Source organism: Bradyrhizobium sp. Kon10 (assembly GCF_055807395.1).
The window spans coordinates 1-115343 of sequence record NZ_JBVVOZ010000020.1 but is presented as its reverse complement, the minus strand read 5'-3'; the positions used below and the strand labels follow the sequence as shown (position 1 = coordinate 115343).

Below are 115343 nucleotides of genomic sequence, written 5' to 3'. Positions count from 1 at the left end.
AGAACGGCAAGGCGAACGTAGCGCAGCTCGCGAACACGTGGGTCGTCATCAAGGAATAGATGATGACGAGCAATGTGGGGCCGTAACCGTACGAACCGATCGGTTCCGAGAACGCTTGCTCGTGACAGCGAGTGTCGGACGGCCGCATGGATGCAAGCGCTAGCTCAGCGATGGCAGAACCATCAGGGCTGCCAATGATCAGGATGGGCCCGAGAATTCTTCAGCGAAACCGACGACGAGGAACGGAATTAATCTCCGAGGGCCCGCGGAAACGTTGGCCGGACGGCTCCGGCAGAGGATGGTGGAAGCGCCGCTTCGCGCCGTTGCCAGCTTTCGTATTGGGAGTATGGTTTGCCCGTCAGGGTTGGAGCCGAACGCCACGGGCGAGGCGAATCTTCCCCGAAGGAGAGAGCCGCTCAACCGTAATCATGGCGCCTTAGAAGAACGACCTGATGCGATCAGCCTCTCACGGCTATCCTCCAGGTCCTAGTCTAAGTTGGCTCTTCTTGAATGAAGCGGCGAGCAACTGACCCATGGTATAGTCACTCGGGCGCGATCCCTATGACGTCACCGAAAAAGTCCCAACCGGTTCCGTTGAAGCGCTGCAACTGAAGCTGTGTGAAGGCCTGACTGTTGTTCTCGTCGGTGTTGAGCCGAATGCCTGGGAGCGTCAGCGGCAGCGCCAAATTCTTGATGCTCCGCGATTGCTTCAAGATATTCTCGCGCGACAGGTCGGCCCCACATTGCTTCATTATCTGCTCGAGCAGCATTCCATGGTTTACACCGACAATGTAGAAAAGGTCAGACACATCGGCTCCCGGCAGATATTTCCCGAGAATCTCTCGATAAAGTTTGATGCCGGCGTCATCGGCATTCTTCGGATCGAGAACATCCTTGAGATAGGAGGCGGAGATCACACCGATAGAGATATCCAGACCGGCCGGCTTGAGTGTCGAAGCTATCGAGCTTGAAACACTGTTGAGAAAGCGCGTGGGCTTCCACTCGATTTCATGAGCCTTGCGTATCGCTTGCGCGGCAAATTTTGGTGTGCCGCCAATCAGGAGCACGTCAGCACCCGAGCTTTTCAAGCGAACCACCTGGGAATCGACGGTCGGCTCTGACACCTCGTATGACGCGACCACTACCCGTTTGTCGAAATCATCCCTGAATTGAGATTTGAGGGCATTCAAGAAATCTTTGCCGAGATCATCGTTCTGATACAGCAAAGCGATCTTTGCATTCGGCAGGGTTTGAGCAATGTACTTGGCGTAAATCCGGCCCTCCGTCTCATAGCTGGGGCCGCCGGTTGTCGTGTACGGGTATTCCCTGAAGTTCGTGAACTTTGATCCACCTGAAAGGATGAAGAGGTCCGGAATCTTCTTGGAGTTTAGGTACTTGATCGTCGCCGCATTGGTCGAGGTTCCAAGCGGCCCGAAGATGAAAGCCACCTCGTCGCTCTCGATCAGTTGGCGCGTTTGTTCGATCGCCTTTGGCGGGCTATAGGCATCGTCCAGCGCGATGAACTTGATCTTGCGACCGTCAATCCCGCCTTTGTCATTGAGGTAGTCGACATAGGCGTTCAATCCTTTGCCCGCACTTGCATAGGCCGATGCCGGTCCGCTGAACGGATATGTCGAGCCGATTTTTATTTCGGCCACCGTAACCCCCGGAGCATTCTCCGCGGCGCGCGCCGTAAGCGGCAGCGTTGCGATCAACATCGCCGCGACCAGTTGAATTCTTATCATTACGCCTTGCTCCTTGGATATCGCGGTGAATTCCCGCTCTTGGGCGGCGTGGCACTGACTCGTGCCATGAGCTCGTGCAGGAAAGAAGGAGTGACCGGAAGTTCGTCGACAAAGATCCTTTCCTCGGCGAACGCGTCATCGATGGCCGAGGCGATGGCGGGCATCGCGGCCAACCGGCCGCCCTCCCCGCATCCCTTGATGCCGAACTCCGTGAAGGGGGACGGCGTCTCGACGTGGTCCACGACGATGTCCGGCACCTCGTGCGACGTCGGCACGGCGTAGTCGCCGAGCGTGGCCGTCAAGAGCTGACCATCTTCGTCGTAGTGGTACTTCTCGTACAGCGCCGTGCCGATGCCCTGCGCGATGCCGCCCTTGATCTGGCCGTCGACCGTCTTCGGATTGACGATTGTGCCGGCGTCGTGGACGGCGACGTAATGCAGGATTTTGGTCTTGTTGGTCGCCTCGTCGATCTCGACCACCACGATGTGGCAGGCGTGGCCGACGATCGGATAAAAGACGCCGAGATCGGACCGGTCCGCGTTCGGCATGGTCGTGTAGGGATGGTCGTAGGTATACTGCGCGACCAGTCCGCTGCGGAAGCTGTCGTCGGCCGGAAAGAGCAGCCTGAAGCTGTGTGCGGCCCGGGAGATCTCGGCGAACGAAAGTCCCTTGGCCGGCTCGTTGCGCGAAAAGATCCTCTCGTCGTAGCATTCGAGCTCTTCGGCCGCGATCCCCGTTTGGTGGGACGCGTAACGGAACATCTTCGCCTTAAGTTCGCGGCAGGCGCCGGCGATGGCGCCGGCGATCATGACGGTGTAGCGGCTGCCGACCGGTCCCTTCGAGATCAGTCCGTTGTCCGTCGTGGCGTAGTTGATCGTGATTCGCTGCGGATCGATGGACAGGTTCTCCGCCACGAGCTGCGTGGCCATCGTCTCAGGATTGTTGCCCCAGTGCGGGGCGTAGAGCGTGACAACCGCGATTCCGTCCGAATTAAGCTTGATCTGAACGCTTTCGGGACTGCTCGACTGCGGCAGGATCGGATTCTTGTCGAGGAACCAGAGTTCGGTCACGCTGAGCACGCTGCGCTCGTTCACAGTCGAGATGCCTATCCCGATGCGCTTGCCGCGTTTTGCGGCTTCTGCCTTCATGCTCCGCCAGCGCGGAACGTCCGCAAGGCCCAGCGCGCGGTCGAGGACACGCACGTAGTCGCCGCTGTCGTAGATGTTGCCGTTGGGAATGCGGTACGGAAACTGCTCCTTGGCGATGAAGTTCTGGCGCCGGAGTTCGATCGGATCCCGCCCGAGCGTTCGCGCCGCTTCGTCGACCAGCCGCTCGATGACGAAGTTGCCGACCTCGCCGCCGAAGCCGCGGTACGGCGCCTGCTGCGTCTTGTTCGTTACGACCGCGGTGAGGTCATATTCGAGGGCGTCGATCCGGTAGGGACCGGTCGCTTGGGCCAGCGCGTTGCCGTGCGAACCCGTGTTCATCAAGAAGTAGGCGCCGTAGTCGTCGATGACCTTGAGGCTCAGACCGGTGAACCTACCATCCTCCCCTACAGCGAGCGCCGCGTCGTAGACCCGGTCGGACGCGTGCTGGTTGCCGTTCGCCATGTGCTCGAGGCGGTCCTCCACGTATTTCACCGGGCGTCGGACTTTACGGGCCAGGGCGGCGGCGATCATCGGCACGTGGTACAGCGAAGACTTGCCTCCGAAGCTTCCGCCCACGTCTAGGACGTGGAAGTTGATCTGGTACGGTTCGACGCCCAGCGACCGCGCCAGCCTGGCGCCGATCACGCTGTGCTGGGACATGTTGGAGTAGACGGTGAACTTACGCTCCGCCGGGTCGTATTCGACGACCGCGCCGCATGTCTCGATCGGCTGCGGCGACACCCGCGGCCAGCGGAAGCGCCGGCGTATGATATGCTTCGCCTCCCCGAAGGTCTCGTCCACCGGGCCCCACTTGTAGTGGCTCTTGTGCACGACGTTGCTGCCGAACTCCTGATGCAGCACCGCGTCTCCCGTCGCGGAGATGGCCTCCTCCGGATCCACGACCGCTGGGAGCGCCTCGTACTCGACCTGGATCAGCGCAACCGCGTCCTCGGCGATGTACCTGCTCTCCGCCACGACGGCCACGACCGGCTCACCGACGTGGCGGACCTTGTCGATTGCGATGCAATGCTGGATGACGGGCGGGTTGCTGAGCGTCGGCAAGGGCCCAGTGGTCTCCGCGAGTTCGCGGCCGGTCACGACCGCAAGCACACCCGGCAGACGGCGTGCTTCCTCGACATCGATCGAGATGATGCGCGCGTGCGCATGCGGGCTCGCGAGAAGCGCCACATGCGCCATCCTCGGCAGCGCGATGTCGTCGACGAACTTGCCGCGTCCCATCAGGAAGCGGGCGTCCTCCGGACGCTTGATGCTCCGGCCGATCCACCGGAAATTCCGTCCCGAAGAGCTATTCATGGCCGATCTCCTCCCTGCCCGCTGCCGTCCGACCGGCGGCCTCGACGGCGTCGATGATGGTCTCGTAGCCCGTGCAGCGGCACAGGTTGCCGGAGAGCGCCTCGCGGATCTCCTCGCGGCCGGGACAGGCGACGTTGCGCAGCAGTTCTGTCGCAGTCATCAGGAAGCCCGGGGTACAGAACCCGCACTGCAAGCCGTAGGCGTCGCGGAACGCTCCCTGCAGAGGCGAAAGGGCGTCGTCGGCCGAGAGGCTCTCCACGGTCTCGATGGCGCATCCGTCCGCCTGGACGGCGAAGGTCAGGCAGGAACGGATCGAGATGCCGTCGAGCAGGACCGTGCAGGCGCCGCAGACGCCGTGCTCGCAGCCGACATGCGTCCCGGTAAGCCCGAGATCGCCACGGATGAAGTCGGAGAGGAGCAGCCTCGCCTCCACGCTGCGCGTGATGAATTCACCGTTGACGGTGAGCTCTATTGTCGTCTTGGTCACGATACTTCCTCCAACGAGCGGTCCCGGGCGTTCGCGAGCGCGCGCACAATTAGGGCCCGGGTCAAATCCTTGCGGTAGGCGGCGCTGATGCTGGCGGAGGCGCCGAACTCAACTTCCGCCACGACCGCCTCGGCCGCGGCGGCAATCTCTGCCGCCGAGAGGTCGCTGCCAGCGAGCTTCCGGTCGGCGCCCTCGATCCTGATGGGGCGGTCCGATACTCCGGTCAGGTACACGACAGCCTCGTCGCATCTGCCGTCCGTGATGCTGATCTTGGCCGCGACGGCCGCCATGGCGAAGTCTCCCTTCCGAAGGTTCATCTCCTCGAATGCGGTCCATTCGCCAGCGGCCCGCTTAGGTACCCGGATCTCGACCAGGAGTTCGTCCGCTTCCAACGCAGTCGCGAACACGCCGAGGAAGAATTCGCGCGCGTTGACGGTCCGGCTGCCGTCGTGCCTGCGCAGGACCATCGTGGCGTCCAGAGCGCACATCACGGCCGGCATCTCCGAGGCTGCGTCCGCGTGCGCGAGGTTTCCGCCGATCGTGCCGCGGTTGCGGATCGTCGCATGCGCGACGTGTTCGTAGGCCGCAGTGATCATCGGCGCGTGCTTGGCGATCACGTCGCTCGACTTGAGCGCCGCATGCCGTGTCAGCGCTCCAACGGCGAGGTGGTTGTCGCTCTCGCGGATGTAGGCCAGATCGTGAAGCCGGTTGATGTCGATGATGACCGCTGGTTGAAGCACCCGGAAGTTCATCATGGGCACGAGGCTCTGTCCGCCTGCGAGAAGTTTCGCGTCGCCGTCCGCGTGAGTGCGCAGGGCAAGCAGCGCCTCTTCCACGGTCGACGGTCGGATATATTCGAACGGGGCAGGCTTCATTCTTGCTTCCTCAGAATCCGAGATAGGCTTTTTGAACCGCGGGATCGGCTGCGATCGTCGCGCTCGGCCCCTCCTTCACGATGGCGCCCGTCTCCATGACATAAGCCCTGTCGGCCACTTCCAGCGCCATTTCCGCGTTCTGCTCCGCCAGCAGCAGCCCGAGCTTGCGCTGCCGAAGCTTGACGAGGAGCTCCGCGATCTGGTCGACGATGATCGGGGCCAAGCCGAGGGTCGGCTCGTCCAGCATGATGATCTTTGGCTCCGACATCAGCGCTCTCGCGATCGCGAGCATCTGCTGTTCGCCGCCCGACATGCTGCCGGCCCTCTGTGTGGCCCGCTCACGTAGCCGCGGAAAGAGGTCGAACATCTCCTCCACGAGCCCCGCCTGCCGGGGCTGGGTCCGCGCGACGGTGCCCAGCCGCAGGTTTTCAAGCACACTCATCTGCGCAAAAACGTGTCGGCCCTCCGGAGACAGCGCGATGCCGTTGCTGACGCGGTGCGTGCTGGGAGTTGCGGAGATGTCCTTATCCTCGAAGAAGATGGTGCCGGTCGATTGGGCGAGGCCGAGAATGGCCTTCATCGTCGAAGACTTTCCTGCCCCGTTCGCTCCGACCAGCGCGACGATCTCGCCGGTGCCGACCGTGAGCGACATGTCGTGGACGGCGCGCACCGGACCGTAGTCGACCGAAAGCCTGTCAAGCCGAAGCATGCGCTGTCTCCGTCTTCAGGCGCTTCTCGCCGAGGTACGCCTTCACGACGTCGGGCATGTTGCGTACGGCGACGGGATCTCCCTCCGCCAGCTTCCTGCCGTGGTGGAGGACGATCAGGCGGTCGCAGAAGCTCATCAGCATACGCAGATTGTGGTCGACGACGGCGAGCGTCAGTCCTTCGTCCCGAAGCCTGCGCAGTACATCCGTCAGCCGCAAGGCTTCGGTGTGGTTCAGTCCCGCCGCGGGCTCGTCCAGAAAGAGGATGTCGGGGCGCGCGGCGATGGCGACTGCGATGGACAGCATCCGCTGTTCTCCATAGGCCATCGTGCCGGCCGGCTCGCCGGCGCGGGCCGAAAGACCCACCTTGTCGAGACATGCCGCCGCCCATGCCGCGCGGGCGCGTTCACGCCCGACGAAGCTCCCGGTCCGGAAGAGCGCGGCGAAGAAAGTTTCCTTGAAGAGGAGATGGCTGGCGATCATGACGTTCTCGAACGCCGAGAGGTCCGGGCAGAGAGCCGTGTGCTGGAAGGTGCGGACGAGCCCCAGCGCAGCGATCTCATGCGGAGGCAGGCCGCCGATCTGGCGCGAGCCGTACGTGACCGATCCCGACGTCGGACCGACAAAACCAGAGATCAGGCTGAGGCTTGTTGTCTTACCTGCGCCGTTGGGTCCGATGATCCCGACGATCTCGCCGGGCGCTATGTCGAAGGAAACGTCCTGCACCGCCTTGAGGCCACCGAAGCTCCGTGACAGCCCCTTGATCGTCAAGCCCCGGTGATTCTGTTCGGACGCCGGAATGGGGACGCGCGGCACCTCCCGGGCGTCGCCCGCCGGGGACCTCCCCGGCAGGAGCGACAGCAGGCCTTCGGGCCGCAGGCGGACCACGAGGAGCAGGATGAGCGCAAAGATCGCGATCCTGTATTCATCTACAAATCGCAGCGTCTCCGGAAGGACCGCGAAGATGATGCCGCCGACGACTGGTCCGAGCAGCATACCGCGGCCGCCGAGGATCGCGGCCAAGAGTCCTGTCGAGGACTGCGACACACCAAACAGATCCGGGCTAAGCACGAGTATCTTGGGTACCAGAAGCGCGCCCGCGAGCGCCGCGATGCCGCCGGATATCCCGATCGCGAGGATCCTGTATTTGAGCCCCGCTATCCCGACGCTCTCCGCCAGGTTCGGCTCGTCGCGCAGCGCGAACCACGCCCTCCCGTAGGGACTGTCAACGAGCCGCTTCAACGCCAGGAGCACGAGCGCCACCACGATCAGGCAAATCATCAGGTGATACTGGGCGAAAGTCAGCCCCGTCGCCTCGAGCGCCTGTATGCGCGGGCGGGGGACGACGATACCCAGGGGACCGCGCGTCAGGCTGACCCAGTTGAGCGCGACGAGGCGGAAGATCTCGGCCGTGGCGAGCGTGGCGATTGCGAAATACGGGCCGGCCAGGCGCAGCGACGCGAAGCCCACGAAGACGCCCAGGACCGCGCCAGGCACGATCGCGAGCGGAACCGCCACCCAGTAATTGATGCCCAGATTGACCGATAGCAGCCCAGCCGCGTAGGCGCCCACGCCGAAGAACGCCGCGTGTCCGAACGAGATCAGGCCAAGGTAGCCGAGCGTGATGTTCACCGAGAGGCCGAGCAGGGCGAGCACCGCGGCATAGGTCGCGAGCCCCGCATAGTAGGTCGGCGTCAGGCCGGCTGTGACCAGAAGGCCGAAAAGGACGATTGCTGGGAGGAATTTCATGCGAGGCCACCTGCGAAGAGCCCGCGCGGCCTTACCAGCAACGTAACCAGCAGCAGTCCGTAGATGATGGCGGAGGCGACCTCCTGCGGGAGCCAGATGCTCGTCACGGACTCGACGACGCCAAGCAGCAGGCCGCAGACGACCGCACCCGACACGCTGCCCATGCCGCCGATCACGACCACAACGAACGCGTTGATGATGGCGTGCTGGCCCATGGCCGGACTGAACGCGACGGTGGGCGCAAGGAGAGCGCCTGCTAGACCGGCGAGCGCAGCCGCGATGACGAAGGTCGCCGTCCTTATCTTCGGCACGTCGATGCCGACAACCTTTGCGGCGAAGGCGCTCTGCGCCACCGCGCGGAGCTTTCTTCCGAAAGCGGTCCGCCGGAGCGAGAGTTCGAGGACCAGCAGCAGGCTTATGCCCACCAAGATCGAGAAGATGCGTTGGTAAGTCAGCGCGACTGATCCGAGCACAAACGTTCCGGGTATGCCGTCAACGCGGATGGGCTGCGGTCCGTAGGTCGCAAGCATTGTCTGATAGATCAATATCCCGACGGCAAACGTGCTGACCAGCACGATCGAGTTGCCGTCCGGACCGTCGAGGACTGACCTGACCGCGATCCTGTCCACGACCAGCGCGAGCAGGACGACCGCCACGACCGCCGCCGGCAGCGACAGGAGGTATGGAAGGCCGAGATAGGACGTCACGATGGCGGCGACGAAGCCGCCGATCATGTAGAATTCGCCGTGCGAGAAGTTGATTACGTGCAACACGCCGAATATGAGCGTTAGACCCAGCGCCAGAACCGCATAGGCCATTCCGACCGAAAGGCCGTTCGCCGTCTGTTGAAGGAGAAGAGTGCTCACGCAGAAGTTCCGTCCATGCGATGGCGCGTCAGGATTTGATCTCGATGACCTTGCCGCCGCGCACTTCGACCCGGATGACAGTGTCTCCAGAGGCCTGGCCCGCGGCGTCGAACCGGACGCTCCCCCGCGGGGTTTCCCAGGTACCCGCGCGGATGATCTCAGCGACCTTCTTCGGGTCCTTGTCGCTGCCGGCCGCCTTGATGGCGTTGGCCACGATCCAGACCGTCTCGAAGCCTAGGACCTCAATCTTGCCGGGCGTCTCGCCAAACTTCTTCTCGTAGGCGGCCACGAACTTTTGGTTGAGGTCGTTCTTGAGCGTCGGGCTGTAGATATCCTCCGAAAAAACGCCTTCCGCGGCCGCCCCGCCAATCTTCGGCGTGTCGTTGTTCAGCAGGCCCGGCGTGATGCAGCGCTTCGGATCGTATCCGAGATCCTTCATGCCGCGCAAAATATTGCCCGACTGCTCCGGATTGCTCGCGACGATGCAGACCAGATCCGCGCCCGATCCACGCAAATTGCTGACTAACGCTGAGAAGTCGCTCTGCGTCATCGAGAAGAGGTCGGTGTAAACGAGCTTGTCGCCGAACAGGGCCTTGAAGTTCGCGATGTTCAGCCTGCCATAGTCGTTGTTCTCGGCGACCAGCGCCACCTTCGACGGCGCGACGGTATCGAGGAGGTACCGGTCGAACGATTTGGCGTCCATCGCGGAGGTCCTATTCAGCCGAAAAATGTTTCCGTTGCCCTGCTTGGTGACGTCGGGATGCTTCGGCACCGCTAACATGAGGAGCGCATCTTCGGACTGGATCACCGGGATCACGGCCAGGGCGACAGTGCTGCTGATCTCACCGACGACGAACTTAACGTCATCCTGGGTCAGCAACTTCTGGACAGCTGAGACGCCTTCCACCGGCGAGTAGTTTGTGTCGTAGGTGACGAGCGAGACGGGGCGCCCCAGCACGCCGCCGGCCGCGTTCAGCATGTCGACGGCGATGTTGCTGCCCTGCACGCCTTGCTTTCCGATGACGGACTTCGTCGGGTAGATGACCCCGATCTTCACCGGCTTTCCGGATTGCGCGGCGGCGCACACGGGGACGTTGGCCGCCAATAAGGTACCGACCGCCAACGCCGCGACAAGTCTGCGAGAAACCATCATTTAAAGCTCCCTCAAAAAAATCAATTGCGGGACGTTCTTCGTTCCCGTCGTCGTCCGTCTGCTACTCGTCGAAGATCGCCACCGCCCGCGTCCAGCCGGCCGAAGCGGCGCGGATCTTCACGGGGAAGCATGCGATGCGAAAACCGGAAGGCGGCAGTTTCTCGAGTTGGTGGAGCTTCTCGATGTGGCAGTAGGCGCGCTCGCGCCCGGCCTTGTGGCCTTCCCACACCAGACGGTAGTCCTGCGTCTTCGCAACGCGCTCGGCGGTGTATTCGAACGGCGCGTCCCAACTCCAGGCATCCGTACCGGTTATCTTCACGCCCCGCTCGGTCAGGAACAGCGTCGCTTCTCTCCCGACGCCGCAGCCGGCCGAAACGTAGTCCGACTGCCCCAAGCGCTCGCCAGCCCGCGTGTTGACGACAACGATGTCCAGCGGCCGCAGATCGTGGCCGATCCGCCGCAGTTCAGTCTCGACATCTTTCGCTGTGGCGACGTAACCGTCGGGTAGCGACCGGAAATCCAGCTTCACGCCGCGCTGGAAGCACCATTCGAGCGGCACTTCGTCGATGGTTAGCGACCTCTCCCCGCCGGGCTGCAAAGCGTGGTTCATCGTCGGATGGAAATGATAGGGCGCGTCGAGGTGCGTGCCGTTGTGCGTGGTGAGTTCGACCTTCTCCATTGCCCAGGCTGCGCCGTCCGGGAGCTTCCCGCTATCAAGATCGGGAAAGAACGCCTGCATCCGGTCGATTGTCATCGAGTGATCGAGATACGTGATGCGCGGCCTGGCGAACGGGGGGTCGCTGGCCACGTCGTTTTCGATAGGCACAGATATGTCCAACACCCGCATTCGGCCGCTTCCTTATTTCCCTGATGCTCCACTAACCTTCGATCGCGGCATCAGTCAAGCGCTTGCTTGATACAGTCGCTTGACTGCCCAGTGGTGTTTTGCGATTGTCCGTTATGAACACGAAGACCATCGACCTCCCCACTCCTCTTCCTCCGGACACGGCGGACAGGCTTCTCGACGCTGCGGAAAAGCTTTTTGCGGAACGTGGCTTCAGCGGCGTATCGACGCGAGCGATCACGGAAGCGGCCGGAGTCAATAATGCCGCGGCGCACTACCACTTCGGTTCGAAGGCCGCCCTCATCTCCGCGGTTTTCGAGAGGCGCCTCGGCCCCATCAACCGCCGCCGTGAGGAGATGATCGCCCAGGTGCTGAAGGCCGGAGGCTCGGTCCCGGAGATATCGGCGATACTTAAGGCGTTCATCGGCCCCACACTGGGAATTGGCCAATCTCCAGGAGAGAAGAGTTTCAAGATACTGGCTGCCCGTTCGTCGATGGATCCGTCGTCGGAAGTCCGGAAGACGGTGTTCAGCTTCTATCACGCCGTCGGCAAGGCCTTCATCGATGCGCTCATGCTGGCGTGCCCCCATCTCGACCGGAAGGAGTTCGCCTGGCGCCTGGCCTGCGTCTACGGCGCCATGCTGTACATCCGCGGCGACAACGGCCGCATCCAGGAGATCCTTGGAGACGACATCTCGTTCTCGGATCCGGACGAGGCCCTCGAGCACGTGATTCCCTTTCTAACCGCCGGGCTGTCGCTTCCCCCGATAAAACCCGCGCGATCCAAGTCGGGCCGGACGCCAAAGAAGTCTCCAGCAAACCGTACTTAGACGCGTCGTAGCGACCGACCACGGAATCACCATGCATCCTAACGACCCCGCACTCCGCTCCTTCGTCGACGTCCCGCCCGGCTCCGATTTTCCGATCCAGAACCTGCCCTACGGGATTTTCTCGACGCAGGATTCGCCTTCGCCGTGCATGTGCGTCGCAATCGGCGATTACGTACTCGACCTGCAGGCGCTGCACGCCGCCGGCCTGATCGGCCCCACAGCTGTCTTCTCCGAACCGACGATCAACGCCTTCATGGCGCTCGGCCCAAAAGTCTGGTCCGAGACACGGGCGCGGATCAGCGATCTGCTGCGCCACGACAATCCGGTGCTACGCGACGACGAAGGCCTGAGGGGATGCGCTCTCGTGCCCCGCAGCGACGCCAGGTTGCATCTTCCGATCCGGGTGTCCGGCTTCACGGATTTTTACTCGTCGCGAGAGCACGCTACGAACGTCGGAAGGATGTTCCGCGGCGAGAATAACGCGCTGTCGCCTAACTGGCTGCATATCCCGATCGGCTATAACGGCAGGGCTTCGACGGTGGTCGTGAGCGGGACCGAGATCGCTCGGCCTCGGGGCCAGACGAAGGCTCCTTCTGAACAAGCCCCGAGCCACGGTCCCTGCCGGCGCCTCGACTTCGAGCTCGAGATGGGAACGGTGATCGGACAGCCGTCTGCGATGGGCACAACCCTGGACGAACAGCAGGCCGAAGCGATGATCTTCGGCTTCGTCTTGCTCAACGACTGGAGTGCACGCGACATCCAGCAGTGGGAGTACGTGCCGCTCGGGCCATTCCAGGCAAAGGCCTTCGCCACGTCCATCGGTCCCTGGGTGGTGACGCGGGAGGCGCTCGAGCCGTTTCGAGTCAAGGGACCGACTCAGTCCCCCGAGCCGCTTCCGTACCTCCGACAGAAGGGTGCCAACAACTACGACATCGTTCTCGACGTGACGCTCCGTGCCTTCGGGATTAAGGATCCGACGACGATCTCGAGCACGAACTTCAAATACATGTATTGGTCGCCGGTGCAGCAGCTTGTGCATCACGCATCATCCGGATGTGCCATGGAAGTCGGCGATCTGCTCGGCTCCGGCACGATCAGCGGTCCCGGTACAAACGAGCGCGGCAGCATGCTTGAGCTTAGCTGGAATGGCGACGAGCCGGTTGCGCTTGCTGCTTCCATCGAACGCTCGTTCCTTGAAGACGGCGACTCGCTCGCCATTCGCGGCCATTGCCAAGGCGATAGCTACCGGCTCGGATTTGGAGAAGTGGAGGGTACAATCATCCCTAGCTATTCAGGCTAAGTCCGGTCGAATACGCCGCAGGTCAGAATTGGCTCTACGCTCTCCATCTTCGCCTCAGGCGTCGCATCGAGCTACTCCACAGGCACGAACGCCGACAGACCCTGAGCACCTCGATAGCGACTTTTTCGCTCGGGACAGAAGCAGTGGCCCCACCTCGCCCACTGCTTATCGCTCAACCAGAACTCGCCCCTCGATCACCTCTCTCAACGGAGAACCTGGATCAGATCCGCGGCGCCTCGGGACTCCCGTTTCTTGGGTCTCAGAACCTAGCCTATCTATTGTCGAATGGATGTCTACACTGACTGGAATGAGTGTCTTGAATCGAGCATGAACTTTAGGACCTAGTTGCTGCGCTTCGCAGAAATGCAGAAGCGCAGTGCCGAAACGAGAGAAGGCATATGCTTCGCGGGAATTTGAACGATATCCTCATATTCATGGCAATCGTGGATGCTGGCAGCTTCGTTGGTGGCGGGCAGGCGATGGGCTTGACCCGGTCGGCAGCAGGAAAGTCCGTAAGTCGTCTTGAAGACCGGCTTGGTGTTCGTCTCCTCAACCGCACAACCCGAACACTGGCGCTCACCGATGAAGGGCGGGCATTTTACGACCATGGGCTGAGAATTCTTGCCGTGGTTGATGATGCGGAATCTAGCCTGATGGGGCAAGGAGGTAAGCCAAGGGGCCTTCTACGCCTTACAGTTCCCGATACGTTTGGACGCCTCGTTGTGCTCCCGCTGTTGGGCAGGTATCTTGAGATGTGGCCCGACGTCCAAATCGAAGTGAGCTTTTCCGATCGCCTGACTGACTTGATCGAGGAAGGTTTTGACCTAGCCATTCGTATCGGTGCTACCACCACCGACTCGCGGCTGGTGTCCAGGGTAATTGCCAAATATACGGCCAAACTCTGCGCTTCGCCGGCGTATATCGCCAAGCATGGCCAGCCACATAATATCGATGATCTCTCTGATCATGACTGCTTGATCTTCAGTAGTCGCGCGAAAAGGCTGAACTGGAGATTCCGCGATGGAGAACGGGTATGGATAAAGGCGCAGGGACGAAATCGCCTGAGATTGGATAGTGGCGAGGCCATCAAGGACGCTGCAATCGCCGGTTTGGGCATTGCTTATCTCCCGGAGTTTCTGATTGCACCGGATCTTGCGTCAGGTCGGCTCTGTCAGGTGCTGCCAGGAGTAGAAAAAAATGAGGTAAAAATCGTCACGATCTATCCAACGAAACGCTTTCTTGAACCGCGCGTCAGACACTTCATCGATTTGTTGGTTCAGGAGCTGGGCGGCTGACACCCCTTGCTATAAGGGTATCATGCGCTGGCTTGAGATCATTAAAATGTCACGTGTGGACGGCGCTCTTTTGGTAAGAGCTCAACGACGTTGATGCAGACTTGGTCGGGTGGGGTCAGGTGTTCGGCCTGTTGATGCGGCCTTTGCGCAGCTGGCCCTGATATTCGCTGAGCCGAGTTCCTATCACCGAAGCGCGCTTCTGACGCGCTGACCTCTTATCGGATTGTCGCCGCTCACCGGTTTGGCCGCTGGACGGCAAGACTGTGCCAACAACACTTTCCGGTCGGGCCAAATCGTTGTCAGAAACGCGCGCAGCGCTTGAGGCCATCGGCGCCACGCCGCAAGACATCATCATCGCACGACGCCATCTGACGGACATGACGCCCGAACGTATAGAAGAACTCTAGCCGCATGTTCATGCGTTGTTTTCCGCGTCGTCTATCGAGCGTTTCCGTCTTCTTGGTGCACGCCAAACGACTGCGGACGACAAGCAGCGACAGCCCGTGCCTTGCAGAAACGGGCATTGTACACAACTGAGTGCAATGATACGGGCACATGCTACCCTACATGGCGCGCATGCCTGCGGTTTTGATCTCCCCCTGGCGGGAAGATGCGCGGTTGGCGGCCCCCTGCTCGGTGGGCAGTCTTCCGCATTCACCTTGGCCTAGGCCCAGAATTCTGGATCAGACATGAATAATTTGCTGCTCGGAAAACGCATCCTAATCACCCAAAGCTCTGAGTTTATGGGCCCGGCGCTCTGCGAAGTCTTCGAGGAGCAAGGCGGGGTGGTAATCGCGAGCGACGAGCCCCTAGTTGCGCCGGGGGCGGCCGAGAGGATCGTGGCCGATGCGCAAGAAATTGACGTTCTCGTTGCAAATTTGGCTTTGCCGGCCCCAACCACAGCCGCGGTCGATGTGACAGACGCGGAGTGGCAAGATGCCTTTGACATTCTTGTCGCGCCACTGCCGCGTTTGGTGCGTGCAGCCGTCCCGGCGATGATCAGCCGGCGCGCAGGCAAGGTTCTGGTCATCGGTAGCTCGACGGCATTGCGGGGGATCAAGCGCGTTTCTACCTACAGTGCGGCCCGGGGCGCTCAGTTGGCCTATGTCCGAGCAGTGGGCGTCGAACTAGCTGCCCACAATGTGCAGATCAATGCGATCGCCCAGAATTTTGTCGAGAATCCCACTTACTATCCGCCTGAACTGCTCCTGAATCCTCGGTTTCAGGACAGATTGGCCCGTGAGGTACCGCTCGGCCGTCTAGTGTCGGCGCGGGAGGATGCATCATTTGCGGCCTACCTATGCAGCAGTTCGGCTGACTGTTTTGTGGGCCAAGTTTTCCCAGTCTGCGGCGGTTGGGTCGCGAACTAACATAATCCATCGGAGTTCGGGCTTCGTCAGCCGCCAGATCAAGGGCAGAGCTCAAAACGCTGCCCAGTAGAAACCACCCATAGCCAAAAATGCAGGTAGGTATTGGGTCCCCGCCCTGCCGGAGACAGTTTGCCAGGAGACTGGCAGCCCGGCTCTAACGAAGCAGAGGCGAGCCCGGTCCTCAAGTGACCGTCATCGCTGGGCCAGCGTCATCGTCGAACGCATGTCTACATAGACGCGAATTTTTATCGCGAGGCGGCGCGGGCCCCATCGGCGATAGTCCCCACACCACAACAAAACAAACGGCACTTCAGTTCGTTGGCTGGTCAACGTGCCAGAATTAGTGTGCCGGCTTGACTGAGGAAGCGTTATACCCATGGCCTTGCAGACCCCCGTCGCCTTGAGCGGCTCACCTGGTTCGCCTTACACATACAAGATGCTGGCGGTGCTGCGATATCGGCGCATACCTTACCGCTTCTTGGCTTCCAACAATCCCGCCACCGATACTATGCCCAGGCCCAGGGTGCGTTTGCTGCCCACCTTCTATCTACCCGGCGACGATGGTGTTCTGGAGGCCGTCGTCGATTCCACGCCGATCATCCGCCGCCTCGAACGCGAAGCCGAAGGTCGCTCCGTTATCCCCCACGACTCTGCGCTGGCCTTCCTCGACGAACTCATCGAGGACTATGCGGACGAGTGGCTGACCAAGGCTATGTTTCACTATCGCTGGACCTACGACGCGGATATTCGCAAGGCCGGAGCGGCTCTGGCGTGCTGGTCCGGCTATTCGATCCCGGACGCGGAGCTCGCTCAACGCGGCCAGATGTTCAGTGAACGACAAATTGGCCGGCTAGGTGTGGTCGGCTCCAACACCGTGACCGGACCCGTGATCGAGGCCAGCTACAAGCGGTTCCTGTCGGCCCTCGAGGCCCACCTAACCCATCAGCCATTCCTATTGGGGACCCGCCCCGCTGCCAGCGACTTCGCCGTGTTCGGTCAACTGACTCAGCTTGCGCAGTTCGATCCCACCTCGACGGCCCTCACCGCCGATATTGCACCCCGCGTCTACGCTTGGGTCAGGCTGATGGAAGATCTCTCGGGTCTCGAACCGGACAATCTCGACTGGGCTCCACTCGCTACTGCACCGGCCACTTTGACAGCGCTGCTGGCCGAAGTCGGCCGCGTCTACCCCCCGGTGATGCTCGCCAACGCTCGGGCCCTGGCGACCGGCGCCTCAGAGGTGGCGGCTGAAGTTGATGGCAAACCCTGGGTTCAAACGCCCTTTCCCTACCAAGCCAAGTGTCTGCAATGGCTTCGAACCAGTTATGCCGATCTATCACCAGCGGCCCGCGATCAAGTAGGTCCACTACTAGAGCAGAGCGGGCTTGCGGGGATGTTCATCTGAACTTGACCACGCCAATGGTCGAACCAAAGTCGATTTAAATCCCACCGCCTCTTTTGACCGCGGCTCCGGCGGAGCTCGCGGTCGATAGCCGCCGCCGACGCTCGCAAGACAACTGCGCGTCAACCGAGGACATGATCGATGACCCTTCAGGAAACCCTAGCCACGATCGCGCAATCTGGTCTGTCGCTGCAAGGCAAGCTCGATGCGCTGAAATTCGAATTCGACAACAACCTCGCGCCGCCGGCGGCAGTCGAAGTGCTGCACCGTGCCACCAATGAACTGATCGCGTCGGGCGCGGAGAGCCGTGCACTGAAAGGCGGGGACGTCGCGCCAGAGTTCATCCTTCCTGATCCTGACGGCAATCCCGTTTCTTCCAAGCTGCTGCTCGCAAAAGGGCCGCTCGTGGTCACATTCTATCGCGGCGTTTGGTGTCCGTTTTGCAACCTCGACCTGAGCGCACTGGAAGAAGCCCGTTCGGAAATCGAGTCGCACGGTGCGACCTTGGTTGCGATCTCTCAGCAGACGGCGCCGAATAGCCGCAAATCGCAGCGGCAGAACGGACTGGGTTTCCCAATCCTCGGCGACCATGCCGGGGAAATCGGCGCTCGGTTCGGCGTACGCTGGACCCTGCCGGATTATCTGCGTGAGGTCCAGAAGGCATTCGGTGCGGACCTGACACAGTTCAACGGCGAGGACAGTTGGACCCTTCCGATGCCCGCTCGTTATGTCATCGCGCAGGATGGCACTATCGCTTACGCCGAGGTGAACGCCGATTATACAAGGCGGCCCGAGCCTTCGGCCATCTTCCCGGTTCTAAAGCAACTGAGCCGCCGAGCATAGGAACTGATCAGACATGAGAAGCCGACAGCGAGAATTCACCGCGATATCCAAGGAGCAGGGCATGATGAGACGAATTCAACTGGTCGCGGCGATGTTGATCGCAACGCTACCGCTGACGGCGCGCGCCGCAGAGAATGCTCCGGGGGTGACGGAGACCGAAATAAAAGTCGGTTCGACTTATCCATTCAGCGGACCGGCATCGGCCTATGCAACGGTGGCCAAGGGATTGAATGCCTATGTCGACTACCTCAATGACAAGGGCGGGATTGACGGGCGCAAGATCAAGTTCATCGTGCTGGACGATGCCTATAGCCCGCCAAAGGCGATCGAACAAACCCGCCGACTGATCGAGAGTGAGGAGGTCGCTTTCATCTTTGGGCCGCTTGGAACCTCGACCAATGCGGCGACGATCAAGTATCTAAACTCCAAGAAGATCCCCGACCTTTTCATCCAATCTGGGGCGTCAAAGTTTACGAACTTCAGGGAGTACCCGTACACGACAACCGGCGTCACCAGCTATTACACGGAAGGCCGGATCTACGCCAAGTACATTGCTCAATCCCTGCCGAATGCAAAGATCGCTTTGCTGTATCAGAACGATGATCTCGGCAAGGATTTCCTGAATGCTCTCAAAGGTCAATTCAAGGACGATTTCGATAAACGCGTAGTGGTCGCGTCATACGAGGTGACAGAGCCGACCATCGATTCCCAGGTGGTTCGCTTGAAAAGCTCGGGTGCTGACGTGCTCCTGATCGGCGGCACACCAAAATTTGCCGCGCAAGCGATACGCAAGGCTCATGAAATTGAGTGGAAGCCAACGCGCTTTCTCAATGTTGCTTCAAGCTCGATAGCTGCGACTCTCAAGCCGGTCGGGCTGGATATCTCTATCGGTGTAATCTCCGCCGCCTATCTCAAGGATGTTCTAGATCCGAAGAATGCCGATGACGCCGGCATCAAACTTTATCGAGAGATACTCGGAAAATATCTGCCGGGGGCCGATGCGTCTGACTTCACCTACATTGCCGGTGTAAATCATGGAATGCTGCTCGAGCAGATACTGAAGCAATGTGGGGCCGACCTGTCGCGGGAGAATATCTTGAAGCAATCGCGGAGCATCAAGAATTTGGCGCTGCCGCTGACACTCCCAGGCATCCGGGTCAACACCGATGAGAACAACAGTCAGGCATTCACACAGCTTCAGTTGCAGCGCTTCAACGGAACGGGTTGGGAATTCTTCGGTGACGTCATAGAGATAGCGCCCGAATGACTATACCATGGATCAGTTACTGACGGCTCGTAGCAGAGAGCCAGCCCTCGTTGCTGCAATGATTCGCGCCGGCGGCGCGATCACGCACGCCTCGCATCCTTCCGACTGCCGCGGGATGCATATGAACCCTGACACAATTTTGCGGGAGCCTGCGTGGCAAGCTTTCGTTCCCATCCAATGACAGATCCCATCCAATGACAAATATTTTAACCCAGCCCAGCCATTCCGTCGCGGAGGCCACCTGGCTCGCACTCCAGGACGAGCGTTTCGCGACCGAGCTCTGCACCGCCCATGACCGCGAAGTCCTGGGCTGGGCGTCCGGGCCAAAGCATTTGCTCGACGTGTTCGAGATGAGCCAGTTGCGGCCACGGCGTGAATTTTTGGTCATGGACGATGTCCGGCTGTCGTTCGGCGAGTTCGGAAAGGCCGTACGGTACTTAGCCGCGCGGTTTCGACAAGCCGGCTTGGCGCCGGGCGACCGTGTCGCCTTGCTCATGCGCAATCGCCTTGAATGGCCAGTGTTATTCTTCGCAACCACGCTGGCAGGCGGCATCATCGTTCCGCTCAACGGTTGGTCCGATCACGCTCAGCTGCAAGCCACAATCGAAAACGCTACCCCGCGCTTCTTGATACACGATCGTGGAGATGCCGAGTCTACCGGCTTCGGCGTCGAGCATGTCTGGGGGCTTGCGGCGCTTGGGTCTGCCGACCCCTTCCTGCCCGATCCAAGGACATGGGACGCCCTTGAGGCGCCGATCATCGCCTCGCCGCCGCCCGCGCCCGACGACGTTGCGGCTATTTTTTACACATCCGGCACCACAGGAAAGCCCAAGGGGGCCATGCTGACCCATCGCGGGATTTCCGCAGTGGTGCGCAATACCGAGTTTCAGAGAGCGCGCTTGTTGCTGCGCTACCCCCAAACCGTCCAAGAGACGAGGGGCGATGATCAGAAGATCGGGCTCTATCCCGTGCCGTTCTTCCATGTCACCGGTGCGATCAGCGGCATGGTGACTTACGCCGCGTTCGGTGACAAGCTTGTGCTCATGCATAAATGGGATCCTCAAATCGCCCTGGACATCATCGAGCGTGAGCGCGTGACCGTATTGGGCGGCGTCCCCACCGTGTCGCTCCAGATTCTGCAACAAGCCCAGCTCGAAAGCCGCGACCTCTCCTCGCTTAAGACAGTGCTCTATGGTGGCGCGCCTGCGCCGACCCACTTGCCCGCCGCTATCGAGGCGCGGCTTTACGCCACTCCTGGCACGGGATGGGGAATGACCGAAGTTTCAGGCCCCTTTCTGAACAATGGCGGGCCCGACTACATGGCGCGCCCTGGAAGCTGCGGTCTGCCCACACCCGTCAACGAGGTTCGTATCGTCGGCCCAGACGGCTTGGTCCTTCCGTTAGGCGCCGCCGGAGAACTGCAGGTCGCCGGGCTCACCGTGACACCGGGTTACTGGCGCAACCCGACGGCGACCGAGGCCGCCTTCGACGGTGAATGGTTCCGCACCGGCGATCTGGCGAGGGTGGACCCCGAAGGCTTCGTCACCATCGTCGATCGCCTGAAGGACATCATCATTCGCGGTGGAGAAAATATCCCCAGCGTCGAACTGGAGGATGCTCTGAGTGCGCATCGCGACGTCCTCGAATGCGCCGTTGTCGGACGCAGTCATCCGCTGTTGGGGGAGGAACCAGTCGCCTTCGTCGTACTGGCGCCGGGCACGCGGACAACCGAGGATATCGCCGTCGATATGTTGGCCAAGCTTGGCCGGCAGAAAGCGCCGGTCGCTTATCATGTCGTCTACGAACCGCTGCCAAGGAATGCGGCAGGAAAGGTGGCGAAGCAGATGCTTCGTCCCTTGGCGACAGCGGAGCACAAAAACTAGAACTCGCCACCCACGCCCTTACACGAAGGTTCAGTGATCAGAACTCACGGCCCCACGCACGCAAGCCGGGCAGCCGTAAAAGAACCCATGCTCGCTAGTACCGTCACGCGGGAGCTGGCGGATGGTCGAGGAATGCCTTTATGGCAAGGATAAACTCAGTCACACCGCGCAGCAGCCCCGCGCGCCCTCGGCTTCGCGGGATCGCCGCTGCGGTCGGCCAGCAGCCCGATTTCGTGAGTTCGGTTGAGCGCTTCGCTCGATTTTGCTGAGGCTGCGGCTGCCGCACACCGAAGGCTAAGATCGATCACGGCACAGCCGGGCGCGCTTATCATTCGGCGAGAGAAGAAGAACGATGAGACGCAGGATATGGAGCAACCGGGTGACGGTGAGATGGCTTATCCATTTGGCGAACCGTTATCGCGCCGAGGCAAGCCCATGCCGCAAGGCCGACCATCTAGGAGCGTTTCGCGCCAAACCAACCTGCGAGCGATCCGCCGAGGAGCATCAACGAAGCGGAGGTCAGCCTGCTGGCATCATCGATCCACATCAGCATTGAGAGGGGCGACGTGAATTCCGGTTGGATTTTCCCAGGGTGACATCACCATCGTGACGGTCGCCATGACAAAGCACATGGCGTCTGCAAAACTACGCCGACCGTCTATAGCCGAGCGCTGCCTTGGGTCGTTCCCGCTTGCGACGTATGGGCAGCGTCATATCAGTTGTCTCGCTTATCTCGGCTTACCGCTAGGCCTCGTCGGCGATCATTTCTTCGAGACGCAGCCGGATCAACTCATGCGCCTCGGCCATGATGCGATCGATGAGCGTCTTCACCGTCGGGATATCATGGATAAGGCCAGCGACCATGCCGCAAGACCAGCCGCCCGCGTCCACCTCCCCGTCCTTCATAATGCGTGGATAGACGCCGGCCACCTCTTTGGCGATGTCGGCAAAGGTGAGCTGATCGCCCCGCGCCTTCTCCGTGGCCAACAATTTCTCGACCGCCGCATTGTTCAAGACACGCTCAGTATTGCGCAAAGGTCGCATGATGAGGCGAGTGTCGAGTTCAGAGGCCATGACGATGGCGTCTTTGACGTTCTGATGCACCGGGGCTTCCACTGTCGCGATGAACCGCGTACCCATATTGATTCCCTCTGCGCCCATCGCCAGAGCTGCCACCAGCGAGCTGCCGTTTGCCATGCCGCCTGATGCAACGAAGGGAATCTTCAACTCTTCAGCTGCGCGGGGCAGAAGGATAAAGTTTGGCACGTCATCTTCGCCGGGGTGGCCGCCACACTCAAACCCGTCGACGCTGACGGCGTCGCAGCCGATGGCCTCAGCTTTTAACGCATGTCGAACGGCGGTGCACTTGTGAATGACCTTGACGCCAGCCTCTTTCAACGCAGGCAGATACTGCTGCGGATTGTTGCCCGCCGTCTCTACGATCTTAACTCCGCCGTCGATGATCGAACGAATAAGTCCCGGATAATCAGGAGGTGCCACAGCAGGCAGGAATGTGAGGTTCACGCCGAATGGCTTATCCGTCATGGTTTTACAACGCGCAATCTCCAAAGCCAGACCTTCGGGTGTGCGCTGAGTAAGGCCAGTGATGATTCCAAGGCCGCCGGCGTTCGACACCGCCGCCGCCATTTCGGCGAAACCGACAAAATGCATCCCGCCTTGCAGGATTGGATGCTTGATGCCTAAGAGTTTGGTGATGCGGGTTTTCATCGGATTTCCTCAAACGAAATGGCGCTTCAGCCGCCTACTGCAAGCCAGCGCGCTTGGCGAATGCGAGAGCGGACTCGGCCAGAGGCACGACGCGGCCGGCATTAGCCGCAGCTAGGGTGCTTGAAGCGGTGCCGTCGCGCACGCGCCCGACGATGCCCTGCAGAATGGCGGTAAGACGGAACTGGTTGTAGGCGAAGTACCAGTCGAGCGCCGGCAAGCCGCTGCGCCCGGTCAGTTCGCAATATTGCTCTACCGCTTCTTCGAGGGTCGGGATGCCAAGCGCGGTCAGGTCGAGCCCTGCGATGCCGGACCGACCGTCGCTCTTGGTGAACCAATTCATCGCAAAATAGGTGAAGTCGGCCAAAGGATTGCCAAGGGTCGAAAGCTCCCAGTCGAGCACCGCCGCAAGGCTGGGCTCGGTGGGATGCAGCGCCATGTTGTCGAGCCGGTAGTCGCCGTGGACTATCGAGGTGGTGTCGTCGTCCGGCGCAGTAGCCGGAAGGAATTCTATCAACCGTTCCATGGCTGGTATCGTCATAGTCTCTGACGCCCGGTACTGCCTCGTCCAGCGGCTGAGCTGGCGGGCAAAGTAGTTGCCCGGCTTACCGAAGTCCGCCAATCCGACAGCGGCGTAGTCGATGTTGTGAAGGTCGGCGAGAGTCTTAATCTCGGCGCGATAGATGGCGCGGCGCTCCTCGGGCGCAATGCCCGGCAGCGAGCCGTTCCATAGGATGCGCCCCTCCACCATACTCATCACATAGAACATGGTGCCGATCACGCTATCGTCGCTGCACAGCGCGTACGCGTGGGCCACGGGGAAGCCAGTCTTCTTGAGAGCCGAGATGACCTTGTACTCGCGATCGACGGCATGAGCAGAGGGTAGCAGGACGCCCGGCGGCTTGCGCCGCAGCACGTATTTCCGACCCGGCGTGACCAGCTGGTAGGTCGGATTGGACTGGCCGCCCTTGAATTGTCGAACCTCGAGCGGTCCTCGGTAGTCGGACACATTGTCCTTCATCCACGCTTCAAGCCGGAGTTCGTCGAGGCGGTAACGCTTGTCCGCCGGCTTGGTGCCGGAGAAGCTGTACTGAGCGGAAAGCGCTTCTTCAGCCATCAACAGTCCTCGACCTGAGCATACTGGTTGTTCCTAACGTGACTTTTTAGGTTCACGCCGCGAGCTTGGCGAAACCGAACCCGGTGTGAGGGTGCGGCAGCCGATGTCCGGCTAGTCAGTCTGCTGTCGGCGTGCGCGGCCTCGATTTCGCGAAGTCCAAACTTAATCGACGCCGCCGCATCGCTTTGCCATCACGTTTGACCTTCTACGCGCGCTCATTGAGGCCGTGCTGTTGATCGGCTCGCCTCGTAAGCAATGCGGTATTGATCAACGCCCTTGGCGAACGGCGCACGTCTCTCGTTCCATGCCGTCATAGCCCTAATCTTGTCCGAACCGACCCACTGCGAGTAATTGAAGAGCCAATTGACGTCGCCGTAGGAAAATTCGCGATCCGGCGCCTTGAACGTCAGATCCAATCCGTAGGTGCGGGCGAGCGCTTCCCCGATCTCGCGCGCCGTTTCATAGCGTTGGTTCGAGATATTGTAGGCCTGGTTCGCGATCGCACTCCGATCTGGATGCTCCGTCAAAGCCACATAGGCGTCCGCGCAATCGTCGACGTGGCAGGAATGCATAACGGCGTCGGGATCACCGACGATCGTCAGGACGTCGCGGCTACGCGCCGCGAGGTCGAACAGGGAGCCGTATAAGCTCGACGACAGCCCGTAGACGACCGTCGGCCGCAACACGACCGCGTCATACGGCGTCTCGGCCTTGTCGAGGAGTCGCGCCCCGAAGGTGCATCGAGGGACCAAGATGGCGGAGGCGGCAGCAGGAACGAGCGGACTCTCTTCTGTGTGGGGCGCCAACGCGGGATCACCGTGCTTCTGCTTCATTGGGCCATAATCTTTGCAGCCGCTCGAGAAGAGGACCAGCGGGCGACGTCCCGCGACCTCACTGCGAGCGACGATTTTGGCTAACATAACCCGCACGGCCGCCAAATGCCCGGAGGCATCGGTACGGTCCTCCGTGTTGGACACCACCACATCAAATGTCACGTCGCCCAGGGTGTCGAGGGCCGCTCCATCGATGGGCCCGACGAGCGGTTGTATCTCGTTCCGTGCGAGATCGCCGGCCGCCCCCTGCTGGCGCACCAATCCATAGGTCCGCCATCCGGCTCGGGCGAACGCCTTGGCAACGGCATTTCCGAGGTAGCCGTTGGCACCCGTTACCAGGACTGTCCTTTGCGTCACAATCGATCTCTCCTTTGCAGCCGGTTTCGCCAGCACCTCCGAAAATCATCGGCTCCGAGTCTGTCCGGCTGGACATCACGTCCACGCGGAGTATCGCCGAAGGCATCGCGCCGCGTCGTGATATATGTTCCCGTCTATGTAGACATCCATTCGACGATGAATGCTGGCCCAGCTCACGACATTCACCTACGTCTAGCTAGACAAGTGAACGATCAGCGAAAAAGCTCATGACCAGTGGCAAGCTGGAAGGTCCAGCAGATTGGTCGTTGGGTTTGTTTCCCACATGAAAGGACGAAAAATGGCTCAGCGTGAAGCATTGTTTCCCGCTAATCGACAGGCTCTATACGAGAAGCACGGATATTCTGCCGCTTTGCGGTCAGACGATCTTCTGTTCGTGTCGGGCCAAGTGGGCAGCCGTGCGGACGGTTCGCCCGAGCCTGATTTCGAGGCTCAGGTTCGCCAAGCGTTCGCCAATCTCGAAGCCACGCTCGCGGCGGGAGGATGCACATTCGACGACATAGTCGACGTGACGTCGTTCCATACGGATCCGGAAAAGCAAATGGCCGCGGTCATGGCGGTGAAGCGCGAGAAGTTTCCGCGAACCCCATACCCGAACTGGACCGCTATTGGAGTCAATTGGCTTTCAGGCTTCGACTTCGAGATCAAGGTAACCGCTCGCATTCCATCTCGTGCGTCAGCGTCGGTAAGCCGCCGCAACCCTAAGACAATGTGGGATATGGGGGCGCTCGGGTGGTCGCACATCAGTGTCGCGGCACCAGGCCGCCTCGCCTTCCTGTCCGGCCAGATCGCCGTGGCGCCTGGCGGTGGGGATGTGCCAGAAGACTTGGGTGGCCAAGCAAAGCTCGCGACTGCCAGCCTCGCCGCAGCGCTAAAGGAGCTTGAGGCGTCCCCGCAAGACATCGTCATGCTGCGCGTCTACGTCGTGAATGCTACTAGCGAGGCATTCGGGCAAGCCGTCGCCCCTTTGCGCGAGCTGGTCGGAGACGCTATGCCGAGCGTCACAACAATCGGAGTCCAGGCACTCTATAGGCCCGAATTCAAGGTCGAGATCGAAATGGTGGTGCGTCTCCCCTGATGAGTGAAACAACGGTCGATGCATCGAACTTAAGCGGTGAATGAGCGGAAGCGCGCGTGTCGTTGCTGAAACCGGACCACCGGCTCGGCCACTCTTGCCGCCACCGCGTCGCCAAGATGATTTCGGAGACCGCCCGTGACCCAAGCCGCCGCCGAGCCTATACTCGATCCCGAACTGCCGATCATCGACCCTCACCACCACCTGTGGGACCACTCCATGCGGCAGCCATCCTCCGGGACGCCGGTGCAGCATGGGTACGAGAACGTGATACGTCTCGTTCCGCGCTACCTGTTCGACGACTTGAACGCCGACATGAAGCGTGGACACAACATCATTGGCACCGTTTATATGGAATGCAGGTCCATGTACCGTGCCGACGGTCCGACCGAGATGGCTCCGGTGGGCGAGACCGAGTTCGTGAACGGCGTAGCGGCGATGAGCGCCAGTGGTCTCTACGGCCCGGCCAGGGCATGCGCGGGCATCGTCGGAAGCGTGGACTTGATGCTGGGGGACAGGGCGGGCGCAGTGCTGGAGGCCCACTTGGCGGCGGGCGGCGGGCGATTTCGCGGCATCCGCCACGGCGCCGCCTGGGACGCCGACCCCGAGGTGCTAGGTCCCCTGGCATACAGACCCGAGGGTGTCTATCGCGACGCGACGTTTCGGCAGGGCTTCGCTCACCTTGGTCGCCTCGGCTTGTCCTTTGACGCCTGGATGCTGGAGCCGCAGCTTCCTGACCTTGTGGACTTGGCGAAGGCGTTCCCGGACACCACGATCGTGCTCGACCATGTGGGCGTGCCGCTCGGCATCGGCAGCTACACCGGCAAGCGGCCGGAGCGCTATTCGAACTGGCTGGACAGCGTCAAAGCCCTCGCTGCCCTGCCCAATGTGAACATCAAGCTTGGCGGACTGGGCATGCCGTTCCCCGGATTTGACAGCTTCATGGCCGGGGCGGCGTCAGAAGTACTGGCCAGTGAATGGCAGCCCTATGTGGTCCCGTGCATCGAAATCTTCGGGCCGGAACGCTGCATGTTCGAGAGCAACTTTCCGGTGGACCTGTGCAGTTGCACCTACGATGTTTTGTGGAATGCGCTGAAGCGGCTGGCGGCCGGGACCTCGGCGACGGACAAGGCGGCCCTGTTCGCCGGAACCGCCCGGCGGATCTATAAACTGACGATTTGAAGGCGGGACTCAAGGCCACGGATCGTACTTTGCGGTACGACCTGGAACCCGCCTATGACGACAGGTCCTCCGTTCGTCGAAGCCTGGGCTGAGGCCCAGAGCGACCCGTGACTGATGGGGCGGACCGCGTTGCGCTTCGAACTTGAGCGGTTGGCCATCGCAATGAGGATCGTCGGGCGAGAGCGGATCGGGTCTGGTGTGATGTGTGGGCGCATGCCTGCGTCACGACGGAAAGGCCGCAATAGCGACATCGGACTAAACGGCGGCGGTAGATACTGTGGCCGCTCAGAGGAGGCGCAGCGTGAAGTTCGACTTTCCCTTTCGGTCGTTGTCCGACGTCGAGCGCTTTGAAGGAGAGAAGACGCTCGAGGAGAGGTGCCCGTGGCGCAGCGTCTATGATGTCTTTTCGTACGCGGCCGATCGATTTGGCGATGCTCCTGCTCTCTCCGTCATCGAGACGGGCGAGCAGGACGAAGCACCGCGCGACGTCTCGTATCGAAAATTGCTCGAGGGTATCACCCGCGCGGCCAATTTTTTCCATGACATCGCAGGTGCGGGCGGAGGCATCGGCATCATGCTTCCGCATCTTCCGGAGACGCATTTTGTTCTGTGGGGAGCGGAGACCGCCGGATATGCCCTGCCGATCAATTTTTTGCTGCAGAGCGCTCATATCGCAGACCTTCTTCGCGCCGCCGAGGTGAAGGTCCTGGTGGCGCTCGGCCCCTCGCCGCAATCCGAAATCTGGGAGAAGGCATTGGCCGTCGTCCGGCTGCTGCCGGAAGTGAAGCTGGTGCAGGTCTCGCCGCACGAAAGCATGGTGCAGGGCGGTGCTTCGCATTTCGCGGCGTCGATCGATCGATATTCCGGCAGCCAATTGGATTTCGACCGTCCGCGAACAGGCGACGATGTCGCCGCCTATTTCCATACGGGCGGCACCACCGGTGCTCCAAAGCTTGCGGCGCACACGCATCGCAACCAGATCGTCGCATCGTTCGGGGGGGCGTCGATGCTTCAATACGCGAGCACGGATGTTCTCACCCACGGATTGCCGCTGTTCCACGTGGCAGGCACGATCGTTTTCGGGCTGGCGTTCTTCATGGCGGGAGGGCGCATCCTGCTGCTTTCGCCGGCAGGCTTCCGAAATCCCCGCATGATCAAGAATTTCTGGAGGATCTGCGATCGCTACGGTGCCACCATCCTGGGCGGCGTACCCACCGTACTCACCGCGTTGCTCGACGTTCCGCTCGAGAATGCAGACCTTTCGAGGGCTCGCCTAGCGATTACCGGCGGGTCGTCATCCCCGAATTCGATGATCGAGAGGTTGGAGCAGAAGACCGGCCTCAAGGTGCATGACGTATTCGGAATGACGGAGTGCGGCGGATTGGCAGCTATTGCGCCCGCGGCTGCCGACCCTGCCCTCGGCTCCGTGGGATTTCGCCTGCCGTACACGAACGTCGCTGTAAGGAAGCTCCTTCCGGACGGAACGCTTGGGGCGCGATGCGCAACCGACGAGGTTGGGGTACTTACCATCGCCGGTCCCAGCGTTTCGCCGGGATATAAGGGTATCGTCGCGGATGACACGATCCGCGAGGGAGTGTTAAGCAGCGGCGATCTCGCCTACTCCGACGAGAAGGGACGACTTTTCATCGCGGGTCGGTCCAAAGACCTGATCATCCGGAGTGGTCACAACATCGATCCACGGACCATCGAAGAAGTGCTATCGCGGCATCCCGCGGTCTCGCTGGCGGCGGCCGTGGGACAGCCCGACAGGTACGCGGGAGAGCTTCCCGTCTGCTACGTCAGTCTGAAGCCTGGCATGAAGGCGACGGTCGAGGAGCTACGCGCCTTCGCCGAACCGCTGATTCCAAAACGGCCCGCCTGGCCGAAGCGATATCATCTCGTGACGACCATCCCGGTGACGGGAGTAGGCAAAATCTTCAAGCCCGAATTGCGGATCGATGCTCTCCGCCGTTTCGTCGTGGAGACGCTCGAGGCCGCCGTCGGCGAACGGGAGGTCGGCGTGGTGGTCTCGGCCGGAGGCAAACGGGGGATGTCCGTCGAAGTCACCGTATCGGCCCTGGACCATGCCCTAACACAGACGCTCGCCCATCTGCTCGAGGGCCACAAATCGATTTCACGATTTTGGTGCGGGACGACAAGCCAGCGCCCCGAAAGTCAATCTGAGTTCGCAGAGTAAGACAAGTCGGCGGCGGTTTGCCCCCCAGGCCGGGGGATCGGCTTGCAAATTTGCAAGCCGATCGACAGCCAAGCGCCGCTTGTGATGATGCAGTGCAAATCGCAGCCGGTCACGCGGTGCGGAATCCGGTCGCCGCTGCCGGCGCATTGCATTCTCGATGTCCGGGGTCGCTTCCGCTTGAATCGCAGCCAGTCAGGGAGGAACGGACGATGAATCTTGTTGAGTCACGAATCGTCGCTTCTTCGGAATCCTCATCGCGACACATCAACCTGACGACTTTTCGCTAGAGGATCGACAATGCGCGACAAGATTTAGCCGGTTTTTTCGGGATCGAGTTCGCGAATTGATTTGTCAAAGCAGAACAGCGCTCCTCCGCGCGCAGGGCTCACGCGGTAATTCAAGGGACTCGACCACGTTCAGGTGGTCTCCGGTTATTTGTTATTTCCATCCCTGCGCCAGACATGTGTAAATTCGATCGGCCCGCCCGCAACTTGGCGTCCGTCGAAAACGTCGTCAATGGAATTTACAGAATGCGACACTATCGCTTTCGTTGCCCACATTGCCTACGCGATTAGCCCCTCAGAGAAACGCCTCTCGATTGGCCTCGTATCGCGAATCGTCGCCGCCTAGTGACCCGTTAGCAACGACGTCTTAATTTGTGGAGTGAAGCAGGCCCGACTGGATACTCGCCGAATATTCATCACTGAGTTGAATTTAATTCCCCGTTCACTCGCAATGCGCACGTTGCTTTCAACAGGCTAAGTCGGCAAAGTGGTTGCGTGTTCAGCTAGATTAGAATGCGTGCTTCGCCGAACTCAAAATAAGCACGAACCTGACATTACGCGAAACTTATGAGAAATACGGCAGATCTCGGATTGCATCGCATATTCCAGAATTTCATCGATCTCCTATCGATAGCAGATGATCCTCAGGACTTTTCCAAAGCCATGGCGGACACGGCCACCGCCCTGGATCTATCCTGTTTTGCTTACCTAGCCTTTCAACGAGCAGAGAAAGAGGAGCCTCGCCTAGTCTCCACTTATCCCTCGCGATGGACGGCTCATTATTTGCGGAATCGCTATCAAACCATCGATCCCGTCATCAAAGAGGCGCTTCAGACCGCCGAACCCTTTCGATGGGGAATCGATTTCCGGGCGAAATCTACTTCGATGGCGCAGCAGCAACTCTTCGACGAGGCTGCACAGTTCGGAATTCGAGTTGGCTTTACTGTCCCAATTCACGACGGGCACGGTCCAGTCGCCGCACTGACGTTTGCCACTGACGAAGCACGGCCGCGATTTGAACATTTCGCCGATACACATGGTCGAGTTCTTCAGCTCATAGCGATGTACTTTCACGCCCATGTCCGCCGCAAGCTAATGAACGAATTTGGCGTGCATGGAATACGCTTATCGCGGCGCGAATTCGAATGCCTGGAATGGGCTTCACGAGGGAAAAGTGCCTGGGAGATCGGATGCATTCTCGGTATCTCGCGCAACACAGCTGCATCCTACTTAGAAAACGCAAAGAAAAAGCTAGGCGTTCGCACGATCGCGCAAGCGGTGACGTATCTAGCCGCTGCTAACAAAAGAAAGCAGAATTAGGACGCACGCCCCCTACAACTTCAGGTAATGACTCACATCAATAACCTCGCTTCAAAGGAATGATGAACACCTTTGGAGGGATTATGATTCAGCTCATCACGCCACCTTTGTATTGGGAGTTTTCCGGCACTCTCGTTGAAATGCATCAGCTACGCTATCGCGTTTTCAAGCTTCGCATGGCATGGGACGTTCAAACCAGCGGGGACATGGAGGTCGATGATTTTGACGCATTGACTCCTATCTACCTGGTGCAGAGATCTCATAGCGGCGAAGTGCAAGGCTCCGTTCGGCTCCTCCCAAGCGTCGGCCCGACCATGCTTCGCGACACCTTTCCCGCGCTGCTTGAACTTCAACCAGCGCCTTCAGCCCCTCAGATTTGGGAAAGTAGTAGATTTGCAATTGATGTTGCTGCCGACGCACCCAAAGGAGATCACGGCATCGCCCGCGCGACCTATGAACTGTTTGCAGGAATGGTCGAGTTCGGGATTTCCCGGCAACTCACCGATATCGTCACTGTCACCGACGTCAGAATGGAACGAATCCTTCGGCGAGCCGGCTGGCCCCTGCGACGCATCGGCAATCCCGCCAGAATTGGCAATACCCTGGCCGTGGCCGGCTACCTTGCGATCTCGGATGAGATTCTTTCCAACCTTCGTAGGGCTGGTGGTCTTTCGGCGCCGGCTCTTTGGGCGCCAGTAATCTGCGCGGCTGCCTAGAACCACACACCAACCATGAGCCATACGTCCCCGCGTAGAGCGGGGACGCCGTTCCTTGACGATTGTTGCAGGGCCAGGAAACATGAGCGAAGTTGAAACTGGGAACAATTCGCGGGTCGCAGCGCGAGCCATCGATCTGCAGCAACTTCGACTCGCTGTTGCTGCTTGCGACTATGGGAGCTTTCGTCGAGCCGCCGATGCACTGTCGATTAAGCACACCGCCTTCAGCCGATCCATTGGCCAGCTTGAGCATCTTATTGGGACTTCTCTCTTTAAGCGATCGAGCGGGGGAATCAGACCAACTGTCGCGGGCCGAGCGGCCCTGCGGATTGCACGGCTGATACTGGACCAAGTGGACACACTTGTCGAAACGGGAATATCGGGGGGTCGCGGCGAATCCGGTCACCTCACGATTGGCCTTTGTACGTCCATTTCCACCGGGAATTTGCGAGCTAGCTTAGGGGAGTTCAGGACGCGGCTCCCGCAGGTCGAATTGGCAACGGCAGAACGTTCTCGCCTTCGCCTGATGACCGCACTTTGCGGCGGGACTGTCGATGTGGTGATCAGCCCCGGACGTCTGCTTTCGAAAAACACCAGAACACTGCCGCTCTGGAGCGAACGCATTCTGATCTCGTTGCCACAGGATCACGGCCTGGCAGCACGCGAGATTGTTTATTGGACCGATCTGCGCAATGAAACAATTCTATTAAGCCGGTATGATCCGGGACGAGAGCTTGAGGATCTGTTGATCTCGAAGCTCGTACTGCCCGAGGACCGTCCGAGGATTGAACGTCATGACGTTAGCCGAGGCATCATCAAGAGCCTGGTCAGTATGGGCATGGGGCTTAGCCTCGTGATGGAATCGGATATAGGAGCGAGCTTCGCCGGCTTGGTTTATCGAGAATTGCAGGACGGAACGGGACCAAGCCGGTTGGACTTCTATGCGCATTGGTGCGATCACAATGAAAATCCGGTCCTGAGGCGTTTCCTCAACCTCTTAGCAGAACGCTATCCCTCTCCTTCGCCGGCTCTCGGGATGTGACCTGCTCGTCTCGCCTTTGCAAATCCACGGTCCGTGGCCATAAATCGCGCCAGCATTGGCGCGATTAGCCTTGCCGGATCGATGGGCTGTCCACTTTCGCGTGCCAAAGCTTCTGCATAGGCGACGAGATCCCGATGAACTGATGCTGGAAGCTCAGTGGTGACCTTGACCGGCTTGTCGGCGGGCAACGCTCCTATTTTGAGCTTGGGCATGGCATTATCCTCCGTATGGCGCAAGGATGAGGTCGCGGTTGACGAGAACGCGAACTGGGAAACCAGGTCGTACAGTCAAAGTAGGTTGAATATTGAGGCTGCGCCGAACCACCTGCTGTCCAGTCTGGTTTAGCGAGTCGGAGGCGCCATGCCGCAATGCCTGGATGATGGCACTGTCGTTGCTATTGGTGTCGGACCCCGCACCTATTTCTGTCCCGACGGCCAAGAACGTCGACAGCGTGGCCGCCTTGAACAGCTCACCCCAATGATTGTCGACCTGGTCTTCGAGCCCCGCGTAGCCTGCGCTGTCAGCGCCAGGCTGCCGCTCCAGAACGATGGAACGTCCGTTCGGCATGATAAGCCGGGTCCAGACCAGCAGCACTCGCGACTGGCCGAACGAAACCTGGCTATCATAATTACCGATCAGCTTCGCTCCTTGGGCGGTTGCGGCGTCGGTCCACTTGCCGGCCCGCCCCTTCGGCGACTCCTGGAGCCGCACAAATAGCGAGCGGCCCGGCGTGTTGTGCACGTCGCCGACAACCCAGTAACGTCCCGCCCGCTTACCATTGGAGAGATAGTGTCGGCACACCGCCTCGGCCTCGCGCGCGAGGTGGCGTGCCAGTTCGGAAGCATCGCGAGACATCACGCGGCTTCCGGCTCACTGATGCGCGCAACCGGGTAGCTGTCGAGCACCTTCGACAGGATCTCGACGCCACTGGCGTCCGCCGGCACGAACATGCGCAGCTTCCAGGAGATGATCTCTCCGAAGAGGCCGTAGACCCGCAAGCGATCGCACATCGCGTCCTTGAAACCTGACAGCTCGATACGGTGCGCGCCCATTACCCGGGCTCGGCGAAGCTGGAACGTCCCGGCAAGCTCGAGCATGGTCCGCCCCTCCATGAGCGCGGCAAAGGCAGCGTCCGGCGTCAACGTCGGCGCGTCTGCCGCAACTCCGTTCGCGACCCAGGTCGCCGAGACCTTGCGGCCGATGATCCGCTCGCCCGCGTCGGGCACGACACAAGGAACCGATTGCGTCTTCGCCATGCGCTTCTGCTTTACGAGAAGTTCCAGCGCACGATAACGCCTGGCACCGGCCGGCACCTCGAACATGCCGGTCTCCTTGCCTTCGGCGTCCACGACCGCCCGCACATTGAGACTCTGCAGGACCGTATGTTGCGCGATGCTTTCGGCAAGTTGCTCGACGGAAATGCCCGCCTTCACATGCCGGACGTTGGACTGGCTGAGGACCAGTTTGTTGAACGGAACGTCACGTGAGGGGAACACCGTGATGTTTTGGACGGCCTTCGTCATATCGATTCTCCACGACGGGCGGCCGGAAGCCTCTCTCTCGACCTCCAACCCGTCGCGAACACCGCCGCTCCCCTCTCACTCTCTTGTTCGAGGCAACATGTGAGAAACTCACGCCACCTCCTGCTCCGCTCTCTCGGTCGTCATGTCGACAGTCACTTCCGGCAGGAAGCCAAGGAGATAATCCGCTACCTTGCTGGCCTGCGAAGCAGCTCGCACGATCGCGCGATTGTCCTCTCGCAGCACCTCCAGCCAGGAGCCGATATAGTCGGCGTGCCGCACCGTCGGCACGATGCCGAGCGAAGCGCAACTGAACGCAGACGAGATTTCCGCAACCAACTCCTCGAAGGCATACTTCCTGCTGCCAAAGCTGCCCGACAAGTCGCGGTTGAGACGCGCCGGATGGCCGCTGGCATGCGCCAGCTCGTGCAAGGCCGTTCGATGCCAATTGATCGGTTCGAAATACACTTGCGGTGGCGGCACCTGCACATAATCTTCTGTCGGCGCATAGAAGGCGCGGTTACCGCCGATGCGGAAGTCGATGCCGGTCTCCTTGATCAGGTATTCGACCTGCGGCTTGATCAGGCCTGGCGGCGGGGGCGGCGCCGTTCTTGCAATCTCTGCAGGCAGGCCATCGCATTGATCACTGTTGAAGACCGTGAAGCGCTTGAGGAATGGAATGGCCTGCGCTTCCTCACCGTTCTCGCTCGCGCGGCGCTTTTCGTCGACCGGCACAAAGCGGTCGGCATAGACGACGGTGGTGCCCCGCTCGCCCTTGCGGACGTGACCACCGAGCGCCAGCGCTTGGCGGAAGGTGAGCCAGCTCTGCCCTGTAAATCCGTGTTCGGTCGCGGCCCCCCAGAGAATGAGAACGTTGATGCCACTGTATTGGCGGCCGGTGGCCACGCTTCTCGGCATGGCCAAGGACGCCTTCGCCGAAGCGCCGCCCCAGGGCTGCACCCACGGCACTCGGCCAGCCTCCAGTTCGGCGATGATCTTGTTGGTGATGTCGTCATACAGGCTTGCCCGGTCCTCACAGGTGCGCGCCTGAGGATAATGTCTCGTCATCGCGGATCTCCGCGACGGGCGCCGCGAGCCTCTCCCGCAGCCTGTAACCCGTCACGGCAAAACCGCGCCGACACTCTGACTCTCGCCTCTACCCGAGAGGATGCGACATCTGCGACGCAGTCCGCCTTCCATCGGGTGTTCATGGGAATTGCTTTGAGCTACCTAGGGCCGCAGGCCCGACCAGGCGTGCGCCAGGGGCGCATCGCCTCAACGGAAATGGCACCCGGAGAGCGTGAGCATAGCGACCCGAAGGGGCACGCGGGTCCGAGTGCAGCGACGAGACCGGTTTAACAGCGGCACCCGGGAACGGGGCAGTGATAGCGATCGCCGCAGGCGAGCCCCTTTTCCGAGTGCCCCCGGCGAGGAGCTCCGCATCCCCTTTGCGCGAGGGATCGACGCCGGATGGCCGAGACGCAAAGCGGCTCGGTTCACGAGAGCCCGATGCGGCGAAAGCCGCACGCGCCGTACCGGAACGAACAGGCCTTCCATCGACGGCACAGACCGACCGGAATGGGCGGTGATCCCTGCCCAACAAGCCACGTGAGCATCAGGTCGAGGGCAACGAGCGTGTCCGCGTCATCAGGTTCGTCGTGATCGAGGGGCTGTTTCGCAACCGTGCAGTCAAACACAGGCTGCGACGCTGAGCACGTGGGCGAGATAGCCAGGCATCGATGAGAGCCGTTCTGCCACAGAGCCCGCATCCAAATTCCGACAGCGTAAGTCCTTCCGATACCTTCAATGCAAGTTCATGAGCGAATCTGTCGGATGGGCCATTGATTATGCATCTGAAGCCGTTGCCTGACTGCCAGCGGCTCCAGGCGACGACGCCGCACCAAGAGGATTGGCTATTCTTAGCCGTGGGGTTGCATGGATCAGAACTGGTTCTCCTCGAGTCCTGCGCTCCAAGGCCTCCCTTTCGCGCGCTAATCCGGCCGATCACCGCCAGGTCGCCCTGCGCAGTACAGAGCACAAAAGTTTCATCGTAAAAGGCTTGGCATAAACCGCCCCAGCTCTCCCCGCGGACCATAAGGCGAGAGCTATCTGGATCCTTAAGATCGGACGACGTTCGCCTGCACACTCAGCTCTTATGTCATCCAGCGGTCAACCAGTGAGATCACACCGGCCAATTTCATCGCGCCCCGCGCTGCCTGCCCGCTATCCGCCCGCGGGGACCTGGCCGGCCATGATGAGAGCGGACATGGCCGCAGCCTACCTGGACTTTCGGGACACAAGCGAACTCGCGCGCGCAATCGGTCGAGGAGACGCACCGCCGCCCGCCGGTTATCGGGGAACAGGACGGCTGCGGCAGCCAGTTTGGTCAAAGGCCATGATGGACCAGTTCGTAGCCCCTATCGCGACAAGCGATCTTGGACAATCGGAGGACCTCGTATGTCTGGTATGACGGTATTTGACGCCGCACCAAAGCTTCCTCGATATTGTCGGCGAAAATTATTAGCTAACAATAGGATGGCATATTATTTTGAACCGCCAAGCTGGGCTCGTCGAGAGGGCTGCGATTTACGCCCTGAAGCGTTAGGGAGCGACTACACCAGTGCCGTCGAGCGGGTGGAAAACCTTTTGCTGCCCGCATTCGACAGTTGGCGCTCACAAGGTTTAAGCGACATGAGGCCGGTCGCACCGGCGCCAGGCACGTTCGATTGGCTGGTCGGCATCTTCCAAGCCCATCAGAAATGGGACGATCTCGACAGCAACACTCAACGTCAGTACCGCTACAACCTCGCACTGGTCGCCAATCATAAGTTGAAAGATGGAAGTCGGGTGGGGTCGAAGCAATTGTCCGACTTCACGAAAGCCTTCGTCGACGCACTTTATCGCAAGCTACTAATCGTAACGAAAGTGAACAGCAATGGAGATATGATCGTCCGCGAGCGCCGTCGCTACGCATTTGTTGCAATGGCGTGCTGCCGGCGCGCTTGGTTCGTAGGCCAGCGTGCTGAGGAAAAATTGGTGCCGGCGAGCAATCCATTTTCACGGATGGGACTAAGATCCCGTGCGCCGGGACAACCGATACGGCCCACACCAACGGCTACTTGGGATGAACTTGTCGCCTTCAGAGCTGCGGCAATAAGGCTCGACTATCGCGCAATCGCAACGGCGGCTTTGTTGACATGGGAGTGGTTGCAACGCGCGCAGCACGTGTTCGGCGCATTCGACATTTCGCACTATCGGCCAAGCGAGCGGCCAAACAGCGTCAGGATCGTGCATCCAAAGAATGGCGAGGAAGCCTGGTGGCCTCTATTCGACGAAACAGGCACCGCGCTCTTTCCTGAGCTTATGGACGAGCTTGACGAGATTAAGAAGGCCACGATGTCGGGCCTGGTATTCCGACGTGACCATGCGCATCGTCGATCGGCAACCCCGCTTCCATGGATTACCCCACGCAAGGACCTGCGCTATCTGCGTAACGTGGTAAGGAAGATAATCGCAGAGGCTGGACTCCGTCGGGAACTTTCGTTTACTTCGTTCCGGCACGGAGGATTCACCGAAGGTGCCGACAGCGATCTCACGGACGCGGAGTTGCGCGCTGCTGGCCGCCATAGATCAAACCGCCAACTCCCAACCTACGCCAAGCGCACCGGGAAGCAGTTGATCACGGCCACAAAGAAGCGACGTGAGGAGCGAACAAGATCACTCCTCGTTCGATTAAACGCTACTCCTCACTCGGACTAAGGCCGGCATGGGCGACTGCAGCATCCGTAGCGGCGCCGAAAAGAGCACCTATTGTCCTGTCCAGGACGGCTTGCGCTTCTCGCTGAACGCTTTCAGCCCTTCCTTGGCGTCCTCGGTCATGGCAAGCAGCGCGATCTGGCTTTCGGTGTAGGCGATGCTCTCGTCGAACGACATCGCGGCGATGGCGCGCATCGCGTACTTGCCGCGGCGGATCGCGGTCGGTGACTTGTCGACGATGCGGCTGATCAGCCAGTCGACCTTGGCATCGAGCTCGGCCTTGGGCACGACGTAATTCAGAAGGCCTGCGGCCTGCGCCGTTGTTGCATCGAACGGCTCGCCCGTGAGCGCCCATTCATTGACCAGCCGTCGCGGCGCGATCGCCTGCAACAGGCTCAGCACCTGCATCGGAAACACGCCGACCTTCACCTCCGGCAGTCCGAACACGACGTGATCGGCGGCGACCGCCATGTCGGTCATGCAGAGCAGCCCCATGCCGCCGGCCATGCAGACGCCGCCGACCCGGGCGATCGCGGGCTTGGTCGCGTTCTGGGACAACCGCAGCAGATCGGCATAGTCAACGTTTGGTTTGGAATGATCCATCGCGAATGCGGCGCCGGAGTTCTGCAGATCCGCGCCGGCGCAGAACGCCTTGTCGCCCGCGCCCGTCAGCACGATGACTCGGATGTCCTTGTCATCATGCGCATCGCGATAGCCCTTGCTGATACCGGCGATCACGTCGCCGTTCAGCGCGTTGCGCTTCTCGGGCCGATTGATGGTGATCCAGAACACCTGCCCGCGCTTCTCGGTGATGACGCTCGCTGTGTCGGTCATGACGTCGCTTCCTTGCTGCCGCTTTGCCGTCATTTGCGGCAGCTCCGGCGCGAGGTGCAAGGGCAATCTGCGGCGAGACGCCGCTTTAGCGCCTCGACACAAATTCAATGCGATCGAAGCGCGCGCTCAGGCCGCGACCGCTTTCCTGATCCAGACCTTGTTGTCGTGGAACGCGGCTCCGCCGATCGGCGCGACAGCCTCGGCGCCCGTCAGCATGTTGATGCCGCGGCCACCGATATGGTCCTTGTTCGGATGAACGGATTCGGCGATCAGCACCCCGCGCCGCACGCCCTCGAACAGCCTTGCGGTCAGCGTGGTCTCGCCACGGGTGTTGCCGAGCGTCACGGCGTCGCCGTCGGCGATGTCGAGCGCGGCGGCGTCCATCGGATGGATCATCACGCTCGCCCTGCCCTCGCGCGCCTGCGAGGACGGGGTCTCGTTGAAAGTGGTGTTGAGGAAGCTGCGCGAGGGGCTGGTCGCAAGCCGGAACGGATGGGCCTGGTCGGCGTGCTCGATCACGGCCCAATGGTCCGGCAGCGAGGGCATCTTGTCGAACTCGCCCATCATCAAGCCGAACGGCGGATTTGCCCAATCGGCCTTGAAATGGAATTTCTTGTCAGCGTGCGCGAAGCCGTCGAGGTAGTGCGCGGTGCGGAAATCCGGTTGCAGGTCGCGCCAGAGGTCGGCCTCGAGGCTGGCGATGTCGCCATGGCCGCTCAGCTTCAGCGTCGCGTCGATCAATTCGCGCGGCGTCATCTCGAAGCCCCGATGCCTGGCGCCAAGCCGCGGCGCCAGCGCTTGCAGGACCTGGTGGTTGGAGCGGCATTCGCCGGGCGGGTCGATCAGCTTGGGGCCGACCGAGATGTGCTGGTGGCCGCCGCCGTAATAGAGATCGTCGTGCTCCATGAACATGGTCGCGGGCAGCACGATGTCGGCCATCTGCGCCGTCTCGGTCATGAACTGCTCATGCACCGCAACGAACAGGTCCTCGCGCGCAAACCCCTGCCGCACCAGCGCCTGCTCCGGCGCGACCGTCATCGGGTTGGTATTCTGGATCAGCATCGCCTTGACCGGACCCTTGCCGTGCAAGGCCTCGGCATCGCCGGTGAGGATGCGGCCGATCTGCGACTGGTCGAGCGCGCGCGTGGTCTTGTCGATCGCGTCGTGGCCTTCGATGATGGATTCGTTGAAGTGCCACAGCGCGTAATTGTTGAAGAAGGCGCCGCCGCCTTCGTATTGCCAGGCCCCCGTCACCGCGGGGATGCAGTTCGCGGCATGCATCTGCGCCGCGCCGTTGCGCGAGCGGGTGAAACCGTAGCCGAGGCGGAAGAAGGTCCGCTTGGTCTGGCCGACCAGCCTGGCGAAGGCCTCGATCTCGGACACCGGCACTCCGGAGATCGCGGAGGCCCATTCCGGCGTGCGCGTCTTCAGATGCGCCTCGAACTCGGCCGGGCAATCGGTGTATGTGTCCATATAGGCGCGATCGGCATAGCCGTCGCGAAACAGGACATGCATGACGCCGCAGGCGAACGCGCCGTCGGTGCCGGGACGCAGGAGGATCTTGATGTCAGCCTGCTTCATGGTCTCGTTGTCGTAGATGTCGACCGCCGCGATTTTCGCGCCGCGCTCCTTGCGGGCACGCGCGGCGTGCGTCATCACGTTGACCTGCGTGTTGACGGGGTTGGTGCCCCAGATCACGATGAGGTCGGAGACGGCCATCTCGCGCGGATCGACGCCGGCGATCTTGCCGGTGCCGATCGCAAAGCCGACGCGCGCGACGTTGGCGCAGATGGTCGAATAGAAGCGCGAATATTTCTTCACATGCGCGAGGCGATTGAGACCGTCGCGCATCACCAGCCCCATCGTGCCGGCGTAGTAATACGGCCAGATCGACTCCGCACCGAACTCGCGCTCGGCCTGGTTGAAGCGATGCCCGATCTCGTCCAGCGCCTCGTCCCACGAAATGCGCGCGAACTGGCCGGAGCCTTTCGGGCCCGTGCGGCGCATCGGATGGATCAGCCGCTCGGGGTGATGAATGCGCTCGGCGTAGCGGGCGACCTTGGCGCAGACCACGCCGGCCGTGTAGGTCTGCTGCTTCGAACCACGGACGCGGCCGATGCTGCGGCCTTCGACCACCTCGATATCGAGGGCGCAGGCCGAGGGGCAATCATGCGGACAGGTGGAGTGGCGGATCTCGATCTTGGCGTGCTGGTTCATGGCCTGATTCGTAACACCAAAATACCAGCCAGCCGAGCGCATTTATCCGGCAATGCCCATGCGATTTGCTCAAGCCGCGCGCTCCGCCGGTTCCTGCCGCGGTCGCGAACACCGCACAACCACACCGCAAGCGGCCCGATATTCCAGCCTCCATCGACATTGTGAGCCGTCGACAGCCCGCGGGCCGCGTCGCTACAGTGCCGACCGCCAAGAACGATATCAGGGAGGCCGCATCGTGGACACGGTGAACATCCTCAGCGGCGGCGCGGCGCAAGGCCTCGTCCGCGGCCTCACCGAGGCCTTCCGGGCCCAGACCGGGTTCGCGATCGACGGTGAGTTCAGCGCGGTCGGCGCGATGGCGGACAAGTTGCGCGCGGGCGCGCCCGCCGATCTCATGATCCTGACGCAAGCGCTGATCGCAAGGCTCGCCGAGGAGAAGCTGGTCGTGGCCGCCTCGATCGCAGATGTCGGCCGGGTCGAAACCGCGCTGGCGGTTCGCAGCAATGATCCCAGGCTGACGGTCAGGACCGAATCCGATCTGCGCGACGTGCTGCGAGCCGCAGATGCGATCTTCGTCCCTGATATCAAGGCTTCGACCGCGGGCAGGCACGTTGCAAAAGTCCTGGATCAGCTCGGCATCGCCTATGAGCTCGCTTCGCGCCTCAAGATCTTTTCGGACGGCGCGACCGCGATGCGGGAATTGGCGGCATCCGCTGCGCAAAGGCCGATCGGCTGCACGCAAGCGACCGAGATCGTCGCCACCGAGGGTATCGCACTGTTTGGGCCGCTGCCGCCCGGATATGAACTCGTCACGATGTACACGGCCGGGATAACCGAGCGCGCCGCGCATCCGAAGCAGGCGGCCGCGCTGGTCGCGCTACTGGCCGGCGCAGACCAGAGAGAGCTGCGCCAGCGCGTGGGCTTCGCCGGCTAGAGCCGGATCGCCCTAGTTGCTCATCTGGGTGAGCCCGGTCGGCGGACCATCGACGGCGGTCCAGCCGCCGTCGACGAACAGCGTGCTGCCGCTGACATAGCTCGCGGCGTCCGAGGCGAGATAGGCGACGGCGGTGGCGACCTCGTCGGCGCTGCTCCAGCGGTTGAACACGGTGTGGCCGGCATAGAGATTGTAGATGTCGGGGCGTTGCTTGAACGGGCCGGTCAGCGCCGTCTCGGCAATGCTCGGCGCGATCGCGTTGACGCGAACGCCGGAGCGGCCGACCTCGGAGGCGAAGCCCTTCACCAACAGGCCGATCGCGGCCTTGGTCGAGCCGTACACGGCAAGTCCGGGCTCGATGGTCACTGCGCGCACCGAGGAGCAAGCGATGATGCTGCCGCCCTTCTGTTCGACCATGATGCGGCCGAAGGCCTGAAAGAACCAGACGGTGCCCTTGACGTTGAGCGTGACGACGCGGTCGAGATCCTCCTCGGTGTAGTCGAGGATGGTCTTGCGGATGTTGAGCCCCGGCGTCGTCACGGCGATGTCGAGCCGAGAAAATTTCTGCATCACGGTTGTAGCCAGCGCCGTGACATCGGTAGCACTCGCAGCGTCGCACGCAGCCGCTTCTGCCCAGCCGCCGTTCTCGCGAATGCCGGCGGCGGTCGCTTCGGCCGCGTCGCGCGCACGATCGGCGCAGACGACGCGGGCACCGAGCGAGGCCAGCGCTTCCGCCGACGATTTGCCGATGCCCGATGCGGCGCCGAGCACGACCGCGCTCTTGCCGGTGAGATCGAAGAGCTTGCGATAGTCGGTCACGTTCTCATCCTTCCCATGGTTTCGAAGTCGGGTCGTAGCGCACTCGTCCTCGCCTGCGAAGACCGAGCAAGTGACGTGCTGGTGCCGTTGCGCCCGGTGATCAATTCAAAATCAGCATCAATCGATACCCCCTTCAACTTGGACTCGCCGCTCCGCGCCACCCTAGGAAGGCCGTGGGGAAATGGATTCAAGGAGGAAACGCATGAACGCGGAGCTATCCGCCGAACGCGACGAGGGCAGGTCTCTCATCACGCGTCGTGATCCGGCCAATCCTACCGCAGCGCACCATCGAGCAGATCTATCCAGTTGATCTTCTCTGAGATTTTCTCGTATACTAATATATCACTTTCAACGATAACCCTAAGCATGCCCGCGCGCACCACGAGGAAAGCCCAGGCCGTGCCCACGCCGGCCGCCATCAGTCCACGCCGCGGCAAGCCACCGCAGCGGGCGACGGCGTCGTCGCGGATTTACTCTGAACTGCGGAACGAACTGGTGTCGATGCGACGCCGGCCGGGTGAAGTGGTGTCGGAAGCCGAGATCGCGGTCACCTATGGCGTCAGCCGAACGCCGGTGCGCGAGGCGATCCTCAAATTATCCGACGAAGGCCTCCTCGACGTCTTCCCGCAATCGGGCATCTTCGTCTCTCGCATTCCGCTCGCCGCCTTGCCCGAAGCCATCATCATCCGCAAGGCGCTGGAAGAGACCACCGCGCGGCTTGCCGCCGAACGCGCCACCGCAAGCCAGATCCTGCAATTGCGGTCGATCGTCGAACGCCAGCGCGAGGCGGATGCGGCCGGCGACCGTGTCGCATTCCACCAGGCCGACGAGCTTTTTCATGCCGTCATCGCCGATATCGCGCGACATCCGGGAATCTGGACGTTGATCCAGCATGTGAAGGTTCACGTTGATCGCTATCGCCAATTGACCCTGCCGGTGGCCGGGCGCATGACCGAGGTGATCGCCGAGCACGAGCCGATCCTCGCGGCGATCGAGGCCCACGATCCGCAACGCGCGGGCATCGCCATGGAGCGGCATCTCGATCGGCTGCTGCTCGATATCTCTGAGACGCAACACACCAATCCGGAGTTTTTCGCCAGCACCGAATGACCGGACCACGGCCCGACAACGACACACACCAAAAGCAATGAGGGAGGACTACAATGAGACGTCGTGATTTCATCAAATTGAGCGCCGGACTTGGAGCAGCAACACTGGCTCCGATCTCGTCCGGCCACGCCCAGACCAAGGCCGTGTTCAAGGCCGCAGACGTGCAGCCGGTCGGCTATCCGACGGTCGCCGCCGTCGAGAGCATGGGCAAGAAGCTGGCTGAAGCGACCCAAGGCCGCCTCTCGATCCAAACCTATCCCTCCGCGCAGCTAGGCGCCGAGAAGGAGACGATCGAGCAGACCCAGATTGGCGCCATCCAGATGCTGCGCGTCAGTGCCGGCGCGGTCGGTCCGATCGTCGACGACATCAACGTCGTCAACATGCCGTTCCTGTTCAAGAACGTGGCGCAATCCTGGAAGATGATGGATGGCGACGTCGGCCAGGAGCTGCTGGCGAAGATCACGGCGAGCCCCAATGCCAATCTGGTCGGCCTGTGCTGGATGGATTCCGGCGCGCGCAGCTTCTACAACACCAAGCATCCGATCAAATCGATCGCGGACGTCAAGGGCCTGAAGCTTCGCGTCATCGGCAACCCGATCTTCATCGACATGGTCAACGCGCTCGGCGGCAACGGCATCGCCATGGGCTATGATCAGGTGTTCTCCTCGCTCCAGACCGGCGTGATCGACGGAGCCGAGAACAATCCGCCGAGCTACGTCTTCAGCAACCACTACACCGCGGCGAAATATTACTCGCTGACCGAGCACCTGATCATTCCCGAGATCCTCTGCTTCTCCAAGCGGTCCTGGACCGCGCTGTCGGCTGACGATCAGGCGCTGATCAAGAAGTTCGCGCGCGAAGCCCAGCTCGAGGAGCGCGAGCTCTGGAAGAAGTACGAGACGACGGCCATGGAGAAGGCCAAGGCCGCCGGCTGCGAGATCGTGGAGATCGCCGACAAGAAGCCATTCCAGGATGCGGTCAAGCCTGTCTGGGACAAGTATGGCCCGAAATACCAGGCCATGATCCAGCGTATCCAGGCGCTCTGAACGGAAAACCAAAGCGCGATGACGGGTCATCGCGCTTTGGCCCCGACAATCTGAACCACTGACAGAGCAGGAAACGCGGATGGCCGCACTGTTTCGCCGAGCGATGGACTATCTCTACCTCTTGTGCGTGATCGTCGGCTGCACCGCGCTGGTCGCGATCTCCGCAGTGATCCCGTGGGCGGTGTTCACGCGCTATGTGCTCAACAGTGCGGCTTCCTGGCCCGAGCCGACCGCGGTGCTGCTGACGATCGTGCTGACCTTCATCGGCGCTGCCGCCGGCTACCGGCTCAACCTTCACATGAGCGTCGCCTATTTCGCCAACAAACTCCCTCCCCCGCTGCAACGGGCCACAGAGATCCTGGTTCAGCTGCTCATGGCGCTGATCGCACTGTTCATGGTGATCTGGGGCGAACGTCTCGTCGAGGTCACCTGGTACAACACCATCCCCGACTTCCCGTCGCTGTCGGTCGGCGTCACCTATTTGCCGATCCCGATCGGCGGTGCCTGCCTGCTCCTGTTCGTGATCGAACGGATTTTCCTCGGCGTGCCGCCCGACCCGATCGGCAAGCATTCCGAAACCGCCCCCTTCGAGTGAGCCGGGAGTCATCGCAATGGACATTTTCATCCTCCTCGGCACGATGATCGCGTGCTTCCTGATCGGCATGCCGATCGCCTATTCACTGGCGATGGCGGCGATCGCCGGCGCGCTCTCGGTCGGCATTCCGCTGGAAGCCTTGATGCTGAAGATCTCGGATGGCGTCAGCAAGGTTGCGATGCTGACGATTCCGTTCTTCGTGCTCGCCGGCGCCATCATGGCCGAAGGCGGCATGGCACGGCGGCTGGTCGCCTTTGCCGACGTGCTGGTCGGCTTGACGCGCTTGCGTGGCGGACTCTCCATCGTCAACGTGCTGGCGACGACGTTCCTCAGCGGCATCTCCGGCTCGGCGGTGGCCGACACTTCGGCGATCGGCTCGGTGATGATCCCGCAGATGGAGAAGAACGGTTATCCGCGGGTGTTTGCGACCAACCTCACCATCTCGTCCTCGGTGCAGGCCCTGCTGGTGCCGCCGAGCCACAACGCGGTGCTGTATTCGCTCGCGACCGGCGGCACCATCTCGATCAGCGCGCTGTTCATGGCGGGTGTTTTTCCGGGCCTCTTGCTCGGCTTCTCGCTGATCGTGCTGTGTGTCGCGATCGCCTATCGCGAAGGTCATCCGCAGGGCCGCACTGTGCCGGCCAAGGAAGCGATCAAGATCACGATCGACGCGGCCTGGGGTCTGATCACGCTGGTCATCATCCTCGGCGGAATTTTGGGCGGCATCTTCACCGCGATCGAGGCCGGCGCTGTCGCCTGCATCTGGGCGTTCTTCGTCACCATGTTCGTCTATCGCGATTACAAATGGCGCGACCTGCCGGTGCTCCTGCATCGCACCTTGCGTACCGTCGCGATGGTGATGACGCTGATCGCCTGCGCGTCCGCTGTCGGCTACATCATGGCGCTGACGCAGATGCCGGCGAAGATGACGGCGTTCTTCCTGTCGATCTCCAGCAACAAATACGTCATCCTGCTGCTGCTCAACGTCCTGCTGCTGCTGCTCGGCACGCTGCTCGACATGGCGCCGTCGATCCTCATTGCGACGCCGATCCTCCTGCCGGTGATGCAGAACTTCGGCGTCGATCCCGTGCACTTCGGCATGATCATGCTGCTCAACCTCGGCATCGGCCTGTGCCACCCGCCGGTCGGCGCCATCCTGTTCGTCGGCTGCGCGGTGGGCAAGGTCTCGCTCGAAGAGGTGATGCGCAAGATCTGGCCGTTCTACGGCGTCATGCTGTTCGTGCTGATGCTCGTGACCTACCTGCCGGAGATCTCGCTCTGGCTGCCGCGCCACATACTGCGGTAAAACTCCTCGCGCCGGCGCGTCACTTGACGACGCCGGCGCAGCGCCCTCAAGATGCTCCAAACATGATGGAACATTTCGAGGAAACGCCCCGAGGAAACGCCCCATGTCGCGGAAGCTGATCGACATCTCCGTGCCGTTGCAGAACGACGTGCCAGCCGATCCGCCGGGCAATCACCCGACGATCCAGTATATCGACCATCAGCAGGGACTGCCGCGCATGCTGCAGTTCTTCGACGGTCTCAAGGCGGAGGATCTGCCGGACGGCCAGGGCTGGGCCGTTGAACAGGTATCGCTGTCGACGCATAACGGCACGCATCTCGACGCGCCCTGGCATTTTCATCCGACCATGAATCGCGGCGAGCGATCGTGGACCATCGACGAGGTGCCGCTGGACTGGTGTTTCCAGCCCGGCGTGAAGCTGGACTTCCGGCATCTGCCGGATGGTTACGTCGCCACCGCCGAGGACGTCGAAAAAGAACTCAAGCGCATCGGCCACACGCTCTCGCCGCTGGAGATCGTTGTCGTCAACACCAGTGCCGGGGCGAAATTCGGCCGGCCGGACTATGTCAATTCCGGCTGCGGCATGGGCTATGACGCGACCATGTACCTGCTCGACCGCGGCGTGCGGTTGACCGGAACCGACGGCTGGAGCTGGGACGCACCGTTCGTCTTCACGGCACGGAAATATGCCGAAACGAAAGATGCGGGCCTGATCTGGGAGGGCCACAAGGCGGGACGGCACATCGGCTATTGCCACCTCGAGAAGCTGCACGATCTCGACAAGCTGCCCTCGACCGGCTTCACGGTCTCGTGCTTCCCGGTGAAGATCGAGCGCGCCTCCGCGGGCTGGACCCGCGCGGTCGCGATCATCGACGATTAGGTGCGCGCGGTCAGTTGCCGTCGAGGCCGCTTTCGACGAGCTCTCGCAAAGCCTCGGTGTCGAGCACAACGATGGCACCATGCTCGAGACGAACCCAGTTGCGGCCGGACCACGCACGCAATTGTTTGTTGATGCTCTCGCGCGTCATCCCCACCATTTCGCTGATCTCCTGCTGCGTGATGGCGAGCGTGCCGCTGCCGGAGTCGAATTTACGCTCTTCGGTAAGACCGAGCAGCGCGCTCGCAAGCCGGCCCGGGAGATTCTGCAGGATCACCTGCTCGACCTGCTGGCTGGTCCAGCGCAGCCGGGCGCAAAGCAGCTCGATGAATTTCATCGCCAGCGCCGGCTGGCTCTTCACGAACGGCAGGAAGTCGCGACGGTCGATGATGTAGAGCTCGCAATTGGTGTTGGCGGTCGCGTCCGCCGAGCGCGGCGCACCATCGAGGACCGCGATCTCACCAAAGATCTCGCCGGGGCCGATCAGATTGAGAATGGCGTTTCGGCCGTCGGGCGAGGACGAGGATATCTTCACGGTGCCCGCGATCACCGCGAACAGATTGTTGCCCGGATCGCCTTTGGCGGCGATCGTCGCGCCGCGTTTGACCGTGGTGTGCTTGGCGTAGCGGCAGAGCTGGTCGAGCGCCTCCGGTTCCAGATCTGCGAATATCGGATGCTTGCGCAGCACCGATAATTTGTTGCCCGACGGCTGTCGGGGATCGCCGGTCTTGTCCTGAGGCACGCCGGGACTCCTAAGACTGCGAGGCAGTGGAGTTCCTGCGTAGTCAACGTTGCCGGGCTTTTCAACCGGAAAGCACAGACACGGTTTTAGGCAAGTGCCGCTAAAAAGCCGCGAATGCGCCGAGACGCCGCACCCGCAAGCTGCGGCGATGCATTTCGGACGATGCAGAGTTGCAGGGCTGGCAAGCCGCGATTGCGTTGAGGCGCTGCCGTATAGGCGACAGGCCCAGCGCCCGCGCTTGGCATGTCCAAACCGGACTATTCTCTCAGGAAGCTCTGCGCTTGGCACCCGAATCAGGCCTGCTTGCGCTGGTCTGTAGGTCTGCCCAGGCCAGAGCTGCAGCGAATGCGACAAAGACGGCCACGACGGCAGTCATCACGAGCAGCGCTTCGGTCGGCATGGTGCCCCTCCCAGACTTTGTTCCGGGCAGTATTCGCATTGTCCGGCCGACGTCATTGATCGGGATCAAAATCGGGAAGCGTTTTGGAACGGCCGTCAGGCGGCGGCCAAGGCTTCGACCCTGGCGAGATCGAGCAGGCTGATGCCACCGTGGATGATCTCGATCGCGCCGCGGCGCTCCAGCCTGGTCAAGGTGCGGCTGACGGTTTCGATGGTCAGGCCGAGATAATCGGCGATGTCCTGCCGGCTCATCGGAAGCCACACCGTGTCCGAGGGACCCTTGAGCGAGAACAACCGCTCACGCCAGCCGAGGAGAAAGGCTGCGACCTTCTCAGCGGCCGAACGGCGGCCGAGCAGGACCATATGATCGCGGGCCTGGCTCAACTCGCGAATGGCGAGCTCGTTGATGCGCCTGAGGAGATGCGGCCGGTCCTCGATGAAACGGCCGAAGGGCGCCTTCGCAAACTGGCACACGGCCACCGCGCCGATCGCATCGGCCGAAAAATTGTGCCGGCCGGAAATATTCATCCCCAGGAAATCGCCCGGCAAGGCAAAGCCGACGATCTGGCGACGGCCGTCGGGCAGCAGCTTGTACAGCCGCATGACGCCCTCGAGCACGTTGAAAAACGACGTCGCGATGTCCTCCTCCGAGAACACCGTCTCGCCGCTGCCGAAATGGACATGGCGGCCGAGATGCTCGAATTCCCTGAGCTCAACCGCATTCAGCGACGAGCAAACTGCCGATGCGCGGACCGCACAATCGCTGCAGAAATGCCCGTTCGGCTCGATCGTCACCACGGAAGCCTTCATCCACCGCTCCAAGCGCCGGCTGCCTCGATCGGGGCTGTCCACCGTGCGGGCTGCATTTTACTGCACCGCACGAAAGCCGATTGACCCAGATCAATTTTGGCGCAGCTCCCCACCTTATTCTGCCTCCACAGCTTTATGGGGTGTCCTTCCATGCCGAAAAGCGCGCTTCGTCACGGCCTGATCGGACTGCTTCTGATCACGCCCGCGTTTGCCGCCCCGACCGCCGAACAACGCGGCAAGGCCTTCGCGCGGGCCAATTGCGCTCGCTGCCATGCGATCGACCGCGTGTCCGCAAGTCCGCTCAAGCTCGCACCTCCGCTGCGCACCCTGCACCGGCGCTATCCGATCGAGGCCCTCGGGGAGGCGCTGGCCGAAGGCATCTACACCGGCCATGCCGACATGCCGGCGTTCGAGCTCAATCCGGACCAGATCCACGACCTGTTGTCCTACCTGAAGACGCTGGAATAGAAGGCGTCACACCGCCTGCACGGTCCAGCCGATCAGCTCCTTCGCGATCCGCGCGAAGGCCATATCGAAGGCTGCGACTGCCGCGGCCGGCTCCACCTTGTCGAGCTTCTCGCTGCTCTCGATCAGGCGCGAGGCGATCACCTTGCCGTTCTTGTCGACGATCCTCGCCGACAGTCCGATCTCGACCCGCGTCTCACCCTCTTTGGCAATGCGGAAGCGCCTGATATCGATCAGGAGCTGATAATCCGCTTGCCCGAGGTCGATCGTGCGCAGCGGGGCATGGGCGATGTCATAATTCTCGAAACTGTCGATCAGCCGCGCCTGAACCAGCTTTGGAATGCTGTCGGCCCACAGGAATTCCGCAAAGCCGGGATTGTCCCCGACTGGCGAGAACAGCATCCGTTGCGTCTGGAGCATCGCGACCGCGGTCGGCTCGGGAATGGCCAGTGACGCCAGGGTCTTGCCGGCTGGTCCGAGATTTTGCGGCGCGCGCAGGTCGTAGGTGATTTTCTGCGCGGGGGGCCCGCCACCGGTCATCTTTTCGAGGCCGGCCAGAATGCCGTCGAGTTTGCCGGTATTCCGCGCCAGGCCGTCGGAGAAGGTCCTGAAATTGGAGATCGTGTCCTTCAGCGGACCGGAATTGTCCTCAAGCACCGAATCGACGCGCCGCAAGGCATCGCGCGCCGCCTGCGTCATGCTCTGGCCTGCGCCGGCGTCTGCGATCAAGGTCAAGGTCTCACCGGATTTGGCGGCGATCAGGCCGCCCTCCAACGTCACCACGGGCACGCCAGTCAGCCCCTGGAAATCGAGGCCGACCTTGGTGTCGGCACGCACCGGCGTCACCGAAGCAACGGAGATGGTCGCGTTGACGAAGCGCGGATTGTCCGGTGCGAGCCCAAGTTGAGTCACCTCACCGACGCGGATGCCGTTGAACAGCACGCCGGCGCCGACCAGCAGGCCCGGCACCGGCCCCTGGAACTGAACGTGGTAATTCGTACGCGGCCCGATGCCGCCCGTATTGTTGAGCCAGTAGACGAAGCCGAACACCGCGACGATCGCGGCCAGCACGAAAGTGCCGATCAGCACATAGGGAGCGCGGGTTTCCATGTCTCATCTCATCTGGGGTTGCAGCATCTGCGAGCGCTTGCCGTGGAAATAGGCGTGCACCCAGGGATGCTCGGATTGCAGCAGTTCGCGCATCGGGCCGATCGCCACGATCTTGCCGTCGGCAAGGGCAGCGACGCGGTCGCAGACGGTGGTGAGGCTCGCGAGATCATGGGTGACCATGAACACGGTCAGCCCCAGCGTCTTTTGCAGCGTCCTGATCAGCGCGTCGAAATCGCCGGCTGCGATCGGATCAAGTCCGGAGGTCGGCTCGTCCAGAAACAGAATCGGCGGATCGAGCGCGAGCGCGCGCGCCAGCGCCACGCGCTTGGTCATCCCGCCGGATAGCTCTGAGGGATATTTGTCGCCGTCCTGCGCCCGCAGCCCGACCATCTCGAGCTTGGCAATCGCCATCTCGTCCATCAGGTCCTGCGACAGCGCCAGATTTTCGCGCAGCGGAAACTGCAGGTTCTGCCGGACGGTCAGCGACGAGAACAATGCGCCTTGCTGGAACAGGATGCCCCATGTGGTGGCCGCGCGTCGGGTGCGGCCGCCGATCGGCTCTCCCATGACTTCGATGGTCCCGCTCCGGCGCGGGATAAGGCCGATGATGGTGCGCATCAACACCGACTTGCCGCCGCCGGACGCGCCCACGAGTCCGAGGATTTCGCCCCTGCGGACATCAAGCGACAGATGATCGAGCACGGTCTGGCGGCCGAAGCCGACCACGAGGTCGCGGACACGGATCGCGATTTCCTCCTGCGCTTCGGACATCGTCACATTCCGATCGAGGCAAAGAAGATCGCGAACAGGCCATCGAGCACGATCACCAGGAAGATCGACTTCACCACCGATGTGGTCGTCTGCTTGCCGAGCGATTCGGCACTGCCCTTGACCCGCAATCCCTCGCTGCAGGCGACGATCCCGATCACCAGCGCCATGAACGGCGCCTTCAGGATCCCCACCTCGAAATGGGTGACGGAGACCGCCTCGTGCAGCCGCGCGATGTAGATCGCCGGCCCCATGTCGCCATAGAATTGCGCGACCAGGCCGCCACCATAGAGCACGGCAATCGAGCCGATGAAGGCAAGGATCGGCAGCGCGATGACCAGGGCCGCGACGCGCGGCAGGATCAGGACGTCGACGGGGTCGAGCCCCATGGTCGAGAGCGCATCGATTTCCTCCCGCATCTTCATGGAGCCAAGCTCGGCGGTGTAGGCGCTTCCCGAACGGCCGGCGACCATGATGGCGACGATCAGCACACCCAGCTCACGCAGCACGAGGATGCCGACCATATCGACGGTATAGGACTCCGCGCCGAACCTGCGGAAATGAAAGAACCCCTGCTGGGCAATGATCGCGCCGATCAGAAACGTGATCAGCATGACGATGGGAATCGCCTGCCACCCGATCCGGTTCAGCTGATAGACCAGCGACGTCAGCCGCAGCGTGCGCGGTCGCCGCACCACGCCGATCACGGCCATGAACAATGCGCCGAGCATTTGAAGAAAGATCGTGATGTCCTCGCGGGCGCCGACGGTCGCCTTGCCGAGATCGTTCAGCCTGAGGAGAACCGGGTTGGGCGCGGCGACTGGAGCCGGCGTATGGCGGTTGACCTGGCGCACTTCGTCCATCAGGCCGCTGAAATGATCGGCTACGCCGACGATCCCCGCCGATTTTCCCGATGATGCAGCCTTTCGCGACAGTTTCTCCAGCATCCACGCGCCGAGCGTGTCGAGCGCGCTGACGCCCGACATGTCCAGGGTCACGGCCCTTGATCGCTCGACATCGACCCCGACCGATCGGGACAGCGTTTCGAGCGTCGACACGTTGGCTGCGATCCACGACCCCTGGGGACGCAATTCCAGCACATCGCCAGACGGTGTTGCCAGCAGCAGGGGTTCCGAATTCACGCTGAGATCCTTCATGGGAAAACCGGTCCCTGATATCCCGTGTTCTAGCTCTGCATGAGGCCGCTCGATTGACTTGCCTCAAAACCCGACCGCAGGAGCCTCGCTTTGACGCAAATCAAACGCTGTCGAGCTCGCTCGCATAGGCTTTCGCCGTTCGATGGAGACCGTCAATGTTCGATAGCCGCAGAACGAGCGACGAGCTGAAAGCACTGAAGGTCGACGTCACACGTCTGCTTGGCGTGGCCGGCGAAGAGATATTCGAATCATCAAAGGACCGCGCCGAAGCGCTCTCGAATCAAATCAAGGCCGCGCTGGCTGAACTCGGTGAGACCGTCGACGAGGAGCAGGAGCGGCTCCAAGAGCTTGTCGCAGAGCGGCCGGTCGCGGCGCTCGTCTCCGCCTTCGCGCTCGGCGTGGTGGTCGGATTCATGCTGAGGAGACAGTAGGTGAACACGGACAATGTCGTCAAACATCTGCGCGCCCTGTGGCGCACGGACAGGATCATTGCGGACATCAGGCTGCGCCGCCTGCTGGTCGGACTGGGACTGCGCGCCTTCGCGGCGCTGATCGCTGCATTCGGGCTGCTGATGCTGGAGTTCTCGGCCTATTTCGCGCTGGTCCAGATCTGGAGCGCGATTGCCGCGGCGGCCGCGCTCGGCGCAATCAATTTCGTCATTGCGGCGATCCTCTTCGTCGTCGCCGGGCGTCCGCCGTCGGGCCACGACATCGAGCTCGCCATTGAAATTCACGGCACGTCGATCGAAGCCCTGCAACTGGAGGCCCGGGCGCTCCAGGACCAGGTGAGCGGTGCGGTTCATCATCCGCTGAGCACGATTGTGCCGGTGCTGGTGCCGCTGATCGCAATCATCATCAAGACCATGCGGAAAGGCGCCAAAGAACCAGCCGCGGAAGCGTAATTGACGCGTTCAGAGCTTCAGCCGGACGTCGCAGATATCGGGCTCGGCCGGATCCGGCTTCACCTCGAAGCCGAGTTGCCGGCACATCTCCAGCATCGTGGTGTTCTCCCTGAGCACATCGCCCGAGATGGTCTTCAGCCCTTCAGATCTTGCGTAGTCGATGATCAGCTGCATCAGCGCCCATCCGAGTCCCCTGCCCTTGAGGTCGGACCGCAGCAGAATGGCGTATTCGCCGCTCTCGTAGACCGAGTCCGAATGAATCCGGACAACGCCGACCATCTCACCGCTCGCCTCATCGAACGCGATGAAGGCCATCGCGCGCGCATAGTCGAGCTGGGTCAGGCGTGCGATGAACTCATGGGTAAACTCCTTCATCGGCGCGAAGAACCGCAGGCGAAGGTCGTGAGGCGTCACGTGGCGCAGGAATTCGTGGATGATCGGCTCGTCTTCGGGGCGCAATGGCCGGACGAAGATGCGCCAGCCGTCCTTGAGCGCGAGGCGGCGCTCCCACTGCGACGGATAGGCGCGGACGGCGAAATTGGCGGGCCCTGAGCCCGCGAATTTCCGCTGCGGCGGCCCTACGGCGACGCGAGCATCGACCGCGGTTACGCCAGTCTCATCCGCCAGCAGCGGATTGATGTCGAATTCGCGGATTGCCGGAATATCGGCGGCCATCTGCGCCAGCTTGACCAGCACCAAGGCGACGGCATCCTGCTTGACGGCCGGAACGTCCCGATAGGCGCGCAACAACCGCGAGACGCGGGTACGGTCGATCAGGTCACGGGCCAGCTGCAGATCAAGCGGCGGCAGCGCCAGCGCCTTGTCGTTGATGATCTCCACCGCCGTTCCGCCGCGACCGAACACGACGACGGTGCCGAAGGTCGGGTCGTCGGCAAGTCCCAGGATCAGCTCGCGTGCCTTCGCCTTGACCACCATCGCCTGCACGATGACGCCGGAGATGCGGGCCTCGGGCCGTAGCTTCCTCGCCCGCGCCAAAATGTCGCTCGCGGCCGCACGCACCGCCTCCGGCGTGGTGAGATTGAGAACGACGCCACCGACATCGGACTTGTGCACGATGTCGCGCGACATGATCTTCAAGACGACAGTGCCGCCTCGCGCGAATATCTCGTTGGCGTAGGCCACCGCCTGCTCGATATCTGCCGCCGCATAGGTCGGCACCATCGCGATGTCGTACGCCTCGAGCAGGCGCTTGATCTCGACCGGCTCGAGCCATTTGCGACCGTCCGCGACCGCGGCGGTTACGATCTCCCTCGCAGCCTGGACGTCGGGCACGAAATTGTCGGGCATCGCTGGAGGAACCTGGCTCAGCTCCTCCACGACCTCGCGATGCCTGACAAGGTGCATGAAGCCGCGCACCGCGTCGTCTTCGGTCGGATAATTCGGAATGCCGCCGCCAGACAGCGCTTCGATGATATTCGGACTGGCCCCAACCCATGCGGCAAGCACAGGCTTCGCCCAGCTGCGATGCTTCTCGCGATATTTTCTGACGCGTTCGGTCACCGTCGTTGCGATGTCGGCAGCGGAGGCGATCGCGGTTTGCACGTTGAGGACCAAAACTGCGTCATTGCCGGGATCGGCGAGCAGCACCTCGAGCGCTGCCGCATAACGAGACGCATCGGCATCACCGACGATGTCGACGGGATTTGCGCCCGACCAGGTCGGCGGCAGCACGGCGTCGAGATTGTTGCGCGCGTCGGCCGAGAGGGATGCGGGAATGCCGCCAAGCTCGACCAGCCGGTCGACCGCGAGGACGCCGATGCCGCCGCCATTGGTGAGGATGGCAAGCCGCTTCCCGGCCGGAGATTCGACGCGTCCGAGCGTCTCCGCGCAGTCGAACAGCTCGCGCAGATCGGACACCCTGAGGACACCGGCGCGGCGGAATGCCGCGTCGTAGACGGCGTCAGCGCCGGCGAGAGCGCCCGTATGCGTGGCGGCCGCCCGCGCGCCCTGCGCCATGCGGCCGGACTTCACCACAACGACCGGCTTCACGCGCGCCGCGGCGCGGGCAGCCGACATGAACTTGCGCGCATCCTTGACGGCCTCGATATAAAGCAGGATCGCGCGGGTCTTGTGATCCATCGCGAAATAGTCGAGCAGGTCGGCAATATCGACTTCGATCTGGTCGCCAATCGAGACGATGCCGGAGAAGCCGACACCGCGCTGTGCGGCCCAATCCACCATGCCGGCCGCGATCGCACCCGATTGCGAGATCAACGCGAGGTTTCCAGCCTCCGGCATGTGCGCGGCGAAGCTTGCGTTGAGGCTGACGCCGGGCATCATGATGCCAAGACAATTGGGGCCGATCAGCCGCATGCCGTATTTTCGCGCGGCACTGATTGCGGCGTCGTGCAGGGATCCAGCTCCGTGGCCGAGACCGGCGGAGACGATCAAGGCGCCCGCCGCACCGAGACGGCCGGCCTGGTCGATGATGGCGGGAACCTCGACCGCCGGCGCAGTGATCACGACGAGCTCTGGGACGAATGGCAGTTGGTCCAGGCGGCTCACGGCAGCATGGCCGCCGATCTGGGCGTGGCGTGAATTCACCAAGCCGACCGGCCCCTTGAATTCCGCCTTGCGGATGTTTTCAAGAACGGCGCGTCCAACGGAGGCCTGACGGGGGCTCGCGCCGACGAGGGCGACCGACCGGGGCGACAACAAGTTCTTCAGACGGTAAGTCGACATGAATGCAATCGTCCGATCGGGCGACGGGTCCGATAGCCGGAACCTGGCTCGGGTGGAGGCAGCGCACCTAGTGCGAGATCATAACCCAGCACGGTGGCTGACCGATAACGGTCTTGGTAACGCCGCCCCAGACGATTTCGTTCAGACGCGAATGGTGGTAGGCGCCCATGACGATCGTATCGATGGCATGGGACTGCGCCCAGCTGCCGAGCACTTTGCCGATCGAGCTGCCGCTGACGTTCACGGTTTCGAAGGACGCGTAGACCCCGTGTTCCCTGAGATGATCGACCAGAGTGTTGCCGGACTGTGCGATCGGATCGGCGTTGTCGTCGGCCACCGTGATCACGCGCACCGTCGCGGCGGCCTGCAGGATCGGCAGCGCATCACCAACCGCACGCGCAGCGCGGGCGGAGTGGTCCCAGGCGATCATGACGTTCTCGAACTCCGGCCGCAGCACCTCCACATGCTGCTCCGGGCAAAGCAGCAGCGGCCGGCCGGACTCGAACAGGAACGTCTCAATGAGGTTTTCCGTTCGACTATCGTGCGGCTTCACGGGGACCAGCGTGAGGTCGCTGAAATGCGCATGTTCGGCCAGGGTCGACGCTATCTGGTCTGCCGGCACCCTGCCCGACCGGCTTTGGGCGCGAACGCCTGTGCGGGAGGCCGCATCGATGAACGCCTTCAGGAGATGCTGCATGTCGCCCACCCCGCGCATGGCATCGCGCTCGGCCGGATCCGGGTCGTCAGGGAACACCACTTTCGGCCGGACGAAGACATCATCCTCAAGGGCAAGCGCGGTGATCCTGGCACCGAGGTCGGCGGCAACAGCAACGCACTTCTCAATCGCAGCGAGCGCAGGTCCGCGGGGCTGGCCAACCAGCGGCAGAAAGACGTCCTTGATGGGCATCGGGATTCTCCTTGCCGGGCAAAATAGGCCGCCTTTGGTCGGGACGCTTGATCCTCGTCAAGTGGGGGAACTCCGTCCAATCAACCGACGACAGGCCTTGACGGAAGTCAAGGACTGGTCGTGATCCCGCTCTAAGGATTACTTTCCAAGGACTGCTATGGTTTGCGGCCGCACCGCTCGCCGACCCATCTGCACAGGCCGGCAGGGATGACAGACAATTCTGCGACCCAGGAACGGATCTTCGCGGCGCTGACCGCGCATGCCGGCGTGAAGCGGATCGACACGCACGCCGCTTCGGTCTTCCTCGACGGCAAGCGCGCACTGAAGATCAAGCGCGCCGTCCGCTTTCCCTTTCTCGACTATTCGACACTCGACAGGCGCAAAGCGGCCTGCGAGGAGGAGATCAGGATCAACCGGCCGCTGGCGCCACAGATCTATCATCGCGTCGTGGCGATCACGGAAGAGCCGGACGGATCGGTGAAGGTCGACGGCGACGGCCGGCCGATCGAATATGCGGTCGACATGTCACGCTTCGACGAAAGCCGGACGCTTGATCATCTGGCGAAGGCTCGGTTGTTTGATGTGGACCTCGCCTCGGCGATCGCCGATGCGATCGCCGCTTCGCATGCGGCCGCGGCATGCGTCGACGGCCAGGGATGGACGTCTTCCATCTCCGCCCTGATCGACGGCAATAGCAATGGCCTGCGGAACGGCGGATATTTCCAGACCGCGGAGGTCGAGCAGCTTGCCAAGGATTCACAGCAGGCATTCTTGCGCGTTCGCGCGTTGCTTGATCAGCGTGGCCGCCACGGCTTCGTGCGCCGCTGTCACGGCGACCTGCATCTTGCGAATATCGTGTTGATTGACCGCCAACCCGTGCTGTTCGATGCCATCGAATTCGACGCGCGGCTAGCGACCATCGACGTGCTCTACGACCTCGCTTTCACGCTGATGGACCTGCTGCGCCACGATCAGCCGCTGGCCGCCAACGTGGTCCTGAACCGCTATCTTGCCGCGACCCCGCCCGAAAATCTCGACGCGCTCAGCGCCCTGCCGCTGTTCATGTCGATGCGCGCGGCGATCCGCGCCCAGGTGGCTCTGGCACGGCTGAAGCCACCGCACTCCGGCGAGCACGAGATGCACGAGGACGCGCGTCGCTACTTTAGCCTGGCCCAGGCTCTGATCCATCCGCCCGCGCCCCGCTTGATTGCCGTCGGCGGACTGTCAGGCACCGGCAAGTCGGTTTTGGCCCGCGCACTCGCGCCGGGCGTGGCGCCCCAACCCGGAGCGGTCGTGCTCCGCAGCGACCTCATTCGCAAGCAGATGTTCGGGGTCAGCGAGACGGAGCGGTTGCCGCCATCCGCATATACGCCGGAGTTCGCGGAGCGGGTTTACGACATGGCCGCCCAACAGGCCCGACATGTGCTGGCCCAGGGCCATTCGGCGATCGTCGACGGTGTATTCGCCCGCGATTTCGAACGAGACGCATTTGCCGCACTGGCGCGGGCGTGCAACGTGCCTTTCGCCGGCCTCTTCCTGGTCGCGGACCTCGCAACCCGGCAGACCCGGATCGGAAGCCGACAAGGCGATGCATCCGACGCCACACAAGAGGTTGCCGCGCTGCAAGAGCACTATAATATCGGCCATGTCGGTTGGGCGACCATCGATGCCTCCGGGACACGCGAGCAGACGCTCAAGAGCTGCCAGGACGCAATCGCTGAGGGCAAATAAGGCATTCTGATTGGCGCGGGGTAGGATGGCGCGACCCACCACGAGTTCGAGCGCGACTGCTCGCGGCAAGCCTGCGGCGCGGCGCAATGCCCTGCCCGCCCGCCTCAGCCCTGGAATGGCCTGCGATACCGCCTTCCGGATCATCGCCCGCCGTCATCTCGACGCTGTGCTTGCCCAGCACGACGGCACCTGCCGCGGCGACCCCGATGCGCTGCATCAGATCCGGATCGCGCTGACACATCTGCGCACTACCATCCGCTTCTTCTCCCCCATGGTCGACGATGCGCTGCGGCCAAAAGTCTGGGCCGAGCTGAAGTGGCTGAATGGCCAGCTCGGCATGGTCCGGGACCTCGACGTCGCGATCGAACGCGTGGTGGCCGAGAGCGGCAAGGAGCTCGCCGTGATTGCCGAGCTCCAGCACTGGGACGAGAAACGTGCCGATAGCCACCGCCTGCTGGCGCGCGCGCTGCAATCTGCGCGCTATCGGCGCCTTGTCGAAGAGAGTTCGGCGTGGATCGAGAGCGGCCAATGGTCGACCAGCCGCAGCAAGGAGGCCATCAGGCTGCGCCGCCGCTCGCTCTCCGATCACGCGAGCGCGCAACTGACAGAATGGGAAAAGACGCTGCTCAAAAAGGCCCGGAAGCTCGGCAAGTTCGACGTCGAGAAACGGCACAGGCTGCGGATTCTCAACAAGCGTCTGACCTATTCAATCGAGTCGCTGCAGGACCTCTTCGCCGACAAATCCGTGCTGAAACAGAAATCGATCCTCAAGCAATTGCGCAAAGCGCAGCGGTCACTCGGACAGCTGAATGATGATGCGCGCGGGCAGGCTTTGGCTGCGTCATTGAACGGCGGCGGTATGGAGGCGGGCATTCGCTTCCTCGACCCAAAGCGCGAAAAGAAGCTGCTAGAAACCGCCGCGAACGCCTATCGGAAGCTCGACAAGGCCAAGCCTTTTCGCTCCTCGGACCTCGCGCCCGATCCAGCGACCGAGGACTAGGTGTGGACGTAGTCGCCCGGCGCGTCGGGCAGACTGTCGACGTTCCCGAACCCCATTCGTGGCGGCTCGCCAAGCTCATCGGAGCGGGCGGTCAGCCATTTGGACCATTCCTGCCACCACGAGCCCTCTGCATGCGGCGCCAGCTTCAGCCATTGGTCCCGGTCGACATGGGGCGCATCCTCCGCCTTGGTCATGAGCTGGTAGCTATGCCCAGGCTCGCCAGGAGGCGCCACGACGCCGGCGTTGTGCCCTCCGCTCGTCAACAGGAAGGTCACATCGGCGTCGACCTGATAGTGAATCTTGTAGACGGATCGCCACGGCGCCACATGGTCCCTGAGCGTGCCGACGACGAACATCGGCTCGTGAATGTCGGCGAGCGATACGCTTTTTCCGTCGACGTGGTAGCGGCCTTCGGCCAGGTCATTGCTGAGGAACAACTTGCGCAAATACTCGGAGTGCATGCGATAAGGCAGGCGCGTGGCGTCGGCGTTCCAGGCCATCAGATCGCTGGGCGGTGCCCGCTCTCCCATCAGGTAATCGTGCGACAGTCGGGACCAGATCAAATCATTGGATCGCAGGAGCTGAAAAGCGCCGGCCATCTGCGTCGTGTCGAGATATCCCCGCTCCCACATCATGTCTTCCAGAAAGGCGACCTGACTCTCGTTGATGAAGAGCGTCAGCTCGCCTGCCTCGGTGAAATCCGTCTGCGCAGCAAGCAATGTGATCGTCTTCAGCCGGTTGTCGCCGTCGCGCGCCATCGCGGCAGCCGCGATCGACAGCAAGGTACCTCCAAGACAGTAGCCGAGCGCATGAACCTTCCGGCGCGGCAGGATGCAGGCAATCGCATCCAACGCAGCGCTGACGCCCAATTTGCGGTAGTCATCAAAGGCCACGTCGCGGTCGCTCGCATTCGGATTGCGCCAGGAGATCGCAAATACCGTAAAACCCTCGCCGGTCAGATATTTGACCAACGAATTCTGCGGCGACAGGTCGAGAATGTAGTATTTCATGATCCAGGCCGGCACGATCAGGATCGGCTCGGGCCGCACCTTTTCGGTGGTCGGATGATACTGGATCAGCTCGATCAGGTCGTTCCGATAGACCACCTTGCCGGGCGACGCAGCGACGGTCTTGCCGACGACGAACTGCTCGTCGCCTGCCGCCTTTCCTGCAGAAAGCATTCGTATCAAGTCGCTGTACCAGTTCTGGCAGCCGAATACGAAATTCTCACCTCCGCTCCGGAACGCCTTCTGAAGCACCTCTGGATTGCTGGCAGCGAAGTTCGATGGCGCCAGCATGTCGAGCACCTGGCGGCCCGAAAACTCGACGATCGCCTCGTTCGCGGGGGAGACGCCATGCACCCCGGTTGCGGCATCGTGCCACCACCGCTCTCCAAGCAGAAACGACTGCGCATAGAGATTGAAAGGAGGGCTTTCCCACAATGGCGCCGCGAAACGGCGGTCCTGTGCTTGCGGCTTGATCACCGACCAGGGATTTTGGCCCGGAGCTGCGGCATGCGCTGCAGCGTCGATAAACCGGCCAGTGTCACGGACGGCCTCGCGCACCCTCTCCAGCTGGCGCTGCGGTGAGACCGCAAGATGCGAACTCCAATCAAGGTAGGCGAGCGACAGCGCTAGCGGCGAAATCCCACCGGTGAATCGCGCCAGCATCGCGTGGAATGCGCGGTCGAGCGGGTATGGCTCGGTGACGGGCTGCGCGTCGACAGCAGGGAGATTGGATGGCTGCTCGACGATTGGAGCCGGTAAGGCGCAGCGCGTCACCAAATCAATGGGCGGCTCGGCCGCCAGCTGCTCTTCAGCCAGGCGAAGGCTCGAGGTTTGCGCGAGAGTCATGGCTAAATGTTCTTGTTCGCTTCCGATTTCACGTCCATGACAGCGCCAGCCAGCCGCGGGCGATCGTTCAGCAGGCTGAAAGTCGCTGCCAGCACCCGCTCTCCGTGCCGGAAATACCGATCGCAGTCGCGACGTATAAAGTCGAGCTGATGCTGGCTGCATTCCCTGTACATGGCGCCCCAGTCTCTCATGGAATGGGAGCCGGCCAGTTTCGACACGAACTCCGCGAACAAGTGCGTTTCCGTTTGCGTTCGGTCCAGCAGTTCATTGGCTGCGAACACGATTTCCTCGAACACGAGTCCCTGCGTACCAAGCGCAGTATCCAGGGCACGTCGGTTCGCACCCGCCAGTCCGGCGATCGGACCAGAGGGCAATGGTTCCGCTGCAGGCTCCTGCAATTGGGCGAACTCACTCACGGTCAACCTCCTGACCACCCAAGAGGGTCCTTGTTGATCATGGTACAGCCAGCTGGTCCGAAAACGTTGAGCTGCATCAAATCGTCCGCCCGCCGCCAAAGCCCTGGCGCGATTGACCTGCCTCAAATCGATCCGCGCCGTCGAGACTAAGCTTCAGCTTGGATGTCCATCACAACCAGCGGAGTTCTCCATGCGCGCCCACCAGATCATGACTCGCTCGGTCATCTCGGTCACTCCCGAGACCAGCATTGTCGAGGCGGCGAACATCATGCTGAAGCGGCACGTCAGCGGCCTCACCGTGGTCGACGGTGCCGGCAAGCTGGTCGGCGTTGTCTCGGAAGGCGACTTCATCCGTCGCAGCGAAATCGGCACCGGACGCAAGCGAGGGCGCTGGCTTCGGTTTATTCTCGGCTCCGGCAAATCGGCCAGCGACTTCGTCCACGAGCATGGCCGCAAGGTCTCGGAAGTGATGACCGCCTCGCCCGTGATCATCACCGAGGATACGGCCCTGGCGGAGATCGTCGATCTCATGGAGCGACACAACGTGAAGCGTCTGCCAGTGGTGCGCGGCGACAGGGTCGTCGGCATCGTCTCGCGGGCCAATTTGCTACAGGCGGTCGCCGGTCTCGCCCGCGAGGTGCCGGATCCGACGGCCGACGATGATCACATTCGAGCCCGGGTCCTCGATGCCATGGAGAAGCACGATTGGTGTCCGTTCGGACTGAACGTGATCGTCCGCGACGGCATCGTTCACCTCAGCGGCGTTATCACCGAGGAACGCGCGCGGCAGGCCGCGGTTGTCGCCGCGGAGAACGTCGAAGGCGTCAAGAAGGTGCACGACCATTTGTGCTGGGTCGACACCATGTCCGGCGTCTACCTGAATTCGCCGGAGGACGACGATCTCGCCAAGGCGAGCTGAACCGGAACCCCGTTCAGCGGGGCAGAACGGCGGTGGCTTCGATCTCGACGCGCGCCGCCTTCTCGACCAGGCGGACGACCTGAACGAGCGCCATCGCGGGAAAGTGGGTCCCGAAGATGGCGCGGTAGATCTTGCCGAGTTCCTTCAAATTCGCCAGGTATTCGTCCATGTCGACGACATACCAGGTCAGGCGCACGAGATGCTCGGGTCGTGCACCGGCTTCGGCCAGAATTGCCGCAATGTTGCTCAGCGTCTGGTGCACCTGCGCGACGAAGCCTTCGGCGAGACGTTCCTCGGCATCCCAACCGATCACACCGCCGGTGACGACGATGCGCCCCTCGGCGGCCATGCCGTTGGCATAGCCCTTCGGCATCGGCCAGCCCGAAGGCTGGAGGACCTGCACCACTGACCGGGTGTCGTCCTCGGTGGACAGCACCGCAAGCTGCGGGCCTTTTGGCGTCGTCACGGACAATGGTCTATCCTCTTCTCAGTCTGCCGCGACGCCAGATGACGTCACTGCGGCATGCGCCAGCTGCCGCAAGGCAAAGCGCTTCAACTTGCCGGTCTCGGTCTTCGGCAACTGCGTCACAAACTCGATCGCACGCGGATATTTGTAAGGAGCGATCTCGCGCTTGACATGCTCCTGCAACTCGGCCGCGAGCGCAGCGTCCGGCGTGATGCCGGGGGCGGCGACGACATAGGCCTTCACGATCATTCCGCGCGCTTCGTCCGGAGCTCCGACAACACCGCACTCGGCGACCGCCGGGTGCGTGAGCAGCGCAGCCTCGACATCCGTACCGGCGATGTTGTAGCCGGCGGACACGATCATGTCGTCGGAGCGGGACTGGTACCAGAAATAACCGTCGCTATCCATCAGATAGGTGTCGCCGGTGATGTTCCAGCCGTTCTGCACGTATTTGCGCTGCCGCTCGTCGGCGAGATAGCGGCAGCCGGTCGGCCCGCGCACCGCTAGCCGCCCGAGCGTGCCCGGTGGCACATCGTTGCCTGAATCATCGACGATCTTGGCCTCATAGCCGGGCACGGGCTTGCCGGTCGCACCGGGACGGATCTCGTCTTCGGTCGCACTGATGAAGATATGCAACATCTCGGTCGATCCGATGCCGTCCATCAGCTTGATGCCGGTCGCCTTGAGCCAAGCATCGAATGTCGGCTTGGGCAGCGTCTCGCCCGCGGAGACACACTTGCGGAGCGAGGAAATGTCGCGGCCCGGAAGCTTGCCGATCATGGCGCGGTATGCCGTCGGCGCCGTGAAGCAGACCGTGGTCTTGTACTGCTCGATCGCCATCAGGATATCGTCGGGCGTGGTCTTCTCCAGAACGACGAAGGAGGCGCCGATATGCATGGGAAAGAGAACGCCGCCGAAACCGAAGGTGAAGGCGAGCGGCGCCGAGCCGACGAAGCGATCGGTCTGCTCGGCCCGAAGAATGTTGCGTGCGTAACCGTCGCATACCGCCAGCATGTCGCGGTGGAAATGCATGGTGCCCTTGGGTTCGCCAGTCGTGCCGGACGTGAAAGCGATCAGGCAGATATCGTCCGACGCGGTATCGACCGCGGCGAACTCGGGACTGGCATCGGCGATCATCGCCTCGAGCGAATTGGCCGCACCGTTGCCCCAGTACACAACATGTTTGAGACCGGGCGCGGCGGCTTTGGCCTTCTCCATCTCGTCGGAGAGTTTTCCGTCGCAGAGCGCATGCGTGATCTCAGCTTTCTGGATCGGGTAGGACAGCTCCTTGGCGCGCAGCAACGGCATCGTCGCCACGCAAATGCCACCGGCCTTGATCACCGCGAGATAGGTCGCAACCATCATCGGGCTATTCGCGGAGCGCAGCATCACGCGCCCGCCGGTCACGAGCCCGAGCTTGCCGACCAGCACGTTGGCAATGCGGTTCACCAGCGCTTGCAGCTCGCGATAGGTGTAGCTGACGGCGGGGCTGATGACGCAAGGCGCATCGCCGTGGCCCTGCTCGACCCAGCGATCGAGGAAATAGCTGACGCAGTTCAATCGGGGCGGATAGTTCAGCTCCGGTCGCGTGAAGATGAATTCCGGCCAAAGTTCCGGCGGCGGCAGATGCTGCCGCGCAAAACCATCGACATGGGCGCTCGCAGCGTTGCCGTCATACGAGCCCGGGACTTGAATCTTGGCGGCGTTGGCCATCGCACGCTCCTTTGCGCATGGAAAGCACCCGGCAGCACTCACTGGGAAACATTTTAGGCTTAAAGCAATTTTGCGCAATAGCCGATTTTGGAGATCCGGTGCTTTTTCCTGTGGCAAAGAGGATTCGCGGGCTGCCCCGCCCGCGACTCAGGGCCGGCGGCGCGCAGCCGATTTCTGCGCGGAGGCCTTGGTCTTGGCGAGCAGCCGCATCAGTTCGCGCACATCCTTCGGCGTGAGGTCGGCGAAGAGATCGGCGATCCAGGTCTCGTGCTCCGCAGCCATCCGACGAAACTCGGCGCGGCCGAGCTTTGTGAGGCGGATCACCTGGACCCGGCGGTCCGTCTCCGAGGTACGTCGATCGAGATGGCCGGATTCCACCAGGCGTTCGACCAGGCCCGTGACGTTGCCATTGGACACCATCATGCGCTTGGAGACGTCCGACAGCGTCATGCCGACAGGCGCCTTGTCGAGCTGCGCCATCAGATCGAAACGGGGCAATGTGACGTCGAAGCGTTGCCGCAGCCGGCCGCGGACTTCTCCTTCGATCAAGGTCGTGCAGGTCAACAGGCGCAGCCACAGCCGAAGCTCTTCGGCATGGTCCTCGGGCGTTTCGACGGCCTTGGTCTCGGAATCGAGCATCTTGATGCAGTCATCGGCGGCCGGCATTGGCGCCGGCACGGATTCCCTAACGTTTTGAGCTTCAAATAAATCCGCGCGGGCCGCAAGCCTAAAGCTGCAACAATCGACCGCGTGCCAATTTCTTTAAGCTTCAAGCAATTGGCGCGGCGCTTGCATGATCGTCGCGCCGCAATGGCGCGATGCCGCACGGCCTTTGCTTGCCGCGCCGGCCATCATCGGCATAAGCTTGGATCAGAGTATGCGGCTTGCAACGCAGGCCGTTAGTCACGGGGACAGATCATGAAGACGCAATCGACCTTGGCCGCAGCCGCCTTGCTGCTCGGCATCGCGCTGAACCCTGCCCTCGCCCAGGAGAAGATCAAGCTGGGTGTGATCGTGACCCTGTCGGGGCCCGCTGCCGCGCTGGGCCAACAAGTCCGCGACGGTTTTGCGCTCGCCGTAAAGGATCTCGGCGGCCGAATGGGCGGCCGCGATGTCGAGGTCGTCGTGGTCGACGACGAGCTGAAGCCGGATGCGGCGGTGACCAAGGTCAAGGGCCTTCTGGAGCGTGACAAGGTCGACTTCGTGGTCGGCCCGATCTTCTCCAACGTCCTGCAGGCCATTCACCGGCCCGTCACGGAATCGAAGACCTTTCTGATCAGCCCCAATGCGGGCCCCTCGACCTATGCCGGCAAGGACTGCAGCACGTTCTTCTATGTGACCTCGTATCAGAACGACCAGGTCCACGAGATCCTTGGCAAGGTGGCGCAGGATCGCGGCTACAAGCGCATGTACCTGATGGTGCCGAACTATCAGGCCGGCAAGGACTCGGTCGCCGGCTTCAAGCTCGACTACAAGGGCGAAATCGTCGAAGAATCCTACATGCCGCTGAACACGCTGGACTTCCAGCCGGAGCTTTCCAAGATCGCGTCGGCGAAGCCGGATGCGCTCTTCACGTTCATGCCGGGCGGGCTCGGCGTGAACCTCGTGAAGCAGTATCGGCAGGCCGGACTCGCCGACAGCATTCCGGTGCTCTCGGCTTTCACCGTCGATGAATCGACCTTGCCGGCGCAGCAGGACGCAGCGGTCGGCATGTTCGGCGGCGCCAATTGGGCGCCCAATCTCGACAATCCGCAGAACAAGAAGTTCGTCGCCGCCTATGAGGCCGCCTACAACGGCGTGCCCGGCACTTATGCTTTCCAGGCCTATGACGCCGCGATGCTGATCGACAGCGCGGTCAAGAGCTTGAAAGGTGACCTCTCCAACAAGGACGCCGTCGCCGCCGCACTGAAGAAGGCCGACTTCACCTCGCTGCGCGGCGCCTTCAAGTTCAACACCAACGGCTATCCGATCCAGGACTTCTATCTCACCAAGGTCGCCAAGCGTCCGGACGGCAAGTTCCAGACCGAGATCGTTCAAAAAGTTTTCGAGAACTATGGCGACCGCTATGCCAAGGACTGCAAGGCGGCGAACTAAATCGCCTATCGAGTTACGGGAGGACTGGAATGAAGAGCGAAATCACCGGCATCACGCGGGCCAATGAAGGAATCCAGGGGATATCCTGGAACATCCTGGGCCAGACCTATGTGCCGAAGAGCAACACCGAGCACAGCTTCTCCTGGCACGCGACATTGCCGCCGGGCACTTTCGTGCCGCCGCATATCCATCCCGACCAGGATGAGTATCTCTACATGCTCGAAGGCAAGCTCGACTTCATGCTCGGCAATTCGGAGTCGCAGGCGACCCCTGGTGACTTGATACGTCTCGGCATGGGCGTGCCGCATGGCATCTTCAACAAGTCGGACCAGACCGCAAAGGTGCTGTTCTGGGTCTCGCCGACCCGCAAACTGTTCGACCTGTTCTGGGGCCTTCACAACATGAAGGAACAGAAGCCGGAGGACGTGGTGGCGATGGCCGCCGAGTTCAACATCCACTTCCTGCCGCCGCCGCCAGGCGCCGGCTAGCAGCTCACATCAAGCGCGCACGGCCGCGAGGCCCGGCACTGCGGCGAAGCCGGCTTTGCTGGCATAGCCGCGCACGATGGCCTCGCGCTGGGAATAACTCAGCACGTTGTCGACATTGTCGAAGCCGTCCGGCGCAAGCTGCTCGACGGCGTCGATGACGCCCTCGGGGCCGCCGCGCCGGTTGGAGCGGACGATGTCCGCCGTCATCGGCAGCCGCTTCTTCTCGTATTCGAGCAGCGCCTGGCGCGGATGCTCGGCGCGCACCAGCGCATCGGCAAGGCAGCGCGCATCGAGGATCGCTTGCGATGCGCCATTGGAACCGACCGGATACATCGGATGCGCGGCGTCGCCGAGCAGCGTGACCCGTCCGGACGACCAATAGGGCAAGGGATCGCGGTCGCAGGTCGGATATTCGTAGAATTCCGGCGTCGCGGAGATCAGGCTTCTCACGTCGATGTAAGGCACGGAGAAGCGCGCCACATGCGGCATCAGCTCCTCGCGCCGGCCCGGCCGGGACCAGTCTTCCTTCCGCGGCGGTGGCGCATTGCCCTCGCCGACCTTCACCAGCACCGCCCAATTGGTCAGCCGGCTCGCCGGGCTCGATCCCTCGGCGATCGGATAGACCACCACCTTGGCATTGAGGCCGCCGGCCACGATCATCGATTTTCCAGTGAGGAACAGCGGCCAGTCGCGTGCACCGCGCCACAGCATCAAGCCGTTCCAGCACGGCGGTCCCTCGTTTGGGAACAGCGTCTCGCGCACCCGCGAATGGATGCCGTCGGCACCAATCAGGATATCGCCGCGGACAGTATGAATGTGCGCGCCGGTACGATCGAAGAAATAGGCCGTGACGCCGCCCTCGTCCTGCGTAAAGGCGCCGAGACGACAACCGGTGTGGATTGCGTCCTGCCCGAGCCGCTCCTCGACGGCGCGATGAATGACGCCCTGAAGCCTGCCGCGGTGGATCGAGAATTGCGGGACATCGTGGCCGGCGTCGATGCCGCGGGCTTCGCGCCAGACTTCCTGGCCGTGGCGGTTGAGGTAATAGAGCTGGTCGGTGCGGATCGCGACGTCGTCGAGCTTCTGCAGCAGACCGAGGCCTGCGAGCTCGCGCATGGCATGGGGCAGCGTGTTGATGCCGACGCCGAGTTCGCGGATGGTGTCGGCCTGTTCGAAGATTTCACAACCGATGCCACGCGAGCGCAGCATCAACGCCGTGGTGAGACCACCGATACCGCCACCGACGACAATCGCCTTCATCGCCCTAACTCCACTCGATACCACACCAGGCAATGAGGTTAACGTCGCACGGCCGGTTACTCGGCCGCAAGCGGCTTTGTCGCCTCCGCCTTGAGCTCGGCCCTGGTCTTCGGCTTAGCCTTAATTCTCAGCTCCTCGAGATCCTGCCGGTCGCGCACGCTGTTGCGGAAAATCTGCTCTTTCCCGGGCAAATATTGCGGCGGGCAGAAAGTCGCATCCGCCCCATACCAGGCCGCAGCCTTCATGGTGAAGAAGGGGTCGACAAGATGCGGACGGCCGAGGGCGACCAGGTCAGCCCGCCCTGCGGCCAGGATGGTATTGGCCTGGTCCGCGGTCGTGATGTTGCCGACGCACATGGTCGCCACGCGCGCTTCGTTGCGGACCTGGTCGGAGAACGGCGTCTGGAACATGCGCCCGTAGATCGGCTGCGCGTCGCGCACGGTCTGTCCGGTCGAGACGTCGACGAGATCGACGCCGGCCTCGGCGAAGGCGCGCGCGATGGCGACGGCATCGTCGCCGTCGATGCCGCGCTCCGCCCAGTCCGTCGCGGAAATACGCACCGACATCGGCTTGTGCGACGGCCACACCGCCCGCAGCGCCTCGAAAATCTCGAGTGGGAAGCGCAAGCGGTTGGCGAGCGAACCGCCATATTCGTCGGTGCGCGTATTCGTGAGCGGCGAGATGAAGGTTGCGAGCAGATAGCCGTGGGCGCAGTGCAATTCGAGCATGTCGAAGCCGCAGCGCTCGCCGCGTTCGGCCGCCGCGATGAAGGCGTCTCTCACCGCGTTCATTCCGGCGCGATCGAGTTCGCGCGGCACCTGGCTGTCGGGGAAATAGGGCAAGGGCGACGCCGAGACCACGTCCCAGCCGCCCTCATCGAGCGGCCGGTCGATGCCGTCCCACATCAGCTTGGTCGCGCCCTTGCGGCCGGCGTGCCCCAGCTGCAGGCAGATCTTTGCGGCCGAGTTGGCGTGGACGAAATCCACGATGCGGCGCCAGGATGTCTCCTGCTCATCGTTCCACAGCCCTGCGCAGCCGTGCGTGATCCGGGCGTCGGGGCCGACGCAGGTCATCTCCGTGAAGATCAGACCGGCGCCGCCGATGGCGCGCGATCCGTAGTGCACCAGGTGGAAATCGGTCGGCACGCCTTCCCTGGCCGAATACATGCACATCGGCGACACCACCGCGCGGTTGGCGATCTCCATCTCGCGCAGCCGGAATGGCTGGAATAGCGGCACCATCGGCTTGTTGGTATCGACGTCAAAACCGTTGGCGCGAACCTGCCTGGCGAACGACGTCTCGACCTCGGCGACGAAATCCGGCGCACGGAGCTTCAGATTATCGTAGGTGATCGCCTTCGAGCGCGTCATCACACCGAAGGCGAACTGCACGGGATCGAAATCCCAGAAGCGGTCGACGTGCTCGAACCAGACCAGCGACACGTCCGCGGCATGCTGCGTCTTCTCGACCTCCTCACGGCGGCCCTGCTCGTAGACCTCCAGCGCCGCCTTGATGCTGGGCGCGTTCTGCAGCGCCTCGGCCAGCGCAATTGCGTCTTCCATCGCGAGCTTGGTCCCGGAACCGATCGAGAAATGAGCGGTCGCCTTGGCGTCGCCAAGCAGCACCATGTTGTCCTTGACCCAGCGCTTGCTGCGGATCATCGGGAAATTGCGCCACATCGAGCGATTGGTGAGAAGCTTGTGACCCTCGAGAAACCAGCCGAAGATCTCGGCCATCCGCGCAGCGGACTGGCTCTCGTTCAGCCCCGTCAGTCCTGCTCTCTCGAACGTCTGCGGGTCGGTTTCGAAAATCCAGGTCGAATGACCGGCCTGGTATTGATACGCGTGGGCGATGAACGGGCCCCACTCGGTCTCCTGGAAGATGAAGGTGAACGCGTCGAGCGGCCTGGTCGAGCCCATCCAGGCGAACTTGTTGGCGCGGAGCTCGACCTCAGGCTGGAAATGATCGACGTGTTTCTCGCGGAAACGGCTGTTGATGCCGTCGGCCAGCAGGATGAGATCGGCATCGGCGAAGCGAGATTCGTCATCGATATCCGCTTCAAAATGCAGGCTGACGCCGAGCTCGCGGGCCCGCTCCTGGAGGATCAGGAGCAGCTTCTGCCGTGAGCAGCCGCAGAAACCATTGCCGCCGACCCGGTGCACCGTGCCGCGGAAATGTACGGCGATGTCGTCCCAGTAGGCGAATTCCTGGGTGATGCGGCGGTAGCTCGGAAGATCGTGCTTCTCGAAATTGTCCAGCGTGGCATCGGAAAACACCACACCGAAGCCGAACGTGTCGTCGGCGCGGTTGCGCTCGTACACCGCGATCTCGGCGCCCGGCCGCTGCTTCTTGAGCAGGATCGCTGCGTAGAGACCCGCAGGTCCGCCACCGATGATCGCGACTTTCATGGGAGCCTCGCCAATTCACCCGGTCAGGAAACTATTTTAAGCCTAAAATAATTTCATGCAAGCCCCCATTGCGGTCCGGCCCGCCGAAGAGCTCCTCAGTCGCCCCGGAAGACCGGCTTGACCTTGTTGGCGAAGGCCTCGAAGGCGCGCTCGAAATCGGCGGTCGTCATGCAGAGCGCTTGAGCAATCGCTTCCGCCTCGATCGCCTCTTCCACCGACATCGCCCATTCCATCGCCAGCATCCGCTTGGTCATGGTGTTGGCGAAAGTCGGACCTTCCGCAATCTGCTTTGCCAACACCTGCGCCTGCGGCAGGACCTGCTCCGGCGTGACGATGCGGCTGAAGAAGCCCCAGCGCTCGCCCTCCTCCGCCGTCATGAACCGGCCGGTGTACAGCAGTTCAGAGGCGCGGGACTGGCCAATGATCCGCGGCAGGATTGCACAGGCGCCCATGTCGCAGCCGGCAAGCCCCACCTTGTTGAACAGGAACGCGACCTTGGTCCCGCTCGCCGCCAGTCGCATATCCGACGCCATCGCCATGATCGCGCCGGCGCCGGCGCAGATACCCTCGACCGCAGCGACAATGGGTTGCGGACAGGCACGCATCGCCTTGACGAGGTCACCGGTCATCCGCGTGAAGGCGGTGAGCCCTTTGGTGTCCATCTTCACGAGTGGGCCGATGATCTCGAACACATCGCCGCCAGACGAGAAATTGCCGCCGGCGCCGGTCACGACCACGACCTTGACCGTGTCGTCGAAGGCGCAAGCGCGGAACAAATCGGTGAGCTCCCGGTAGCTCTCGAAGGTCAGCGGATTCTTCCGCTCCGGGCGATTGAGCGTCACGGTGGCAACACCGTCGACGACGGCCAGCAGGAAGTGTTGCGGCGAATAATCCACGAGCGGCACGGTCACGGGATTGGCTGGTCTGCTCATGCGATCTCCTTGTCTTCCTTGTTCCGGGCCCGCGCCGCGCAGGCTAGATCTCACCACCGGCGACCGCAATCGCCTGTCCGGTCACCGCACCGGCGCCCTCGCCGCACAGCCAAAGCACGGCATCGGCAACTTCTTGAGGCGTGATCAGCCGCCCCTGCGGATTGTGCTTCGCGAGCTCAGCGATAGCCTGCTCGCGGCTCCGGCCGGTCTTCTTGATGATGTATTCAATGCTGCCGGCGACCAGATCGGTGTCGGTGAAACCGGGACACACCGCATTCACGGTCACGTTGCTGCCGGCCATCTCGAGAGCCAGCGAACGCACCAGGCCGACCACGGCATGTTTGGCAGCACTGTACGCGCTGACATAGGCATAGCCCTTCAGCCCGGCGGTGGACGCAACTGCGACGATGCGGCCATAAGGGCGATCCTTCATTCCGGGCAAGACGGCGCGGATGGCGTGGACAACGCCCATGAAATTGACGTCCATCATGCGCGCAAAAAGGGCGCCATCCGATTTTGCGAACGGCGCCGACTCCGCGCTGCCCGCATTCGCAATGAGGATATCCAGCGGCTGACGCGCGCTCGCCTCGGTGATAGCAGCTTTCAACGCGGCCTCGTCCGCGACGTCGGCCACGACCGCGAAATGTGCGGCACCCGCGCTCACCGCCTCTTCAAGGGTAGCCGCGTTCCGGCCGAGCACCGTAACCGTCGCGCCAGCCCCGACAAGTGCCGCCGCAATCGCGCGGCCGATACCCCGGCCGCCACCGGTGACTAGCGCGTGCGGCGAGTGCGGCAATCCGGACATGCGCGGGCTCCCTGGTATCTCGTGATACGTACCCTCGATATATTTTAACCTTCAAACTTTTGCAACGAAGCCTTGATCAGCGTCCCGAACGGCTGCAGATCGAAGCCGGTCCGAAAATTGCTTTAAGTATAAAATTATCGCTTTCCATCGCCCACAGGCCTGTTAGCATCCCGGGCGCCAGGCAAAAGGATGTCGCGTGTCGCAACCCGCACCGATGATAACAAAAGACGGGCGCTTCGCCTACGAAGCGGCAGGCGATCCGAACGCGACGCCTCTGATATTCCTGCACGGCATTGGCGGCGCGGCGCGGGCCTGGCGGCAACAGCTCGCCACATTCGGCAATCGCTTCCATGCGATCGCGTGGGATATGCCGGGCTATGGCGGATCGGCACCGCTTGCCAGCGTCAACATCCCAGCGCTCGCGGATGCGCTCCAGCAATTCATCGCGCAGATCGGTGCTGAGAGCCCCATTCTGGTCGGACATTCGATCGGCGGCATGATCGTCCAGAAATGGCTGGTGCAATCACCGACATTGGCGCGCGCGGTCGTCTTGGCGCAAACCAGCCCTGCCTTCGGCAAGGCCGACGGCGATTGGCAGAAATCCTTCATCTCCGCACGGCTCGGTCCGCTCGATCGCGGCGAGACGATGAAGTCGCTGGCGCCTTCCCTCGTGAAAGAGCTGGTCGGCGACAATCCCGATCCGAAGGGGATAGAGCTTGCGAGCGAATGCATGGCGAGCGTGCCCGAGGCAACCTATCGCGCCATGATGCTGGCCTTGATCGGGTTCGATCAACGCAGCACGCTCAAGAATATTTCCGTGCCGACGCTGCTGCTGTCCGGCTCCAGAGACAACAACGCGCCTGCCTCGATGATGGCGAAGACCGCGACGTACATTCCTTCCGCAGAATATGTCGAGCTTGCCGGCGCGGGGCATCTTGCTAACCTCGAACAACCGGATGCCTTCGACAGGGCCCTCGGCGGATTTCTGGACGCCGTCACGGCAAGACACAGGTGACCGCACAATGACCATGCAAGTCAGCAAGACCATCGGCATCAGTGACCAGATCGCCCTGGACGTACCGATCTTCGATCCCGCCGCATTCCGGTTGAGCGACGAGCAGGCCGGCATCATTGCGCGCGCCCGCGAGATCGGCCAGAGCGTGTTCGCCGGTCGCGCCGCGACCTACGATCGCGAGGCGATCTTCCCGAGCGAGAATTATCGCGACCTGCATCGTGTCGGCCTGCTCGGCATTGCGATTCCCAAGAAGCATGGTGGGCTCGGCGCGAACTATCAGACCTATGCGCTGGCGGCGGCCGAGATCGGCCGCTATTGCGGCGCCACCGCGCTCACCTGGAACATGCATGTCTGCTCAACCCTGTGGTCGGGGCCGCTTGCCGACGATCTCGACATGGATACCGAGACCCGCGCGGCGCACGAGCGGCGGCGCGCAGTGCACTACAAGCGCATCGTCGAGGACGGCGCGATCTACTCGCAGCCATTTTCGGAGGGCGGTGCAGCAGCCGCAGGTGGTGTCGCCTTCGGCACGGAAGCAAAGCCGGTCGAAGGCGGCTGGATCGTCAACGGGAAGAAAATCTTTGCATCGCTCTCCGGCCATGCCGATTATTACGGCGTGCTCTGCACCGAGATCGAGGAAGGCGAGAAGGCCTCGCGCCGCAACACGCTTTACCTGGCGATCCCTGCCAAGGCGCAGGGTGTGTCCGTCGTCGGCGACTGGGATCCGCTCGGGATGCGCGGCACGGTCTCGCGGACGCTGCTGTTCAAGGACGTGTTCGTGCCGGAGGATGCCGCGCTGATGCCGCGCGGCGTCTATTTCCAGGCCGCGATGCGCTGGCCGCATATGTTCCTGACGCTGTCGCCGACCTATATGGGTCTGGCGCAGGCGGCCTATGATTTCACCGTGCGATATTTGCGCGGTGAGGTGCCAGGCATGCCGCCGGTCAAGCGCAGGATGTACCCGACCAAGCAGATCGCGCTCGCCCAGATGCAGATCAAGCTCGAGCAGATCAAGGCGATCTGGTTTCAGGCGGTCACCGAGGCGCGGGCGAACCCGAGCAAGGAGCAGGTGCTGCGCGCCTACGCCGCGCAATATTCAGTGATGGAAGGGGCGAACGAACTCGCGACGTTCGCGATCCGCACCTGCGGGGGCCAGGCCATGCTGCGATCACTGCCGCTGGAGCGGATCTATCGCGACAGCCGCTGCGGCTCGCTGATGCTGCCCTGGACGGCCGAGCTTTGCCTCGACCGTATCGGACGCGAGGCGCTGTACGAGGCCGGCGAAACGGACGACTGACGGTGGACCTCTGTAGCCTGATCGACCGCAACGCGGCGTTCGCGCCGGACAAGACAGCCATAGCCTTCGAGAGGGAACGGCTGAGCTATCGCGCAATCGCCACGCGCATCGAGCGCACCGCGACGGCATTGAAGCAGCAGCTTGGCGTCGGCCGCGGCGACCGGGTCGCGATCCTGAGCCTGAATAGACCCGACTATCTGGTTCTGCTCTATGCGTGCGCGCGGCTTGGCGCGATGCTGGTACCCTTGAACTGGCGGCTGGCGGTCGCCGAGCAGCTCTTCATTATCTCCGATGCGGGCACCAAGGTTCTGGTGCTCGAGCAGGCATTCGAGAGTATTCTTCCTGAGCTTGAGGCTATTTCGCCGGGAATCGCCGTCGTCGGATTGGACTTCGCGCCGCCGCGTGGCGAGACATTCGAGGGCCTGCTGGCGCACGGCGACGGCAGCAGCCGCAATCCGCACACCGATCTCTCCTGCCCGCTGCTCATCGTCTACACATCGGGGACAACCGGACGGCCGAAGGGCGCGGTGCTGCGCCAGGACGCGTTGTTCTGGAACGGCGTCATGAGCCAGCACATGCACAACATGACGTCCGACGATCACGTCTTGACGGTGCTGCCATTCTTCCACGTCGGCGGCCTCAACATCCAGACCACACCTGCGCTCCATTTTGGCGCGACCGTCATGATCCACGCCCGTTTCACGCCGGAAACCGCGCTCGCAGCCATCGAGCGAGAGCGGCCGACGCTGACGGTGATGGTGCCCGCGATCATCCAGGCGGTGACCGAGCATCCCTCCTGGGCGACCACCGATCTTTCGTCGCTGAAGGCGGTCGCCACCGGCTCGAGCATCGTGCCGCCGCATCTGATCGATCGCTTCGTCGCACGCGGTGTTCCCGTTCTCCAGGTCTACGGTTCGACCGAAACCTGCCCCATCGCGGTCTACACGCGGCTCGGCGGCGACCTCTCGCGGGTGGGATCCACCGGTCTTGCCGGGCTGTGCTGCGAAGCAAAGGTGATCGATCAGGCAGGCGCCGAGGTTCCGCCAGACACACCGGGCGAGATCGCGCTACGCGGGCCCAACGTGTTCTTCGAATATTGGGGCAACGCGGACGCCACACGCGACGCGCTGCACGACGGCTGGTATCGCACCGGCGATATCGGCTTATGCGACGCGGACGGCTATTTCTGGGTCCGCGATCGCAAGAAGAACATGATCATTTCCGGTGGCGAGAACGTCTATCCGGCCGAGGTCGAGCGCGTCTTGCTCGAACATCCCGACGTCAGCGAATGCGCCGTGATCGGCAGGCCCGACCCACGCTGGGACGAGGTGCCGATTGCCTATGTGATCCGGCGATCCGGTTGCCGGCTCGAAGCGGACGAGCTGAAAGCGCATCTTCAGGCCCAGCTCGCGCGATACAAGGTTCCGCGCGACATCATCTTCGTGGCCGACCTGCCGCGCACGGCGCTCGGCAAGGTCCAGCACTTCCTGCTGAAGCGACTTGATGCGCAGTCACGCGCGCAAGGAGAAGCGTCTTGAAGATTGCGGTCCTGGGTGGGGGTAACGGCTCTTTCGCGGCCGCAGGCGATTTTGCGCTGGCAAGGCATGAGGTCCGGCTCTGGCGTCGCGACGCGGATCAGGTCGCAGCTCATCGTGCCGCCGGCTCCAAAATCCTGGTGAAGGATCACAATGGCCGCCACGACATGAAACTGGCGCTGGTGACGACCGACATCGCCGCAGCGGTCAGCGGCGCCGAACTGATCCTGTGCCCCGCTCCCGCCTTCGCGCAGCCGGACATCGCGCGCCTGCTTGCCCCGCATTTGCGGGATGGCCAAGTCGTATTTCTGCCGCCTGCGACATTCGGCTCGATGATCTTCGCGCAAGCCGCGCGGGATGCGGGCAATCACGCGAAGGCGAGTTTCGCTGAGACCGGTACGCTTCCGTGGCTCACCCGCAAGCACGGGCCCTTCGAGGTCGCGATCACCATCCGCGCCAAGCGGCTGCCGGTCGGCGTGTTTCCACTCGACCGGGCGCCGCATGTACTGGAAGTGATCGGACGCGCTTTCCCTGGCGTGATCGAGCCGTGCGGAGATGCGCTTTCAGGCGCGCTGATGAATGCAGGCCCAATCATCCACCCACCACTGATCGTGATGAATGCGGGCCCGATCGAGCACTTCGAAAAATGGGATATTCACAAGGAGGGCACCCAGGCCTCCATTCGCCAGGTCACCGACGCGCTCGACGCCGAACGGATCGCGGTGCGTGAGGCGCTCGGATATGGCGCACCACATTTTCCCTTGGCCCATCACTACGCCCGGGAAGGCGAAATCTGGATGTATGGCCGCGGCTCGCATGACCGGCTCACGGAATCCGGCGATTGGCGTGAACGCATCGTGCTCACCGAGCATCGCTACATGCGGGAGGATCTGCGGCTTGGATTGTCGCTGCTGGTCTCAGTCGCGAGCCTGGCGGGCGTGGCCACGCCGCTGGCCAAAGCTTTCCTCGCCATCGGTGGCGCGGTCTGCGGCGAGAATTTCGAGCAGGGCGGACGAACGCTCGATACGCTGGGGCTTGGCAATCTCGGCAAAGCCGAGTTGCAGACGCTGCTTCGCAAGGGATTATGATCGATGACGATTCGGGCCAAGATCGCCTGTCTCGGTGCCGGCCGCATGGGGCGCGGCATCGCCGTTGCGTTCGCCTACGCGGGACACAACGTCACCATGATCGATGTCAAGGGCCGATCAGCGGAGGAGTTCGCCAGGCTGGAGGCGGACGCGCTCGGCGAGGTCCGGAAAACATTCGCCAGCCTGTCGAGCCTGGGGCTACTGACCGCGGCCGATGTCGAGCCCCTCATCGCGCGTGTCTCGGTAGTGGCATCTCACCGGAGTGCTGCAGCGCTTGCCGACGCGGGAATGGTGTTCGAGGGCGTTCCTGAGGTCGTCGAGCTCAAACGCGAGGTGCTGGGATCTGCGTCGAGGCAGGTTCGCCCCGACACCATCATCGCGTCAACGACGTCGACCATTCTCGTCGACGACCTATCCGGCGCGATCGAAAACCCTCGCCGCTTCCTCAATGTTCACTGGCTCAATCCGGCCTATCTGATCCCACTGGTGGAGGTTTCGCCGGGCAGTGGAACCGACCCGGCCATCATCGAAGAAGTCAAGGCGCTGCTGGAGAGCATCGGCAAGGTGCCGGTGATCTGCGCTGCCACTCCCGGATTCATCGTCCCTCGCATCCAGGCGCTTGCGATGAATGAAGCGGCGCGCATGGTCGAGGAAGGTGTCGCAAGCGCCGAGGACATCGACAAGGCGATCCGTTACGGCTTCGGCTTTCGCTACGCGGTGCTCGGGTTGCTTGAATTCATCGACTGGGGCGGCGGCGATATTCTCTACTACGCCAGCCGGTACCTCGAAGGCGCCCTCGGCAGCGACCGCTATCGTGCGCCCGACGTCATTTCACGCAACATGCATGAAGGCCGGATTGGCCTGCGAACGGGCGCAGGCTTTCTCGATTATTCCGGCCTCGACGTCGATGCCTATCGCACAAAGCGGCTTCAGGCCATGGTCGATCTGCTCCGCCACTTCGACCTGGCGCGCCCGCCCGTGCTCGATCGCGGTCAGCCGAAGATATCCTGAAGCACGCCTTCGCGGACGACCGCGACCCCGTCAAGCTCGATCGTGGTTCCCATCATCGGCAGGTCGAAATGGCCCGCCGTGTAGCGGCCGGCGAATTCGTTCGCGCCGGTCGAGAATAGGAAGTTGCCAGAGACGGCGCGAATCTCCGTGCCGTTGGTGTCGCGCAGGTCGTACATCGAGAGCGCCTCATAGCGCGCGCCCGGATTCATGCCGAAGCCGACATGCGACACCGCATAGGCCTCGCGATCACCCCAAGCGGCGAGATAAGCCCGCATCATCGCCGCATCCGCGCCCTCGCCGTCCAGCTCGACGACATAGTCGTCCTTCAGCGTCATCTTGATCGGCGAGGTCAGATAGCGCTTGAAGGTGAGATTGATGTCGCCCGGCGCCATCACCAGCGTGCCGTTGATCGTCTCGCTCTTGGGAAAGCTCACGACAATGCCGCCGGGCCAGTGCGCCAGCGTGCCGGGTTTGTCTGTCCAGCCCCATACGCCGACCGTCGAAGCTCCGACCATGTCGACGTCGAGGGCGGTCCCCGCTTTTGATGTGACTCGCATGCGCTTGGTCCCGCGCAGCATCTTCACTGCCGCGCGAACGCGCTTCTCGAGGGTCGAATCCGGGACCATCCGCTCCAGCGCCTCAGGATGCTCGTTGGAAATCACGAGGATCCGCGCACCGGCCTTCAAAATCTCGGGTGTCTCCGCCGCGTGCATCAGGCCTTCGACGGTGCAATCCACCACGAAGCCTGCCTGCTGAAGCGCGCTGATGACCGGCCCAAGTTTCTGGATCGCCTCGCTCGCTCCTGTCGAGCGGACCGGCACAATATTGCGGTTGCGGGACGTCGGTATCACCACGTGAAACGGCCGCGCCCCCATGCGCAACAGAGCAAGCTCAGCCAGGTGCACATTCAACGCGCGCGACTGGGTTTCCGAGAGGATCGCCGCGGTATCACCAGGCTTGACCGCGCATCGCTCAAAAATCTCGCAGAATGCGTCGATCCATTTTGCTTCGATGCGATCAGCCAGCATGGTTCGCTCCCGTTAACGGCTTCTTGTTTGGTCAGATCACGCTTCGGGAAAGCCCCGTAAAAGGTATGATCGCAAGGCCCCCAACAGTCCGTTCAGGATCAAACCGAGCAGCGAGATCGTAATCAGCGGCACGAACATGTCGACGGCCTGAAAGGTTCGGGCCGCGGTGACGAGGACATGGCCCAGCCCGTCCGTCGACGTGATCATCTCCGCCAGAAACACCACGATGCAGGAAATGACAAGACCGATCCTGCAGCCGGTCAGGATCGACGGCATGGCGGCCGGCAACACCACCTTGAACAGAATTTCATACCGCGGCGTTCCCGCCGCCATGGCCGACCAGATCAGCTTCTGCTCGACGCTCGACGCGCCGTAATAGGTTGACAGCAGAATGGGGAACAGGGCGTCGGCAGCCACGAGGGTGATCTTCGATCCGTGGCCGAAACCGAGCAGCAGCAACAGCGCCGGATAAAGCGCGACCTTGGGCAAAGGCGCGAGCACGCGCACGATCGGTCGAACGACAGCATTGATCGCCGGATTTGCGGCGGCAGCGATGCCAATGCTCACGCCAAGCACGACCGCAATCGCGAAGCCGGCAAACAGGCGAACGAGAGTTGCCGCGATCTCCTGCTGGAACGTCCACGTGACAAGCTGTTGCAGCAGCCGGCTGAAGACATATCCCGGGGGCGGAAGCAAGACAGCGGGTGCGAGGCCGGATGACACCAGCCCTTGCCACACCGCGAGCACAAGTGCGATCGGTGCGATCCCGAGAGCAACATTCATTGGGGTAAGGCGCGATCTCATGAGAAGCTCAGGGGCAGATCGAACTGAGGCTCAGACCATCGTACGAGCCTGGCGCGGACCCGCTCGAAGATCGCATCGAGGCAGATTCCCATCGCTCCCACGATAATGATCATCGCATACACCGTGTCGTACTGCCCCATGTCGAGTGCGTTGAACAAGATGTTCCCGGCGCCGGACTGGCGAGCGATCATCTCACTGGTGATCATCGTGATCAGTGCCAGCACAAGCCCCGTGCGGCAGCCGGTCAGGATTTCCGGCAGCGCTGCAGGAAGCACGATCCGAACCAAACGCTGGAGCGCTGAAAGTCCCATCGCCGCGCCCGACCATAGCATCTTCTCCTCGACGGCCTTGGCACCCTCAAAGCTGTGATAGATCACAGGCAGACTGACACCGAGAAAGATTACCAAGGTCTTGGTGATGTCGCCGACCCCCAGCCACAGCATGATGATCGGCATCAGGGCGGCCTTCGGGACCGGGTAGATGACCATCAAGAGCGGATTGAAAAACGCCGCGACCGCGCGACTGCGCCCCATCAACAGGCCCAACGGAATCGAAACAAGCACCGCCACGCCGAATCCCATCGCCATGCGGCGAAGCGAGGCCAGAATGTTGATCAAGGCCTCCTTGTCGCCAAGGATGTCCGGGATCGCACGGACCGCCTCGATCGCGGTCGGAAAGCTGTCGTTCTTCAGCGCCAGAGAGGCGATCTGCCATACCGCAAGCAGCCCGATGCAGGCGAACACCGGCGCAGCACACTTAACCAAGGCCGCCGACGACATCACGACGGTGACCGAACTTCGTCGCTTTCATCGAACATGCGCTCGATATCGACGACGTATTTCTGGTAGCGCGGGTCGAGCAACAATTCGTTGCGGCGACGCGGGCGCGGTAGATCGATGTCGATGACCTGTCGAATACGGCCTGGAGATTTCGACATCATCACGACCTTGTCGGACAGGAAAACGGCCTCGTCGACTGAATGGGTGACGAACAACACCGTCTTGCGATCGCGTTCCCAGATATTCAGGAGATCGTTCTGCAGGCGTGTCCGCGTGTGAGCGTCGAGCGCACCGAAGGGCTCGTCCATCAACAGGACCTCGGGATGGTACGCGAGCGTCCGCGCCAGCGCGACGCGTTGCTTCATGCCGCCCGATAATTCCTTTGGATAGAAGTTTTCGTAACCCTTGAGGCCGACCATCTCGATCAAGGCGCGGCTTTGGACCTCGGCCTCAGTGGCACCCACGCCTTGCTGGCGCGGGCCATACATCACGTTCCCGAGGACCGTCTTCCAGGGAAACAGTGCGAACTCCTGGAACACCGGTCCGCGATCCGGACCCGGCCCCGTGATCGCCCGCCCCTTGATTCTCGCCGCCCCGCTGGTCGGACTGACGAAACCGCCGACGATGTAGAGCAGTGTCGACTTGCCACAGCCCGACGGACCAAGAATGGAGACAAAGGCGCGCTCTTCGATCGTCAGCGAGATATCCGACAGCGCCAAATGATCGTTGCGCGCGGAGGTTTGAAAGACCTGCGAGACGTGGTCGATCTCGATGATCGCAGCAGCCGGCTTTTGTGACGTCACCGGTCTCACCCATTCGCTCGGTCTCGAAGGCATTACCTTCATCACGTCTCTCGCTTCACCCGTGCGCGAAAGTCGCGCAGCCGACCAGCTGAATGTGCTCCGTCAGCGGCACGAGCTTAGCAAGAAACTTGCCAAACGGGTCGTCATTTTCGCGCAAACATCATGGTTCAATCGAACCAGGGCCATTCTGCCGGCCCCTCATGCGTCACCGCTCCACCCGGCGCCTGACCAACCAGCCGCGCGTATTTCGCGAGTGCGCCGGCGCGATGACGTGGCGGGCGTGGCTTCCAATCGCGCCGGCGTGCTGCGAGTTCCTGCTCATCGACCAGCAAGTCCATGCGGCGGCCGGCCGCGTCGATTCGGATCTTGTCGCCGTCACGAACGAGCGCCAGCGGACCGCCAACAAACGCTTCCGGAGACACATAGCCGATGCACATGCCGCGAGTCGCGCCGGAAAACCGCCCATCGGTGATCAGGGCCACCTTCTCGCCCATGCCCTGGCCATAAATCAGCGCGGTGACGCCGAGCATCTCGCGCATGCCAGGACCGCCGACCGGTCCTTCATTGCGGATCACCAAAACCTCGCCTGCCTTGTAGCTGCGCTCCCGTACCGCTGCGACGCAGCCCTCTTCGTCTTCGAATACGCGTGCGACGCCTTCGACGAACTGGGTCTTCAGACCTGCAACCTTGATCACTGCGCCATCAGGACAGAGATTGCCCTTCAGAACCGCCACGCCTCCATCCGCCATGATCGGTGCGCGGGCCGCGTAAACAACCTCGCCATCGGGAGCGTTGGCCGCGCCATATTCTTCCGCGAGCGTAAGGCCCGTGATGGTCAGGCTGCGGCCATCGATATGCCCGCTCTGGATCAACTCGCGGATGACGACGGCCGCGCCGCCGATGTCGTAGACGTCCTTGGCGGTGTATTTGCCGCCGGGGCGCAGGTTTCCGATCAGCGGCGTCCGAGCAAACACCTCGCCGACATCATCGATCGTAAATGCGATCCCGGCCTCGTTCGCGATCGCCGGCAGATGCAGCGCGGCATTGGTCGACCCGCCGGTGGCGGCGACAATAGCGGCTCCGTTTTCGAGCGATTTCCGCGTCACGATGTCGCGAGGCAAAGGCCCGCCGCGCTCCAGCATCTCCATCACGAGCCGGCCGGCGCGCCGCGAGATCTGCGCGCGTTCGGCATAAACGCCCGGGACCATCGACACATTGGGAATGGTCAGGCCCATCGCTTCCGACACCATTCCCATGGTGTTCGCGGTGAACTGACCGGCGCAGGCGCCAATGGTCGGCAGGCAGGCGCGCTCGATCCGCTCGAGCGTCGCAGCGTCGATCTCACCGGTCATGAAGCTACCGACGGCTTCGTAGGAGTCGAGGACCGTCAGGGTCCGTCCGTCCACACGGCCCGGCAGCGAACTGCCGCCATAGATGAAGATGGACGGCACGTTGCAACGAACCATTCCCATCATCACGCCCGGAAGCGTCTTGTCACATCCGCCGTATCCGATCAGTGCGTCGTAGGCGAGGCCATGGACGACCGCTTCGATCGAATCGGCGATCAGCTCCCGCGAAAACAGCGAGAACTTCATCCCCTCGTGGTTCATGCTGATGCCGTCGGAGACCGAGACAGTCGAGAATTCGCGCGGCGTCCCGCCGGCTTCCTCGATCCCGGTCTTGGCTGCCGCGACCTGGAAGTCGTGGGTCATGTTGCAGGGCGTCTGCTCGCCCTTCATGCTGACGACGCCGACCATCGGTTTGGCGATGGCCTCGTCGTCCAGTCCCATCGCGCGCATGAATGCACGATGCGGCGCCCGGTCGAGGCCGTCAGTCGTTATCCGCGATCGCAACTTCTTCATACGTGCATCATCTTCGTGCCATGTCCCGCACATGACCGGAACATTGCGGCCTCGTGAATTCAACGGACGATCGATCGCCTACTGCAGTGGCGCAACGATCGTCGGATGCTTGAACTGGGCGACATCCAGCTTCGGGAGCATTCCGGTTTCAGCATAGATATCCAGCATCTTCTGGATCGCCGGGAAGTTCGGCGCCGCACCGGGATCGCGGCCGAAATCGTTGTCCTTGAGGAGATAAGTGTCGAGCACCGGGATGGGCGCTTTCAAGACCTCATTGACCAGCTTCAACGTCTCTTCACGGTTCGCGAGCGCCTTCTTCATGCCCGACGTGATATCGCGCACATAGGCCTTGACCAGCTCCGGGTTCTTGTCGACAAAATCGGCGCGGCACGCTTCCAGGATGTGCACGATGTTCGGCATCGCTTGCGACAGCGAGAACAGCTTTCGGGTGCCGCCCTTTGCTTCTGCGCGCGCGGCGAACGGCTGGTTCATATTGACCGCATCGACACGTCCCTGGCGCAACGCATCTTCCGAGACGGCAAAGCCGACCTCGACCAGCTTGATGTCCTTGGCCGGATCGATGCCATTCTGCTTCAGCAGCAGGTTGAACGGCCCTTGCGTCCCGCCGCCGATCACGGAAATGCCGACTGTCTTGCCCTTGAGATCGGCAATCGTCTTGATCGGCGAATCGTCCATGACCGCCCAGTAGACCGAGAATCCACCAGGCTTCTCGAACACATGCTGCGCCACGATGTAGGCCTTGAGATTGCCGCCGACCACGCCGTTGGCGAGCGATAGCGGCGCCTGTGTCGCGCAATCGAGTGCGCCGGCGGCGAGTGCCTGCGTCATCGGCGCGGTGCCCTGGAATTGGGTCCATTCGATGTTGTAGGTCTTGCCGAGATTGGGAAATTCGGCCGGCCTGCGCATCATCCAGTATTTGGATTCCTCAGCCGGAATGGTCCAACCGACGCGGATTGTCTGCTGCGCCCATGAGGGGCTTGCGCCCGCCATCATGGCCAACACTGCCCCTGTTGCCAGCATCCAGCTCGAAACCGTCCGCATCGTGCCCACTCCGTTGCTCCGGCGCTGACCAGCGCCACCCAGCCCAACCGCCCCAAATGTTTCATGGTTCAAACAATGAGGCAAGCCATGCAGGGTGCCCGGGTTTCGTCATGGCGTCCACGATGTATGGTGCACCGGCGGCGCTGCGTCGCGGCAGAAGGAGGCAACCTATGGCTGAAGCGAGCAAGGCAGACGCGCAGCACGTCGAGAGGCTTGGCTATCTCGGCCTTGGGCTCATGGGTGCGCCCATGAGCCGGCGCCTGCTGAAGGCCGGTTATCAGGTGACCGTCTGGAACCGTTCGGAAGCCAAACTGTCGCCGCTCGTCGAGGCCGGTGCAAGCCGCGCAGCGACGCCCCGCGGCCTCCTGGACGGCTCGGACATCGTCTTCATGTGCGTGACGGATGCAAACGCCGTGGAAGAAGTGATCTTCGGACCCGAAGGCATCTCAGCGGCTTCCGGCGCGGGAAAACTCGTGGTCGATTTCTCCTCAATTCATCCAGATGCCGCGCGCGATCTCGCCGCTCGGCTGAAAGCTGCAAACGGCGCAAGCTGGATCGATGCGCCCGTGTCCGGCGGCACCAAGGGTGCGGAGGAAGGCACGCTCGCCGTCATGGCCGGCGGTGATGGCGGTGACATCGAAAGAGTGCGGCCCTACGTGTTGGCCATGGCACGCAGGTTCACCCACATGGGTGCGATCGGCGCCGGCCAGACCGCAAAACTCTGCAACCAAGTGATTGTCGGATGCGCGATGGCCGTCCTCGCAGAAGCAACGCGCCTTGCGGTCAACGCCGGAATTGACGCCAACCGGCTGCCCGAGGCGCTCGCCGGCGGCTTTGCAGATTCCATTCCGCTCCAGCTCTTCGTACCGCGCATGGTCCAGGGCATTCACTCCCCGCCGCTCGGCCACATCGCCACGATGCTCAAGGACCTCGATACGGTTGCCGATGTGGCCCAGGCGACGTCAACCCCTGTACCGATGGCTACGCTTGCGGGACAACTCTTCAGGCTGGCCAGCACTGCACGCGGCGCGGATGCCGATGCGCTGGAGATCTACAAGCTCTCAGCGGAAGAGCGGTAGGCTGCAATTCCCGGCCTACGGCGACTTCTTGCCCTCGTCGTCGGGAACGAATCGGCCAAATGCGCCGCGCGCAAACAGCAGCGGCTCCTTTGCGTTGTAAGTATAGGCCTCGACCGCACCAAGAAAGATCACGTGGTCACCGCCATAGTAGCGATTGACCGAGCGGCACTGAAAGTCGGCGACGCTGTCGGCGAGCACCGGAGCGTTCCCGAGCCCCGGCGTCCAATCGACGCCGGTGAATTTGTCATCGGATGATTTGGCGAACTTGTTCGCAAGCGCCTGTTGCGAAGCGCCAAGCACGTTAACTGTAAAATGACTGGCGTTCTGAAATACGGTCAAGCTTGAGGAATAGACCACAAGACTCCAAAGCACCAATGGCGGATTCAGGGAAACCGAAGCAAACGAGTTGCAGGTCAACCCATAAGGCCTTCCGTCCGGACCTGCGGCCGTAATGATCGTCACACCCGTGGCATAGGTGCCGAGCGCATTACGAAAGTCGCGGGGATCGATCCGCGAACTGTCGCTTGCGAATTCATTGGCTGGATCGGGGAAGGCCGGCTGCTTTGGCAGATCATTCATCGGCCGGTCTCACAAGGTGAGATTTTCGGACGGCAGCCCCAGTGCCACGCGTCCATAATTGGTCCCGGCCGCATCAAAATTAAAAGCGAGATGCGAATTGATCGCGTGCGCATCGCGGAACTGTCGCTGCAACACACCTGTCGTGAACAAGCCGCGCGCCCCGCTCGCCGCGAACAGCATCGAGACGGCGTCGGTGCAAAGATTGACCGAGAAGGCGCCATCACGCCGATACCTGGTCTTGATCGTCATGTCCGGAATGTGGCGACGCCGCGCATCCGCCATGGCATCGATACAGGCGGAGCGCATGATCAGACGTGCGGCATCGATCTTGGCCGAGGCCTCCGCGATCTTGATCTGGGTACTTTGAAAGTCGCTCAGCTTGGCGCGATTGTAGGTCGATATGCGGTGCCGCGAGACCTCCGCGTAATCGTCCAGGCAAGCCTGCGCATTCCCGAGCGCGACGCCGGACAGAACGTAGGGAAACAGCGAGAACACAGGCAGCGCATACAACGGGTTCGGATTCAACTTGCTTCCCGGCGCCGAACCGCCGGCAAGATCGCCGACGGCCACGGTCATATGATCGGCTACGAAAGCGTCCCGGACTTCCACGTCCGACGACCCGGTGCCGCGCAGTCCTGCAACGTTCCAGGTGTCGAGAATTCTGTAATCGGCGTTGGGCAGCAGAAAGATACGATATTCGATGCCGTCAGCCTCATCGTCAGAGGAGACAACGCTCGCGAGCATGTTCCACTCGCACGAAGCGACCCCCGATGAGAACGGCCAGCTTCCGTGTAGCCGGTATCCGCCCTCGACCTTCCTGGCGCGCCCGGCGGGGAAGATGAACGAGGACGCGATCAGCACGTCCGGGTCTCGGCCCCAAACCAGATCCTGCGCTCTCGGCTCGAACATGGCGAGCATCCAGTGATGGCTGGCGAGATTGGCGAGATTCCAGGCCACGGACGCGTCCGCCTGTCCGAGCAGGTCGGCGCAATCGATCAAGGCGACGTAATCGAGCTCGGCGCCGCCAATGCGCTTCGGCTGGAGCATCCGGAACAGGCCGGACTCGTGCAGGTCCCGCTCGGTTTCCGGCGGCAAGTTCCGCAACTCTTCGGTCCGGGCCGCGCGCTCCCGCAGTTGCGGCAAGAGCGACCGGGCCCTCGCGATCATCGACGCATAGGCGGGATCGTCGGAATCCCTCGCCGTCGACTGACCCATGCTCAGCTCCTGACCAGGCGCCATTCGTGTCCCTCGCTCCCATACACTTATGCGGCGGGAACCTGGCCAAATCAAGCTGGCGCAGGGTTAACGAGGTGCGATCGCCGTGTAACCGGGTTGTTCGAAGGGATGCGATGTCGCGAAGGCCGGCGTTGCGAAGCAGTGCCCCGCCAGGCGCGCCACGGCCGGAAATGACGCCAGGTCAAGCTTCAGAAATTGAGCCCCGACGACCTGGCCGGCAATGCAGATGTCCGCGACGCTCACCCGCTGACCAAGTGTAAACGGCTCGGCTGGCCGGCGCTGCAACAGCCTCTCGTACGTTGCCAGTCCTTCGATCGTCCAATGCTTCGCCCAACTCTCGATTGCGTTGGCATCTGCACCGAACATCTTGACGAGATGGTTGCGGACACGCGGGGTCACCAATGGATGCGCGTCCGCGATCGTGACCAAGGCCAGAGATCGGGCATAGGCGCGGTCAGCAGGATCGGACGGCAACAGGCTCGGCTCCGGCATCAGATCATCTAGATATTCGATGATCGCCAGCGACTGAAATACCCGGTGTTCGCCGGCTACCAGCGTCGGAACGACGCGCTCGGTGTTGACCGCGTCATAGTCCGGGTCGAACTGCTCCCCGGAGAGGATGTCGACCGGGATTTCCTCGAAGGGCAGTCCCTTGAGCTTGAGTGCCACGCGCACACGAAACGAGGCAAGCGAGCGCCAGAAGCCGTAAAGCTGTATGTTCATGGTCAATCCCATTGGCAAACGACGGCTGCCCTGCTCGGCCATTCGAAGTGGTGGCCGACCGTTCTGCTTCAAGCCGAGCTCGATGGCTTGCGCGACCCAAAGACACCCTTTTGAGCGAACTCCAGGATACGGCCATCGTCATAGCCAAGTGTATCGCGCAAGATCTGTTCGGTATGCTCGCCGAGCAGGGGCGCTGCGACCGGATCAACCGCCGCCGTCAAGCTCATGCCGATGGGGGGCTCGATGTTGGGGACCCATCCTACCGTCGGATGCGGAATCCGGTTCAGACGATGACGCTCCCGCGCTTCGGGCGCATTGAAACCCTCCTCGACGGTGCGGAGATAGCCGACCGGAATGTTGGCCTGCTTCATCTTCGCCATCCAGTTCTCGAGGCTGTCGCTTGCGAAGACCTCCGCGATGGCAGCGCGCAGGAGCTCCTTGTTCTCGGACCGCGCCTTCCGCGTCGCGAACCGAGGATCGCCGATGAGATCAGGACGGTTCAACACCTCGACCACCAGCCGTCGATACAACCGATCGTTGGCGCAGGCCATGTAGAGCGGCCCATCGGATGCCTCGTAGACACCGACGGTGGGAGATCCGCTCGGCGAGTTGCCGAACCGGCCGGGATTCTCACCATTGATCAAGTAAGCCATGCCGTAGAAGCCGGTCATGCCCATGGCCACATCGAACAGGGCGACTTCAACATGCTGGCCGCGACCAAGCCGATCCCGGGCCAGCAGTGCCAGCAGGATGGCGTTGCAGGCGGACATCCCCGTCGCCATGTCGACGATCGGTGGGCCAGTCCGAACAGCCGGGCCGTCGGCGAACCCGTTGAGCGACATGAATCCGCTTTCAGCCTGCGTAATCGGATCGAAACCGGGACGAGAGGCGAAGGGGCCGGTTCGTCCATAGGCCGAGATCGAGCAATAGACCAGCCGCGGATTGAGTGGCGCGACCGCCTCATAGTCGAGGCCGAATTTCCTCATCACCCCGCTCGAAAAATTCTCAACGACCACGTCCGCCTTGCGAATCAGATCCCGCGTGATCTCGCGCGCCTCCGGCACGGCAAGATCGAGCGCAATGCCGTGCTTGTTGCGGTTCAGGCTGAGATAGGCCGCGCTTTCACCACCGATTTCGGCATGCTCATAGGCGCGCGTGTCGTCGCCACCGTCCGGATTTTCGATCTTGATGACGCGTGCACCAAAATCGGCGAGCGTCTGCGTGCAGGCAGGTCCCGCCACCACGCGCGTGAAATCCACGACCAGGAGACCTTCAAGTGCGGCGGGTCCGCCCGTCCCCCGCGGTGGACGTTCCGGCAGTTGAGGTTTGGTGGACATCCTTGGCGCTCCCTTACATCGGCTTGTGCTCGCCGAATTTCCTGCAAGACGAAAGTTAAAGCCCGGCACCGCGGCCTGCGCAAGTACCTGATCAACGCTCTCTCGAAACGCCAAAACGGCCCGGCAGCAATCAAGCTGCCGGGCCGTTTCGATCGTATAGATTATTCCGATGCAGAAGTGACGTTCCGCCTCACGGGAAACCCCACAATTCCGTGTCTATTTGAGCCACTTTCTCCAATACAGCGAATTCGACCAAGCCCAGGGCACATCGGTTCATAGAGCCGATAACCGGCCTTGATGAAATTATTGGCCGACACCGGATTGTCCGTCGTGTCCGAAACAATGCTGTGCCATTCCCTAGACGCAGCAAGACCCGGCACAACGTGCGCTCGCATCCTTCTAACGCGACCCGGGGACACGCGCGACGCCGGCATCACCGCTGCGCACGATCCCAACGAGAACCTTGATGGCTGTTCTGGTGCGGCTGCGCGCCAGCGGTGGAATTGCGGTCAGCGCCCGTGCTTTCGCACGCCTGCCTGACGGCGGGCAGGTGGACGGAAGCATCTTCACGCAGCCATTAAATATCGTCGCTCATGAGGATATTCCCCACAGGCCAATCGATCAGGCCTGCAGTCGCGAGCAATCTCAGCTGCCCCGTCATCATTTCATCAAAGCAAGAATGCGGCAGATCGCGCGACGAGGCGCGATCGTTTCGAGCGCGAACCCTATCTCCGTGTGTCCGGAGGCCGCAGCGGCGCGAGCGAACAGCGCTCACGCCGAGGGCCGCCACGTTCGCGCGTGTACGGCCAGCAATGGTTCGGACGGCGGCACGCCCATCGGCGCTCCATGAACGCGTTTCAACGAGGGCGAGGCCGCGATGCGCGGGACGCCGTCCGATCTCGAAACCGAAACGAAAAAACCCGCGGCGGATGCTTCCGGCGCGGGCGAACCAAACTCGTTTCGATGATGTCATTCTGACGGTGTTTTGCCCGACGTGTCAAACTAGAATAGACCTGACTGTCCGCTTTACTCGAAAGGCGACGCAGTGTGCCGACCGGATCTATGTCGGCCTTGGGCCACAGGACTAAACCGCTCGCGCGGTAGGGCACGACGGCCGGCAGCACGGCTGAGGGGATAGCGCAACGAGGCGTCCTGTCTTGAGATGAGGGGTTGCAACAACCTCACTCAAGACAGGAGCATCCCCATGACCGACCAGGCAATGAGCCCGTTGCGCCGGCGCATGATCGAAGACATGACGATCCGCAGGCTGGCCCCGAAGACCCAACATGACTACGTGCAAAGGGTCAAGAACTTCGCCGCATTTCTCGAGCGCTCGCCGGATACGGCGAGCTTCGAAGACGTGCGCCGCTATCAGCTGCACCTGGCCGCGAGCGGCGTTGGTGTGCCGACCATCAATCAGACGGTTTCGACACTGCGGTTCTTCTTCCGGGTCACGCTGAGGCGCCACGAGATCGTTGAGCATACGCATGTCATTCACGAGCCTCGCAAGCTGCCGGTGGTGCTGAGCCCCGAGGAAGTGGCGCGGCTGCTCGATGCCGCACCCGGGCTCAAATACAAGGCGGCGCTGAGCGTGGCCTACGGCGCCGGCCTGCGCGCCACCGAGGTCATCTCGCTCAAGGTCGCCGACATCGACAGCAAGCAAATGATCATTCGCGTCGAGCAGGGCAAAGGCGGCAAGGACCGTAACGTCATGCTCTCACCACTGCTGCTCGATCTGCTGCGCACCTGGTGGCGGGCGGCGCGGCCCCGGGGTTGGCTATTTCCAGGCCGCGATCCGGCCCAGCCGATGACGACACGGCAGCTCAATCGCGCCTGTCATGCCGCCGCCCAAATGGCCGAGATCCACAAGCGCGTGTCGCTGCATACCCTGAGGCACAGCTTCGCCACCCACCTCTTGGAGCAGAACATCGACGTCCGCGTGATCCAGGTGCTGCTCGGAACGGCGACATACTGCCCGCGAACAACAGGCTGAAGCACGCATCACCTACCGATTTCATCCTCGCTTCGGCGAGACGGTAGGCGTTAGGCGGCGGCTTGAGCGAGGCGGCGTCGCGTTTCTCGTTGTGCACCAACTTGACGGCACCTTTGCCTGCCTTCCGGCGTGGATGACTGATGAGGCTGCGTCCCGATTCGAGATCGGCGTTGAGCCGCATTTTCCCCTGAATGTTCTTTGCTCCCTACGCAACGAGGTCGATGCGCTTCTAGGCTTTCTGGCGTCCGAATCAAAAACGGAGCGACCAGAGAATGACGCACCGATCCGAGAATCTCCAGCCAAGCCTGTTCGAGGCCGTGCGACCGTGCGTCGAACTGCGTGCAGTTCAAAGGAACGAGCTCGCGATGGTCATCGAGGTGCTGCTGCGCGAGATCGCGGCGGCGCTGGCAAAGGCTGCAAGCGGGGGGAGAGGCGATGACCAAGATCACGACTGAGCATCTCGCCCGCAACGCCTGCGTCTACATCCGGCAATCGACAGCAGACCAGCTCGCGCATAATCATGAGAGCCGACGGCGCCAATACGGCCTCGTCGATCGCGCCAAGCAGCTTGGCTGGAGCAACGTCGAAGTCATCGACGACGACCTCGGCCGGTCCGGCGGCGGCATCGCGCGTCCCGGCTTCGAGCGGCTGCTTGCAACGATCTGCGACGGCCGTGTCGGCGCTGTGCTCGCGATCGAGGCGTCGCGTCTTGCCCGTAATGGCCGCGACTGGCATACGCTGATTGAGTTCTGTGGATTGGTCGGCACGCTCATCGTCGACGAGGACGGAATCTACGATCCTCGCCATCCCAACGATCGGCTGCTGCTTGGCATGAAGGGCACGATGAGCGAGCTTGAACTCTCGATGTTCCGCCAGCGCTCGCAGGAAGCGCTGAAGCAGAAGGCGCGCCGCGGCGCGCTGGTCCTTGGTGTCGCCGCCGGCTATGTGAAGATCGGTCGCGATCGCATAGAGAAGAATCCTGACAAACGCGTGCAGGACGCACTGCAGCTGGTTTTCACCAAGTTCGCCGAGCTGCAAAGTGCAAGACAGGTGCACATCTGGCTGAGAGAGGAGCGCATCGAGCTGCCGGTCAAGTCGCGCCAAGGCGAGGCGCACGGCGTCGTGTGGCGACTGCCGGCCTACAACATCGTGCACAACATCCTGACCAATCCGATCTATGCAGGTGCCTACGCGTTCGGGCGCACGACGAGCCGTGTGAGTGTCAAAGGTGGGCGCAAGCATGTCCGGCGTGGTGTGCAAAAGCCCATGGCCGAATGGGATGTCTTGATCAAGGATCATCACACGGCCTATATCACCTGGGACGAGTTCGAGCGCAACCTCGAGGTAATCGCCAACAATGCGACCGGCATGAGCAGCGCACTCGCTCGCGGAGCAGCTCGTAAAGGCGAGCTGCTGCTGCCCGGACTGCTGCGCTGCGGCCACTGCGGCCGCAAGCTCCATGTGCACTACAGCGGCAAGATCGGCCGCTACAATTGCTACGGTGCGCGTACGAACCACGGTGCCGCGCGCTGCATTTCGATCAGCGGCTTGAGCATCGATACGGCGATTAGCAACGAGGTCCTGCGCGTTCTGAAGCCGCTCGGCATCGAGGCAGCACTCAGAGCGATCGAGGCGCAATCGAGCACGACGACCGCGGCCGAGCGCCAGCTGGAGCTGTCGCTGCAGCAGGCGCGGTACGAAGCCGCGCACGCGCGCCGACAGTACGACGCCGTCGACCCGGCAAACCGGCTGGTCGCCAGCGAGCTGGAGCGCCGCTGGAACGAGGCATTGCAGGCTGTCGCAAAGCTTGAAGGGGAGATCGCCGCCCTGATTGCGCGCCGTCCGCCGCCGCTCGGAGATCCGGAGCGCCGGCAATTGGTGGCGCTCGGTGCTGATCTGGAGCGCGCCTGGTTGCATCCCGCTGCCACCGCCGCAACGCGCAAGCGTATCCTTCGCGCGGCACTCACGGAGATCGTCGTGCGCAAGGACGGCGCAATCATCCATGCGGTCCTGCACTGGCAAGGCGGCGACCATACCCAACTGCAAGTCAAACAGCGACTGAATGCGGCCGGCCGGCACAATCCACGCATCCCCGACGACACTATCGCACTCGTGCGTGAGCTGGCGCGGCTGATGCCTGATCGACAGATCGCGCGCCTGCTCAATCGCACTGGCGGCGAGACCGGGCACGGCAATGCCTGGACGCAAGAGCGCGTGCGCGGCTTCCGCAATCACCACGACATCGCCGTCTTCCGCGACGGCGAGTGGGCAGAGCGCGGCGAGATTACGCTCGAAGCGGGAGCAAAACTCATCGGCGTCTGCAACATGACGGCGTTGCGTATGCTTCGCCGCGGCGACATCAAGGGCCGACAAGCTTGCGCGGGCGCGCCTTGGGTGATCAGGGCCGAGGACTTGGCAGGTTTCGCCAAGGGAAAGCGTCGGAAGCCTCCGCTAACACAAAATGCCACGCAGCACGCCTTTGACTTTCAATGAGTTAGCCGAGGTGCATTATGAATCATGACCGCTCGGTCACGCCAAGCTCGACACCACGGCGCTCTATACCCGCGTCGCCACCAAGACGATCAGCGAGGTCATGAGCCCGCTGGAGCACATCGCGATCAAACTGAAGGAGGACCGGCCGCCCGGCTGACCTGGCGCGCATGTCGCGCCCGGCCTTGGAGGTTGCGGATATCTTCCGCGACCATGGCCCGGCATGGCGCAAAGCCCATGCCGGTCATGTCGGCCTCCAGCAATTGAAGGTGATGTCAGCAATCGAGCGCTGCCGCACGGCCGCTCTCGGCGGCCATGTCGCGCGCTGTGCGGACTGCGCCTATACCACCATCGCCTACAACTCCTGTCGCAACCGCCATTGCCCAAAGTGCCAGGGCGCCGCCGCGAAGGACTGGCTCACCGACCGCGAGGCGGAGCTGTTGCCGGTGCCGTACTATCACGTGGTGTTCACGCTCCCGGCGTCGATCGCCGACATCGCCTATCACAACAAGGCCGCCATCTACGACCTGCTGTTCAAAGCCTCGGCCGAGACCTTGACCACGATCGCGGCCGACCCAAAACACCTCGGCGCCCGCATCGGCGTCACCTCGGTTCTCCATACCTGGGGCTCGGCCATGACCCATCACCCGCACGTCCACATGATCGTGCCGGGCGGCGGCATCTCGCTCGACGGCGAGCGTTGGGTGGCGTGCCGGGTGGGCTTCTTCCTCCCCGTGCGCGTGCTCTCGCGCCTGTTCCGCCGGTTGTTGCTGGAGAAGCTGATCGCCGCCCACAACGCCGGCCGCCTCCAATTCTTCGGCAACCATGCTGCTCTCGCCGACCCGCAGGCGTTCGCAGCCTATCTGGCGCCGCTGCGCCGAGCCGAATGGGTGGTCTATGCCAAGCGCCCGTTCGGCGGGCCACAGGCTGTGCTGGCCTATCTATCGCGCTATACCCACCGCGTCGCCATCGCAAACAGCCGGCTGATCGCCTGCGACCGCACCGGCGTCACCTTCCGATGGAAGGACTATCGCGCCGAGGGTCGCGACCGCCAGAAGCTCATGACACTCTCAAGCAGCGAGTTCATCCGCCGCTTCCTCATTCACGTCCTGCCGCAAGGCTTCCACCGCATCCGTCACTACGGCCTGCTCGCCAGTGGCACCCGCGCCGATAACATCGCTCGCGCGCGTGAGCTGCTCGCCGCTGCAAATTCTGAAGGTCAGCCCATCACTTCCGCCGCCGATCAAACCAAGCCGAGCTGCCCATGCTGCGGCGGTCGCATGGTCGTCATCGAGGTCTTCGAGCGCGGTGCTACGCCACGACATCGGCCAACAGCTCCAACGAACCGCATCAGGATCGACACCTCATGACCGCGTCACAATCCCGCAAAACGGCTTATCGCGCGCGCTGCCTCTCGACCGGCCATGGCAGAGCGCGCCCAGATATCCGCCAGCCGCCGCAAATCGTCCGCCAATCCACCCCGTTCAACGCGGCAGGCCCCTCATTCATGAGCTGCTCCGCCCTCGGCCAGCTCGCCGAACCGGCTCAATTCCAATCAAACACATCATCCGCGGCACGCAAATCCCCATAGCCCACGCCGCGCCACCCACGTGCCTCACCCGCGGTTTCCTTGTATGGGGCTTTGTCAAGGAGGCGGCGTTTGTTAAGGAGGCGGCGTTTCAAGAGGCGACAGGTCGATACGCATCTTTTCATTCATCAGTTTCTTTGTTCGATGAGAGCCGTTTCTTCGTCCCGACCTGCACTTCGCTTGCGCTGACGCGCGCAGAAGCTGTCAAGGTTGGCCGTCGCACGAATCTTGCGATAGGCTCCGCCGTTGCCAGGCCACACCTTGACAGCTTCGAGCACGACGGCACGCTTGGTGCGATCGGGATGACGATCGGAGGGGAGCCCGCTTGCGGGCGCGAGCAATCGCGCCACAACCTTGTATCCGGTGGGTCCAAGGACCCGAACCATGATGCAGTCATGCGCATCGGCAGCGAAGCTCCGAAGCGGCGGACCCATTCTCCCTTTCGGCATTGAAGCCAAGGAAACGCGACGGGAACCCGCCACCTCGAACCGTCATCGGCGATACCGTCACCAGCGGACGGACAAGGCCGAAACCGTTGGGCGTCCTTCAGTGACCTCCGTTCATGAGGCCGGCCGCAGAACGACGCCGTCCGGCACTACGCCCTCCCGCACCAGCCGCCACAGGGCGATCAGTAGCTTGCGCGCCAAGGCCACGATCATGGTCTTGCGCGCCCCGCGGGCGTTCTCGGTACGGCTTCGAAACCACTGCGCCAAGACGCTGTCCTTCTGGAACCTGAGAAATCGCCACGCCAGTTCGATCATGCCTCGTCTCACTCGAGCATTGCCGGAGCGGGCCAGTCCTTTCTCCCGTCGTTTTCTGCCGCTCTCGTCGGGCGAGCCGGTGAGGCCGGAATAACGCGCTACCGCCCGTCGGTCGCGCATGCTTCGCGACAGTACCTCCTGCACCAGCATGTCGGCGGTCTCGACACCAACCCCGATCACCCGCGCCAACAGCCGCACCATTGCGTGTGGTCCAACATTAGGCGTTTGCTTGAGACGCTCCAGGCGAGCCTCCTCGATCTGCCCTATCTGATCGCTGACGAGTCGCCGGCGCGCCATGTCGCGACGCAGCTCAGCCAGGGTGTTGGGCGGGATCGGCTCGCCTTCAGGGGTGCGCAAGCCATCAAGGCGTTCGGCGGCTTTCTTCAGCTTGGGATTGAAGCCGCGGATGCCGAGCCGGATCAACGCTGCTTTCATTCGGTTGACAATCCGACTTCGTTCTCCGATGAGGCTCTCGCGCTCACGGTTGGGGCGCTTGGCATCCTCGTCCTTGATTGTCGGGATCGCGACCATCTTGCAGTGATCACGCTCGCCGCGCAGCCAGCCGAGAAAGCTGCGTTTGAGCAGTTCGGTGTCGAGCCGATCGGTCTTGGCGCGCCGATGCTCGCGCGACACCGCCACGCTCGACGCGTGAATGACATGCGCCTCGATGTCGCGCGCCCTGAGCCATCGGGCCAGCCAGAAACCGTCACGGCCGGCCTCGAAAGCGACCGCGATGCGTTCGATTCCGTGTCCCGCCTTCAGCGCCTCTTCTCGCCAGCGATTGAGCAGCTTCAGCAAGGCGTTCTCGTCGACCTCAAGCTTCTTCGACGGTTGCCGTTCGAGGCCAGGCACAATCCCCGCAACGAGCCAGCTCGACAGGCTCATCTCGATCACGGCGATCAGCGTGCCGTCCGGTTTGAGGGGCGCGAGGGATCGGCCTAGATCGTTCAACTTCTGCATGGGGTGCTCCATCGGTTCACATCAGCCCCGACGAATGCCATATCCTCACCGCCGGCGGCCGTCCCATAGCATCTCCCTTGGAGGCTTTCGGACGCCGGCCCTCGTGTGCGCGGCAACACCGTCATGGGGCCGGCATCCGAAAACCTTCACACGAGCGGACGTTAGGAGGATAGAGCGGCCCCATGAAGCGCGGATTGTTCACATCGCCAACAGGTCGGGCGTTCGACATGAAAGCGGCCCGCCAAGGGGTTTCTGCTCCAGAACTAACTGCAGGAGCCCCCTCCCGAGCGGTGAATCCGTTGCTGCTGCGCTGGCGCGGCTGCGTGCAGGAGAAAGGAAGGCCGGGACGGCGTGAGTTGTCTGTCGTGTATTCCCAAACCACCGGACGACAATTAGGGCTTGCCCTCGCTCAGCGCAAACCAAACGTGTCTGAAGTCACAGTCTGACAGTCCTCCCATCCTCCATGCTGCGGTGGTCGATAACGACATCGACCAGCTATCAGAAAGGAACGATCTATGTTGCGCAAATTCTCACTTCTTGCAGTTGCCGCAGTCTTATTGGGCGCGGCTGCTTTGGCCCCAACCTCAGCCTCCGCATATGAGTTTGGCGGCTCGCACCATCGGGGTGGTGTAACTATCGTCCTCGGCGGCCCCGGCTACTATGGTTATGGTTACGATGACTGCGACCACGACTACGATCATTACCGGCACAATCCGCGTCGCTGGAGGCCGTTCTGAACCGCCGTTCAGCCGAAGCCGAGTCGTGAACGTGCTGTAGAGGCGCGCGAGTTATTCAAATCCGCGCGCCTCTAACTGTCCGCTTCTACATTTTGATTTTCGCGTTTGCCCAGCCTCGAACACGACGCGCCGCAGCGGTGCTAGGGCGGCTCGCAGCAATGTCGGGGCGACTGCTGAAATTCGACATGTTCACACCCATGACGGAAAGTCACTCGGTCTGCGGCAGCTTCGAGGTACGCCTCGCCGACGCTCGGCCGAGCCGGATATTCTCTATGGATGACTTTCGCTAAGTCTGCCGCCATAGTCCGCGAATGGGATGGTCCGGCCGTGCTCCTGCCCTGCCGCGATAAGCTAGCCAGGGTCGCCACACAACGAGCATGCCATGTCTCAACCTACAATACCGCAGTCGCCGTGATCTGCATCAGCCACTTCGGAAAAGAGCCCAACAGCGGAAAATTCCGCCGCCCCCGGGCCCTCTCATTCCGGAAGCCCTGCCCGCCGCAGGCCTTCCTCCAATCGTTTAAGATCGTCGGGTCTGCGAAGTGGGACCCAATCCTTGACTGCGGAAACGCGCTTAGCAGGGTCCAGCTTGCGCAAGCGCGACATGGCCTTTTGCGCATCTGGAATGCGACCGGCAAGCGCGTTGGCCGCCGCGAGGTCGCGAATGGATGCCAAATAGGTGGGGCGTTGCCGTAAAGCCGCTTCCGCCCATGTGATCGCTTCCTCGTACCGGCTGGCGAGAAAGTGAGCGAAGGCAATGCCGCCTTTCGCCCGGAAGCCATGTGGATCCAGCGGCGAAAGGAGTATCGCACGAGTGAGCTGGGCGATTGCGCCTTCGGGATCGCCCAGGAAGGCTTTGGTCCATCCACTCGAGAACAGGGCCCATGCCAAATTGGGATTGAGCGCGAGCGCCCGCTCGATGAAAGCAGGTCCATCATTGAGGTCATGCGCGACAAAGACGAGTGCATATCCCCCGCCCGACAATGCGACCGCATCGTCAGGCCCAAACTCCACAGCGAGCCGTCCTAATCGCTCCGCCTCCGCGACTTCTTGAGTGGGATCGACAATCCAGCCGTTCACCTTGCGCCAGACGTAGCACATAGCGGCCAAGCCATAAGCCGACGCAAAACTTGGGTCGAGCTCGTTAGCCCGGAAAAACAGCCGCAGAGCTTCAGTGTTGGAATCTCTGGTCCATTCGTGCAGGCTCGCCAGCCCGCGTAGATAGTAATCGTAGGCGTCCAAATTTTCGGTCTGCTTACGTTTGGCTCGGTCAATTTCGACCTGCTCAAGCCTCGGCGCGATCTCCCCGACGACCTTCGCTGTGACGCAGTCCTGAAGATCGAAGATGTCCTCCAACGCGCCATCGAACCGATCAGCCCACAAGTGGGTTCCTGTGGAGGCGTCGATCATCTGCCCGGTAATCCTCACTCGATCGCCCGATTTGCGAACGCTGCCCTCGAGCACATAGCGGGCACCGAGCTCCCGCCCGATCTGCTTCACATCCACGCTCTTACCCTTATAGGTAAAGCTCGAATTGCGTGCGATTACCGAAAGCCAGCGAAAATGCGAGAGTGCCGTTATGATCTCTTCGACGATCCCATCCGCAAAATAGACCTGTTCTGGATCGCCGCTCATATTCTGAAAGGGTAGGACTGCGATTGATGGCTTATCAGGGGAGGACAATGCGGGCACGTTAGATATCGCATCGCCTAGCGCAGCCGCCTTTACAATCCCGTTCCCGAACTGAACTGAATACACGTGTACCGGGTCGGCGATGTTCTTCAGCAGAGTCTCTCCAAGATCGCTGATTGCAAGATTGAGCCGTGACCTTACCTGTCGGTAGGCGTCTTCCGAGAGACATATCGCTCTTGGTTGGGCGACGGCTTGCAGTCGCGCCGCGATGTTGACGCCATCGCCCATCAGATCGCCATCGCTCTCCTCCACAACATCGCCCAGATGAATGCCGATACGAAACTCGATCCGCTGTTCCTGCCGCAAACCGACGTTGCGCTCGATCATTGAGTTCTGGATCTCGATGGCGCAACGGACGGCATCGACGACGCTTCGAAATTCGACAATAGCTCCGTCGCCGGTCCGCTTCACCACGCGACCTGCGTGAACTGCGATTGTTGGATCAATCAGGTCGCTTCGAAGTGCACGCAGCCTTGCCAGGGTACGGTCCTCGTCAGCTCCCGTTAGCCGACTGAACCCAACAACGTCTGCGGCCAGTATCGCCGCGAGTTTTCTGGACTCAACCATGCCGTGCCTCCCTGAAGGCCGCGCTTAGGTCAGTTTAGCACATTCTGGGGGCTCTGTCGCTCAAACCAAGACAGCAGGCGGCGCGCCTAACGTTCGTTCGGTGAAAGCGTGCTGAATCCAGTTCGCTCCCCCATTAATGTCTCAAAGGAAAAAGCCACCGCAAAGCGTTTCACACAGGTCAAATAACTTGATAATGTGCGTGTCGGCGTACTTACGGGGTAGCACATGAAAATGATTTTCGGTGTGATCACGATTGCGGCCGCTCTCCTGAACAATTCGGCCAACGCGCAATATACCGATGACATCGTCAAGATCGGCATATTGACAGATATGTCGGGCATTTATTCGGACATCGGCGGGCCCGGATCGGTCGTGGCCGCAAAGCTCGCGATCGAAGATTTTGGTGCGGCTGCCAAGGGGATGAAAGTAGAAATCGTCAGCGCCGACATGCAAAATAAACCTGACGTTGGCGCCAGCATCGCCAACAGATGGTTCGATGTCGAGAAGGTCGATGTGATCGTTGACGGCATGAATTCCGGCGTTTCCCTGGCAGTGAGTGAGATCGCCCACCAAAAGAACAAGCTGTTCCTGGTAACGGGCGCGGCGACGTCGGACCTCACCGGTCCAAAGTGCAACACGAATACAATTCATTGGGTCTACGATACCTGGGCGCTCGCCAATAGTACCGGGAAGGCGACGGTACAGACGGGTGGCGATACTTGGTTCTTCGTCACCGCCGATTATGCGTTCGGCTATGCTCTTGAACGCGATGCTGCGGCGGTCGTGGAAGCCAATGGCGGGAAAGTGCTGGGCAAGGTCCGGGTGCCGATTAACACCAGTGATTTTTCGTCATTTCTGCTCCAGGCACAAGCCTCCAAGGCTAAAGTGATCGGTCTCGCTAACGCGGGCGGCGACGCCACAAACGCGATCAAACAGGCGGCGGAGTTTGGAGTCGTCAAAGGCGGGCAGAATATCGCAGGTCTGTTGTTGTGGGTGAGCGACATCGCCGCGCTTGGTCTGCCGACAACGCAGGGCGTCGTTTTAACCGAAGCCTGGTATTGGGACATGAACGACAACAACCGCATCTGGACGAAGCGCTGGCAGGTTGAGCGGCCGGGCAAGGTCCCCACATCGGCCCAGGCGGGTGTCTATTCGGCAGTGACCCACTATCTCAAAACAGTCGAGGCGCTAAAATCTGACGCCGACGGCCGCGCCGTCGCCGCCAAAATGAAGGAGATTCCGACCGACGACCGCCTGTACGGCAAAGGAATCATTCGGGCCGACGGACGCAAAATCCACGAAATGTATCTGTTTGAGGTAAAACCACCCGCCGAATCGAGATACTTCGGCGACTTCTACAAACTGCGGGCCACCATCCCGGCAGCAGAAGCCTTTCGTCCATTGAAAGATGGCGGGTGTCCACTGGTGAACGGATAGTCACCGGCCTCTGTGCGTGCGGAGAGCGAGCACCGCTCAACGTGGAAGAACCGCTTCTGTTGTGGCTCAGAAGCGGCGACCAACGCGAGTGCTATGCCGCATCCGGTCTACCGCCAACAGCCGACGTGAGAACGGCGGGAGCTTTGGTCGGCTTGGTTTGATCTATTTGTTAGTCTTTCCGGACGGCTTGCGGTCGTTTTCCCGGATGTGTTTCGCGACATCCGCCATCGTTCTGGCGAACGCTTCGCGCAGTTGCTCCGCGTGAGCTGCGCTCCCCGGTTCACTGAGATATGCAATCTTGATCAGCAGCCTGTTCAACAGATAGGTGATGCGTAGATTTTCCGAGTGCCGGGATCGCAGGGCCGTGATCTGCCGCCGCATCTCGCTGAGATCGAGCGTCTCGTGTTTCGACGGCCTCTTCAAAATGATACTCGCGCGTTGCCACCGAACGAAGCCGCCGCGTCGAAAATGATGGCGCGACGGCTTCGCCATGGTGAACCCGGACGGGGCAATGTCCGGTGCGGAAACCTAACGCCCCAATGCGCCGCTGCAATCAAAGCCTCACATTAAGATTGATGTCCGTGCTACGGGTTAATTCTGGAACTGGTCAGGCTCAGTCTGGTCGCGACGATTCTGCGGGGTGAGATTGAGTCTGTTTCGCCGCGATGCTCCGAGGTTCATCCATACCCTGCAATGTCTGAGCGTCAATTAGATTACGCAAACGACCTCCATAAGCTCTGCTTCTCAAGCTCCGGAGGTTGGTTGGTTACGCGACAGCCTTTACTTGGCGCGAGAGGATGGCGCGACCACTAACAGGGTTGCGACAGAGTGGTTGACGGATAACTTTGCTTGCTGCAGCTCAGCTTTGAGCTTTAGATGACCGCTTGGCTTAGGAGCTGCCACAGGCGAAAGTCGCGGCTAAATAGCACTCAAGAGCATCCCCCCTGTCGCGCGGTCAGTGCAGCGCAGAAGCGCCGTCAACCCGGGGAGCAAGCCAATGAGACTATCTCGACGAGAATTCGTCGCTGCCGCCGCGACCACATCAGCAACGCTCATCACCGCTCCGTATGTTCATGGTGCCTACGCGGCTGGCAAGCTGACCATAGGCTTCTGGGATCACTGGGTACCGGGAGCAAACAAAGCCTCGACGGATCTCGTCAGGGAATGGGCAGAGAGGGAAAAGGTCGAGGTTCAGATCGACTACATCACGAGCCAGGGTAACAAGCTGCTCCTAACCAGCCAAGCCGAGGCACAAGCGAAAACCGGTCACGATATTCTGCGTCTAGCGACATGGTCGCCGCAGGGTTTTGCCGAATTGCTCGAACCCGTTGACGACGTGATGGAGCCGGTTCTCAAGCAAAACGGCGACGTGAACGGAACGGTCAGATATCTCGCTCAGGCTAACGGTAGATGGATCGGCGTTCCCGCGTGCCAAGGCAGCCAGCTTCAGCCCCCCTGCTCCCGGATCGACTTGCTGAAGGAGCATGCCAAAATTGATGTGCAGGCGATGTATCCGGCAGGCTTGCCGCCGAAAGCCGAAGATTGGACGATGGATACGTTCCTGAAGGCAGCGAAAGACTGCCACAAGGCCGGCTTCCCGTTCGGAATTGGACTGGGCGACACCAACGATAGCGTGTGTACAGCCGGGGCTATCTTTGAGTCATTCGGCGCTCATCTAGTCGACGCTGACGGCAATCTCACTGTTAGGACCGACGAGGTACGGGAGGCGCTGGAATTCTACAAGCGGCTGCTTGCTTTCCTGCCGCCAGACGCGGGCGCATGGGACGATTCGTCAAACAACAAATGGCTGATCTCAGGCAAAGGCGCGCTAATCTGTAATCCGCCGAGTGCGTGGGCAGTTGCCAAGCGCGACGCGCCACGAGTTGCCGAACAATTATGGACCCATGGATTCCCGGCTGGCCCTAAGGGTCGCTTCGCGCCCTATCTCCCCGCCTTTTGGACCATATGGGCGTTTTCGAAGAACAAGGAAGCAGCAAAAAGCCTGCTTGCGCATTTGTCGCTGCCGTTATCAATTGAGCAACTTGTGATCGCCAGCGCCGGCTATGAGGTGCCAGCCTATGAAAAGGTGACCACGCTGCCCGTATGGGCAGCAGCGGAGCCACCAAAAGGTACCCTTTACCATTATGCTAACCCCTTCAAGCAGCAGAGCCTATCGATTGCGGGGTGGCCCGCTCCGCCGAAGGTTGCGCAGCAGATCTACACGCGCGCGACGATGACCAAGATGGCGCTACGTTACGCGCAAGGCGAGCCACTCGAGAACGCACTTGCCTGGGCCGAAGGCGAGTGCGAAGGCTTCATGCGCAGTTAGGTGAATTGTTACCTTCCGTTAGTCTGTGCCGCAGACTCGCTGCGACATAGGCGTGTGCGCCGCATCCAGTCTCAGTTTGGTCGCACGCAGCTGGGTTTCTGCTGTCGCTATAGAAGAGGATGCTCGCGCGGCGCGGGCTGGGGGATGCCGGGCTTCCGTCCGATTTAGTAGGACAGTATCCCGCACCGTAGTTATCCGGAATCGCTCCGGTACCCTCGGCGCCTGTAGCCTGAGCCCTGCTTGCGACTTCGCGGCTCTAATCAAAAAACCCAACAATTAGTTCACGGGGGAACGGGACATGCTGGACGCCATCCAGATCAGCATTGCGCTTTGGGGAATGATCGTCTGCGGCGCCATTAAAGCCGCGCAACTCGCCCACTACTTCTAGGTATCAGCCAGAACACCAATGCTGCTCCGCTCCAGATCAGGCCACCGATCCAGGCGGTCATGAAAACGGCGGCAGTAGCAAGGAATGCGACGCCGAGCAGGTCGGAGCCCCGAGGTGGCGCCGGCATCGGCGGGTCGATGGCTGCAATGTTGACTTCTGGATACATGGTGTCGTGTCCCGTCGGGATGCGGCCCGCGAATTCATGGACGTCGCAAGCTCTGATGGATTGCGGATTATCGTCTCGTCCACCCTCGTAATCCAATGCGGGTCCCGCGTGAGAAGGCCCCAGCGGCAGGTTCCTAGCAGGGAGGCGCGCGCTGGGGCCAAAGGCCTGCCAGTACGCTACGCGGCAGGCTTGCTTGATGGTCCACCCAAGCGCGACGGCCCGGCATTAACGTACGTGAATGCAAAGCGCATACGGAGAGGTACCACTTTCGGAACTCGCCCGGGTGGCTCTGCGACAAGTTGGCTCTTCACATCCCCGGCGGGAAGCCGGACTTTGCGAGTGTCGGGAAAACTCGGCAGACTGCAGTATAAATTCAGTGGGAGGTGAGACCGATGCCGCTCGCAGCTTTCGACACGACGCATTGCAATGTTGATCTGGAGCCCTCACCGATCGAACCATCGTGGATCATTGAAGGAAATCCGGAAGCTCGCTCGCGCGTTTTGTCGACGAGCGGATGCAAGACTGCTTGGACCCTGATCTGGTCGTGCACCGAGGGTCGCTTCAACTGGCACTATGACTTTGACGAAACCATCATGATCTTGGAAGGATCGATCGTGCTCGAAGGCGACAGTATGCCGCCGAAACGCTACGGCGTCGGTGACGTTGTCTTCTTCCGCAACGGTACTCGCGTCGCATGGCATGTCGATGGTTATGTGAAGAAGGTCGCCTTCTGCCACCTAACAAATGCGCCGGGGCTCGGCTATGCCATCCGCGCGCTCAACAAGTTCAGGTCTGTGATCAGACGGAACAGCCCGGTCCTGGTCCCCGCGCTCGGCTGTTTTAACCTGCTGGGCTAAGTTGATTTGCTAGCAACGAGCCTCAAAAGAGGCAACCGCGTTTCGGACGAGCTCGCAGTGGTCGGGGGCTCTGCCAGCGGCCCAGCCCCCAAGATGAAATGTTTGATAGACTGGCTACGCTCGACGCCGGGAACGCTGACCATCAAAAATTCGTCCTCGTCGCGATCGAGGCGGTTCTCAAAAACCTGCACCACCTCCCAATGGTCGGATGGCACCAGTTCCGCGGCGTCTCTCGTGCCGTGCGCCACTTTGCCCAATAGTGGCCGGCGATCTTAGGTACGTTTGTCACGTAACTTCTTTCCTCCTTCTCCGACCGCGCTTGCGGCTCGAAGACCTATCTGGCAGGCGTGGCGATAAAGGTCGGGCCGTTCTCCCCGTCAAAGTCAGATAGGAAGATGCCATCCACGCGCCTAGCAAGGATTCGCGAGTTTGGCCTTTCGCATTGCAGCCGGATGTCGCTCACGTCGTCGCAGTCGGGGGCAAGAATAAGGCGTAGAACTGCACCTCACGTTATATTTGCGTGAGTGGAGACCGTTGAAGTCGCCGCCGCCGGGTTCCCGAGCATGCTGCGCATCATGCGGACGCGCGATGGACGGGAGAATCCGACCAGATTTCCTTCTGGACCTGGAGATGCGCAAGCGTTCACCCTCCTCGTTAGGCGAAAGAAAGATGAGACTCGCCAGTGAAGACGGCGAACGCGCGCTGTCTCCCACAAGCTTAGAGGCGGGCTGTATGGTCATGGAGAACGAGCAACCGCGCGAGCGACCACATGAGGGATTTGAATCGTCTGGCCTAGGACTGCCTTGTAGGATTTGATGCCGACGAACTCTCCCCAAAGCTGGACAACGTAAGGAGAAGAGCATGGCAGACAACGGCGCCAACGCAAACCTTCTCGCGCGCGACCCGCAAAGGCGCATTGCCGCGGCGACAGCGCTTGGCGTGAACGCCTTGAAGCCGATTATGCACTTTCAAAGTCTCGCTCCCGAGGATGTGGGCAGATAATATCGAGAGGTTCACAGGCGGCTACCAAAAGAGATTGGAAGAAACCGCGACCAGCGTTGAGGAAAGCTCAGACAAGGAACGCGCCGCGTAGATTAGCGCAAATCGCCAGTGGAATCCGCTCCGGGTCAATCGCTTCATTCCGCGTGCTTGCCGACGACTTCTGGTCTACGGCGATAAGGAGACATTTTGAGAGATCTCCGGGCGTAGCGTCTGTTGGCTTGGTCGCGGAGCCAGGCTAGCATCGGAAACCACTCATCTGGCGGATAGAACCAATGCATCGATTGCTTTTGGTCAGCGTTGCCATTGCCTCTCTTTGCGGCGGCCCTCGTTTTCCGTTCCCCCGAAGCGAATGCGGTGTATTGGCGCGGCATCACCGCGCCGACGAATATCGATATCCACGGTTGGCCGATCATCAAGGAGCCACCTCCAAGCCCATGCCAGTGGATACGGGTGAGCGGTGGCTACTGGGTGCGGCAATGCATTTACTGAATTATCCTGAAAGCTCACAGCTAGCAAACCGCATCAGTCAGCGAGCACGGACAAAGAATCATGTTGGCGGCGACTAAACTGCGCCCACCAGGTAGCCGTACTGAGCTTGACGCCGGTTTCGGCTTTCGCCGTCTCCGACTGCCGGGTCACCAGCAATCCAGCCATGTTTGGCGTCGACATGACGGCCTACGTCGCGGTCAAGTCGGGTGAGACTGCAATTTTCCGATGCGAATTCCAGGAGGAATGCATAGCTCTGGCGTTTCCCAAAAGCCTGCGCACGGGGCGCTCAGGCAGCTGAACGTAACGACGTTCAGCCACGCGGACACAATGGCAACGATACGTTTGCTATATGGTCAAGGAAACGGTCCGTACGGTTCAGGAAGATCGGTCATCACGGTGAATGCAACGATAGAATAGGCGTGGCACCCGAACGGCCGGAACCATGGGTAAGCCGCGATGACCGGTTTGAGCCAATCGGCGGATCGGCGAGCCCAGAGCAAATGCGCGAGCCGCGCGAATCGGAGGATGCGATGCGTTCTGCTTCGGTCGCGTGCCTTTTGATCACTCTGTGCGCATCCACCGGCGCCGCTGCGGCGTCTCACTCACATCGCCGACATGCCGGTGTTCGCACGAACCAAAGCCCGGTCGCACATCCTGTTCCGGGTTTTGTCGACGCACCGCACAGTCCTCGGTTCCCGACCGCTCAGCCAGCGCCGCTGGATAGGACGTATAACAATCGTTATCCGAACTGGGGAATGTAAATCGATTGGTCCACGAGCTGCGGTTCAAGCTCCGCGACATGAACGAAGGTTAAGCCGGCGCCCGGCAGGCTCCACTCCCAAACCAGCCGAGAATGCCTATTCTTCCTTCATGCATTCATTTGAGTTTTGCCTGGCCACGAAGGGCATTGCGGTTCCGGACGGCCCCGGCTGGCTAGTGAAATACAATTGTTATCGCCTCCGCCTTGAGCGCGAAGGCGACCGCGCGCGCGTAATGACGCGCGATGGCGAAGCGGTCGTGCTTGGCGTCAATGGCATTTCCGATTTCAACGCGCCACTCAAGCACGATCAGGAGGTGCAGTTCTGCGCCTTCGGGAAACCGTTCTCATCCTTGACTTGAACCGTGGCAGCAGGTCGCCCGGCCGCTCGGGCCGCGCCTAACCGCACAATCCCAAGGGCGTAGGGGGCCCGCGACCGGTCCGCCCCTCTGAAACCCGCAGCAGCTGCATTCTCCTTCAAAAAATGGCTCCCGATTGGGAGCCATTTTTCGATCAGTCGTCCCAGTCGTGGTAATGGTGACGCCTAATCACTACCGTGCGGTCGCCATCGCGGTCATACCATCCATGATGCCAGCCTCGATCATGTGCATAGAAGTGAGCACGCGGGCCGTAGTAGTGGTCGGAATAGTCCGGGCCACTTCCGATCCGGAAACCGAATTCCTCAGCGCTTGCGATGGTCGGCGCTGCCATTGCGATGGTTGCTAACGCGGCGAGAACGTAAGAAAGCTTCTTCATCTATCTCTCCATTCGTTAGTTTCCCCGTGGAGAAAACAAACAGTGCATGGCGACGTTCCGGTTTCTGTTTGGAAACTTTCTTGAACAGATATTCATTGCGATCCGAAGCGCTGTCTGCCTCGTGAATGTGATCATTCCTGCTCACCTTGCATTCGATCGGGCGACGACTACAGCAGCGGTCTCGCACGCCCAATTTGGCGATCGTGGCTTGCCGCAGCTCGTTCCCAATCCGGAACGCAGTAAAGCAAAAATCGCGGGCTTGGGGCTGGAGCCCATCGTGTCAAAACGGACGGATGCGCCATGGCCCGTCAAAGACGTGGGTCAAGACGAAGAACCCGGAGAGCGCGGCGGTGCCCCGGGAGCGCGAGGAGGAGTGGCGATAGGCTCGGCGCACTCAAGCCTTCATGGCTCCGTCCAAATGGAAAACCCGACGAAGGCGACGAAGCCACGCTGAGAACGATAATCGCAATCGCGGCGACCGATGATGGAAAACCGTCTTGCCATGCGCCAGTTTCTTCGGCAGTCGAGCGACGGCGTTGATCTGGATCATGTGTGGCGACCCGTCGCATCCTGACCGCCTGCACGTCGTCAAGAGCACCGTCATCGTGTCCGCGCGGTCGATCGCCGCCGTCTACACCTCGCAACCTGCCAGCGGGCGTTGCCCGGCTCGAACGGGCGGCTGTGCTGCTAGGCCCCCGCACAGCTTTATGAAGCGTTGAAATCGGGGCGTCCAGCAGGGGCAAGAGCCAGATCAGGCAAACAGTTAGAACAGCCATCGCGCGTTCACTTGATGGAGCAGTTCGGCGCTCATATCTACGCAATCCCACAGTCGACGCGGAGAGCATCAAGTGGCAAAGACGACTCAGAGCAAGCGCAAAGAGTACACCAAAGACGAAGTGAAGCTGCTCAAGGCACATTCCAAGGCCCGCACGCCCGTCGCCAAAGTTTCGAAACTCATGAAGCGTTCCGAAGGCTCCCTACGACAGAAGGCTCGCACGATGGGCATTGGTCTAGGGCATCAGCGGTAAGCACAAGCCGGAGAATGCGAATCGGCTCCGGCGATAGAGGGCGCCGGAGCCGTGCAAGCACGTCAGGCCGGGTACGTCCGCCGCGCCTTCCGAACGTGTCGCCGCCGATGGCACCCGATCTGCTGCAGACCGCGGCGCCGCCAGCTCGCACTTGAGCCAGTCTGCGCGACGCTGACGCTCCAACGTCAACGCCTCGTGCGTCTCAAAGTCCGAGATGACGTTATCGGTCTCGGCACCATCCAGCGTGCGCCTGATGCACAACATCGCGAGGCCGGGACTATCGACAATGGCCTATCGACAATGGCCTATCCGTGGCGTAACCGCTCGCGTTGGGAGGTGCGCATACCTTCCTTCTCCCCTTGTGGGAGAAGATGGCGTTCCATCGTTATCCACCCGAGTCTACTAGATACGCCGGCCTTGCTACACTCCTCCCAGTTGTCCGAGTCGGTCGGCAACCCGGTCGGTTGTTTAGGGTGGGTGGAAGACCATGAGTAGCGTGACGCGGCGAGCTCTGAGGGTATACGCCGCCCTCAACGAACTCAAAGGAAACGACAACGACGTTCTAGATGCCTTGATCCCGTTTTTTGAGCCGATCCTAACGCTTATGAACGGGACTATTTTCGACCCTCACGTTTTTTCAGCAGGCGTACGCAAGCTCTATCGTTGGCTTTTTGATTGCACCAGCACGTGTAGAATTTAGGGACGCGCGGAATTGCAACTATTAATTGTACAGGACGGGCGATGCGCTCCTCATCGGAAGACCATTCGTTTTCGCTGGTTGACGAAATGCACATCGGCGCTGCGGGAGCGGAGACGTTCTGGCGATTTAGGCAGCTCATGCTCAATGGCTACAAGCCCAAGTATGAGCATTCAACAGAGGATGCGTTTTGGTTTGAGCACCCACCTAACTCATTTGGCCATCGGTCGGTCGCGCTCTATTCGACGGGCGTAGTGCGATCAATCTTCGCTCGCGAAGAGACGGTTTTTGAGCGGTGGGATAAACATGGATTCGCCGACTTCCTGCGAAAATGTGCCGTATCCAAATTGGGAGCGGTCACGCGGAACGAGACAAAAGATCTATGCGGTCATCTTCGCTGTGGTCTTGTACAGCTTGCTGTTTCTGGGCATTCGGATGGTCAGCGGCATGTTTAGGTGAGTCGTGCGCACTTGCTTATTCACTGGCCGCTTTTTAGCAACAACCCGATGGAACGTGGACAGTGCTGCGCCCCAACAAGTTCATGGCGTCAGATACACGGTAGCCGCGACCGACACGACGCTGATGCATTCATCAGTTATCACCACGCGCCAGCCTCGCGACAGCTCGACGGAGCTTGATCTTGATGCACCGAGCGCAGATCAACTCGCCATCCCCGGCCGGAGCCTCAAGCACGGTTAACTCTTCAGGCGCGAACTCTTCTTCGCAGTGATCGCAGCGGGGGGATTTCCAGCATTCGCGCATGTGCCAACGCGGTTGTGGCGGAATTCGGTAGCCTCTTCACCCGACCGCTCGCAAGAGCTTGATCAATACCAACGGCCGAGCTTGCACCAAGTTCGTTCCCAATCCGGAACGTCGCTGAAGAAATCCCGGACGTTGCAGATTTACAACCCCCACAGCCGTTCGCGATACTAAGCTCGTCCATTGAGGCAACCGAAACATATTTCATTCTTAGTTCAATATGATTAGCGGGGGCGAAAGATGTTTGATGTCTATCGCAATGACAAGCGCGACTTCCTCGTTCTAAGTACCGGCTCTGCCGTGCCCGTGCTTTACTCTGCACATAAGTGGCGCAAGAGCAGAAAACGAGTTCTCAAGGTCAGCCACGAAATCAAGTCAGCCGTTCAGGCACAAGGCTACTATCTCCGCAGCCTGCGGGTCACCAAGGACCGAATGATCGAGCTGGAGTAGGTGGCGAGCCGGTGCTCTCCATAGGGCAATCTCTACAGCATCACGACGACCGAAGCCGCCATTCTCGACCACACCGAAGCCGTGCTTAAACCGACATCCGACGGCCGTGTCAGCGCTCCTGACCACTGGCGAGGCAGCGGTGAGCGACTTAAGGCAGGCTCAGGCAGATGTTGAAGATATATAGCCCCTGTATAAGCAACTCGGCCTCGCGTCGCCATCGAACAGCACGGTGATGCCGGTACTCTGCCGGCTCAAGCCAACAACGATGCCAACCTTTTTAGCCAGATTTGGGCAGCGAACCGCTCCAAGTTTGTTGATCTTGAAGCGGGTGCCGACTGCAATGGTATCTCTTTCGCGGTTCATGATGGTTTAGCTCCGCCTTATCGAAAACCCTGCGCTGTTGACGGCGTTTGTTTCAGGATCATTTCGTCGCGTACAGCAATGGGTTTCATGGCAGCTAGCGGCGATCTTCGTCCCGGTTTGCCGCTCCGTCTAGGAAAACATCTTGGTAAGGTTAGCTCGCCGCCGCTCTATCCAACCGCGCCAGCCCAGCCTCGATCACGACGATATCTTCCTCAATGTGCTGAGCCTCGTGGTGGCAGGCACCACCCGTAAATTTCCCAAGTGCCGGCGACCAGGCGCTCCGGTTAAGTGGGCGGCAGGTTGAGCGCTGCACCAGGAAAACACAAAAGCCAAAGCAATGGGCCGACCGCGAGGTCCAGCAATTGTCCAAGCTGGCACGGCAGGGAGCTGGCGTATCGAAGATCGCAGCCGAGTTGGGCCGCCACGCCGGATCGGTGAGGCGAATGGCGCGAACGACAGGGATACTGTTGAAGAAGTAGCCGTCGAGGGACCCTGAACGCGCCGCTCCGATTGAGCGCAGCACGGCTGACCTACAGCCCGAAACCACGGCTAATCTCCCGCACAAGCCCGAGTGCAGCGCCAGTATTTCGACCATAGAAGAGCGCCTGATCGAGCTGCGAAAGAATGGTCAGCCCAAATAGCGCGACGGCAATGCCTCTAAACATGGTTGTGGACCGGCGTGAACGATGCCTCGCAAGTTCAAACGGCCCCAGCCGCAGGGTTGGGAGAAAACAGCCGGGGCCGGTATTCCCATTCCATGTGCCGCAATCGGCGGTAATCGGCACGCTCCAAGTTTCACACGCACAAGCTAACAAACTATTTCGTGGTCCGGCGCCGGACTAGGGCACGTACTCACTAAGCAGCTGGCCGCCTGATGTCCGGTGTACCGCCAACGCCGGTCGAAAAGCGGATGGCCTCCGAGGTCGCAGATGGGCCAACAGCAGAAGGGCGGCCCTTCGATCACCCGCAAGCGTGGATCTGGACTGTTAGGAAACATGCAATCTTTACGTGTAAAGCGCTAGTATTCAGTTCCGTGAGACAAAGGCGTGGGATGAAAGGTAAGCAGACAATCGCCCTAATCGTGGTCATCTCGGCCATTATTGCCAATTATGCGCCGCTGTTAGACCGGCATGCCGAGCAAGATAATTGCACGTTTGGCCCGGTGTCGAACGCCGACTATCGCGCGTATCTGGGACGGGCCAAATCCCTGCTGCCGTTTCCGATGCTGGACGACAAGGCTCTTGCCCTAAGGCTTGATCATTTGTTCGATGACTTGAGCACTGGCGAAGCAAACATCTATTCGCGGCTTGCGATCATGCATGCCACACTTCGGGCCATTGGCGCGGAATACCGAAATACGGACGGCACCGATGTTGATCGTGGAAAATCCGATCCTTACGTCAAGGCCGCGAGCACGAGTTTGACCGTCTCGTTTAATTATGCGCTGGACGTCAACAGGCTCTGGATGTTCATGCCTTGGCCGCGCAACGCATGGATCATTGGGAGCCTCGCTGGTCCGCGCTACGACCGACAGCTCGGCCCGTTGTACCCCAAGCGTCCGGGTGGCATCCGCTTCATCGTTTGGGGCCCCAATATCTTCGAACGTTCACTTGACGATGCAATAAGGTCAGAAGGGCATTGCCCGCCCGTTCCCCCTGCGGCATTGGCTGACAGCTTTTCTTTCGGGCTCGAATAGCCCGTATCGACGTGGATTACCCATGTGCCGAGAGCGGCGGCTGGAGATGAGGTCAGCTACGGTAGAGTCGAGGATGGGCGCGGTAGCTTGGGGCCTATGGCCAACGCCCCGTTTCCCATCCCCGCTCATCAAACCGG

At 61.7% G+C, this 115343-nt stretch carries 100 protein-coding genes and 3 pseudogenes; 51 read left to right on the top strand and 52 right to left on the bottom strand.

The window, feature by feature from the left end; all coding sequences use genetic code 11:
• Window positions 1-542 precede the first annotated feature (542 nt).
• The 9 genes from AC0L2O_RS25105 to AC0L2O_RS25065 all read right to left on the bottom strand — a co-directional run bounded on the left by AC0L2O_RS25105 (window position 543) and on the right by AC0L2O_RS25065 (window position 10891).
• Window positions 543-1745, bottom strand: a complete 1203-nt coding sequence (locus tag AC0L2O_RS25105) for an ABC transporter substrate-binding protein (protein WP_473371594.1) — start codon at window positions 1743-1745, stop codon at window positions 543-545.
• Entirely contained in the window at window positions 1745-4207 is a 2463-nt protein-coding gene (locus tag AC0L2O_RS25100; RefSeq protein WP_473371593.1) for a xanthine dehydrogenase family protein molybdopterin-binding subunit, read from the bottom strand. Before AC0L2O_RS25100 ends, AC0L2O_RS25105 begins: the two co-directional genes overlap by 1 nt.
• Window positions 4200-4694 (bottom strand): (2Fe-2S)-binding protein, encoded by a 495-nt coding sequence (locus tag AC0L2O_RS25095; RefSeq protein ID WP_473371592.1) that lies wholly within the window; start codon window positions 4692-4694, stop codon window positions 4200-4202. Before AC0L2O_RS25095 ends, AC0L2O_RS25100 begins: the two co-directional genes overlap by 8 nt.
• Window positions 4691-5569, bottom strand: coding sequence for an FAD binding domain-containing protein (locus tag AC0L2O_RS25090; RefSeq protein WP_473371591.1), 879 nt, complete (start codon window positions 5567-5569; stop codon window positions 4691-4693). The genes AC0L2O_RS25095 and AC0L2O_RS25090 overlap by 4 nt, the downstream gene beginning before the upstream one ends.
• A gap of 10 nt (window positions 5570-5579) precedes the next feature.
• Complete coding sequence (locus AC0L2O_RS25085; protein WP_473371590.1) at window positions 5580-6278, bottom strand: ABC transporter ATP-binding protein; 699 nt, start codon at window positions 6276-6278, stop codon at window positions 5580-5582.
• A complete protein-coding gene (locus AC0L2O_RS25080; protein ID WP_473371589.1) occupies window positions 6265-8025 on the bottom strand; it encodes a branched-chain amino acid ABC transporter ATP-binding protein/permease in 1761 nt (586 codons plus the stop codon). The genes AC0L2O_RS25085 and AC0L2O_RS25080 overlap by 14 nt, the downstream gene beginning before the upstream one ends.
• Window positions 8022-8891 (bottom strand): branched-chain amino acid ABC transporter permease, encoded by an 870-nt coding sequence (locus tag AC0L2O_RS25075; protein ID WP_473371588.1) that lies wholly within the window; start codon window positions 8889-8891, stop codon window positions 8022-8024. The genes AC0L2O_RS25080 and AC0L2O_RS25075 overlap by 4 nt, the downstream gene beginning before the upstream one ends.
• 28 nt (window positions 8892-8919) lie before the next feature.
• Window positions 8920-10044 carry an ABC transporter substrate-binding protein gene (locus tag AC0L2O_RS25070; protein ID WP_473371587.1) on the bottom strand — a complete coding sequence of 375 codons (1125 nt, stop codon included), beginning with the start codon at window positions 10042-10044 and terminating at the stop codon, window positions 8920-8922.
• A gap of 61 nt (window positions 10045-10105) precedes the next feature.
• On the bottom strand, window positions 10106-10891 hold the full coding sequence (locus tag AC0L2O_RS25065) for a cyclase family protein (RefSeq protein ID WP_473371586.1): 786 nt from the start codon (window positions 10889-10891) through the stop codon (window positions 10106-10108).
• Window positions 10892-11004: 113 nt separating this feature from the next.
• On the opposite strand from AC0L2O_RS25065, the gene AC0L2O_RS25060 reads away from it, so the two are divergent.
• From AC0L2O_RS25060 to AC0L2O_RS25025, 8 genes are all read left to right on the top strand, one after another.
• Window positions 11005-11718 carry a TetR/AcrR family transcriptional regulator gene (locus AC0L2O_RS25060; RefSeq protein ID WP_473371585.1) on the top strand — a complete coding sequence of 238 codons (714 nt, stop codon included), beginning with the start codon at window positions 11005-11007 and terminating at the stop codon, window positions 11716-11718.
• A gap of 31 nt (window positions 11719-11749) precedes the next feature.
• Window positions 11750-13018 (top strand): fumarylacetoacetase, encoded by a 1269-nt coding sequence (gene fahA, locus AC0L2O_RS25055; RefSeq protein WP_473371584.1) that lies wholly within the window; start codon window positions 11750-11752, stop codon window positions 13016-13018.
• A gap of 398 nt (window positions 13019-13416) precedes the next feature.
• Window positions 13417-14313 carry a LysR family transcriptional regulator gene (locus AC0L2O_RS25050; RefSeq protein ID WP_473371583.1) on the top strand — a complete coding sequence of 299 codons (897 nt, stop codon included), beginning with the start codon at window positions 13417-13419 and terminating at the stop codon, window positions 14311-14313.
• Between the two features lie 689 nt (window positions 14314-15002).
• Window positions 15003-15683 carry an SDR family oxidoreductase gene (locus AC0L2O_RS25045; protein ID WP_473371582.1) on the top strand — a complete coding sequence of 227 codons (681 nt, stop codon included), beginning with the start codon at window positions 15003-15005 and terminating at the stop codon, window positions 15681-15683.
• 376 nt (window positions 15684-16059) lie between these two features.
• Window positions 16060-17088: a glutathione S-transferase C-terminal domain-containing protein gene (locus AC0L2O_RS25040; RefSeq protein ID WP_473371581.1), complete on the top strand. Its 1029-nt coding sequence runs from the start codon at window positions 16060-16062 to the stop codon at window positions 17086-17088.
• 180 nt (window positions 17089-17268) lie between these two features.
• A complete protein-coding gene (locus AC0L2O_RS25035) occupies window positions 17269-17928 on the top strand; it encodes a peroxiredoxin-like family protein (RefSeq protein WP_473371606.1) in 660 nt (219 codons plus the stop codon).
• Between the two features lie 61 nt (window positions 17929-17989).
• Window positions 17990-19195 carry an ABC transporter substrate-binding protein gene (locus tag AC0L2O_RS25030; protein WP_473371580.1) on the top strand — a complete coding sequence of 402 codons (1206 nt, stop codon included), beginning with the start codon at window positions 17990-17992 and terminating at the stop codon, window positions 19193-19195.
• 194 nt (window positions 19196-19389) lie between these two features.
• The gene (locus AC0L2O_RS25025) at window positions 19390-21078 is read left to right on the top strand and encodes a class I adenylate-forming enzyme family protein (RefSeq protein ID WP_473371579.1); all 1689 of its coding nucleotides are present in this window, start codon (window positions 19390-19392) and stop codon (window positions 21076-21078) included.
• Window positions 21079-21822: 744 nt separating this feature from the next.
• Here the strand turns inward: AC0L2O_RS25025 and AC0L2O_RS25020 are convergent.
• The 3 genes from AC0L2O_RS25020 to AC0L2O_RS25010 form a co-directional block, all read right to left on the bottom strand.
• Window positions 21823-22806 (bottom strand): NAD(P)H-dependent flavin oxidoreductase, encoded by a 984-nt coding sequence (locus AC0L2O_RS25020; RefSeq protein ID WP_473371578.1) that lies wholly within the window; start codon window positions 22804-22806, stop codon window positions 21823-21825.
• Between the two features lie 34 nt (window positions 22807-22840).
• The gene (locus AC0L2O_RS25015) at window positions 22841-23920 is read right to left on the bottom strand and encodes a phosphotransferase family protein (RefSeq protein ID WP_473371577.1); all 1080 of its coding nucleotides are present in this window, start codon (window positions 23918-23920) and stop codon (window positions 22841-22843) included.
• 215 nt (window positions 23921-24135) lie between these two features.
• Window positions 24136-25146 (bottom strand): NAD-dependent epimerase/dehydratase family protein, encoded by a 1011-nt coding sequence (locus AC0L2O_RS25010; protein ID WP_473371576.1) that lies wholly within the window; start codon window positions 25144-25146, stop codon window positions 24136-24138.
• 262 nt (window positions 25147-25408) lie between these two features.
• Here AC0L2O_RS25010 and AC0L2O_RS25005 point away from each other — a divergent pair.
• The 7 genes and pseudogenes from AC0L2O_RS25005 to AC0L2O_RS24975 all read left to right on the top strand — a co-directional run.
• A pseudogene (locus AC0L2O_RS25005) lies at window positions 25409-25795 on the top strand (RidA family protein); the annotation flags it as partial.
• Between the two features lie 42 nt (window positions 25796-25837).
• Window positions 25838-26206 carry a RidA family protein gene (locus AC0L2O_RS25000; RefSeq protein WP_473371605.1) on the top strand — a complete coding sequence of 123 codons (369 nt, stop codon included), beginning with the start codon at window positions 25838-25840 and terminating at the stop codon, window positions 26204-26206.
• Window positions 26207-26341: 135 nt separating this feature from the next.
• On the top strand, window positions 26342-27385 hold the full coding sequence (locus AC0L2O_RS24995) for an amidohydrolase family protein (protein WP_473371575.1): 1044 nt from the start codon (window positions 26342-26344) through the stop codon (window positions 27383-27385).
• Between the two features lie 301 nt (window positions 27386-27686).
• The gene (locus AC0L2O_RS24990; RefSeq protein WP_473371574.1) at window positions 27687-29582 is read left to right on the top strand and encodes an AMP-binding protein; all 1896 of its coding nucleotides are present in this window, start codon (window positions 27687-27689) and stop codon (window positions 29580-29582) included.
• A gap of 875 nt (window positions 29583-30457) precedes the next feature.
• Window positions 30458-31186, top strand: a complete 729-nt coding sequence (locus tag AC0L2O_RS24985; protein ID WP_473371604.1) for a LuxR family transcriptional regulator — start codon at window positions 30458-30460, stop codon at window positions 31184-31186.
• 83 nt (window positions 31187-31269) lie between these two features.
• Window positions 31270-31902: an acyl-homoserine-lactone synthase gene (locus tag AC0L2O_RS24980; protein ID WP_473371573.1), complete on the top strand. Its 633-nt coding sequence runs from the start codon at window positions 31270-31272 to the stop codon at window positions 31900-31902.
• A gap of 82 nt (window positions 31903-31984) precedes the next feature.
• A complete protein-coding gene (locus AC0L2O_RS24975) occupies window positions 31985-32944 on the top strand; it encodes a LysR family transcriptional regulator (protein ID WP_473371572.1) in 960 nt (319 codons plus the stop codon).
• On the opposite strand, the gene AC0L2O_RS24970 is transcribed toward AC0L2O_RS24975, so the two are convergent.
• From AC0L2O_RS24970 to AC0L2O_RS24955, 4 genes and pseudogenes are all read right to left on the bottom strand, one after another.
• Window positions 32911-33156, bottom strand: a complete 246-nt coding sequence (locus AC0L2O_RS24970) for a DUF2274 domain-containing protein (protein WP_473371571.1) — start codon at window positions 33154-33156, stop codon at window positions 32911-32913. The genes AC0L2O_RS24975 and AC0L2O_RS24970 overlap by 34 nt on opposite strands.
• 4 nt (window positions 33157-33160) lie before the next feature.
• Window positions 33161-33595: pseudogene (locus AC0L2O_RS24965) on the bottom strand (TraB/TrbI/VirB10 family type IV secretion system protein); the annotation flags it as partial.
• 203 nt (window positions 33596-33798) lie between these two features.
• On the bottom strand, window positions 33799-34467 hold the full coding sequence (locus AC0L2O_RS24960; RefSeq protein WP_473371570.1) for a ParB/Srx family N-terminal domain-containing protein: 669 nt from the start codon (window positions 34465-34467) through the stop codon (window positions 33799-33801).
• A 108-nt stretch (window positions 34468-34575) separates the two neighbouring features.
• Window positions 34576-35532, bottom strand: coding sequence for an ArdC family protein (locus AC0L2O_RS24955; protein ID WP_473371569.1), 957 nt, complete (start codon window positions 35530-35532; stop codon window positions 34576-34578).
• A 1389-nt stretch (window positions 35533-36921) separates the two neighbouring features.
• Between AC0L2O_RS24955 and AC0L2O_RS24950 the strand changes: the two genes are divergently transcribed.
• Window positions 36922-38223 carry a hypothetical protein gene (locus AC0L2O_RS24950; protein WP_473371568.1) on the top strand — a complete coding sequence of 434 codons (1302 nt, stop codon included), beginning with the start codon at window positions 36922-36924 and terminating at the stop codon, window positions 38221-38223.
• Window positions 38224-38271: 48 nt separating this feature from the next.
• On the opposite strand, the gene AC0L2O_RS24945 is transcribed toward AC0L2O_RS24950, so the two are convergent.
• Window positions 38272-39054 (bottom strand): enoyl-CoA hydratase/isomerase family protein, encoded by a 783-nt coding sequence (locus AC0L2O_RS24945; protein WP_473371567.1) that lies wholly within the window; start codon window positions 39052-39054, stop codon window positions 38272-38274.
• 126 nt (window positions 39055-39180) lie between these two features.
• Entirely contained in the window at window positions 39181-41271 is a 2091-nt protein-coding gene (locus tag AC0L2O_RS24940; RefSeq protein ID WP_473371566.1) for a molybdopterin oxidoreductase family protein, read from the bottom strand.
• Between the two features lie 235 nt (window positions 41272-41506).
• On the opposite strand from AC0L2O_RS24940, the gene AC0L2O_RS24935 reads away from it, so the two are divergent.
• Window positions 41507-42205: a molybdate ABC transporter substrate-binding protein gene (locus AC0L2O_RS24935; protein WP_473371565.1), complete on the top strand. Its 699-nt coding sequence runs from the start codon at window positions 41507-41509 to the stop codon at window positions 42203-42205.
• A gap of 12 nt (window positions 42206-42217) precedes the next feature.
• Here AC0L2O_RS24935 and AC0L2O_RS24930 read toward each other — a convergent pair whose 3' ends face one another.
• Window positions 42218-43024, bottom strand: coding sequence for an SDR family NAD(P)-dependent oxidoreductase (locus AC0L2O_RS24930; protein ID WP_473371564.1), 807 nt, complete (start codon window positions 43022-43024; stop codon window positions 42218-42220).
• A gap of 366 nt (window positions 43025-43390) precedes the next feature.
• Between AC0L2O_RS24930 and AC0L2O_RS24925 the strand changes: the two genes are divergently transcribed.
• From AC0L2O_RS24925 to AC0L2O_RS24905, 5 genes are all read left to right on the top strand, one after another.
• A complete protein-coding gene (locus tag AC0L2O_RS24925; protein ID WP_473371563.1) occupies window positions 43391-44134 on the top strand; it encodes a GntR family transcriptional regulator in 744 nt (247 codons plus the stop codon).
• Between the two features lie 53 nt (window positions 44135-44187).
• On the top strand, window positions 44188-45180 hold the full coding sequence (locus AC0L2O_RS24920; protein WP_473371562.1) for a TRAP transporter substrate-binding protein: 993 nt from the start codon (window positions 44188-44190) through the stop codon (window positions 45178-45180).
• 79 nt (window positions 45181-45259) lie between these two features.
• Window positions 45260-45775, top strand: a complete 516-nt coding sequence (locus AC0L2O_RS24915; RefSeq protein ID WP_369722471.1) for a TRAP transporter small permease — start codon at window positions 45260-45262, stop codon at window positions 45773-45775.
• A gap of 16 nt (window positions 45776-45791) precedes the next feature.
• The gene (locus AC0L2O_RS24910) at window positions 45792-47081 is read left to right on the top strand and encodes a TRAP transporter large permease (protein WP_369722469.1); all 1290 of its coding nucleotides are present in this window, start codon (window positions 45792-45794) and stop codon (window positions 47079-47081) included.
• Between the two features lie 103 nt (window positions 47082-47184).
• A complete protein-coding gene (locus AC0L2O_RS24905) occupies window positions 47185-47961 on the top strand; it encodes a cyclase family protein (protein ID WP_473371561.1) in 777 nt (258 codons plus the stop codon).
• Window positions 47962-47971: 10 nt separating this feature from the next.
• Here AC0L2O_RS24905 and AC0L2O_RS24900 read toward each other — a convergent pair whose 3' ends face one another.
• Window positions 47972-48700, bottom strand: coding sequence for a Crp/Fnr family transcriptional regulator (locus AC0L2O_RS24900; RefSeq protein ID WP_473371560.1), 729 nt, complete (start codon window positions 48698-48700; stop codon window positions 47972-47974).
• A 495-nt stretch (window positions 48701-49195) separates the two neighbouring features.
• Window positions 49196-49909: a helix-turn-helix domain-containing protein gene (locus AC0L2O_RS24895; protein WP_369722466.1), complete on the bottom strand. Its 714-nt coding sequence runs from the start codon at window positions 49907-49909 to the stop codon at window positions 49196-49198.
• 150 nt (window positions 49910-50059) lie between these two features.
• On the opposite strand from AC0L2O_RS24895, the gene AC0L2O_RS24890 reads away from it, so the two are divergent.
• Window positions 50060-50377 carry a c-type cytochrome gene (locus AC0L2O_RS24890; RefSeq protein ID WP_409187880.1) on the top strand — a complete coding sequence of 106 codons (318 nt, stop codon included), beginning with the start codon at window positions 50060-50062 and terminating at the stop codon, window positions 50375-50377.
• Window positions 50378-50383: 6 nt separating this feature from the next.
• Here the strand turns inward: AC0L2O_RS24890 and AC0L2O_RS24885 are convergent, their stop codons facing one another.
• From AC0L2O_RS24885 to AC0L2O_RS24875, 3 genes are read right to left on the bottom strand one after another with little or no spacing between them, the layout of a single operon-like run.
• Window positions 50384-51484, bottom strand: a complete 1101-nt coding sequence (locus AC0L2O_RS24885) for an ABC-type transport auxiliary lipoprotein family protein (RefSeq protein ID WP_473371559.1) — start codon at window positions 51482-51484, stop codon at window positions 50384-50386.
• A 3-nt stretch (window positions 51485-51487) separates the two neighbouring features.
• The gene (locus tag AC0L2O_RS24880; protein ID WP_473371558.1) at window positions 51488-52255 is read right to left on the bottom strand and encodes an ABC transporter ATP-binding protein; all 768 of its coding nucleotides are present in this window, start codon (window positions 52253-52255) and stop codon (window positions 51488-51490) included.
• Between the two features lie 2 nt (window positions 52256-52257).
• Window positions 52258-53394 (bottom strand): ABC transporter permease, encoded by a 1137-nt coding sequence (locus AC0L2O_RS24875; protein WP_473371557.1) that lies wholly within the window; start codon window positions 53392-53394, stop codon window positions 52258-52260.
• Window positions 53395-53564: 170 nt separating this feature from the next.
• Between AC0L2O_RS24875 and AC0L2O_RS24870 the strand changes: the two genes are divergently transcribed.
• Together AC0L2O_RS24870 and AC0L2O_RS24865 are read left to right on the top strand one after the other, a co-directional pair.
• Window positions 53565-53840 carry a hypothetical protein gene (locus tag AC0L2O_RS24870; protein WP_473371556.1) on the top strand — a complete coding sequence of 92 codons (276 nt, stop codon included), beginning with the start codon at window positions 53565-53567 and terminating at the stop codon, window positions 53838-53840.
• The gene (locus tag AC0L2O_RS24865) at window positions 53841-54311 is read left to right on the top strand and encodes a phage holin family protein (RefSeq protein WP_473371555.1); all 471 of its coding nucleotides are present in this window, start codon (window positions 53841-53843) and stop codon (window positions 54309-54311) included.
• A gap of 9 nt (window positions 54312-54320) precedes the next feature.
• On the opposite strand, the gene AC0L2O_RS24860 is transcribed toward AC0L2O_RS24865, so the two are convergent.
• Together AC0L2O_RS24860 and AC0L2O_RS24855 are read right to left on the bottom strand one after the other, a co-directional pair.
• Window positions 54321-57014 (bottom strand): bifunctional acetate--CoA ligase family protein/GNAT family N-acetyltransferase, encoded by a 2694-nt coding sequence (locus AC0L2O_RS24860; RefSeq protein WP_473371554.1) that lies wholly within the window; start codon window positions 57012-57014, stop codon window positions 54321-54323.
• Window positions 57015-57081: 67 nt separating this feature from the next.
• Window positions 57082-57921 carry a universal stress protein gene (locus AC0L2O_RS24855; protein ID WP_473371553.1) on the bottom strand — a complete coding sequence of 280 codons (840 nt, stop codon included), beginning with the start codon at window positions 57919-57921 and terminating at the stop codon, window positions 57082-57084.
• Window positions 57922-58128: 207 nt separating this feature from the next.
• On the opposite strand from AC0L2O_RS24855, the gene AC0L2O_RS24850 reads away from it, so the two are divergent.
• Window positions 58129-59652, top strand: a complete 1524-nt coding sequence (locus AC0L2O_RS24850) for a bifunctional aminoglycoside phosphotransferase/ATP-binding protein (RefSeq protein WP_473371552.1) — start codon at window positions 58129-58131, stop codon at window positions 59650-59652.
• 25 nt (window positions 59653-59677) lie between these two features.
• Window positions 59678-60652 (top strand): CHAD domain-containing protein, encoded by a 975-nt coding sequence (locus tag AC0L2O_RS24845; protein ID WP_473371551.1) that lies wholly within the window; start codon window positions 59678-59680, stop codon window positions 60650-60652.
• Here AC0L2O_RS24845 and AC0L2O_RS24840 read toward each other — a convergent pair.
• The gene (locus tag AC0L2O_RS24840) at window positions 60649-62505 is read right to left on the bottom strand and encodes a PHA/PHB synthase family protein (RefSeq protein WP_473371550.1); all 1857 of its coding nucleotides are present in this window, start codon (window positions 62503-62505) and stop codon (window positions 60649-60651) included. The genes AC0L2O_RS24845 and AC0L2O_RS24840 overlap by 4 nt on opposite strands.
• Before the next feature lie 2 nt (window positions 62506-62507).
• Window positions 62508-62921 (bottom strand): hypothetical protein, encoded by a 414-nt coding sequence (locus tag AC0L2O_RS24835; RefSeq protein WP_409187873.1) that lies wholly within the window; start codon window positions 62919-62921, stop codon window positions 62508-62510.
• A 190-nt stretch (window positions 62922-63111) separates the two neighbouring features.
• Here AC0L2O_RS24835 and AC0L2O_RS24830 point away from each other — a divergent pair, with 190 nt between their 5' ends.
• Window positions 63112-63840: a CBS domain-containing protein gene (locus tag AC0L2O_RS24830; RefSeq protein WP_473371549.1), complete on the top strand. Its 729-nt coding sequence runs from the start codon at window positions 63112-63114 to the stop codon at window positions 63838-63840.
• Between the two features lie 13 nt (window positions 63841-63853).
• Here AC0L2O_RS24830 and AC0L2O_RS24825 read toward each other — a convergent pair whose 3' ends face one another.
• The 3 genes from AC0L2O_RS24825 to AC0L2O_RS24815 form a co-directional block, all read right to left on the bottom strand.
• Entirely contained in the window at window positions 63854-64306 is a 453-nt protein-coding gene (locus tag AC0L2O_RS24825) for a RidA family protein (protein ID WP_473371548.1), read from the bottom strand.
• Window positions 64307-64327: 21 nt separating this feature from the next.
• On the bottom strand, window positions 64328-66019 hold the full coding sequence (locus AC0L2O_RS24820; protein WP_473371547.1) for a benzoate-CoA ligase family protein: 1692 nt from the start codon (window positions 66017-66019) through the stop codon (window positions 64328-64330).
• Window positions 66020-66166: 147 nt separating this feature from the next.
• Window positions 66167-66685 (bottom strand): MarR family winged helix-turn-helix transcriptional regulator, encoded by a 519-nt coding sequence (locus AC0L2O_RS24815; protein ID WP_473371546.1) that lies wholly within the window; start codon window positions 66683-66685, stop codon window positions 66167-66169.
• Window positions 66686-66937: 252 nt separating this feature from the next.
• Between AC0L2O_RS24815 and AC0L2O_RS24810 the strand changes: the two genes are divergently transcribed.
• A complete protein-coding gene (locus AC0L2O_RS24810; RefSeq protein ID WP_473371545.1) occupies window positions 66938-68113 on the top strand; it encodes an ABC transporter substrate-binding protein in 1176 nt (391 codons plus the stop codon).
• Between the two features lie 29 nt (window positions 68114-68142).
• Entirely contained in the window at window positions 68143-68601 is a 459-nt protein-coding gene (locus AC0L2O_RS24805) for a cupin domain-containing protein (protein ID WP_369722446.1), read from the top strand.
• Window positions 68602-68610: 9 nt separating this feature from the next.
• On the opposite strand, the gene AC0L2O_RS24800 is transcribed toward AC0L2O_RS24805, so the two are convergent.
• The 4 genes from AC0L2O_RS24800 to AC0L2O_RS24785 form a co-directional block, all read right to left on the bottom strand.
• Complete coding sequence (locus AC0L2O_RS24800) at window positions 68611-69861, bottom strand: flavin-dependent oxidoreductase (RefSeq protein ID WP_473371544.1); 1251 nt, start codon at window positions 69859-69861, stop codon at window positions 68611-68613.
• Between the two features lie 56 nt (window positions 69862-69917).
• On the bottom strand, window positions 69918-72269 hold the full coding sequence (locus tag AC0L2O_RS24795; protein WP_473371543.1) for a bifunctional salicylyl-CoA 5-hydroxylase/oxidoreductase: 2352 nt from the start codon (window positions 72267-72269) through the stop codon (window positions 69918-69920).
• A gap of 95 nt (window positions 72270-72364) precedes the next feature.
• Window positions 72365-73201 carry an enoyl-CoA hydratase family protein gene (locus AC0L2O_RS24790; protein WP_369722443.1) on the bottom strand — a complete coding sequence of 279 codons (837 nt, stop codon included), beginning with the start codon at window positions 73199-73201 and terminating at the stop codon, window positions 72365-72367.
• A gap of 43 nt (window positions 73202-73244) precedes the next feature.
• Complete coding sequence (locus tag AC0L2O_RS24785; protein ID WP_473371542.1) at window positions 73245-74006, bottom strand: SDR family NAD(P)-dependent oxidoreductase; 762 nt, start codon at window positions 74004-74006, stop codon at window positions 73245-73247.
• Window positions 74007-74202: 196 nt separating this feature from the next.
• Here AC0L2O_RS24785 and AC0L2O_RS24780 point away from each other — a divergent pair, with 196 nt between their 5' ends.
• The 5 genes from AC0L2O_RS24780 to AC0L2O_RS24760 are packed head-to-tail and all read left to right on the top strand — an operon-like array spanning window position 74203 to window position 79952.
• Window positions 74203-75021, top strand: a complete 819-nt coding sequence (locus AC0L2O_RS24780) for an alpha/beta fold hydrolase (protein ID WP_473371541.1) — start codon at window positions 74203-74205, stop codon at window positions 75019-75021.
• Between the two features lie 7 nt (window positions 75022-75028).
• A complete protein-coding gene (locus AC0L2O_RS24775) occupies window positions 75029-76318 on the top strand; it encodes an acyl-CoA dehydrogenase family protein (RefSeq protein WP_473371540.1) in 1290 nt (429 codons plus the stop codon).
• A 2-nt stretch (window positions 76319-76320) separates the two neighbouring features.
• Window positions 76321-77856: a class I adenylate-forming enzyme family protein gene (locus AC0L2O_RS24770; RefSeq protein WP_473371539.1), complete on the top strand. Its 1536-nt coding sequence runs from the start codon at window positions 76321-76323 to the stop codon at window positions 77854-77856.
• Entirely contained in the window at window positions 77853-78941 is a 1089-nt protein-coding gene (locus tag AC0L2O_RS24765) for an NAD/NADP octopine/nopaline dehydrogenase family protein (protein WP_473371538.1), read from the top strand. The genes AC0L2O_RS24770 and AC0L2O_RS24765 overlap by 4 nt, the downstream gene beginning before the upstream one ends.
• A 3-nt stretch (window positions 78942-78944) precedes the next feature.
• Window positions 78945-79952 carry a 3-hydroxybutyryl-CoA dehydrogenase gene (locus tag AC0L2O_RS24760; protein ID WP_473371537.1) on the top strand — a complete coding sequence of 336 codons (1008 nt, stop codon included), beginning with the start codon at window positions 78945-78947 and terminating at the stop codon, window positions 79950-79952.
• On the opposite strand, the gene AC0L2O_RS24755 is transcribed toward AC0L2O_RS24760, so the two are convergent.
• The 6 genes from AC0L2O_RS24755 to AC0L2O_RS24730 all read right to left on the bottom strand — a co-directional run bounded on the left by AC0L2O_RS24755 (window position 79934) and on the right by AC0L2O_RS24730 (window position 86290).
• Window positions 79934-80980, bottom strand: coding sequence for a 2,5-dihydroxypyridine 5,6-dioxygenase NicX family protein (locus AC0L2O_RS24755; protein ID WP_473371536.1), 1047 nt, complete (start codon window positions 80978-80980; stop codon window positions 79934-79936). The two genes, AC0L2O_RS24760 and AC0L2O_RS24755, sit on opposite strands and share 19 nt — an antisense overlap.
• 36 nt (window positions 80981-81016) lie before the next feature.
• Window positions 81017-81784: an ABC transporter permease gene (locus AC0L2O_RS24750; protein WP_473371535.1), complete on the bottom strand. Its 768-nt coding sequence runs from the start codon at window positions 81782-81784 to the stop codon at window positions 81017-81019.
• Entirely contained in the window at window positions 81781-82566 is a 786-nt protein-coding gene (locus AC0L2O_RS24745; protein WP_473371534.1) for an ABC transporter permease, read from the bottom strand. The genes AC0L2O_RS24750 and AC0L2O_RS24745 overlap by 4 nt, the downstream gene beginning before the upstream one ends.
• On the bottom strand, window positions 82563-83408 hold the full coding sequence (locus AC0L2O_RS24740) for an ABC transporter ATP-binding protein (RefSeq protein WP_409187857.1): 846 nt from the start codon (window positions 83406-83408) through the stop codon (window positions 82563-82565). The genes AC0L2O_RS24745 and AC0L2O_RS24740 overlap by 4 nt, the downstream gene beginning before the upstream one ends.
• Window positions 83409-83533: 125 nt before the next feature.
• The gene (gene ilvD, locus AC0L2O_RS24735) at window positions 83534-85228 is read right to left on the bottom strand and encodes a dihydroxy-acid dehydratase (protein ID WP_473371533.1); all 1695 of its coding nucleotides are present in this window, start codon (window positions 85226-85228) and stop codon (window positions 83534-83536) included.
• 78 nt (window positions 85229-85306) lie between these two features.
• Complete coding sequence (locus AC0L2O_RS24730; RefSeq protein WP_473371532.1) at window positions 85307-86290, bottom strand: ABC transporter substrate-binding protein; 984 nt, start codon at window positions 86288-86290, stop codon at window positions 85307-85309.
• Window positions 86291-86460: 170 nt separating this feature from the next.
• On the opposite strand from AC0L2O_RS24730, the gene AC0L2O_RS24725 reads away from it, so the two are divergent.
• Complete coding sequence (locus AC0L2O_RS24725; RefSeq protein WP_473371531.1) at window positions 86461-87369, top strand: NAD(P)-dependent oxidoreductase; 909 nt, start codon at window positions 86461-86463, stop codon at window positions 87367-87369.
• 15 nt (window positions 87370-87384) lie between these two features.
• Here the strand turns inward: AC0L2O_RS24725 and AC0L2O_RS24720 are convergent, their stop codons facing one another.
• The 5 genes and pseudogenes from AC0L2O_RS24720 to AC0L2O_RS24700 all read right to left on the bottom strand — a co-directional run.
• Window positions 87385-87948 carry a flavin reductase family protein gene (locus tag AC0L2O_RS24720; RefSeq protein WP_473371530.1) on the bottom strand — a complete coding sequence of 188 codons (564 nt, stop codon included), beginning with the start codon at window positions 87946-87948 and terminating at the stop codon, window positions 87385-87387.
• A gap of 9 nt (window positions 87949-87957) precedes the next feature.
• The gene (locus AC0L2O_RS24715; protein ID WP_473371529.1) at window positions 87958-89187 is read right to left on the bottom strand and encodes an acyl-CoA dehydrogenase family protein; all 1230 of its coding nucleotides are present in this window, start codon (window positions 89185-89187) and stop codon (window positions 87958-87960) included.
• Window positions 89188-89250: 63 nt separating this feature from the next.
• Window positions 89251-89979 carry a maleylacetoacetate isomerase gene (gene maiA / locus AC0L2O_RS24710; RefSeq protein WP_473371528.1) on the bottom strand — a complete coding sequence of 243 codons (729 nt, stop codon included), beginning with the start codon at window positions 89977-89979 and terminating at the stop codon, window positions 89251-89253.
• Window positions 89976-91244: a CaiB/BaiF CoA transferase family protein gene (locus AC0L2O_RS24705; RefSeq protein ID WP_473371527.1), complete on the bottom strand. Its 1269-nt coding sequence runs from the start codon at window positions 91242-91244 to the stop codon at window positions 89976-89978. Before AC0L2O_RS24705 ends, maiA begins: the two co-directional genes overlap by 4 nt.
• Before the next feature lie 216 nt (window positions 91245-91460).
• A pseudogene (locus tag AC0L2O_RS24700) lies at window positions 91461-91597 on the bottom strand (GNAT family N-acetyltransferase); the annotation flags it as partial.
• 113 nt (window positions 91598-91710) lie between these two features.
• Here AC0L2O_RS24700 and AC0L2O_RS24695 point away from each other — a divergent pair.
• The 5 genes from AC0L2O_RS24695 (at window position 91711) to AC0L2O_RS24675 (ending at window position 97097) form a co-directional block, all read left to right on the top strand.
• Window positions 91711-92094 (top strand): hypothetical protein, encoded by a 384-nt coding sequence (locus AC0L2O_RS24695; RefSeq protein WP_369722422.1) that lies wholly within the window; start codon window positions 91711-91713, stop codon window positions 92092-92094.
• 354 nt (window positions 92095-92448) lie between these two features.
• Complete coding sequence (locus AC0L2O_RS24690; RefSeq protein ID WP_473371526.1) at window positions 92449-93237, top strand: tyrosine-type recombinase/integrase; 789 nt, start codon at window positions 92449-92451, stop codon at window positions 93235-93237.
• A gap of 272 nt (window positions 93238-93509) precedes the next feature.
• Window positions 93510-93692, top strand: coding sequence for a hypothetical protein (locus AC0L2O_RS24685; protein ID WP_148756743.1), 183 nt, complete (start codon window positions 93510-93512; stop codon window positions 93690-93692).
• Window positions 93673-95730 carry a recombinase family protein gene (locus tag AC0L2O_RS24680; protein WP_473371525.1) on the top strand — a complete coding sequence of 686 codons (2058 nt, stop codon included), beginning with the start codon at window positions 93673-93675 and terminating at the stop codon, window positions 95728-95730. The genes AC0L2O_RS24685 and AC0L2O_RS24680 overlap by 20 nt, the downstream gene beginning before the upstream one ends.
• Window positions 95731-95897: 167 nt before the next feature.
• Entirely contained in the window at window positions 95898-97097 is a 1200-nt protein-coding gene (locus AC0L2O_RS24675; protein WP_473371524.1) for an IS91 family transposase, read from the top strand.
• A 346-nt stretch (window positions 97098-97443) separates the two neighbouring features.
• On the opposite strand, the gene AC0L2O_RS24670 is transcribed toward AC0L2O_RS24675, so the two are convergent.
• From AC0L2O_RS24670 to AC0L2O_RS24660, 3 genes are all read right to left on the bottom strand, one after another.
• On the bottom strand, window positions 97444-97749 hold the full coding sequence (locus AC0L2O_RS24670) for a hypothetical protein (RefSeq protein ID WP_409187627.1): 306 nt from the start codon (window positions 97747-97749) through the stop codon (window positions 97444-97446).
• Window positions 97750-97875: 126 nt separating this feature from the next.
• Entirely contained in the window at window positions 97876-99036 is a 1161-nt protein-coding gene (locus AC0L2O_RS24665) for an IS110 family RNA-guided transposase (protein ID WP_473371523.1), read from the bottom strand.
• Window positions 99037-100250: 1214 nt separating this feature from the next.
• Window positions 100251-102032, bottom strand: a complete 1782-nt coding sequence (locus AC0L2O_RS24660; RefSeq protein WP_369722421.1) for an adenylate/guanylate cyclase domain-containing protein — start codon at window positions 102030-102032, stop codon at window positions 100251-100253.
• A gap of 231 nt (window positions 102033-102263) precedes the next feature.
• Between AC0L2O_RS24660 and AC0L2O_RS24655 the strand changes: the two genes are divergently transcribed.
• Window positions 102264-103469 carry an ABC transporter substrate-binding protein gene (locus AC0L2O_RS24655; protein WP_369726704.1) on the top strand — a complete coding sequence of 402 codons (1206 nt, stop codon included), beginning with the start codon at window positions 102264-102266 and terminating at the stop codon, window positions 103467-103469.
• 162 nt (window positions 103470-103631) lie between these two features.
• Here the strand turns inward: AC0L2O_RS24655 and AC0L2O_RS24650 are convergent, their stop codons facing one another.
• The gene (locus AC0L2O_RS24650; RefSeq protein WP_369722420.1) at window positions 103632-103961 is read right to left on the bottom strand and encodes a hypothetical protein; all 330 of its coding nucleotides are present in this window, start codon (window positions 103959-103961) and stop codon (window positions 103632-103634) included.
• 505 nt (window positions 103962-104466) lie between these two features.
• Here AC0L2O_RS24650 and AC0L2O_RS24645 point away from each other — a divergent pair.
• The 4 genes from AC0L2O_RS24645 (at window position 104467) to AC0L2O_RS24630 (ending at window position 109819) form a co-directional block, all read left to right on the top strand.
• Complete coding sequence (locus AC0L2O_RS24645) at window positions 104467-105798, top strand: ABC transporter substrate-binding protein (protein ID WP_473371522.1); 1332 nt, start codon at window positions 104467-104469, stop codon at window positions 105796-105798.
• Window positions 105799-106744: 946 nt separating this feature from the next.
• Window positions 106745-107209, top strand: coding sequence for a cupin domain-containing protein (locus AC0L2O_RS24640; protein ID WP_369722419.1), 465 nt, complete (start codon window positions 106745-106747; stop codon window positions 107207-107209).
• 861 nt (window positions 107210-108070) lie between these two features.
• Window positions 108071-108211 (top strand): hypothetical protein, encoded by a 141-nt coding sequence (locus AC0L2O_RS24635; RefSeq protein ID WP_473371521.1) that lies wholly within the window; start codon window positions 108071-108073, stop codon window positions 108209-108211.
• A gap of 1482 nt (window positions 108212-109693) precedes the next feature.
• On the top strand, window positions 109694-109819 hold the full coding sequence (locus tag AC0L2O_RS24630) for a hypothetical protein (protein ID WP_369722416.1): 126 nt from the start codon (window positions 109694-109696) through the stop codon (window positions 109817-109819).
• 151 nt (window positions 109820-109970) lie between these two features.
• On the opposite strand, the gene AC0L2O_RS24625 is transcribed toward AC0L2O_RS24630, so the two are convergent.
• A complete protein-coding gene (locus tag AC0L2O_RS24625; protein WP_473371520.1) occupies window positions 109971-110213 on the bottom strand; it encodes a hypothetical protein in 243 nt (80 codons plus the stop codon).
• A gap of 46 nt (window positions 110214-110259) precedes the next feature.
• Between AC0L2O_RS24625 and AC0L2O_RS24620 the strand changes: the two genes are divergently transcribed.
• From AC0L2O_RS24620 to AC0L2O_RS24605, 4 genes are all read left to right on the top strand, one after another.
• Window positions 110260-110667, top strand: coding sequence for a hypothetical protein (locus AC0L2O_RS24620; protein WP_409187843.1), 408 nt, complete (start codon window positions 110260-110262; stop codon window positions 110665-110667).
• 394 nt (window positions 110668-111061) lie between these two features.
• Window positions 111062-111241, top strand: a complete 180-nt coding sequence (locus tag AC0L2O_RS24615; RefSeq protein WP_409187842.1) for a hypothetical protein — start codon at window positions 111062-111064, stop codon at window positions 111239-111241.
• A gap of 741 nt (window positions 111242-111982) precedes the next feature.
• Window positions 111983-112393: a hypothetical protein gene (locus AC0L2O_RS24610; protein ID WP_473371519.1), complete on the top strand. Its 411-nt coding sequence runs from the start codon at window positions 111983-111985 to the stop codon at window positions 112391-112393.
• A 544-nt stretch (window positions 112394-112937) separates the two neighbouring features.
• The gene (locus AC0L2O_RS24605; RefSeq protein WP_369722415.1) at window positions 112938-113147 is read left to right on the top strand and encodes a hypothetical protein; all 210 of its coding nucleotides are present in this window, start codon (window positions 112938-112940) and stop codon (window positions 113145-113147) included.
• A 159-nt stretch (window positions 113148-113306) separates the two neighbouring features.
• Here AC0L2O_RS24605 and AC0L2O_RS24600 read toward each other — a convergent pair whose 3' ends face one another.
• Window positions 113307-113510, bottom strand: a complete 204-nt coding sequence (locus AC0L2O_RS24600; protein ID WP_409187841.1) for a hypothetical protein — start codon at window positions 113508-113510, stop codon at window positions 113307-113309.
• A 1051-nt stretch (window positions 113511-114561) separates the two neighbouring features.
• Here AC0L2O_RS24600 and AC0L2O_RS24595 point away from each other — a divergent pair.
• Window positions 114562-115206 (top strand): hypothetical protein, encoded by a 645-nt coding sequence (locus AC0L2O_RS24595; RefSeq protein WP_369722413.1) that lies wholly within the window; start codon window positions 114562-114564, stop codon window positions 115204-115206.
• Window positions 115207-115343: the final 137 nt, after the last annotated feature.

Coding starts and splice junctions, on each gene's coding strand:
- AC0L2O_RS25020 (WP_473371578.1), bottom strand. CDS start 22,806: ATGAAAACCCGCATCACCAAACTCTTAGGCATCAAGCATCCAATCCTG.
- AC0L2O_RS24855 (WP_473371553.1), bottom strand. CDS start 57,921: ATGCCCATCAAGGACGTCTTTCTGCCGCTGGTTGGCCAGCCCCGCGGA.
- AC0L2O_RS24675 (WP_473371524.1), top strand. CDS start 95,898: ATGTCGCGCCCGGCCTTGGAGGTTGCGGATATCTTCCGCGACCATGGC.
- AC0L2O_RS24800 (WP_473371544.1), bottom strand. CDS start 69,861: ATGAAGGCGATTGTCGTCGGTGGCGGTATCGGTGGTCTCACCACGGCG.
- AC0L2O_RS24755 (WP_473371536.1), bottom strand. CDS start 80,980: ATGCTGGCTGATCGCATCGAAGCAAAATGGATCGACGCATTCTGCGAG.
- fahA (WP_473371584.1), top strand. CDS start 11,750: ATGCATCCTAACGACCCCGCACTCCGCTCCTTCGTCGACGTCCCGCCC.
- AC0L2O_RS24890 (WP_409187880.1), top strand. CDS start 50,060: ATGCCGAAAAGCGCGCTTCGTCACGGCCTGATCGGACTGCTTCTGATC.
- AC0L2O_RS24725 (WP_473371531.1), top strand. CDS start 86,461: ATGGCTGAAGCGAGCAAGGCAGACGCGCAGCACGTCGAGAGGCTTGGC.
- AC0L2O_RS24885 (WP_473371559.1), bottom strand. CDS start 51,484: ATGGAAACCCGCGCTCCCTATGTGCTGATCGGCACTTTCGTGCTGGCC.
- AC0L2O_RS24845 (WP_473371551.1), top strand. CDS start 59,678: ATGGCGCGACCCACCACGAGTTCGAGCGCGACTGCTCGCGGCAAGCCT.
- AC0L2O_RS24695 (WP_369722422.1), top strand. CDS start 91,711: ATGGCTGTTCTGGTGCGGCTGCGCGCCAGCGGTGGAATTGCGGTCAGC.
- AC0L2O_RS24980 (WP_473371573.1), top strand. CDS start 31,270: ATGATTCAGCTCATCACGCCACCTTTGTATTGGGAGTTTTCCGGCACT.
- AC0L2O_RS24760 (WP_473371537.1), top strand. CDS start 78,945: ATGACGATTCGGGCCAAGATCGCCTGTCTCGGTGCCGGCCGCATGGGG.
- AC0L2O_RS24840 (WP_473371550.1), bottom strand. CDS start 62,505: ATGACTCTCGCGCAAACCTCGAGCCTTCGCCTGGCTGAAGAGCAGCTG.
- AC0L2O_RS25050 (WP_473371583.1), top strand. CDS start 13,417: ATGCTTCGCGGGAATTTGAACGATATCCTCATATTCATGGCAATCGTG.
- AC0L2O_RS24670 (WP_409187627.1), bottom strand. CDS start 97,749: ATGGGTCCGCCGCTTCGGAGCTTCGCTGCCGATGCGCATGACTGCATC.
- AC0L2O_RS24970 (WP_473371571.1), bottom strand. CDS start 33,156: ATGCCCAAGCTCAAAATAGGAGCGTTGCCCGCCGACAAGCCGGTCAAG.
- AC0L2O_RS25100 (WP_473371593.1), bottom strand. CDS start 4,207: ATGAATAGCTCTTCGGGACGGAATTTCCGGTGGATCGGCCGGAGCATC.
- AC0L2O_RS24880 (WP_473371558.1), bottom strand. CDS start 52,255: ATGTCCGAAGCGCAGGAGGAAATCGCGATCCGTGTCCGCGACCTCGTG.
- AC0L2O_RS24730 (WP_473371532.1), bottom strand. CDS start 86,290: ATGCGGACGGTTTCGAGCTGGATGCTGGCAACAGGGGCAGTGTTGGCC.
- AC0L2O_RS24795 (WP_473371543.1), bottom strand. CDS start 72,269: ATGAAAGTCGCGATCATCGGTGGCGGACCTGCGGGTCTCTACGCAGCG.
- AC0L2O_RS24910 (WP_369722469.1), top strand. CDS start 45,792: ATGGACATTTTCATCCTCCTCGGCACGATGATCGCGTGCTTCCTGATC.
- AC0L2O_RS24595 (WP_369722413.1), top strand. CDS start 114,562: ATGAAAGGTAAGCAGACAATCGCCCTAATCGTGGTCATCTCGGCCATT.
- AC0L2O_RS24790 (WP_369722443.1), bottom strand. CDS start 73,201: ATGAGCAGACCAGCCAATCCCGTGACCGTGCCGCTCGTGGATTATTCG.
- AC0L2O_RS24785 (WP_473371542.1), bottom strand. CDS start 74,006: ATGTCCGGATTGCCGCACTCGCCGCACGCGCTAGTCACCGGTGGCGGC.
- AC0L2O_RS24660 (WP_369722421.1), bottom strand. CDS start 102,032: ATGGTTGAGTCCAGAAAACTCGCGGCGATACTGGCCGCAGACGTTGTT.
- AC0L2O_RS24605 (WP_369722415.1), top strand. CDS start 112,938: ATGTTTGATGTCTATCGCAATGACAAGCGCGACTTCCTCGTTCTAAGT.
- AC0L2O_RS24915 (WP_369722471.1), top strand. CDS start 45,260: ATGGCCGCACTGTTTCGCCGAGCGATGGACTATCTCTACCTCTTGTGC.
- AC0L2O_RS24720 (WP_473371530.1), bottom strand. CDS start 87,948: ATGAATGATCTGCCAAAGCAGCCGGCCTTCCCCGATCCAGCCAATGAA.
- AC0L2O_RS25065 (WP_473371586.1), bottom strand. CDS start 10,891: ATGCGGGTGTTGGACATATCTGTGCCTATCGAAAACGACGTGGCCAGC.
- AC0L2O_RS24815 (WP_473371546.1), bottom strand. CDS start 66,685: ATGCCGGCCGCCGATGACTGCATCAAGATGCTCGATTCCGAGACCAAG.
- AC0L2O_RS24750 (WP_473371535.1), bottom strand. CDS start 81,784: ATGAGATCGCGCCTTACCCCAATGAATGTTGCTCTCGGGATCGCACCG.
- AC0L2O_RS24975 (WP_473371572.1), top strand. CDS start 31,985: ATGAGCGAAGTTGAAACTGGGAACAATTCGCGGGTCGCAGCGCGAGCC.
- AC0L2O_RS24685 (WP_148756743.1), top strand. CDS start 93,510: ATGACGCACCGATCCGAGAATCTCCAGCCAAGCCTGTTCGAGGCCGTG.
- AC0L2O_RS24665 (WP_473371523.1), bottom strand. CDS start 99,036: ATGCAGAAGTTGAACGATCTAGGCCGATCCCTCGCGCCCCTCAAACCG.
- AC0L2O_RS24895 (WP_369722466.1), bottom strand. CDS start 49,909: ATGAAGGCTTCCGTGGTGACGATCGAGCCGAACGGGCATTTCTGCAGC.
- AC0L2O_RS24775 (WP_473371540.1), top strand. CDS start 75,029: ATGACCATGCAAGTCAGCAAGACCATCGGCATCAGTGACCAGATCGCC.
- AC0L2O_RS25030 (WP_473371580.1), top strand. CDS start 17,990: ATGATGAGACGAATTCAACTGGTCGCGGCGATGTTGATCGCAACGCTA.
- AC0L2O_RS24640 (WP_369722419.1), top strand. CDS start 106,745: ATGCCGCTCGCAGCTTTCGACACGACGCATTGCAATGTTGATCTGGAG.
- AC0L2O_RS24600 (WP_409187841.1), bottom strand. CDS start 113,510: ATGAACCGCGAAAGAGATACCATTGCAGTCGGCACCCGCTTCAAGATC.
- AC0L2O_RS24955 (WP_473371569.1), bottom strand. CDS start 35,532: ATGACGAGACATTATCCTCAGGCGCGCACCTGTGAGGACCGGGCAAGC.
- AC0L2O_RS24950 (WP_473371568.1), top strand. CDS start 36,922: ATGTCTGGTATGACGGTATTTGACGCCGCACCAAAGCTTCCTCGATAT.
- ilvD (WP_473371533.1), bottom strand. CDS start 85,228: ATGAAGAAGTTGCGATCGCGGATAACGACTGACGGCCTCGACCGGGCG.
- AC0L2O_RS25040 (WP_473371581.1), top strand. CDS start 16,060: ATGGCCTTGCAGACCCCCGTCGCCTTGAGCGGCTCACCTGGTTCGCCT.
- AC0L2O_RS24810 (WP_473371545.1), top strand. CDS start 66,938: ATGAAGACGCAATCGACCTTGGCCGCAGCCGCCTTGCTGCTCGGCATC.
- AC0L2O_RS24830 (WP_473371549.1), top strand. CDS start 63,112: ATGCGCGCCCACCAGATCATGACTCGCTCGGTCATCTCGGTCACTCCC.
- AC0L2O_RS24920 (WP_473371562.1), top strand. CDS start 44,188: ATGAGACGTCGTGATTTCATCAAATTGAGCGCCGGACTTGGAGCAGCA.
- AC0L2O_RS25070 (WP_473371587.1), bottom strand. CDS start 10,044: ATGATGGTTTCTCGCAGACTTGTCGCGGCGTTGGCGGTCGGTACCTTA.
- AC0L2O_RS24680 (WP_473371525.1), top strand. CDS start 93,673: ATGACCAAGATCACGACTGAGCATCTCGCCCGCAACGCCTGCGTCTAC.
- AC0L2O_RS24870 (WP_473371556.1), top strand. CDS start 53,565: ATGTTCGATAGCCGCAGAACGAGCGACGAGCTGAAAGCACTGAAGGTC.
- AC0L2O_RS25105 (WP_473371594.1), bottom strand. CDS start 1,745: ATGATAAGAATTCAACTGGTCGCGGCGATGTTGATCGCAACGCTGCCG.
- AC0L2O_RS25025 (WP_473371579.1), top strand. CDS start 19,390: ATGACAAATATTTTAACCCAGCCCAGCCATTCCGTCGCGGAGGCCACC.
- AC0L2O_RS24740 (WP_409187857.1), bottom strand. CDS start 83,408: ATGAAGGTAATGCCTTCGAGACCGAGCGAATGGGTGAGACCGGTGACG.
- AC0L2O_RS25085 (WP_473371590.1), bottom strand. CDS start 6,278: ATGCTTCGGCTTGACAGGCTTTCGGTCGACTACGGTCCGGTGCGCGCC.
- AC0L2O_RS24705 (WP_473371527.1), bottom strand. CDS start 91,244: ATGTCCACCAAACCTCAACTGCCGGAACGTCCACCGCGGGGGACGGGC.
- AC0L2O_RS24620 (WP_409187843.1), top strand. CDS start 110,260: ATGGCGACGTTCCGGTTTCTGTTTGGAAACTTTCTTGAACAGATATTC.
- AC0L2O_RS25015 (WP_473371577.1), bottom strand. CDS start 23,920: ATGGCTGAAGAAGCGCTTTCCGCTCAGTACAGCTTCTCCGGCACCAAG.
- AC0L2O_RS24650 (WP_369722420.1), bottom strand. CDS start 103,961: ATGGCGAAGCCGTCGCGCCATCATTTTCGACGCGGCGGCTTCGTTCGG.
- AC0L2O_RS25080 (WP_473371589.1), bottom strand. CDS start 8,025: ATGAAATTCCTCCCAGCAATCGTCCTTTTCGGCCTTCTGGTCACAGCC.
- AC0L2O_RS24850 (WP_473371552.1), top strand. CDS start 58,129: ATGACAGACAATTCTGCGACCCAGGAACGGATCTTCGCGGCGCTGACC.
- AC0L2O_RS24610 (WP_473371519.1), top strand. CDS start 111,983: ATGCGCTCCTCATCGGAAGACCATTCGTTTTCGCTGGTTGACGAAATG.
- AC0L2O_RS24960 (WP_473371570.1), bottom strand. CDS start 34,467: ATGACGAAGGCCGTCCAAAACATCACGGTGTTCCCCTCACGTGACGTT.
- AC0L2O_RS25060 (WP_473371585.1), top strand. CDS start 11,005: ATGAACACGAAGACCATCGACCTCCCCACTCCTCTTCCTCCGGACACG.
- AC0L2O_RS24820 (WP_473371547.1), bottom strand. CDS start 66,019: ATGGCCAACGCCGCCAAGATTCAAGTCCCGGGCTCGTATGACGGCAAC.
- AC0L2O_RS24860 (WP_473371554.1), bottom strand. CDS start 57,014: ATGTCGACTTACCGTCTGAAGAACTTGTTGTCGCCCCGGTCGGTCGCC.
- AC0L2O_RS24645 (WP_473371522.1), top strand. CDS start 104,467: ATGAGACTATCTCGACGAGAATTCGTCGCTGCCGCCGCGACCACATCA.
- AC0L2O_RS24690 (WP_473371526.1), top strand. CDS start 92,449: ATGACCGACCAGGCAATGAGCCCGTTGCGCCGGCGCATGATCGAAGAC.
- AC0L2O_RS24905 (WP_473371561.1), top strand. CDS start 47,185: ATGTCGCGGAAGCTGATCGACATCTCCGTGCCGTTGCAGAACGACGTG.
- AC0L2O_RS24715 (WP_473371529.1), bottom strand. CDS start 89,187: ATGGCGCCTGGTCAGGAGCTGAGCATGGGTCAGTCGACGGCGAGGGAT.
- AC0L2O_RS24625 (WP_473371520.1), bottom strand. CDS start 110,213: ATGAAGAAGCTTTCTTACGTTCTCGCCGCGTTAGCAACCATCGCAATG.
- AC0L2O_RS25045 (WP_473371582.1), top strand. CDS start 15,003: ATGAATAATTTGCTGCTCGGAAAACGCATCCTAATCACCCAAAGCTCT.
- AC0L2O_RS25000 (WP_473371605.1), top strand. CDS start 25,838: ATGTGGGATATGGGGGCGCTCGGGTGGTCGCACATCAGTGTCGCGGCA.
- AC0L2O_RS24940 (WP_473371566.1), bottom strand. CDS start 41,271: ATGAACCAGCACGCCAAGATCGAGATCCGCCACTCCACCTGTCCGCAT.
- AC0L2O_RS24805 (WP_369722446.1), top strand. CDS start 68,143: ATGAAGAGCGAAATCACCGGCATCACGCGGGCCAATGAAGGAATCCAG.
- AC0L2O_RS24945 (WP_473371567.1), bottom strand. CDS start 39,054: ATGACCGACACAGCGAGCGTCATCACCGAGAAGCGCGGGCAGGTGTTC.
- AC0L2O_RS24925 (WP_473371563.1), top strand. CDS start 43,391: ATGCCCGCGCGCACCACGAGGAAAGCCCAGGCCGTGCCCACGCCGGCC.
- AC0L2O_RS24635 (WP_473371521.1), top strand. CDS start 108,071: ATGGCAGACAACGGCGCCAACGCAAACCTTCTCGCGCGCGACCCGCAA.
- AC0L2O_RS24630 (WP_369722416.1), top strand. CDS start 109,694: ATGACGCGCGATGGCGAAGCGGTCGTGCTTGGCGTCAATGGCATTTCC.
- AC0L2O_RS25090 (WP_473371591.1), bottom strand. CDS start 5,569: ATGAAGCCTGCCCCGTTCGAATATATCCGACCGTCGACCGTGGAAGAG.
- AC0L2O_RS24655 (WP_369726704.1), top strand. CDS start 102,264: ATGATTTTCGGTGTGATCACGATTGCGGCCGCTCTCCTGAACAATTCG.